We start from the raw sequence: 109,500 nt of genomic DNA on the forward strand, positions 1-109,500 counted from the left end.
TAGGTCATCGTCAAGATTAAATTCCAGAACCCCTGATTGCTAACGCAGTCAGGGGTTTTGTTTTGGGCGGTCGGAAAGTGCGCTGAGTGTGGCCTCCAGCGCTAAAGTCCAGCCTTTCTATGCAATGACCCTGCGCATGGCTATCATGCGTGCCTCATTGTAAGGCGATGCTTGCATGCTGACGTTGTTGAAACTTCTGAAAGATGGCCGATTCCATTCCGGAGAAGCACTGGGTGCCGCCCTCGGCGTCAGTCGCAGTGCTGTATGGAAGCAGCTGCAGCACCTGGAGGCAGAGTTGAATCTGCCAATTCATAAGGTGCGAGGCAAGGGGTATCAGCTGGCATCCCCATTGGTGTTCTTGAGTGCTGAAGAGATTTCGCGGAGTGCGCCATCGCTGAGATGGCCCGTTCATATCTCCGACTCCATTGACTCCACTAATGCTGAAGCTTTGCGGCTGGTAGACGCTGGATGCGCGGCGCCGTTCCTGGTGCTCGCGGAGCAGCAAACTGCGGGAAGAGGTAGGAGAGGGCGAAAGTGGGTCAGTCCGTTCGCGCAAAACGTTTATTACAGCCTCGTATTGCGTATTGAGGCGGGTCTGCGCCAACTGGAGGGACTAAGCCTGGTTGTGGGTTTGGCGGTCGTGCAGGCCTTGCGCGAGTCTGGTGTTCAGGGCCTGGCCTTGAAGTGGCCGAACGATGTTTTGGTAGGGCAGAAGAAAATTGCTGGAATTTTGCTGGAATTGGTAGGTGATCCCGCGGATATCTGCCACGTGGTCCTGGGAATAGGTATCAACGTGAATATGCAGAGGGCTGACGAGGTCGATCAACAATGGACCTCGGTGCAGCTTGAGACGGGGGTTCAGGTGGATCGCAACCTTCTGGTGTCGCAACTGGGGCGGCAGCTGCAAGGCTACCTTGAGCGGCATCGGGAAGGCGGTTTTGTCGCGCTTCAGGGAGAGTGGGAGCAAAATCACGCTTGGCAGGGCCGGCCGGTCTCCCTTATCGCGGGTGTCCACCAGGTCGATGGGGTTGTGCTGGGTGTAGATCGCCAAGGGGCATTGCGCTTGAGTGTTGATGGCGTTGAGAAAGTATACAGTGGTGGTGAGTTAAGCCTGAGGTTGCGTGATGATTCTTGAGCTCGACTGTGGGAATAGCTTTATCAAATGGCGTGTACTTGCTGATAGCCCCAGTGCCTCGTCGGAGGGGGTGGTTGGTTCGGACCTGGCTTTGATTGAAAGCCTGTTGGCCCTTCCTGGATTGTTGCTGACGCGCTGTCGCTTGGTGAGCGTTCGTGCGCTGGAAGAAACAAGCAAGTTGGTCGCGGCTCTGCATGAGGCGTTCGGTATTACTGTTTCGTGCGCTGCTCCCGCGCGTGAAATGGGCGGAGTGCGCAACGGTTACGAAGATTTCGAGCGTCTCGGCCTTGACCGCTGGTTGGCGATGCTAGGTGGATTCAAGCTCGCGCGAGGCGCTTGCCTGGTGCTTGATTTTGGTACGGCAGCCACAGCGGATTTCATTGCGGCCGATGGCGAGCACTTGGGCGGTTTCATTTGCCCGGGTATGCCTCTCATGCGCAACCAACTGCGCACTCACACGCGTAAAATACGCTACGACGACGCAGCTGCTGAAAGGGCGCTTGAGCGCCTCTCCCCTGGCCGTACGACCGTCGAGGCAGTGGAGCGCGGCTGCACACTGATGCTGAGAGGGTTTGTACTCACTCAGTTAGAGTTGGCGCGAAGCTACTGGGGTGATGACTTCATCGTGTTCCTGACTGGGGGGGACGCTGATTTAGTGGCTGATGCAGTGCCGCAGGCGCGGCTCGTGCCCGATCTGGTGTTTGTCGGTTTGGCGATGGCTTGTCCTTTGTCCTGAGGTGGTTATGCGTTGGTTGTTTTTGCTTTTACTTGTCCTCAACGCCTTCTATTACATTTGGCATCAGCAAGAAGCGCCGCTGCGCGCCAAGGATGTCACGCCTCTAAGCCTGTACAGGGGAGCGCAGCAGGATATTCGGCTTCTCAGCGAATCTTCTGATGCCGTGGTGCGCAGAGACCGCGTAAAAGCATCTGAAGCGCAAAATACTTGCTTGTACATCGGTGGTTTTGCGGATCAGCGTCAAGCACAGTCTGTTGAGCAGCGGCTCACAAGTCTGGATATAAAGGTCAAGCTTCTATTGCTCAATACTACAGACGCCTCCGGCTATTGGCTTCGAGTAGCCCCTGAAAGCCGACGCCTGGCTGACGATCTGCCCTTTGAAAACCTTGCTAAGGATTTCAATGAGTTAAAACATAAAATAATGTTGTGCGAAGGCGTTGCAACTCTCGAATAGTTTGCATAGAATGGCGCCCGCTTCGCAGTGAAGACCTTCTAGGCCTACAGTGTGAAGCGAAGGTCAATGCAGCTAACCTCATATTTTTAAATGAGAAAATGCTTGACAGAAGGTCGGCGTAATGTAAAATGCCGGCTCGCTTAGGAGGGGTTCCCGAGCGGCCAAAGGGATCAGACTGTAAATCTGACGTCTACGACTTCGAAGGTTCGAATCCTTCCCCCTCCACCATTTTTAGCGTGAGCTGCAAGCTCCGCGGGTATAGTTTAGTGGTAGAACCTCAGCCTTCCAAGCTGATGATGCGGGTTCGATTCCCGCTACCCGCTCCAAGTTTGCAGGTTGTGCAGGTGTTTTGCTCTTGTAGCTCAGTTGGTAGAGCACACCCTTGGTAAGGGTGAGGTCAGCGGTTCAAATCCGCTCAAGAGCTCCATATAACAAGGCAGATATGAAAATATCTGCCTTTGTTTTAACAGCTGCCTCGGCTTGAAGGTGTTGAGTCTGGCGTTATTGCCAGGTGATTTCAGGTCTAGTGGGGTTGGTTGTTGTAAAGTCTTTTTCGGGCCTGCATAATGGTCGGCCTGATTTTGTTTTAGGTCAGTAGCTCAATTGGCAGAGCGACGGTCTCCAAAACCGTAGGTTGGGGGTTCGATTCCCTCCTGACCTGCCAGATTCACGTGGTGTGTCTGGCTTTCTTTTCACAGGATCTTCATAGATGACTCCTAAGGCTGAAGCTCAAAGCTCTCGTTTCGATCTGGTCAAGTGGCTCGCTGTAGTCGCCTTGGTGGTCGTAGGCGTTGTTGGCAATCAGTACTACTCTGCTTCGCCGATCCTGTACCGCGTGCTCGCATTGCTTGCCCTAGCTGCTGTGGCTGCCTTTGTGGGCCTACAGACCGCCAAAGGCAAATCTTTCGCGATCCTGGTAAAGGAAGCTCGCACCGAAATTCGTAAAGTCGTTTGGCCGACTCGCCAAGAAACCACGCAGACCACGTTGATCGTTGTGGCTGTTGTTCTGGTTATGGCGTTGCTGTTGTGGGGTCTTGATTCCCTGCTCGGCTGGCTTGTTTCCTTGATTGTTGGCTAAGGGTGTCCCGTGGCTAAGCGTTGGTACGTTGTTCATGCTTACTCGGGTTACGAGAAGCATGTTATGCGCTCTTTGCTGGAGCGCGTAAAGCTGGCAGGCATGGAAGATGGCTTCGGCGAAATTCTGGTTCCCACTGAAGAAGTGGTTGAAATGCGGAATGGTCAGAAGCGCAAAAGCGAACGCAAGTTCTTCCCTGGCTATGTGCTGGTTCAGATGGACATGAATGAAGGTACTTGGCACTTGGTCAAGGACACTCCTCGTGTCATGGGTTTCATTGGCGGTACCGCTGATAAGCCTGCTCCTATCACCGACAAAGAGGCAGAAGCGATTCTGCGCCGCGTTGCTGATGGTAGCGACAAGCCTAAGCCGAAGACGCTTTTCGAGCCGGGTGAGGTTGTTCGTGTCACAGATGGTCCGTTTGCTGATTTCAACGGTACTGTCGAAGAAGTTAACTACGAAAAGAGCCGGATCCAAGTGGCAGTGCTCATTTTCGGTCGCTCTACTCCGGTAGAGCTGGAGTTCAGCCAGGTCGAGAAGGTCTAGCTGAGCAAGCATCCCAACCCCGCAGCCTTAGGCTGTGGGGTTTTGTCGTCACTGGGATAAACGCGCAAGTAACCGGGGAGCCTTTCGAGGCGTTTGAACCCGTAATTGGAGTGCCTCATGGCCAAGAAGATTACCGCTTACATCAAGCTGCAAGTGAAGGCCGCTCAGGCCAACCCTAGCCCACCCGTCGGTCCAGCTCTGGGTCAGCACGGCGTGAACATCATGGAATTCTGCAAGGCCTTCAACGCCCGTACTCAGGGTCTTGAGCCAGGTCTGCCGACTCCAGTGATCATCACTGTATACAGCGACCGTAGCTTCACTTTCGAAACCAAGTCGACTCCGGCTTCGGTTCTGTTGAAGAAAGCTGCTGGTCTGACTAGCGGTTCCGCTCGTCCTAACACCGTTAAGGTTGGCACCGTAACTCGTGCTCAGCTGGAAGAAATCGCGAAAACCAAAAACGCGGATCTGACTGCAGCTGATATGGATGCAGCCGTGCGTACCATCGCCGGTTCTGCTCGTAGCATGGGCCTTAACGTGGAGGGTGTGTAATGGCTAAGCTGACCAAGCGCCAAAAGGCTATCGCCGGCAAAATCGAAGCAGGCAAGGCCTACAATTTTGTAGACGCCGCTGCCCTGCTGACCGAGCTGTCGACTGTCAAGTTCAGCGAGTCTGTTGACGTTGCTGTAAACCTGGGTGTTGACCCACGTAAATCCGACCAGGTCGTTCGTAGCGCTACTGTGCTGCCACACGGTACTGGCAAGACTGTACGTGTAGCTGTCTTCACCCAAGGCCCAGCAGCTGAAGCTGCTCTGGCCGCTGGCGCTGACCGCGTTGGCATGGACGACCTGGCTGCCGAAATGAAAGGCGGCGACCTGAACTACGACGTAGTTATTGCATCCCCGGATGCAATGCGCGTTGTAGGTCAGTTGGGTCAGATCCTGGGTCCACGTGGTCTGATGCCTAACCCGAAAGTCGGTACCGTAACGCCAGACGTAGCCACCGCGGTTAAAAACGCCAAGGCTGGTCAGGTTCGTTATCGCACCGACAAAAACGGCATCATTCACACCTCCGTTGGCAAAGTCGGCTTCGATGCCGTCAAGCTGAAGGAAAACGTTGAAGCCCTGATCGCTGATCTGAAGCGTATCAAGCCAGCTTCTTCGAAAGGTATCTACGTCAAGCGCGTTACCCTGAGCACTACTATGGGCCCAGGTCTGGTCATCGACCAAGGCTCACTGGACGTATAAGACACAGATTGGTGCGAGCGATCGCGCCAATTGAAAAAAATTGGGGTCCCTGCCTGGCGGGGGCTATCCAAGACCGTAGGCGACGCAAGTCTTAAACCACAAGCCTACGCAGATGGTGCTCCCGGTTCCTTACCGAATCAGACACCAAAACGACATCCGGCTCCGGCCAGATGAAACGGTAACAAGCAGGAGTTAAACCCGTGGCAATTAATCTCGAAGACAAGAAGGCCATCGTCGCTGAAGTCAACGAGGCTGCCAAAGCTGCTCTGTCCGCTGTCGTGGCTGATGCCCGTGGTGTGACAGTAGGCGCTATGACCGGACTCCGTAAAGAGGCTCGTGAAGCTGGCGTATACGTACGTGTTGTACGTAACACCCTGCTCAAGCGCGCTGTTGCTGACACTGAATACAGTGTCCTCAACGACGTGTTCACCGGCCCGACTCTGATCGCGTTCTCCAAGGAACATCCAGGCGCTGCTGCCCGTTTGTTCAAGGAATTCGCCAAGAGTCAGGATAAGTTCGAGATCAAGGCAGCTGCGTTCGAGGGCAAGTTCCTCGCAGCTAACCAAATCGACGTACTGGCAACACTGCCGACCCGCGACGAAGCCATTTCGCAGCTGATGAGCGTGATTCAAGGCGCTACCAGCAAGCTGGCTCGTACTCTGGCCGCAGTTCGCGAGCAAAAAGAAGCTGCCGCAGCCTAAGGCTGAGCGACTTCTCTCGCGTATTTTTGTTTATTTCGATGGCCGAGTAGGCCGTCCCCCAATTCAGGAAATACAGCAATGTCTATCTCCCAAGACGATATCCTCAACGCCGTAGCTGAAATGTCGGTTCTGCAGGTTGTTGAGCTGATCAAAGCTTTCGAAGAAAAATTCGGCGTTTCCGCTGCCGCTGCTTCCGCTGGCCCAGCTGTTGCTGCTGTTGCTGCTGAAGAGCAAACCGAATTCAACGTCATGCTGGTAGAAGCTGGCGAGAAGAAAGTAAACGTGATCAAGGCAGTACGTGAACTGACCGGTCTGGGCCTGAAAGAAGCCAAGGCTGTAGTTGACGGCGCTCCTGCCCAGGTTCTGGAAGCAGTGTCGAAAGACGCCGCTGACAAAGCTAAAGCAGTGCTGGAAGAAGCAGGCGCTAAAGTCGAGCTGAAGTAAGCATCGACCTTGCGTCTCCAGCCCAAGCGTTAAGCTGAAGGCTGATGGCTGGTGGCTCTTGCCACCGGCCTTTTTCCGTTCTTGGCTGTCGACTCGGTCGCCGCCACTAACGCGCTGTAACCACCCGATGCGGTGGTGCAAACCATGGGGTTTGCAAGATTTTCTGGCTGCTCCCGTCGGAGGGGCCAAACAAGCAGGTGACCAAGCTGGGGAACGCTGATGGCTTACTCATATACTGAGAAAAAACGTATCCGCAAGGACTTTAGCAAGTTGCCGGACGTCATGGATGTCCCGTACCTTCTGGCTATCCAGCTGGATTCGTATCGTGAATTCTTGCAGGCGGGAGCGACCAAAGATCAGTTCCGCGACGTGGGCCTGCATGCGGCCTTCAAATCCGTTTTCCCGATCATCAGCTACTCCGGCAATGCTGCGCTGGAGTACGTCGGTTATCGCCTGGGCGAACCGGCATTTGATGTCAAAGAATGCGTGTTGCGCGGTGTTACGTACGCCGTACCTTTGCGGGTAAAAGTCCGTCTGATCATTTTCGACAAAGAATCGTCGAACAAAGCGATCAAGGACATCAAAGAGCAAGAAGTCTACATGGGCGAAATCCCATTGATGACCGAGAACGGTACCTTCGTTATCAATGGTACCGAGCGTGTGATCGTTTCCCAGCTGCACCGTTCCCCGGGCGTGTTCTTCGACCACGACCGCGGCAAGACGCACAGCTCCGGCAAGCTCCTGTACTCCGCGCGGATCATTCCGTACCGTGGTTCGTGGTTGGACTTCGAGTTCGACCCGAAAGACTGCGTGTTCGTGCGTATCGACCGTCGTCGCAAGCTGCCGGCCTCGGTACTGCTGCGCGCGCTCGGCTACACCACTGAGCAAGTGCTGGACGCTTTCTATACCACCAACGTGTTCAGCCTGAAGGATGAAACCCTCAAGCTGGAGCTGATCGCTTCGCGTCTGCGTGGTGAAATTGCCGTCCTGGACATCCAGGATGAAAAAGGCAAGGTCATTGTTGAAGCTGGCCGCCGTATCACTGCGCGCCACATCAACCAGATCGAAAAAGCCGGTATCAAAGAGCTGGAAGTGCCTCTGGACTACGTCCTGGGTCGTACTACCGCCAAGGTCATCGTTCACCCGGCTACAGGCGAAATCCTGGCTGAGTGCAACACCGAGCTGAACACCGAGATCCTGGCCAAAATCGCCAAGGCTCAGGTAGTTCGCATCGAGACCCTGTACACCAACGACATCGACTGCGGTCCGTTCATCTCCGACACGCTGAAGATCGACTCCACCAGCAACCAATTGGAAGCGCTGGTCGAGATCTATCGCATGATGCGTCCGGGCGAGCCACCAACCAAAGACGCTGCCGAGACCCTGTTCAACAACCTGTTCTTCAGCCCTGAGCGCTATGACCTGTCTGCGGTCGGCCGGATGAAGTTCAACCGTCGTATCGGTCGTACCGAGATCGAAGGTTCGGGCGTGCTGTGCAAGGAAGACATCGTCGCGGTACTGAAGACCCTGGTCGACATCCGTAACGGCAAAGGCATCGTCGATGACATCGACCACCTGGGTAACCGTCGTGTTCGCTGTGTAGGCGAAATGGCCGAGAACCAGTTCCGCGTTGGCCTGGTACGTGTTGAACGTGCGGTCAAAGAGCGTCTGTCGATGGCTGAAAGCGAAGGCCTGATGCCGCAAGACCTGATCAACGCCAAGCCAGTAGCTGCGGCGGTGAAAGAGTTCTTCGGTTCCAGCCAGCTGTCCCAGTTCATGGACCAGAACAACCCGCTCTCCGAGATCACCCACAAGCGCCGTGTCTCCGCACTGGGCCCGGGCGGTCTGACCCGTGAGCGTGCCGGCTTTGAAGTGCGTGACGTACACCCGACGCACTACGGCCGTGTTTGCCCGATCGAAACGCCGGAAGGTCCGAACATCGGTCTGATCAACTCCCTGGCCGCTTATGCGCGCACCAACCAATACGGCTTCCTCGAGAGCCCGTACCGTGTGGTGAAAGACGCTTTGGTCACCGACGAGATCGTTTTCCTGTCCGCCATCGAAGAAGCTGATCACGTGATCGCCCAGGCTTCGGCCACGATGAATGACAAGAAAGTCCTGGTCGACGAGCTGGTAGCTGTTCGTCACTTGAACGAGTTCACCGTCAAGGCGCCGGAAGACGTCACCTTGATGGACGTTTCGCCGAAGCAGGTAGTTTCGGTAGCAGCGTCGCTGATCCCGTTCCTGGAGCACGATGACGCCAACCGTGCGTTGATGGGTTCCAACATGCAGCGTCAAGCTGTACCGACCCTGCGCGCTGACAAGCCGCTGGTAGGTACCGGCATGGAGCGTAACGTAGCCCGTGACTCCGGCGTTTGCGTCGTGGCTCGCCGTGGCGGCGTAATCGACTCCGTTGATGCCAGCCGTATCGTGGTTCGTGTTGCCGATGACGAAGTTGAAACTGGCGAAGCCGGTGTCGACATCTACAACCTGACCAAATACACCCGCTCGAACCAGAACACCTGCATCAACCAGCGTCCGCTGGTGAGCAAGGGTGATCGCGTTCAGCGTAGCGACATCATGGCCGACGGCCCGTCCACCGACATGGGTGAACTGGCGCTTGGTCAGAACATGCGCATCGCGTTCATGGCATGGAACGGCTTCAACTTCGAAGACTCCATCTGCTTGTCCGAGCGTGTTGTTCAAGAAGACCGTTTCACCACGATCCACATTCAGGAACTGACCTGTGTTGCCCGTGACACCAAGCTTGGCCCAGAGGAAATCACTGCAGACATCCCGAACGTGGGTGAAGCTGCACTGAACAAGCTGGACGAAGCCGGTATCGTCTACGTAGGTGCTGAAGTAGGCGCAGGTGACATCCTGGTCGGTAAGGTCACTCCGAAAGGCGAGACCCAGCTGACTCCGGAAGAGAAGCTGCTGCGTGCCATCTTCGGTGAAAAAGCCAGCGACGTTAAAGACACCTCCCTGCGCGTACCTACCGGTACCAAAGGTACTGTCATCGACGTACAGGTCTTCACCCGTGACGGCGTCGAGCGTGATGCTCGTGCACTGTCCATCGAGAAGACCCAGCTCGACGAGATCCGCAAGGATCTGAACGAAGAGTTCCGTATCGTTGAAGGCGCGACTTTCGAACGTCTGCGTTCCGCCCTGGTAGGCCATAAGGCTGAAGGCGGCGCAGGTCTGAAGAAGGGTCAGGACATCACCGACGAAATCCTCGACGGTCTTGAGCACGGCCAGTGGTTCAAACTGCGTATGGCTGAAGATGCTCTGAACGAGCAGCTCGAGAAGGCCCAGGCCTACATCGTTGATCGCCGCCGTCTGCTGGACGACAAGTTCGAAGACAAGAAGCGCAAACTGCAGCAGGGCGATGACCTGGCTCCTGGCGTGCTGAAGATCGTCAAGGTTTACCTGGCAATCCGTCGCCGCATCCAGCCGGGCGACAAGATGGCCGGTCGTCACGGTAACAAAGGTGTGGTCTCCGTGATCATGCCGGTTGAAGACATGCCGCACGATGCCAATGGCACCCCGGTCGACGTCGTCCTCAACCCGTTGGGCGTACCTTCGCGTATGAACGTTGGTCAGATCCTTGAAACCCACCTGGGCCTCGCGGCCAAAGGGCTGGGCGAGAAGATCAACCGTATGATCGAGGAGCAGCGCAAGGTCGCTGACCTGCGTAAGTTCCTGCACGAGATCTACAACGAGATCGGCGGTCGCAACGAAGAGCTGGACACCTTCTCTGACCAGGAAATCCTGGATCTGGCGAAGAACCTGCGCGGCGGTGTTCCAATGGCTACCCCGGTGTTCGACGGTGCCAAGGAAAGCGAAATCAAGGCCATGCTCAAACTGGCGGATCTGCCAGAAAGCGGCCAGATGCAGCTGTTCGACGGCCGTACCGGCAACAAGTTCGAGCGTCCGGTTACTGTTGGCTACATGTACATGCTGAAGCTGAACCACTTGGTAGACGACAAGATGCACGCTCGTTCTACCGGTTCGTACAGCCTGGTTACCCAGCAGCCGCTGGGTGGTAAGGCTCAGTTCGGTGGTCAGCGTTTCGGGGAGATGGAGGTCTGGGCACTGGAAGCATACGGTGCTGCTTACACTCTGCAAGAAATGCTCACAGTGAAGTCGGACGATGTGAACGGTCGGACCAAGATGTACAAAAACATCGTGGACGGCGATCACCGTATGGAGCCGGGCATGCCCGAGTCCTTCAACGTGTTGATCAAAGAAATTCGTTCCCTCGGCATCGATATCGATCTGGAAACCGAATAACACGTGACGCGAATCGAGAGCGGGGCAGTGATGCCCGCTCTCTGCTCCGCCAGGAGGAAAGGCCTTGAAAGACCTACTGAATTTGCTGAAAAACCAGGGTCAAGTCGAAGAGTTCGACGCCATCCGTATTGGGTTGGCATCGCCTGAGATGATCCGTTCGTGGTCGTTCGGTGAAGTTAAAAAGCCGGAAACCATCAACTACCGTACGTTCAAACCTGAGCGTGACGGCCTGTTCTGCGCCAAGATCTTTGGCCCGGTAAAGGATTACGAGTGCCTGTGCGGTAAGTACAAGCGCTTGAAGCACCGTGGTGTGATCTGCGAGAAGTGCGGCGTTGAAGTTGCACTGGCCAAGGTTCGTCGTGAGCGCATGGCGCACATCGAACTGGCTTCGCCGGTTGCCCACATCTGGTTCCTGAAATCGCTGCCGTCCCGTATCGGCTTGCTGATGGACATGACCCTGCGTGATATCGAGCGCGTTCTCTACTTCGAGAGCTATGTCGTTATCGATCCAGGCATGACCACCCTTGAAAAAGGTCAGCTGCTGAACGACGAGCAGTACTTCGAAGCGCTGGAAGAATTCGGTGACGATTTCGATGCTCGCATGGGTGCCGAAGCTGTCCGCGAACTGCTGCACGCTATCGACCTGGAGCACGAGATTGGCCGTCTGCGTGAAGAAATTCCGCAAACCAACTCCGAAACCAAGATCAAGAAGCTGTCCAAGCGTCTGAAGTTGATGGAAGCCTTTCAGGGTTCCGGCAACTTGCCAGAGTGGATGGTGCTGACCGTTCTGCCGGTTCTGCCGCCTGACCTGCGTCCACTGGTACCGTTGGATGGTGGTCGTTTCGCGACTTCCGACCTCAACGACCTGTACCGTCGCGTGATCAACCGTAACAACCGCTTGAAGCGCCTGCTTGATCTGTCCGCTCCGGACATCATCGTGCGCAACGAAAAGCGTATGTTGCAAGAAGCTGTCGATGCCTTGCTCGACAACGGTCGCCGTGGCCGCGCTATCACCGGTTCCAACAAGCGTCCTCTGAAATCCCTGGCTGACATGATCAAGGGTAAGCAAGGTCGTTTCCGTCAGAACCTGCTCGGTAAGCGTGTTGACTACTCTGGTCGTTCGGTAATTACCGTAGGCCCGACCCTGCGTCTGCACCAGTGCGGTCTGCCTAAGAAGATGGCACTTGAGCTGTTCAAGCCATTCATCTTCGGCAAGCTGGAAATGCGCGGTCTCGCGACCACCATCAAAGCGGCCAAGAAAATGGTCGAGCGCGAACTGCCAGAGGTTTGGGACGTTCTCGCTGAGGTGATCCGCGAACACCCGGTTCTCCTCAACCGTGCACCGACCCTTCACCGTCTGGGTATCCAGGCGTTTGAACCGGTACTGATCGAAGGTAAGGCTATCCAGCTGCACCCGTTGGTCTGTGCTGCGTACAACGCCGACTTCGACGGCGACCAAATGGCCGTGCACGTACCGCTGACACTGGAAGCCCAGTTGGAAGCGCGTGCATTGATGATGTCGACCAACAACATTCTGTCGCCAGCCAACGGTGAGCCAATCATCGTTCCGTCGCAGGACGTTGTATTGGGTCTGTACTACATGACGCGTGAAGCGATCAACGCCAAGGGCGAAGGTCGTGTGTTCGCTGACCTGCAAGAAGTTGACCGTGTGTTCCGTGCCGGCGAAGCCGCATTGCACGCCAAGGTCAAAGTGCGGATCAACGAAACCGTCAACGACCGTGACGGCGGCAGCGTGACCAACACTCGTATCGTCGACACCACTGTCGGCCGTGCGCTGTTGTATCAAGTTGTGCCAAAAGGTCTGTCGTACGACGTCGTCAACCTGCCGATGAAGAAAAAGGCGATCTCCAAGTTGATCAACCAGTGCTACCGCGTGGTTGGTTTGAAAGAGACCGTGATCTTCGCTGACCAGTTGATGTATACCGGTTTTGCTTACTCGACCATTTCCGGCGTTTCCATCGGCGTTAACGACTTTGTTATCCCGGATGAAAAAGCCCGCATCATCGGCGCTGCCACCGAAGAAGTGAAAGAAATCGAAAGCCAGTACGCCTCCGGCCTGGTAACCCAGGGTGAGAAGTACAACAAGGTAATCGACCTTTGGTCCAAGGCGAACGATGAAGTTTCCAAGGCGATGATGGCCAACCTCTCGAAAGAGAAAGTCATCGACCGTCATGGCGACGAAGTTGACCAAGAGTCCTTCAACTCGATGTACATGATGGCCGACTCGGGCGCACGGGGTTCTGCTGCGCAGATCCGTCAGCTCGCCGGTATGCGTGGCCTGATGGCCAAGCCGGACGGTTCCATCATCGAAACGCCGATTACTGCGAACTTCCGTGAAGGTTTGAGCGTACTTCAGTACTTCATCTCGACTCACGGTGCTCGTAAGGGTCTTGCGGATACCGCGTTGAAAACCGCTAACTCCGGTTACCTGACTCGCCGTCTGGTAGACGTTGCACAAGATCTGGTTGTAACCGAGATCGATTGTGGTACCGAGCACGGCCTGCTGATGACGCCGCACATTGAAGGCGGTGACGTTGTAGAGCCGTTGGGTGAGCGCGTATTGGGTCGTGTTATTGCCCGTGACGTGTTCAAGCCAGGCACCGAGGAAGTTATCGTTCCTGCCGGCACCCTGGTAGACGAGAAGTGGGTCGAGTTCATCGAACTCAACAGCATCGACGAAGTGATCGTTCGCTCGCCGATCAGCTGCGAAACCCGCTACGGCATCTGCGCCAAGTGCTACGGCCGTGACTTGGCTCGTGGTCACCAGGTGAACATCGGTGAAGCGGTCGGCGTTATCGCTGCCCAGTCCATCGGTGAGCCGGGTACCCAGCTGACGATGCGTACGTTCCACATCGGTGGTGCGGCAAGCCGGACCTCCGCAGCCGACAGCGTTCAGGTGAAGAATGGCGGTACTGTCCGCCTGCACAACCTGAAGCACGTAGAGCGAGTGGATGGCCACCTGGTTGCCGTGTCCCGTTCCGGTGAGCTGGCAATCGCTGATGACTACGGTCGTGAGCGTGAGCGTTACAAGCTGCCGTACGGTGCTGTGATTTCGGTTAAAGAAGGTGACAAGGTCGACGCTGGCGCAATCGTGGCCAAGTGGGACCCGCACACTCACCCAATCGTTACCGAAATGAAAGGTACCGTGACCTACGTGGGCATGGAAGAAGGCATCACGATCAAGCGTCAGACTGACGAATTGACCGGTATGACCAACATTGAAGTACTCGACGCGAAAGATCGTCCAGCTGCCGGTAAAGACATCCGTCCTGCCGTGAAGATGGTCGATGACAACGGCAAGGACTTGTTGCTGCCAGGCACTGACGTAATCGCTCAGTACTTCCTGCCAGCCAACGCCCTGGTCGGTGTAGCGGATGGTGCGAAGATCGCGATCGGTGATGTTATCGCGCGTATCCCGCAAGAAACTTCGAAAACCCGTGACATCACCGGTGGTCTGCCGCGTGTTGCCGACTTGTTCGAAGCTCGTCGTCCGAAAGAAGCGTCGATTCTGGCTGAAGTCAGCGGCACCATCGCGTTCGGTAAAGAGACCAAGGGCAAGCGCCGTCTGGTCATTACTCCGAACGACGGTAGTGATCCGTATGAAGAGCTGATTCCGAAGTGGCGTCACCTGAACGTGTTCGAAGGCGAACAGGTAAACCGCGGCGAAGTTATCTCCGACGGCCCGAGCGATCCACACGACATCCTGCGTCTGCTGGGTGTGAGTGCGCTGGCCAAGTACATCGTTAACGAGATCCAGGACGTTTACCGCCTGCAAGGCGTGAAGATCAACGATAAGCACATCGAGACCATCCTGCGTCAGATGCTGCGTAAAGTTGAAATCGCTGAATCCGGCGATTCCAGTTTCATCAAGGGCGACCAGATGGAACTGACTCACGTGCTGGTGGAAAACGAGCGCTTGGCGACCGAAGACAAATTCGTGTCCAAGTTCACTCGCGTGCTGCTGGGTATCACCAAGGCGTCGTTGTCGACTGAATCGTTCATCTCGGCGGCCTCCTTCCAGGAGACCACTCGCGTACTGACCGAAGCAGCGGTAACCGGCAAGCGCGATTACCTGCGCGGCCTGAAAGAAAACGTGGTTGTGGGTCGTCTGATCCCGGCCGGTACCGGTTTGGCTTACCACAGCGAGCGTAAACGCCGCCGTGATGCTGACAAGCCGTTGCGCGTAAGCGCCAGTGAAGTGGAAGCTGCACTGACCGAAGCGCTGAACTCCAGCGGTAACTGAGTTCTGCGATAAATAAGTCCGGGCCCTGGTAGCCCCCATTCGTCGGATCGAGGCAGTTTTGTCCCGGTTCGATGAGAGGGGATGTCGGGGCCTTGCCTTGACTGGGGGCAAGATCCTCTTTAGACTCTTGTACCCCTAAATTTGGCGGGAATTCGTTCCTGCCATTTTGCTTTTCTTGCAAGACAATAGCGTCGCAAGACAACAGTGGAGCTAGTAGATGGCAACTATCAACCAGCTGGTACGTCAGCCGCGTAAGCGTATCGTCGAGAAATCCGACGTGCCTGCGCTGCAGAACTGCCCGCAACGTCGTGGCGTATGCACTCGCGTGTATACCACTACGCCGAAAAAACCTAACTCGGCACTGCGTAAAGTATGCCGTGTGCGCCTGACCAACGGTTTCGAGGTTTCCTCGTACATCGGTGGTGAAGGTCACAACCTGCAAGAGCACAGCGTGGTACTGATCCGCGGCGGTCGTGTAAAAGACTTGCCAGGTGTTCGTTATCACACCGTTCGCGGCTCCTTGGATACTTCCGGCGTTAAAGGTCGTAACCAGGGTCGTTCGAAGTACGGTACCAAGAAGCCTAAGTAGTAGCGGCTTTTTGTAACACTGAATCATCTTATTTTCTGAGTCGATAAGAGTAAGGTCGGAGGCGTCCCGAAAGGGCACCGATTCCGAGCGAACCTGAAGACCGTTTGAGGGCTTATCCATGCCAAGAAGACGCGTAGCAGCCAAGCGCGAAGTGCTTGACGATCCAAAATACGGAAGCCAAATTCTGGCCAAGTTCATGAACCACGTGATGGAGAGCGGCAAGAAAGCCGTTGCCGAGCGTATCGTTTATGGCGCGCTGGAAAAGGTTAAAGAACGCAAGAACAGCGACCCCCTGGAAATCTTCGAGAAAGCTCTCGACGCCATCGCTCCGCTGGTCGAAGTGAAGTCGCGCCGTGTAGGCGGTGCTACTTACCAGGTTCCGGTTGAAGTTCGTCCGTCCCGTCGTAACGCTCTGGCAATGCGCTGGTTGGTAGACTTCGCCCGTAAGCGCGGCGAGAAGTCTATGGCTCTGCGTTTGGCCGGCGAGCTGTTGGACGCTGCTGAAGGTAAAGGTGCTGCTGTTAAGAAGCGTGAAGACGTGCACCGTATGGCTGAAGCTAACAAAGCTTTCTCGCACTACCGCTTCTAATCTTAGCTTCACTAATTTTGCGAGGGCTTTATGGCTCGTACTACTCCGATTAGCCGCTACCGTAACATCGGTATCGTTGCACACGTGGATGCTGGTAAAACCACCACCACCGAGCGCGTACTGTTTTACACCGGCAAAAGTCACAAAATGGGCGAGGTGCATGACGGCGCCGCGACCACAGACTGGATGGTTCAGGAGCAGGAGCGTGGTATTACCATTACTTCTGCTGCTATTACCGCCTTCTGGAAAGGTTCCGAGAAGCAGTACAAAGACGAGCATCGCTTCAACGTAATCGATACCCCAGGCCACGTAGACTTCACCATTGAAGTTGAGCGTTCCCTGCGTGTACTCGACGGTGCTGTCGTTGTGTTCTGCGGTACTTCGGGTGTTGAGCCTCAGTCGGAAACCGTATGGCGTCAAGCCAACAAATACGGCGTTCCACGTCTTGTTTACGTAAACAAGATGGACCGTGCTGGCGCCAACTTCCTTCGCGTGATCGGTCAGATCAAACAGCGTCTGGGTCACACCCCGGTGCCAATCCAGTTGGCTATCGGTTCCGAAGACAACTTCCAGGGTCAGATCGATCTGATCAATATGGAAGCGGTTTACTGGAATGACTCCGACAAAGGCATGGTGCCTGTTCGCAAGCCTATCCCTGCAGAACTGCAGGAGCTGGCTGACGAGTGGCGCAACAACATGGTTGAGGCTGCGGCCGAAGCCAGCGAAGAGCTGATGAACAAGTACCTCGAGGGTGAAGAGCTCACCAACGTGGAAATCAAGGCTGCTCTGCGTCAGCGTACTATCGCTGGTGAGATCGTCCTGGCTGTTTGTGGTTCTTCCTTCAAGAACAAGGGTGTTCCCCTGGTTCTCGACGCCGTTATCGACTACCTGCCGGCTCCAACCGACATTCCTGCTATCAAGGGTACTAACCCTGATAACGAGGAAGAAGAAATGGAGCGTCACGCCGATGACAGCGAGCCGTTCTCGGCTCTGGCGTTCAAGATCGCAACCGACCCATTCGTGGGTACTTTGACCTTCGTCCGCGTTTACTCGGGCGTGTTGGCCTCCGGCGACGGCGTGATCAACTCGGTTAAAGGCAAGAAAGAGCGCGTGGGTCGTATGGTGCAAATGCACGCAAACGCCCGTGAAGAGATCAAGGAAGTACGCGCTGGTGACATCGCGGCCCTGATCGGCATGAAGGACGTCACCACGGGCGAGACTTTGTGCGACGCTGCCAAGCCAATCATCCTGGTTCGCATGGACTTCCCGGAGCCGGTTATTTCGGTTGCCGTAGAGCCTAAGACCAAGGATGACCAGGAAAAAATGGGTATCGCTCTGGGCAAGCTTGCTCAGGAAGATCCATCTTTCCGCGTCAAGACTGATGAAGAGACTGGTCAAACGATCATCTCCGGCATGGGCGAGCTGCACCTGGACATCCTGGTTGACCGGATGCGCCGTGAGTTCAACGTCGAAGCCAACATCGGTAAGCCTCAGGTTTCCTATCGTGAGCGCATCACGAAGAACTGTGAAATCGAAGGCAAGTTCGTTCGTCAGTCCGGCGGTCGTGGTCAGTTCGGTCACTGCTGGATCCGTTTTGCTCCTGCTGACGAAGGTCAGGAAGGTCTGCAATTCGTGAACGAAGTGGTAGGTGGTGTGGTTCCTAAGGAATACATCCCTGCTATCCAGAAGGGTATCGAAGAGCAGATGAAGAACGGTGTTGTTGCCGGCTATCCGCTGATCGGCCTGAAAGCAACCGTTTTTGACGGTTCTTACCACGACGTCGACTCCAACGAGATGGCGTTTAAGGTGGCTGCTTCCATGGCAACCAAGCAACTGGCCCAGAAGGGCGGTGGTGAGTTGCTTGAGCCAATCATGGCGGTAGAAGTTGTTACACCTGAAGACTATATGGGTGATGTCATGGGCGACCTTAACCGTCGTCGCGGCATGATCTTGGGTATGGAAGACACGGTTTCCGGCAAAGTGATTCGCGCCGAGGTTCCGTTGGGTGAGATGTTCGGTTACGCGACCGACGTTCGCTCCATGTCCCAGGGTCGCGCAAGCTACTCTATGGAATTCAAAAAATACAACACAGCTCCGGCGCACATCGCTGAAACTGTATCCAAAAAACAAGGCTGATTCAGTCCTTTAGGCAAGGAGTTAATTGTCGTGGCTAAAGAAAAATTTGATCGTTCCCTACCGCACGTAAACGTTGGCACCATCGGCCACGTTGACCACGGTAAAACCACTCTGACCGCTGCTCTGACTCGCGTCTGCTCCGAAGTTTTCGGTTCGGCTCGTGTTGACTTCGACAAGATCGACAGCGCACCAGAAGAAAAAGCTCGTGGTATCACCATCAACACCGCTCACGTTGAGTACAACTCGACTATTCGTCACTACGCTCACGTTGACTGCCCAGGTCACGCTGACTACGTGAAGAACATGATCACTGGTGCTGCCCAGATGGACGGCGCGATCCTGGTTTGCTCGGCCGCTGATGGTCCGATGCCACAAACCCGTGAACACATCCTGCTGTCCCGTCAGGTAGGCGTTCCGTACATCGTGGTTTTCCTGAACAAGGCTGACCTGGTAGACGACGCTGAGCTGCTGGAACTGGTTGAGATGGAAGTGCGCGATCTGCTGAGCACTTACGACTTCCCAGGTGACGACACTCCGATCATCATCGGTTCTGCTCGTATGGCTCTGGAAGGCAAAGACGACAACGAAATGGGCACCACTGCCGTTCGTAAACTGGTTGAGACTCTGGACAGCTACATCCCAGAACCAGTTCGTCTGACCGACAAGCCGTTCCTGATGCCAATCGAAGACGTATTCTCGATCTCCGGTCGCGGTACTGTTGTGACTGGTCGTATCGAGCGCGGTATCGTTCGCGTTCAAGATCCACTGGAAATCGTTGGTCTGCGTGACACTACCGTCACCACCTGCACCGGTGTTGAAATGTTCCGTAAGCTGCTCGACGAAGGTCGTGCTGGCGAGAACTGCGGCGTTCTGCTGCGTGGTACCAAGCGTGACGACGTTGAGCGTGGCCAGGTTCTGGTTAAACCAGGTTCGGTTAAGCCTCACACCAAGTTCACCGCAGAAGTTTACGTTCTGAGCAAGGAAGAAGGCGGTCGTCACACTCCGTTCTTCAAAGGCTACCGTCCACAGTTCTACTTCCGTACTACTGACGTGACCGGTAACTGCGAACTGCCAGAAGGCGTTGAAATGGTAATGCCAGGCGATAACATTCAAATGACTGTTACCCTGATCAAAACCATCGCAATGGAAGACGGTCTGCGCTTCGCTATCCGTGAAGGCGGCCGTACCGTTGGTGCTGGCGTTGTAGCTAAAATCATCGAGTAATCATCTCTTCTGAGATAGCTCGGTTTTTTTGAGAAGGCCCCCGCTTAGCGGGGGCCTTTTTTATTGGGTTGACACCCATCGGGGGCGTCTATAGAATTGCGCCTCCTTTTAACGGGCGCATTGCGCCCGGTGGGAATAGCAGCCGGAGTCTGAAATCCAATGCAAAATCAGCAAATCCGTATCAGGTTGAAGGCTTTTGACCATCGCCTGATCGACCAATCCACCCAGGAAATCGTGGAAACCGCGAAACGTACTGGTGCTCAAGTGCGTGGTCCAATTCCACTGCCTACCCGTAAAGAGCGGTTCACCGTTCTGGTCTCCCCGCACGTCAACAAAGACGCGCGTGACCAGTACGAGATCCGTACTCATAAGCGCGTACTGGACATCGTCCAGCCAACGGATAAAACCGTTGATGCACTTATGAAGCTCGATCTGGCGGCCGGTGTGGAAGTACAGATCAGCCTCGGCTAAGACTCGGGTCTTAGTCGTGTAACGCTCTGAAATGGGCGGCCATAGCGGGTGAAAGCCCCGTACACTCATGAGGTTTACAACATGACTATTGGTGTAGTCGGTCGTAAATGCGGTATGACCCGTATTTTCACCGAAGAAGGTGTCTCCATTCCGGTCACGGTCATTGAGATCGAGCCGAATCGCGTCACCCAGTTCAAAACTGAAGAAACCGATGGCTATCGTGCAGTGCAAGTCACTGTCGGCGAGCGTCGTGCTTCGCGTGTGACTGCTGCTCAAGCAGGCCACTTCGCTAAAGCAAACGTTGCAGCTGGTCGCACCGTTATGGAGTTCCGTCTTGAAGACGGCGACTACCAGGCTGGCGATCTGATCAACGCTGAAATCTTCGCTGCTGGTCAACTGGTTGATGTAACCGGTCAGTCCAAAGGTAAAGGCTTCCAGGGTACGATCAAGCGTTGGAATTTCCGTGGACAAGACAACACTCACGGTAACTCCGTTTCCCACCGCGTCCCGGGCTCTATTGGCCAGTGCCAGACTCCTGGTCGTGTATTCAAGGGCAAAAAAATGTCCGGTCATATGGGCGCTGAGCGCGTGACCGTGCAGTCCCTCGAAGTAGTGCGCGTCGACGCTGAACGCAATCTGTTGTTGGTCAAGGGTGCTGTTCCTGGCGCTACTGGCGGCAACCTGGTTGTACGTCCAGCGGCCAAGGCTCGCGGTTAAGGGGAAGCTGACATGCAATTAAATGTAAATGACGCTCAAGCGATCGAAGTTTCCGAACTGACATTTGGCGGCGAATTCAACGAGACGCTGGTTCACCAAGCAGTCGTGGCCTACATGGCCGGCGGCCGTCAAGGTAGCAAGCAGCAAAAGACCCGTTCCGACGTACGTGGTGGCGGTAAGCGCCCTTGGCGTCAGAAAGGTACTGGCCGTGCTCGTGCCGGTACTATCCGTAGCCCAATCTGGCGTGGCGGCGGTACCACTTTCGCAGCTCGTCCGCAGGATCACTCGCAGAAGCTCAACAAGAAGATGTACCGCGCAGCTCTGCGCTCCATCCTTGCTGAACTCGTGCGTACTGACCGTCTGGTCGTGGTTCAGGACTTCGCTGTTGAAAGCCCGAAAACCAAAGATCTGCTGGGCAAACTGAACAACATGAGCCTGACCGACGTTTTGATCGTGTCGGAAGCTGTTGATCAGAACCTGTACCTGGCTGCTCGCAACCTGCCACACGTTGATGTACGTGACGTGCAAGGTTCCGATCCAGTTAGTCTGATCGCATACGACAAGGTGTTGATCACCGTGTCGGCCGTGAAGAAATTCGAGGAGCTGCTGGGATGAACCAGGAACGCGTATTTAAAGTTCTGCTTGGCCCGCACGTTTCCGAAAAGGCTACGGTTCTGGCAGACAAGAAAGGCCAGTTCGTTTTCAAGGTTGCAACTGACGCAACCAAGCTGGAAATCAAGAAGGCCGTCGAAAGCCTGTTCAGCGTGAAAGTAGAGCGTGTTACTACCCTGAATGTTCTGGGTAAGAGCAAGCGCACTGCTCGCGGTCTGGGCAAGCGTAATGACTGGAAGAAGGCAGTTATCTCCCTTCAGCCAGGCCAAGATCTCGATTTCAGCAGCAGTGCTGAGTAAGGAAGGGGTGCATCATGGCAATCGTTAAATGCAAACCGACTTCCCCTGGCCGCCGTTTTGTGGTCAAGGTGGTCAACCAGGAGCTGCATAAAGGCGCTCCTCACGCACCGCTGCTCGAGAAAAAATCGAAGTCTGGTGGTCGTAACAACAATGGTCGCATTACCACTCGTCACATCGGTGGTGGCCATAAGCAGCATTATCGTCTGGTCGACTTCCGTCGCAACGACAAAGATGGCATCGCTGCCACTGTCGAGCGCATCGAATACGATCCAAACCGTACTGCTCACATCGCTCTGCTGTTGTACGCAGATGGCGAGCGTCGCTACATCATCGCCCCTAAAGGCGTGAGCGCTGGCGACCAGCTGATCGCAGGTGCCCTGGCACCGATCAAGCCGGGCAACGCTCTGCAACTGCGCAACATTCCAGTTGGTAGCACCGTACACGGCATCGAATTGAAGCCAGGTAAAGGCGCGCAAATCGCTCGTTCCGCTGGTGCTTCGGCTCAGCTGATCGCTCGTGAAGGTGTCTACGTGACCCTGCGTCTGCGTTCTGGTGAGATGCGTAAAGTGCTGGCTGAATGCCGCGCGACCCTGGGCGAAGTCTCGAACTCCGAGCACAGCCTGCGTTCGCTGGGTAAAGCTGGTGCCAAACGCTGGCGTGGCGTTCGCCCAACCGTTCGTGGTGTTGCCATGAACCCGGTTGACCACCCACACGGTGGTGGTGAAGGTCGTACCTCTGGTGGTCGTCATCCGGTATCGCCATGGGGCTTCCCGACTAAGGGCGCGAAGACTCGTGGTAATAAGCGTACCGACAAAATGATCGTCCGTCGTCGCAAGTAAATAGAGGGATACGACAGTGCCACGTTCTCTGAAAAAAGGTCCTTTTATTGATCTTCACCTACTGAAGAAGATCGAAGTGGCGGCGGAAAAGAACGATCGCAAACCAGTTAAGACCTGGTCGCGTCGTTCGATGATCCTGCCACAAATGGTCGGTCTGACCATCGCTGTACACAACGGTCGCTTGCACGTCCCAGTTCTCGTGAACGAAGACATGGTCGGCCACAAACTAGGCGAGTTTGCCGGTACCCGCACTTATCGTGGGCACGTGGCAGACAAGAAAGCCAAGCGTTAAGGGGTAAGGAAATGGAAGTAGCCGCTAAGTTGTCGGGCGCTCGAATCTCCGCCCAGAAAGCCCGCTTGGTCGCCGACCAGATCCGCGGGAAGAAGGTGGGCGAAGCGCTCAACCTGTTGGCTTTCAGCAGTAAGAAAGCCGCCGAGATCATGAAGAAAGTGCTGGAGTCGGCCGTAGCCAACGCCGAGCATAACGAAGGCGCAGACGTTGATGACCTGAAGGTCAGCACCGTTTTCGTCAACGAAGGGCGTTCGCTGAAGCGCATCATGCCACGTGCCAAAGGCCGTGCTGATCGCATCGTCAAGCGGTCTTGCCATATCACTGTCAAGGTTGCTGACAAGTAACGGAGTCGAAGAGATGGGTCAGAAAGTACATCCCATTGGCATTCGCCTGGGAATCGTCAAGGAGCACACCTCCGTCTGGTACGCAGACGGTCGGACTTATGCGGACTACTTGTTCGCTGATCTGAAGGTGCGTGAGTATCTCCAAGACAAACTAAAAAGCGCGTCCGTAAGCCGTATCGATATCCATCGTCCGGCGCAAACTGCACGTATCACCATCCACACCGCTCGTCCAGGTATCGTTATCGGGAAGAAAGGTGAAGATGTTGAGAAACTGCGTCAGGACCTGACCAAGCAAATGGGTGTGCCTGTGCACATCAATATCGAAGAGATCCGCAAGCCGGAGCTCGACGGTATGCTGGTTGCGCAGAGCGTAGCTCAGCAGCTGGAGCGTCGCGTAATGTTCCGTCGCGCTATGAAGCGCGCTGTACAGAACGCCATGCGCATTGGTGCCAAAGGCATCAAAATCCAAGTGAGCGGTCGTCTCGGCGGTGCTGAAATCGCACGTACTGAATGGTATCGCGAAGGTCGTGTGCCACTGCACACCCTGCGTGCCGACATCGACTATGCCAACTACGAAGCTCACACCACTTACGGTGTGATCGGTGTAAAGGTTTGGATCTTCAAAGGCGAAGTAATTGGTGGTCGCCAAGAAGAACTGAAACCACAAGCACCAGCGCCTCGTAAAAAAGCTGCTAAGTAAGGGGTACGCCAAATGTTGCAACCTAAGCGTACGAAGTTCCGCAAGCAGATGACAGGCCACAACCGTGGTCTGGCTCAGCGCGGTAGCAAAGTCAGCTTCGGCGAGTTCGCGCTGAAGTCTGTAGCTCGTGGTCGTCTCACCGCTCGTCAGATCGAGTCAGCGCGTCGTGCTCTGACCCGTCACGTAAAACGTGGCGGCAAGATCTGGATCCGTGTATTCCCGGACAAGCCGATCTCCAAAAAACCTCTCGAGGTTCGGATGGGTAAAGGTAAGGGTAACGTGGAGTACTGGGTAGCCCAGATTCAGCCAGGCAAAGTCCTGTATGAAATCGAGGGTGTTTCTGAAGAGCTGGCGCGTGAGGCTTTCGCCCTGGCTGCTGCAAAGCTGCCGCTCGCCACCTCCTTTGTTAAACGGACGGTGATGTGATGAAAGCGAATGAACTTCGTGAAAAATCCGCACAGCAGCTGAACGAGCAACTGCTCGGCCTGCTGCGCGACCAGTTCAATCTGCGTATGCAGAAAGCAACTGGCCAGTTGGGGCAGTCTCATCTGCTCTCGCAAGTTAAGCGTGACATCGCTCGCGTGAAGACTGTGCTCAACCAGCAGGCAGGTAAGTGATCATGGCTGAAGCCGAAAAGACTGTCCGTACGCTGACTGGCCGTGTTGTCAGCGACAAGATGGACAAAACCATCACCGTTCTGATCGAGCGTCGCGTTAAGCACCCGATCTACGGTAAATATGTTAAGCGTTCGACTAAGCTGCACGCGCACGACGAAACCAATCAGTGCCACATCGGCGACAAAGTCACTATTCGTGAAACTCGTCCGCTGGCCAAGACCAAGTCTTGGGCACTGGTTGATGTTCTCGAACGCGCTGTGGAAGTCTAAGGACTAGGGGTCGGAGAAATTATATGATTCAGACTCAATCCATGCTCGATGTGGCCGATAACAGCGGCGCTCGCCGTGTTATGTGCATCAAGGTGCTGGGTGGCTCCCATCGTCGTTACGCTGGTATCGGTGACATCATCAAAGTTACCGTGAAGGAAGCAATTCCTCGCGGTAAGGTGAAAAAAGGCCAAGTGATGACTGCTGTTGTAGTCCGCACTCGTCACGGCGTACGTCGTGCTGATGGCTCCATTATCCGCTTTGATGGCAACGCTGCTGTTCTTCTGAACAACAAGCAAGAGCCGATCGGCACCCGTATCTTTGGGCCAGTGACCCGTGAGCTTCGTACTGAGAAGTTCATGAAGATCGTCTCGCTCGCCCCAGAAGTGCTGTAAGGAGATCCGACATGCAAAAGATTCGTCGTGACGACGAGATCATCGTGATCGCCGGCAAAGACAAAGGTAAGCGCGGTAAGGTGCTTAAGGTTCTCGCTAATAACCGTCTGGTTATCGGTGGTCTGAACCTGGTCAAGCGTCATACCAAGCCTAACCCGATGTCGGGCGTGCAGGGCGGTATCGTCGAGAAAGAAGCTCCGCTGGACGCTTCTAACGTCGCCATCTTCAACGGCGAAACCAACAAGGCTGACCGCGTTGGTTTCAAAGTAGAAGACGGTAAGAAAATTCGTGTCTTCAAGTCGACCCAAAAAGCGGTTGATGCTTGAACACTGCTAGGTAGATTAGACCATGGCACGACTACAAGAGATTTACCGGAAGGAAATCGCCCCTAAGCTTAAGGAAGAACTTAAGCTTGGGAACGTGATGGAAGTTCCGCGCGTTACCAAAATCACCCTGAACATGGGTTTGGGCGAAGCGATCGGTGACAAAAAAGTCATCGAGCACGCTGTTGCTGACCTGGAAAAGATCACCGGCCAGAAAGTCGTTGTGACTTACGCTCGGAAATCCATCGCTGGCTTTAAAGTCCGTGAAGGTTGGCCGATCGGCGTCAAAGTGACCCTGCGCCGTGAGCGTATGTACGAATTCCTGGATCGTCTGCTGTCGATCTCCCTGCCTCGGGTTCGCGACTTCCGCGGCCTGAATGCCAAGTCCTTCGATGGTCGTGGTAACTACAGCATGGGCGTGAAAGAGCAGATCATCTTCCCGGAAATCGACTACGACAAGATCGATGCTCTCCGCGGTCTGGACATCACCCTGACCACCACTGCCAAGAACGATGATGAAGGTCGCGCCCTGTTGCGTGCTTTCAAATTCCCGTTCCGCAACTGATTGGAGTAGGACCATGGCCAAGATGAGCATGAAAAACCGCGAGCTGAAACGTCAGCTCACGGTTGCCAAGTACGCCAAGAAGCGTGCAGCACTGAAAGCAATCATCGTTGATCTGAACGCAAGTCCAGAAGCGCGTTGGGAAGCTACAGTTGCTCTGCAGAAGCAGCCACGTGATGCAAGCGCTTCGCGCATGCGTAACCGCTGCCGCCTGACTGGTCGTCCACACGGCGTTTACCGCAAGTTCGGCCTCGGCCGTAACAAACTGCGTGAAGCGGCAATGCGTGGTGACGTACCTGGTCTGGTTAAAGCCAGCTGGTAAGTACTTTCAACGTCCAGGTGGTCGATGTCGCAAGATACTGACCGCCGGTGACCTTGAATCTGGAACAAGCCCCTTTTGGGGCTTGTTTCATTTCTGGAGTGTGTCTAAAATACGCGGCTCGCCTGAGCCCGTGTGTTTTACCCGGAGATTCTCGGCGACATATGTAGCCGCAAGGCTAATTTTTTTGTATTAGGAGCGTCTAGCCCATGAGTATGCAGGACCCGTTAGCGGACATGCTAACTCGTATCCGTAATGCCCAGATGGCTGAAAAGTCCGTCGTAAGCATGCCATCTTCCAAGTTGAAGGTTGCTGTTGCCAAAGTCCTGAAAGACGAAGGCTACATTGCGGGTTATCAGATCAGCAGCGATGTAAAAGCACTGCTGTCCATCGAGCTGAAGTACTTCGAAGGCCGTTCGGTCATCGAGGAAGTGAAGCGCGTTAGCCGTCCAGGCCTGCGTCAGTACAAGTCCGCTGAAGATCTGCCGAAAGTTCGTGGCGGTCTGGGCGTGTCTATCGTCTCCACCAACAAAGGTGTGATGACGGATCGTGCTGCGCGCGCTGCCGGTGTCGGCGGCGAAGTTCTTTGCACTGTGTTCTAAGGGGGGATAAGCATGTCTCGCGTCGCTAAGAACCCCGTTAAGCTGCCAGCCGGTGTCGAAGTCAAATTCGCAGGCCAACAGCTTTCGGTGAAGGGTGCCAAGGGTACTCTTGAACTGAACATCCATTCGTCCGTTGAGATCGTTGAAGAAGCGGGTGAGCTGCGTTTTGCTGCTCGCAATGGCGATCAACAAACTCGCGCAATGGCCGGTACCACGCGTGCGTTGGTAAACAACATGGTCCAAGGCGTAAGCCAAGGCTTCGAGCGTAAGCTCCAGCTGGTCGGTGTTGGTTACAAAGCGCAAGCAAAAGGCACGGTTTTGAACCTGGCCCTTGGCTTCTCGCACCCTGTGGATTACGAACTGCCAGCGGGCATCACTGCTGAGACCCCTAGCCAGACCGATATCCTGATCAAGGGCATCGACAAGCAGCTGGTAGGTCAAGTGGCCGCTGAGATCCGCGACTTCCGTCCACCAGAGCCGTACAAAGGCAAAGGTGTGCGCTACGCGGACGAAGTCGTCCGTCGTAAAGAAGCCAAGAAGAAGTAGGGCATAGCAAATGACCGACAAAAAAGTTACTCGACTGCGTCGCGCTCGCAAAGCACGCCTGAAAATGCACGAACTCGAAGTCGTGCGTCTCTGCGTGTTCCGCTCGTCGCAGCACATCTACGCCCAGGTCATCTCGGCCGACGGCAACAAAGTCCTGGCAAGCGCCTCGACTTTGGATAAAGAACTGCGTGATGGTGCCACCGGCAACATCGACGCGGCCACAAAGGTTGGCCAGCTGGTCGCTACGCGTGCTAAGGCCGCTGGCGTCTCGCAAGTGGCTTTCGACCGCTCTGGCTTCAAGTACCACGGTCGCGTGAAAGCGCTGGCTGATGCTGCTCGTGAAGCTGGGCTGGAGTTCTAAGTTATGTCAAATAACGACCAAAAGCGCGACGAAGGCTACATTGAGAAGCTGGTTCAAGTTAACCGCGTAGCCAAAACCGTTAAAGGCGGCCGTATCTTCACTTTCACCGCGTTGACCGTGGTAGGTGATGGTAAAGGGCGTGTTGGCTTCGGCCGTGGCAAGTCACGTGAAGTGCCTGCTGCAATCCAGAAAGCAATGGAAGCTGCTCGTCGCAACATGATCCAAGTTGATCTGAACGGCACCACGCTGCAGTACGCAATGAAGTCCGCCCATGGCGCTTCGAAGGTGTACATGCAGCCTGCTTCTGAAGGTACCGGTATCATCGCTGGCGGCGCTATGCGTGCTGTCCTCGAAGTTGCTGGCGTTCAGAACGTTCTGGCCAAGTGCTACGGCTCGACTAACCCGGTAAACGTGGTTCACGCCACTTTCAAAGGTTTGAAAGCTATGCAATCTCCTGAGTCCATCGCTGCCAAGCGTGGTCTGACTGTCAAGGAGATCTTCTGATCATGGCTACCGTTAAAGTAACGCTGATCAAAAGCATGACCGGCCGTATCCCTAACCACAAACTGTGCGTTAAAGGTCTGGGTCTGCGTCGCATCGGTCACACTGTAGAAGTCCAGGATACTCCCGAGAATCGCGGGATGATCAACAAGGCTTACTACATGCTGCGTGTAGAGGGTTAATCGATGAAACTCAATGATCTGAGTCCAGCGCCGGGTTCCCGTCGCGAAAAGCATCGTCCGGGCCGTGGTATCGGTAGCGGTTTGGGTAAGACTGGTGGCCGTGGCCACAAAGGTCAAACCTCCCGCTCCGGTGGCACCATCGCTCCAGGCTTTGAAGGCGGTCAACAGCCGCTGCATCGTCGCCTGCCTAAGTTCGGTTTCGTATCCCTGAAAGCCATGGATCGCGCAGAAGTGCGTCTGTCCGAGCTGGCTAAAGTGGAAGGCGACATCGTTACTGTGCAGACCCTGAAAGATGCCAACGTGATCAACGTCAACGTACAGCGTGTGAAAATCATGCTGTCCGGTGAAGTGACTCGCGCTGTCACTATCGGCAAGGGAATCGGCGCCACCAAAGGTGCGCGTTCGGCTATCGAAGCAGCTGGCGGCAAGTTCGAGGAATAAATGGCTAAGCAAGGTGCTCTCTCAGCGCTCGGCAAAGGCGGTATGTCTGAACTTTGGGCTCGTCTGCGTTTTCTGTTCCTGGCGATTATCGTCTACCGAATAGGCGCACACATCCCGGTTCCAGGTATCAACCCGGACCGACTCGCAGACCTGTTTCGACAGAATGAGGGGACCATTCTTAGCTTGTTCAACATGTTTTCCGGCGGTGCGCTGGAGCGGATGAGCATCTTTGCACTGGGGATCATGCCGTACATCTCGGCATCGATCATCATGCAGCTGATGACCGCCGTCAGTCCGCAGCTGGAGCAGTTGAAGAAGGAAGGTGAAGCTGGCCGTCGCAAGATTAGCCAGTACACCCGCTACGGCACTGTCATCCTCGCCCTGGTTCAAGCTATCGGCATGTCCGTTGGCCTGGCCGGGCAGGGTGTTGCGTTCACTGGTGACTTTGGCTTCCATTTCGTCGCGGTATCCACGTTTGTGGCTGGTGCGATGTTCATGATGTGGCTGGGTGAGCAGATTACTGAGCGTGGTGTTGGCAACGGTATCTCGATGTTGATTTTCGCAGGTATCGTCGCCGGTCTTCCGAGAGCGATTGGGCAGTCTTTCGAGTCTGCACGTCAGGGTGATATCAATATCTTTGCCTTGGTTGCCATCGGTTTGCTGGCAGTAGCGATTATCGGTTTTGTGGTGTTCATTGAGCGTGGTCAGCGTCGTATTGCTGTTCACTATGCCAAGCGTCAGCAGGGCCGTAAGGTTTTTGCTGCGCAGACCAGCCACTTGCCGCTGAAAGTGAATATGGCCGGCGTTATTCCGGCAATTTTCGCGAGCAGCATTTTGCTGTTTCCGGCTTCGTTGGGTACCTGGTTTGGTCAGTCTGAAAATATGGGCTGGCTGCAGGACCTCTCTCAGTCGATCGCTCCTGGTCAGCCGTTGAATATTCTGCTGTTTAGTGCAGGGATTATTTTCTTCTGCTTCTTCTATACGGCGTTGATGTTCAATCCGAAAGACGTAGCGGAAAACCTGAAGAAGTCCGGTGCCTTTATTCCGGGCATCCGTCCAGGTGAGCAGTCTGCGCGCTACATTGATGGCGTTCTGACTCGTTTGACCCTGTTCGGTGCTCTATATATGACGGCCGTGTGCTTGTTGCCCCAGTTCCTGGTGGTTGCAGCAAACGTTCCGTTCTACCTTGGCGGGACCTCGTTGCTGATCGTGGTCGTGGTTGTGATGGACTTCATGTCCCAAGTACAATCGCACCTCGTTTCGCACCAGTACGAATCCCTGATGAAGAAAGCCAACCTGAAGGGCTACGGCAGCGGCATGTTGCGCTGAGTACCCCATAAGGTTCGAGGAGTTGGTGATGAAAGTTCGTGCATCGGTGAAAAAGCTGTGCCGTAACTGCAAGATTATTCGCCGCGAAGGTGTTGTTCGAGTAATTTGCAGCGCGGAACCGCGTCACAAACAGCGCCAAGGCTGAGTGTGATCCGCTTGAAGCCCGGCAGCTAGTGCGCTGCCGGGTTGATTATTTGTTATTACAGCGATATTATCTCGCGCCCTATTTCTTGGCTTCCGGGGCGTAGGTAGCTGTCAATTGGAGTCCCACTGAATGGCCCGTATTGCAGGCGTTAACATTCCAGATAACAAGCACACTGTTATCTCGCTGACCTACATCTATGGTGTTGGTCGCACTACTGCGCAGAAAATTTGCGCAGTCGCTGGTGTAAATCCAGCCGCTAAGATCAAGGATCTGAGCGACGAGCAGATTGAACAGCTGCGTGGCGAAGTGGCGAAGTTCACCACTGAAGGTGACCTGCGTCGCGAAATCAACATGAAAATCAAGCGTTTGATGGACCTCGGTTGCTATCGCGGTCTGCGTCATCGTCGTGGTCTTCCAGTACGCGGTCAGCGTACCAAGACTAACGCGCGTACCCGTAAAGGTCCGCGTAAGCCGATCCGCAAGTAATCGCCCCAGCGAATCGACAGGAAAATTATCATGGCAAAACCTGCTGCTCGTCCTCGTAAAAAAGTTAAAAAGACAGTGGTTGATGGCATCGCCCACATCCATGCTTCTTTTAACAACACCATCGTGACCATCACCGACCGTCAAGGTAACGCGCTTTCTTGGGCTACCTCCGGTGGTTCGGGTTTCCGCGGTTCCCGCAAGTCCACCCCGTTTGCTGCTCAAGTAGCTGCTGAACGTGCTGGTCAAGCTGCGCTGGAATACGGCCTGAAAAACCTCGACGTTAACGTCAAAGGTCCAGGTCCAGGTCGTGAGTCTGCTGTCCGTGCTTTGAACGGCTGTGGCTATAAGATCGCCAGCATCACCGACGTGACGCCAATCCCGCACAACGGGTGCCGTCCGCCGAAGAAGCGCCGCGTGTAATCCAGGAGATTGTAAAGAATGGCTCGTTACATTGGTCCAAAATGCAAACTCGCTCGTCGCGAAGGCACCGATCTCTTCCTGAAGAGCGGCGTGCGCGCGATCGAATCGAAGTGCAACATTGAAGCAGCACCTGGTATCCACGGCCAACGCCGCGGTCGCCAGTCCGACTACGGCACCCAACTGCGTGAAAAGCAGAAGGTCCGTCGTATCTACGGCGTTCTCGAGCGTCAGTTCAGCGGCTACTACAAAGAAGCTGCTGGCAAGAAAGGTGCAACCGGTGAAAACCTGCTGCAACTGCTCGAATGCCGTCTGGACAACGTTGTATACCGTATGGGCTTTGGTTCGACTCGTGCCGAATCCCGTCAGCTGGTATCGCACAAGTCGATCAGCGTTAACGGTCAGACCGTAAACGTTCCGTCCTACCAGGTTCGTGCTGGTGACGTGGTCGCAGTTCGCGAGAAAGCAAAAAACCAACTTCGCATTGTCCAAGCTCTCGATCTGTGTGCCCAACGTGGCCGCGTAGAATGGGTAGAAGTAGACACTGAGAAGAAGTCGGGCGTTTTCAAGAACGTTCCTGCTCGCAGTGATCTGTCCGCCGACATCAACGAAAGCCTGATTGTCGAGCTCTACTCCAAGTAAGGGCTAGAAAATAGGTGCATCCATGCAGATTTCGGTAAATGAGTTCCTGACACCCCGCCACATTGATGTGCAGGTTGTCAGTCCAACCCGCGCTAAGATCACTCTCGAGCCTCTCGAGCGTGGTTTTGGCCACACCCTGGGCAACGCGCTGCGCCGCATCCTGTTGTCCTCAATGCCCGGCTGTGCAGTAGTCGAGGCCGAGATTGACGGTGTGCTCCACGAGTACAGCGCCATCGAAGGTGTACAGGAAGACGTAATTGAAATCCTGTTGAACCTTAAAGGTCTGGCTATCAAGCTGCACGGCCGTGACGAAGTTACGCTGACCTTGTCGAAGAAGGGTTCGGGGGTGGTTACCGCTGCCGATATTCAGCTGGATCATGATGTCGAGATCGTTAACCCCGATCACGTAATCGCTAACCTGGCGTCTAACGGCGCTCTGAACATGAAGCTCACCGTAGCTCGTGGTCGTGGTTATGAACCGGCCGACTCGCGTCAGAGCGATGAAGACGAAAGCCGCAGCATTGGTCGCTTGCAGCTTGACTCTTCGTTCAGCCCGGTTCGCCGCATCGCATACGTGGTGGAAAACGCCCGTGTCGAGCAGCGTACTAACCTGGACAAGCTGGTTATTGATCTGGAAACCAACGGTACTCTGGATCCTGAAGAGGCTATCCGCCGCGCTGCAACCATCCTGCAACAGCAGTTGGCTGCGTTCGTCGACCTCAAGGGTGACAGCGAACCAGTGGTAATCGAGCAGGAAGACGAGATCGATCCGATCCTGCTTCGCCCGGTTGACGATCTGGAACTGACTGTACGTTCGGCTAACTGCCTTAAGGCGGAAAACATTTACTACATCGGCGACCTGATTCAGCGTACCGAAGTAGAACTGTTGAAGACTCCGAACCTGGGCAAGAAATCCTTGACTGAAATCAAGGACGTTCTGGCCTCCCGCGGTCTGTCCCTCGGCATGCGCCTCGACAACTGGCCGCCTGCAAGTCTTAAGAAGGACGACAAGGCGACTGCCTGATCGTCGTAATCACCGAACGTGAGTTTGGTAAGGAATGAACCATGCGTCATCGTAAAAGTGGTCGTCACCTGAGCCGTACCAGCTCGCACCGCAAGGCCATGTTCCAAAACATGGCGGTGTCGCTGTTCGAGCACGAGCTGATCAAAACTACACTGCCGAAAGCTAAAGAACTGCGTCGCGTTGCTGAGCCGCTGATTACTTTGGCCAAGACGGACAGCCTGGCTAACCGCCGTCTGGCTTTCGACCGTACTCGTTCGAAAGCTATCGTTGGTAAGCTCTTCAACGACCTGGGCAAGCGTTACGCTACCCGTGAGGGTGGCTACCTGCGCATCCTCAAGTGCGGTTTCCGCGCTGGCGACAACGCGCCTATGGCGTACGTCGAGTTGGTTGATCGTGCTACTGCTGGCGAAGCTGTAAGCGCCGAGTAAGACGACAAGCTGTAACGAAGAACCGGGCCTAGTGCCCGGTTTTTTGTGCGAGTAAGAAAAGCGCGATTTGTACAAGCTTCCGTCGATTGTGCTTGGCACTATGGCACGAGGGGAGTTTGGTAGTTATTTTCTATCGAAGCCTACAATTTAATGAATTTGTAGGCGTCATGTTGATGATCAATACTCCCTGCAAGCCGATTAGCCGGCAGTTCCAAGTCCGACCTGAGGGAAATTGAGCATGAGCCAGAATAAAATCCTTACGACCGCCAGCGGTGCTCCCGTTGCGGACAACCAGAATTCCCGTTCCGCAGGCCCGCGCGGCCCGTTGCTCCTCGACGATTTTCACCTGATTGAGAAGCTCGCTCACTTCAACCGTGAAAACATCCCTGAGCGCCGTGTACACGCCAAAGGCTCGGGTGCCTATGGCACTTTCACAGTCACCAAAGACATTACCCAATACACCAGTGCTAAGTTGTTCGAGTCCGTCGGCAAGCAGACGCCGACCTTCCTGCGCTTTTCTACGGTAGGTGGTGAGCGCGGTTCGGCTGATACCGAGCGCGACCCACGCGGCTTCGCCCTTAAGTTCTACACCGAAGAAGGCAACTGGGACATCGTGGGTAACAACACCCCTGTGTTCTTCATTCGCGATCCATTGAAGTTTCCTGACTTCATCCATACCCAGAAGCGCTTGCCGCAAAGCAACCTGAAAAGCGCGCAAATGATGTGGGACTTCTGGTCTCACTCCCCTGAGGCGTTGCACCAGGTCACCATTCTGTTTTCCGACCGTGGCATTCCCGATGGCTACCGCCATATGCACGGTTTTGGCAGCCACACCTATAGCCTGATCAACGCCAAGGGCGAGCGTCACTGGGTCAAGTGGCACTACAAAACCAAACAGGGCATCAAGAACCTGGCACCGGCCGAAGCTGCGCGTTTGGCCGGTACTGACCCTGATTACGCCCAGCGCGATCTCTTTGATGCGATCGAGCGCGGTGACTTCCCGAAATGGCGCGTGTGCATCCAGATCATGACCGAGGCCCAGGCCAACGCTCATTACGAGAATCCTTTCGATGTGACCAAAACCTGGTCGCAGAAGGAATTCCCTTTGATCGAAGTCGGCGAACTGGAGTTGAACCGCAACCCGCAGAACTACTTTGCTGAAGTGGAGCAAGCCGCATTCGGTCCGAGCAATATGGTTCCAGGCGTAGGCCTGTCGCCAGACCGCATGCTGCAAGGTCGTGTATTCGCTTACGCAGATGCCCACCGCTACCGCGTTGGTACCAATCACCAGCAACTGCCGGTGAACGCCCCACGTAGCCCAGTAAACAGCTACCAGCGTGATGGCTCGATGGCATTCGGCAGTAACGGTGGTGCGGCGCCTAATTACGAGCCGAACAGCTACGCCGATGCACCGAAGCAAGCGCCACAGTATGCAGAGCCTGCACTGGCACTTAACGGCGCGGCTGACCGCTACGATCACAGAGAGGACACTGATTACTACAGTCACGCAGGTGCGCTGTTCCGCCTGATGAGCGATGAGCAGAAAGCGTTGCTCACCAACAACATTGCCGGCGCAATGGGTGGCGTTTCCAGCGACGTGGTTCAGCGCCAGCTGCAACACTTCTACAAGGCTGATCCTGCTTATGGAGAAGCAATCGCAAAGGCGTTGGGTGTATCGCTTAGCTGACTCTAAACGATAAGCAGAACCGCCCTCATTTGGGCGGTTTTTGCGTTAAATCCGCTACTTTTCTCGGAAAATCTTCACTTTTCTGCCGTTGGTCCCGTGACCTTCGAGTCATCATGGTTCAAACTACAGACTTTCAAGCAGGGAGATGTAGGGCGATGCAAGGTCACCCCGACGTAATCGATTACCTCAACACGTTGCTGACGGGCGAACTGGCGGCTCGTGACCAATATTTCATCCATTCGCGCATGTACGAAGACTGGGGCTTTACCGAGCTCTACGAGCGTATCAACCACGAAATGGAAGAAGAGGCACAGCACGCCGACGCACTGATGCGCCGTATCCTCATGCTCGAAGGCACGCCGCGCATGCGTCCGGATGACCTGGATGTGGGCACCACGGTCCCTGACATGCTCGCCGCCGACCTGCGCCTCGAGTACAAGGTCCGTGCCGCGCTTTGCAAAGGCATCGAGCTCTGTGAACAGCACAGCGACTTTGTCACTCGGGAAATCCTGCGGGTGCAGTTGAATGATACCGAAGAAGATCACACCTACTGGCTGGAAAAGCAGTTGGGCCTGATCAAGTTGATTGGCCTGGAGAATTACCTGCAATCGCAGTTCTGATTCCCGGCAGCAAAAAGCCCCTGTCACTGCAAAGTGACAGGGGCTTTTCATTGGGCCCGAAAAAGTCAGGCCCGGTCGCGTTCCAACAGTGGTTTCAAGTAGTAACCGGTGTGTGACTGCGGCATTTCGGAAACCTGCTCCGGCGTACCTACGGCGATAATCTGACCGCCCTTGGAACCACCTTCCGGCCCCAGGTCTACCAGCCAGTCGGCCGTCTTGATCACATCAAGGTTGTGCTCGATCACCACCACGGTATTGCCGTGGTCGCGAAGGCGGTGCAGCACGTCCAACAGTTGCTGGATATCCGCGAAGTGCAGGCCGGTGGTCGGCTCATCGAGGATATACAGGGTCTTGCCGGTGTCGCGCTTGGACAGCTCACGAGACAACTTCACCCGTTGTGCTTCACCACCAGACAGCGTCGTAGCTGACTGCCCCAGCTTGATATATGAAAGGCCTACATCCATCAGGGTCTGTAGCTTGCGCGCCAGCGCCGGAACCGCGTCAAAGAACTCACGCGCTTCCTCGATGGTCATCTCGAGGGTTTCATGGATGCTCTTGCCTTTGTATTTGATTTCCAGCGTCTCGCGGTTATAGCGCTTGCTCTTGCACACATCGCACGGTACGTAGATGTCCGGCAGGAAGTGCATCTCCACCTTGATCAAGCCATCGCCCTGGCACGCTTCACAGCGGCCGCCCTTGACGTTGAACGAGAACCGGCCCGGTCCGTAGCCCCTTGAGCGTGATTCCGGAACGCCCGCAAACAGCTCACGAATCGGTGTGAACAGTCCGGTGTAGGTCGCCGGGTTGGAGCGCGGTGTACGGCCAATCGGGCTTTGGTCGATATCGACCACCTTATCCAGGTGTTCCAGGCCCTTGATGCTGTCATGGGCCGCCGCTTCCAGGGTGGTCGCGCCATTCAGGGCGGTGGCACTCAACGGGAACAGCGTGTTGTTGATCAGCGTCGACTTGCCCGAGCCGGAAACACCGGTCACGCAGGTCAGCAGGCCCAGTGGAATTTCCAGGTCGACATTGCGCAGGTTGTTGCCACGCGCGCCCTTGAGGTGCAGCGCCAGCTTTTTGTTGCGTGGCGTACGTTTGGCGGGTACTTCGATCTTCACGCGGCCGGACAGGTACTTGCCGGTCAGCGAGTCCGGGTGCGCCATGACTTCGGCAGGCGTGCCCTCTGCGACAATGTGCCCACCATGCACACCCGCGCCCGGGCCGATGTCGACCACGTAATCCGCCAGGCGAATCGCGTCTTCATCGTGTTCGACCACGATCACCGTGTTACCGATATCCCGCAGGTGTTTCAACGTACCCAGCAGGCGATCGTTGTCACGTTGGTGCAAACCAATCGACGGCTCATCAAGGATGTACAGCACACCCACGAGGCCGGCACCAATCTGGCTGGCCAGGCGAATCCGTTGGGCTTCGCCGCCGGACAAGGTATCGGCGCTGCGATCCAGCGACAGGTAATCCAGGCCTACGTTGACCAGGAACTGCAGCCGCTCGCGAATCTCCTTGAGGATCTTGTCGGCGATCTCCCCACGGCGACCGGTCAGTTTGAGCACGCCAAAGTATTCGCAGGCATCACCGATCGGCAGGCTGGTCACCGCCGGCAAGGTCTTTTCGCCCACCCATACATGCCGCGCCTCACGACGCAGGCGCGTGCCGCGGCAATCCGGGCAAGGCTGGGTGCTGAGGAATTTCGCCAGCTCTTCGCGCACGCTGGCCGATTCAGTCTCGCGGTAGCGACGCTCAAGGTTCGGCACAATGCCTTCGAATGGGTGGGAGCGCTTGACGATATCGCCACGGTCGTTCAGGTACTTGAAGTCGACGTTCTGCGAGCCGCTACCATGCAGGATGACCTTCTGCTGGTCCGCCGGCAGTTGGTTGAAAGGCACTTCCAGGCTGAATTTATAGTGCGACGCCAACGACCCCAGCATCTGGAAGTAATAGACGTTGCGCCTATCCCAGCCGCGAATGGCCCCCTCCGCCAGCGTCAGGTCACCGTTGACCAGGCGCTTGATGTCGAAGAACTGCTTCACGCCCAGGCCATCACAAGTCGGGCAGGCGCCGGCCGGGTTGTTGAAGGAAAACAGCTTGGGTTCCAGCTCGCTGATGGCGTGGCCGCAGATCGGGCAGGCAAACCGGGCGGAGAAGATGATCTCTTCGCCTGGCTCGTCGTCCATCGGCGCCACCAGTGCAATACCGTCGGCCAGTTTCAATGCGGTTTCGAAGGATTCCGCCAGGCGCTGCTGCAGGTCGGCGCGCACCTTGAAGCGGTCGACCACGACATCGATCGAATGCTTCTTCTGCTTGTCGAGCTTCGGCGCTTCGTCCAGCTCATACAGCTTGCCGTTGATCCGCGCACGCACAAAACCTTGCGCACGCAGCTCTTCGAAAACGGAAAGATGTTCGCCCTTGCGCTCACGGATCACCGGTGCCAGCAGCATCAGCTTGGCACCTTCCGGCTGGGCCAGCACCAGGTCGACCATCTGGCTGACGGTCTGGGCTTCCAGGGGAATGTCGTGGTCCGGGCAACGCGGAATACCCACGCGTGCATACAGCAGGCGCAGGTAATCGTAGATTTCGGTAATGGTGCCCACGGTGGAACGCGGGTTATGGGAGGTCGACTTCTGCTCGATGGAAATGGCCGGCGACAGGCCTTCAATAGTGTCGACGTCGGGCTTTTCCATCATCGACAGGAACTGCCGGGCATAGGCCGACAGGGATTCCACATAGCGGCGCTGGCCTTCGGCATACAGCGTGTCGAACGCCAGCGACGATTTGCCGGACCCGGACAAGCCGGTGATGACGATCAGTTTGTCCCGGGGCAGGGTCAGGTCGATGTTCTTCAGGTTGTGGGTTCTAGCCCCACGAATCAGGATCTTGTCCAAGATGGCCTCGCACGGCGGGCGTAAATAATGCCGGAGTATACGGCTAAAGACTGGATGAATATACACTGTCAAAAGGCCGCTTGCAGCCTTAGATGAAAGCTGCGCGGCAAAGCGCCGCATATACCCTCTCAATCGATGGGACTGGTAGAATCGCCGCCGGTTCACACGAGGTTTTTCCATGCACGATCCCCACAGCGAACGCATGAGTAGCGGCGAGACCCGAGCGGCAAGCGGTCTGGCCCTGGTGTTCGCCTTCCGTATGCTGGGCATGTTTATGGTGTTGCCGGTGCTGGCGACCTATGGAATGGATCTCGCAGGCGCAACCCCCGCGTTGATCGGCCTGGCGATTGGCGCCTATGGCCTGACCCAGGCGATTTTCCAGATCCCGTTCGGGATCATTTCCGACCGTATCGGTCGCCGCCCGGTGATCTACCTGGGGCTGATCGTGTTCGCCCTCGGCAGCGTGCTCGCGGCTCAATCCGATTCCATCTGGGGCGTGATCGCCGGGCGCATCCTGCAAGGCGCGGGCGCGATTTCCGCTGCGGTCATGGCGTTGCTGTCCGACCTGACCCGCGAACAACATCGCACCAAGGCCATGGCCATGATCGGCATGACCATCGGCCTGTCGTTTGCCGTGGCCATGGTGGTGGGGCCCTTGCTGACTCGCGCGTTTGGTTTGCACGGGCTGTTCCTGGCCACAGGCGGTATGGCACTGTTCGGCATCGTGATCGTGGCCTTCATGGTGCCGCGCTCCACTGGCACGTTGCAGCACCGTGAGTCAGGCGTCGCGCGCAAGGCCCTGTTGCCGACGCTCAAGCACCCGGACCTGCTGCGCCTGGATTTAGGTATCTTCGTATTACACGCCATGCTGATGTGCAGCTTTGTCGCCTTGCCTCTGGCCTTGGTAGAAAAAGCCGGCCTGCCCAAGGAGCAGCACTGGTGGGTCTACCTTACTGCGCTGCTGATTTCGTTCTTCGCCATGATCCCCTTCATCATCTACGGCGAAAAGAAACGCAAAATGAAACGAGTTTTGCTCGGCGCCGTCGCGACGCTGATGCTCACTGAGCTATTCTTCTGGCAGTTCGGCGACAGCCTGCGGGCGCTGGTAATCGGCACGGTGGTGTTCTTCACCGCGTTCAACCTGCTGGAGGCGTCGCTGCCTTCGCTGATCAGTAAAGTTTCACCGGCCGGCGGCAAAGGGACGGCGATGGGGGTGTATTCCACCAGCCAGTTCCTGGGTTCCGCACTGGGCGGCATCATGGGTGGCTGGATGTTCCAGCATGGCGGTTTGTCGGTTGTGTTCCTTGGATGCGCAGGTCTGGCTGCCCTCTGGCTGGCCTTTGCTGTTACCATGCGCGAACCTCCCTATGTGACGAGTCTGCGCTTGCCGTTATCGCCCGAAGCGATCCGCGAAGCCGGTCTGGTCGAGCGCCTTAAGGCCGTTACTGGGGTTACCGATGCCGTGGTTGTTGCTGAAGAAGCCGCCATCTACATCAAATTGGACACCGAATTATTGGATCGCGCGACGCTCGAGCAACTGGTCGACCCAGTGCCGACAGCGCGCCCAGCCTAGGAGAACGTTATGGCCCGTGGGGTTAACAAAGTCATATTGGTCGGTACGTGCGGCCAGGATCCCGAAGTTCGCTACTTGCCTAACGGTAACGCCGTGACCAACCTGAGTCTGGCGACCAGCGAACAGTGGACCGACAAGCAGACCGGCCAGAAGGTCGAGAAAACCGAATGGCACCGTGTGTCGATGTTCGGCAAGGTCGCAGAGATCGCCGGCGAGTACCTGCGCAAAGGTTCGCAGGTCTACATCGAAGGCAAGCTGCAGACCCGCGAGTGGGAAAAAGACGGCATCAAGCGTTACACCACTGAAATCGTGGTCGACATGCAAGGCACCATGCAACTGCTGGGCGGCCGTCCACAGGGCGACCAACAGGGCCAGGGCGGCATGTCCAACTCGGCTCCGCGTCCACAGCAGTCGCGCCCGCAGCCAAGCCAGCAGCCACAGCGTGAGTCGCGTCCAGCGCCACAACAGGCCGCGCCGCAACCGGCTCCGGATTTCGACAGCTTTGATGACGATATCCCGTTCTGAGGTTTAACACCCGGAACACACAGAACCCCCGCTGGCTCAGGCCTCGGGGGTTTTTTATCACCCGTGATCAGCTTCAGTCGAGGCGGCGGTGACAACCATCTCCTTGAACCGCTGCAGCATCGCCGAACCGTCATCGATCCGCGTCGCCAAATGCAACGGCGCCACCAGGCTGCGGCACTCCGTCAATTCCCGATAAACGATGCCATCCCCGCGCAAGCGCTGCATCGACGCCGGCACGATGGATACCCCAAGTCCAGCAGCCACCAGGCTTAGGGTCGCGGTCATGCGCGGAGCTTCCTGCACCACCTGCGGGCTAAACCCTGCTTCACGGCAGGCCACCAGAATTGCGTCGTACAAACCCAGCCCCACACGCCGGCGGTAGAGCACGAAGGACTCGGTCGCCAATGCCGACAAGGGCAGGGGAGATCCCGGATCGATTGCCAGAGGATGATCCGTGGGCAACGCCAGCAACATGGGCTCCACCAGGATCGGTTCGTCTTGCAGCGACTGGGTTGCGCTGAGGGGCGAGCGGATAAATGCTGCATCGAGCTTCTCATGGATCAACGCGTCCAGCAGTTCGCCGGTCCCGGCTTCCTCCAGCACCACCGTAACGCCGACAAAGGTTTCGCGAAACCGCCGTAATACACTCGGCACAAAGGGATGCAGCGCCGCCGAGCTGGTAAACCCGATCGCCAGGCGCCCACGCTCGCCCCGTGCGGCGCGGCGCACCACCTCTGCAATCCCATCTGCCTGGGCGAGAATCTCACGTGCTTCGTCCAGCAATGCGAGCCCGGCCGTCGTGGGCCGCACGCCACGGGGCAAGCGCTCCATCAAGACCACACCCAGTTCGGCCTCGAGGCTTTGCAGCATCCGCGTCAACGGCGGTTGCTGCATGCCCAGGCGTTCGGCGGCGCGGGTGATATAGCCTTCTTCGGCGATGGCCACAAAGGCCTTGAGTTGGCGAAGTTCCAGCATAGGGATACTTTTCAGGTATGGGAGTGCATCAATCCTGGCATTTGTTCTCATGGCTCACAAGATTTAGGCTGTGGACATCCTCAAGAAGAAGGAAAGCCGTGATGAACTGGTCAGCCAAGCAGTACACGATGTTCGAACAGCAGCGCACCCGCCCTGTCCGTGACCTGGTCGCGGCCATTCCTATCGTTGAAGTGCACAATGCCGTCGATTTGGGCTGCGGTCCCGGTAACTCGACTGAGGTGCTCGCCGAGCGCTTCCCGCAAGCGCACATCACCGGTATGGACAGTTCCGATGACATGCTGGTCGACGCCCGCAAACGGCTACCGACATTGAACTTCGAACTCGCGGATATCGGTGCCTGGAACCCTGCGCGCGCCTTCGATGTGATCCTGGCCAATGCGTCCCTGCAATGGCTGCCGGACCACGCCACGCTGTACCCGCATCTCGTCCGCCAACTGACGCCCGGCGGTACGCTGGCGGTGCAAACCCCGGACAACCTCGACGAACCCGCCCACCAGCTCGCCCGCGAAGTCGCGGCAGAGGGGCCATGGTCGGCAAAGATCGGTGCGGTCAAACACAACGAGCGCCACACGGCGAGCTACTACTACGAACTGCTGAGCAAACATTGCAGTACGGTCGATGTGTGGCGCACCACCTACCAGCATCCGTTGGCGAGCCACGCGGCAGTAGTGGAGTGGTTCAAGGCATCGGCGCTGAGGCCCTTCCTCGCGCCTTTGGCCGACAGCGAAAAAACCGCTTTCCTGCAGGAATACCAGGCGCGAATGACCCGTGCCTATCCGGCCCTGGCTGACGGCACTGTACTACTACCGTTTCCGCGCCTGTTCATCATCGCGACCCGCTGACGTCCAAAGGACAAGTGGCGGTCATGCCGCCGCTTGCGCCTTCAAATACTCATCCGCCGACACCACGCTCGCATACCCAAACGCCAGCGACGCCATGTAAGCCCCATGCACCTGCGCCGCCGGAATCACCTGCCCATTGAACTCCAGGTCCCGCGTGGCGCACGCGTCATGAATCACCGTGACCGTGTAGCCCAGGTCCGCCGCCGCCCGCACCACCGCGTCGATGCACATGTGGCTCATGCTGCCGACCACTACCAGGTCCGTGATGCTGCGCTGTTCCAACAGGGCTCGCAGGTTGGTCTCGCGGAACGCATTCACGAAATGCTTGAGCACCACCGGCTCGTTGCCCTCGTTCAACACTTTGCCATGCAGGTGCGCACCCTCGGAGCCGGGCGTGAAGAACAGTGCGTCATCGGAGGTGAACTCATGGCGCACATGAATCACCGCATCGCCCGCCTGGCGAAATGCTTGCAGCACCTGCGCGGCTTTGTCCGCTGCGGCGTCCACGCCGTCAAGTGGCCACTTGCCCTGGGGGAAGTAGTCGTTCTGGATATCGATTAGGATGAGCGCTTGCTTGGCCATGTGTGTTGCCTCGTGATGGGTTGATGGGGCCAGTATCTTAGCTGGCGCCCACACCTGGGATTGGCTGCACCTACAATAACAGGGGGAAAACTGACAATGGTCGTGGTTGAGCTGGGCGTGTTGATCTACCAGGGTGCGCAACTGGCCGCCGTGCACGGTTTGACTGACCTGTTTGGCGTGGCCAATCGCATCGCCGCCGAGCATCAATCCGCGCAGTTGCCATTGCTGCGGGTCAGCCATTGGCAGGTGGATAGCGCCGGCACACCGGTGCGTGTTTTCAGCAGCTATCCCGGTCCCGAGCAGCCGATGATGGCGGTGCTGGTGCCGCCGTCGATCGGCGAGTTTACAGAAGACCAGGCACCCCCGGCGCTGCTGGAATGGATTCGCCAGCAACATGCGGCAGGCACGGTACTGGGCGGTGTGTGCATTGGCTCGATCATGTTGGCGCGCAGCGGGTTGCTCGACGGGCGCAGCGCCACCACCCATTGGTCCTCCGCCAAATCCTTCGCCAGCCGCTACCCGGCGGTGCGCCTGGAGGCCGACAAGCCGATCGTCGATGATGGCGACCTGATCACCAGCGCCGGCTTGATGGCCTGGTCCGAACTCGGCCTGCGCCTGGTCGACCGCCTGATGGGCCCAAGCATCGCGGCCGATACCGCGCGTTTCCTGGTGATCGAGCACAGTGACAGCGCCAGCCAGTGCGGCAGCAACTTCGCGCCGATTCTTGGCCACGGTGACACAGCTATCCTCAAGGTTCAGCACTGGTTGCAGGCCAGCGGTGCGGTGGATGTTTCCCTGGCGGCAATGGCCCGGGAAGCCGGTTTGGAGGAGCGGACTTTCCTGCGGCGTTTTCGCAGCGCCACCGGTTTGAAACCCACCGAATACTGCCAGCACCTGCGTGTGGGCAAGGCGCGGCAGATGCTGGAATTCACCAACGGCACCATCGACCATATCGCGTGGACCGTGGGCTACCAGGACCCCAGCGCCTTTCGCGCCACCTTCAAGAAAATCACCGGCCTTGCGCCCAGCGATTACCGCAGCCGTTTTGGCGTGTGAATCGTGCAGAACGCCGCTGCGTTAACGCGGCGTCGTGCAGAATAAAACAGGCTAACTGCCATCGGTTTTTCCGTAACGGCTTGATTTGAAAAGCATCCTCCATGGAAGAGCCTTGGCCTGATCCCTGCAACCTTCTGCGTACACACATGGCGGGATGGCCAAGGGGGACGCATGACCCCGATTCAACGCAAGAAGCTGGTAGTTGCTCACTCCACGCGTGAGGGCGCGCCGCTGCATGAGGTCGAAACCAATCGTGCCTTGGCACGCTGGCTGGCGCAGATCCTCGGGCTCAAGTTCGGTGGAAGCTATGACGCTGATCTACACGCGGGGCGGGCGTTATACCTGCTGCCCACACAAACTCTGGTCGGTCCCGGCCAGGCGCGGGCACTGAATATCCAAGGTCCGGAGGATTTGTGGGGCGGTTATGTCGACCACGACTTCATCTGCACCAAGGCCATCAGTCATGGCTTGCTCAGCCCTGAAGCCAAAGCGCCCGAAGGGTGGTCGGGGTTGTTTGGCGAACGTGTGCGAAAAGTCGTGCTGGAGGGCTTGAGTGTCTTTGCGCTGGAGGACGCGCGGCCTGCCGCTGCACGCTTGCTGTCCAGCGGCCCCATCCGCTTGAAACCCGTGCACGCCTGCGCGGGCAGAGGCCAGGAAGTTATCCACAGCCTGGATGAACTCGAAGCGGTGCTGGCGCGACCGGATGCCGCACAACTCTTCAGCCAAGGCGTGGTGCTGGAGCAAGACCTGCACAACGTGGTCACCCACAGTGTCGGCCAGAGTTTTATCGGCGATCACGTGTTCAGCTACTGCGGCGAGCAATACCTGACGAAAGATGGACAGGGCGAAGAGGTCTACGGCGGCTCCAACCTGTTGGTGGTGCCCGGTTACTACGCAGACCTGCTGCAACTCGAATTACCCGACGACGTTCGCGAGGCCATCGAGCAAGCCCAAGTCTTCGACGCGGCCGCCGATGAAGCCTATCCCGGCTTCTACGCATCACGGCGCAATTACGACATCGCCCAGGGCCTCGACAATAACGGCCAGCGTCGCAGCGGCGTGCTCGAACAATCCTGGCGCATGGGCGGGGCCAGCAGTGCCGAAGTCGCGGCCCTGCAAAGCTTTATCAACAATCCCGGCCTGCGTGCGATCCATGTGTCCTCCGTGGAAACCTACGTGGACCAGCCCTTGCCGGCTGATGCCATCGAGGTGTATCGCGGCCCGGCGGAAAACAGCGAGTTCCTTCTCAAGTACGTGACGGTTGAATCTTATGACGGCTAGAAGCGAAAGCATTGCGATCGATATCGACGACGAACAGATGAGCGGCACCTTCCTGAGCCCCAAATCCAAAGTACCTGGCGTGTTGTTTGTGCATGGTTGGGGCGGCAGCCAGGAACGAGACCTTGAGCGCGCCAAAGGCATCGCCGGCTTGGGATGTGTATGCCTGACCTTCGACCTGCGCGGGCACGCTGGCACGGGTATTCCTTTGTCCCGCGTCACCCGCGAAGACAATCTGCGCGACCTGCTGGCGGCCTATGACCGACTGCTGGCTCACCCGGCCATCGACACCTCGGCGGTGGCGGTAGTGGGCACCAGTTACGGCGGCTACCTCGCGGCGATCCTCACCTCGCTGCGCCCGGTACGCTGGCTGGCGCTGCGCGTGCCAGCGCTGTACCGCGACCAGGAATGGCTCAAGCCCAAGCGTGACCTGGATAAGGCCGACCTGATGGATTACCGCAGCACCTTGGTCCATGCCGAAACCAATCGCGCCTTGCATGCGTGTTCGGCATTTACCGGGGATGTATTGATCGTCGAATCGGAAACCGATGACCACGTGCCCCACGCGACCATCATGAGCTACCGCGCGGCGTGCCAGCAGACCCATTCCCTGACCCATCGCATCATCGATGGTGCCGACCATTCCCTCAGCGATCCGGTGTCCCAACAGGCGTACACCTCAATCCTGGTGGATTGGATCACCGAAATGGTGGTGGGCGAACGGTTGAGCATCATCCAGTCCCAGTAAGGGTTCAGGCGGGTGTTTTCTTCACCCGCAACGCCTTGGCCTTGGCCTCCACACCGAGGTACATCACCAGCGCGATCAGCAGCGGCAAGATGAAGTAAATCGCCCGATACGCGATCAATCCGGCGAGCAGACTGCCCCGCGACGCCTCATGCTGCAGCAGTGCAATAAACACCGCCTCCAGCACGCCCAGCCCGGCGGGAATATGGGTGAGCACCCCGGCAATCGCGCTGATCAGCAACACGCCCAACACCAGTGGATAGTCCAGCTTGGCCGGCAGCAGGGTGAAAATCACCGCCGCCATCAGCGACCAGTTCAACGCGCCGAGCAGCAACTGCAGGCACGCCATGCGCACTGACGGCAGGTTGATTTCCATGCCGCGAATCGTCCACGCGCGCTTCTTCGAAAACTGGCAGGCCACCAGATAGCCGAGGCTGGCCAGTACCAACAACGCGCCAATGCCCTGCAATGCCGTGGTGCTGACCTTCCACCCCGGCGGCATGGTCACCAGGCCGCTGCTGAACACCACCCCGGCAATCGCCATGTAGCCAAACCAATTGGTGGCCAGGCTCAGGCCGAGAATCTTGGCGATATTGCCGGTGCTCACCCCCAGGCGCGAATACAGGCGATAACGCATGGCGATGCCGCCCACCCACGCGCTCAAGTTGAGGTTGAAGGCGTAGCTGATGATGCCCACCGGCAGGATCTGCTTCCACACCAGGTTCTGGCGGATGTAGGTGCGGCCGATCAAGTCGAAGCTGGCGTACACCAGAAAGCTGCACAACGTCAGTGCCCCCGCGATCACCAGAGTGCGCACCTTGAAATCACCCAGGGTCTGCAGCACTTCGCTCCAGTCGATACGCCGCGCCAGCAGAGTGAACAGCGCGATCAGCACCAGGAAAAAGGCGATAGTCAGCGGTTTCTTCCAGCGTTTGAACCGGGATTCAGCGGTCATTGGCCTGGCTCTCGATGGGTTTCAATCGTGGCTTGTGCGCCGGCAGCCATCCCGTCAACGCTGGGAAGTGGCGCATCACATGAAATACCAGAAAGCCCACGGTCAATCGCCACAGCCACAAGCGCGGTTTGCGGTTTTCCGGCATGGTCTGGCAATGATTGTTGGCGAGTGTTTCCAGGCGTTCGTACAAGTGCTGGTTGAAGGCTCGGTCGCGTATCAACACGTTGGCTTCCAGGTTCAGCGACAGGCTCAACGGGTCCAGGTTGCTCGACCCAACGGTGCTCCATTCTTCATCCACCAACGCGACTTTGCCGTGCAGGGGGCGCTGGCAATATTCGTGGATCACCACCCCGTCCTTGAGCAGATAGTCGTAGAGCATCCGCGCCGCCAACTTGGCCAGCAGCACATCGGGCTGGCCCTGCATGATCAATTGCACCCTCACGCCACGGCGCGCGGCGTTGCGGATTTCCCGCAGCAAGCGGTAGCCGGGGAAGAAATAGGCGTTGGCAATCACCGCACGTTTTTGCGCCTTGCTCAGTGCGTGGATGTACGCCTCTTCAATATCATCGCGATGTTGCACGTTGTCGCGGTAAATCAGCCGCACCAGGCCATCGCCCTGGTCGGTGGACCACAACGAAGGCCGCTGCTGGCGCCGCCGCCAGCCACGTCGCGCGCGGACTTGGCGACCACTTTGCGCCAGGGCAAAATGATGCAGGTCCGCCACCGCCGGGCCCACCACCCGCACTGCATAATCCTGCTTGGCTTCTGGACCGAAATCTCCTAAATGATCGGCGGAGAAATTGATCCCGCCAATAAACGCCACCTGCGCATCCACCACCACAATCTTGCGGTGCAGGCGACGAAACCAGTTGGTGCGAAAGCCCAGTGTCTTGGACGCCGGGTCAAACATCTGCACCGTCACCCCGGCGTCCGCCAGTTCACCGAGAAACGAGGGCGTCAGCTCGCCGCAACCAAAACCGTCCAGGCTTGCCACCACTTTCACTCCACGCTGCGCGGCCTCGATCAGGATGCCGTGCAGTTCATGACCCACCTTGTCTTCGAAGAGAATGAAGGTCTCCAGCAGAATCTCACGCTGCGCCGCGCGCAGGGCTTCGAACACCTTGGGAAAATACGCCTCGCCATTTTCCAGCAACTCGATCTGGTTGCCACTCTGCCAGCCATAATCCAGGTCGCGGGCCTTGGCTTCGTCCGGCGGCTGGTCGGTGGAGATATGTTCCACGGCCACGTTCATAGCTCGATCTCCACCGATAGCGGCACATGGTCGGAGAGGTGGGACCATGGCCGCGTCGTCAGCACCCTGGGGTTATGCACCTTCAGGTTGCGTACATAAATCCGGTCCAGCGGCAGCAATGGCAACCGCGCCGGGAAGGTGCGCGCGGGTTTGCCCATGGACTCGATAAACACTTCCTTCAAACCCGCCTTGCTCAGGTCGGCCTTCTGGCGCCAATCGTTGAAATCACCGGCCACCACTAACGGTGCATCGGCCGGGATTTCGCTGATGCGCTGCTCGATCAAGCGTAATTGCTGCTGGCGGTGCACTTCACGCAAACCCAGGTGGATGCAGATCGCATGGATCTCCTGGCCGGTGCCCGGCAAGCGCAGCACGCAATGCAGCAGGCCCCTGTTTTCATGGCCGCTTTGGGAGATATCGAGATTGTCGTAACGCACGATCTGGAACTTCGACAGCAACGCATTACCGTGGTCGCCATGGGGATAGACCGCGTTGCGCCCGTAGGCGAATTGCGGCCAGATACTGTCGGCGAGGAACTCGTACTGCGGCATGTTCGGCCAGTCACTGAAGCGCTGGGGGTGGCGCTCGTGGGTGCCGTGGATTTCCTGCAGGAACACCATGTCGGCGCCCACGCTGCGCACGGCTTCACGCAATTCGGGCAGGATGAAGCGTCGATTCAGTGCGGTGAAGCCCTTGTGGATATTGACCGTCAACACCGTGAAGCGAGTGATGGCGACGCTGGGGGTGATGGGCACCCAGTCGGGAATCGCAGCCATAGTTGCTCCTGTGAAAAAGTGGTGGGGCCTGGCCCTCGTTTATGGCTGACTGTGATTTTTGACGGAAAGTTTCCAGCGTCCTACAGACGGCATAAAGATGCCGCTGAAGGGGAACGATCAACGCGCAAACCCGTCAGTTCCTTACAGACTCTTCTGAAGGAGCTCGGTGTTTTGCTGAATCTCAAGACTGCATTACTGCTCGGCGCGCTGCTGTTTTGCGGCAGCGGTGCGCTGCAAGCGGCGGCCACCGCGCCGGAAACTGAAGCGCCGGCCAAGCCAGAGTTGCTGGTGGAAGGCGGCCTTCTCGGTGCGATCAGTTCCAGCATTGATGATGTGCAGCAAAAGCTGGACCTCAACCAGAACTTCATTGACGAATGGCGCCTGCGGGCCGACCGGGCTGCCAACGAAGTCGGTCGCCTGGTCAACCAGACCGCTGAGCGTTCCCCGTGGAGCGTGGCCGGGGACTTCCTGTTGCTGTCCGGTGTGTGGATCGGCGCCTTTACGCTGCTGACGTTACTGGGGCGCGTGATAGTGAGACGACTGGGGCAACGCACGTTTTTCGAACGGCGCAAACGCCTCCTAGCGGTGCTGGGCTATGTGGTGCCTTACACGATCCCGGCGCTGATATGCCTGCCCCTGACCTTGTATGTCAGCCATTTTCTGCCCACCTCCGTGGGGCGGGCGCTGGCGCTGTGTTTTGCCTATGCCACCAGCAGTGGCATCTTCTCCACGTCAATGCTGCTGTGTGTGATCGTCATGTTCAATGTCGGCCACAAGCGCCCGGCGGTGCAGATCATTCGCGGCTACTGCCCCAAGCCGCTGTTCCTCATCGGCTTTCTCGCCGCCCTCAGCGACGCCTTGACCAGTCCGCAGATCGCACGCCAACTGGGCGGCAATATCACCAGCAGCATTGCGGTATTCACCGGCCTGCTTGCGACAGTAATCTTTGGCGTATTAGTGGTTCGCCTGCGCCGTCCGGTCGCCCACCTGATCCGCAACCGGCCGTTGGCGCAGCGCATGAAACATCCGGCGCTCCAGCAATCTCTGCGGGTGTTTTCCGGGTTGTGGTACTGGCCGATCCTGTTGATGGTACTGGTCTCGGCAATCAACTTGATCGGTGCCGGCGACGATAATCAGAAGGCCCTGCGTTGCGCGTTGTTCACCACGATCCTGCTGATCGGCACGGTATTCCTCAGCACCGTGTTGCAACACCTGTTCAAATCCCGCAGCCAGGTGGCGATCCAGCGCAGCAGCGCCTACAAGGAACGTTTTCTCAGCCTGTTGCACGCGATCCTGCGCATCGCCATGGCCATTGCTTTTATTGAAATCCTCGGGCGGATCTGGGGCGTGTCCCTGTTCGAGTTCGCCCAGCGCAACTCGGTGGGCCGCGCTATCAGCGATTCGCTGAGCAGCATCGGCCTGATCCTGCTGATGACCTGGCTGTTCTGGGTGGTACTCGACACGGCGATCCAGGAAGCCTTGAAACCACCGGTCAACAAGCGCTCCAGTCGCCAACCGAGCACGCGGGTGAAAACCATCCTGCCGCTGCTGCGTAATGCGGTGAAGATCGTTCTGGTAGTGATCTGCGCGATCACCACCATGGCCAACCTCGGGATCAACGTCGCGCCGCTGCTGGCCGGTGCCGGGGTGGTCGGCCTGGCCATTGGTTTTGGTTCGCAACAACTGGTGCAGGATGTGATCACCGGCCTGTTCATCATTATCGAAGACACGCTATCTATCGGCGACTGGGTGGTACTCGACTCCGGTCACGCCGGCACTGTCGAAGGCCTGACCATTCGTACCCTGCGCCTGCGCGACGGCAAGGGCTTTGTGCATTCGGTGCCGTTCGGGCAGATCAAGGCGGTCACCAACCAGTCGCGGCAATTTGCCTATGCGTTCTTTTCGGTACAGTTCACCTACGACACGGATGTGGACAAGGCGGTGGAACTGATCCGCGAGGCGGGCCAGTCGATCCGCGATGACGTGTTCCTCAAGTACAACCTGCAAGGCCCGCTGGAGGTGTTTGGCGTGGACAAGATGGACCTCAACGGCGTGGTACTCACGGCACAGTTCCGCACGGTGTCGGGTGGGCAATATGCGGTGAGCCGCGCGTTCAACCAGCGCCTGAAAAAGCTTGTGGATAACTGTGATCAGGTGCACTTCGCGCAGACTTATCCACAGCAGGTGTTGCTGCCCAAGCGTACGCCGCAGGTGGATGAGCCGGATGAAGACGTGCCCGCTTCGGTGGTGCTGACCGAGCAACCGCGAACGCAGTGACCCATATGGTAAGCAGGCTTGGCCAACGCGGGACAAGCCTGCTCACCACAACAGGTTCATCGTTTGATCAGTTTTTCTTGCAGCAGCGTGGTCTCGGGTAAACTCAGTTCCAGCAACATTTGTTGCGTGCCGCCGACCATTACCGCCGCCGGCAATCCATCCCGGTACACAATCCGATTACCGCTCACTGCCGGCACCTTGTTGCCGGGCAACAGTGTACCGACCAGGTTCAGCGGATCGGCCCCACACACTGCGATCAAACTCCCGTCATGGGGCCGCCGCCGTACTTCACGCAGCAACGGGATCGCCTCCGGCAGCGCAAACTGCTCACCTGCCAAACCACTGACAAACCGCCCGCCGCGAATTTCCCCGCGTGCTTCCAGCCGGTGAAACGTGCGCAGCAGCTCGCGCCAACTCGGCAGCCAATCTGCCTCACGCTCCAGCAAGCGCCAGAACACCACGCCATAGCGGCGCAGCAAGGTCATGGCGACATGCTCAAGTGCCTCGGCTGAATAGGGCCCGGCAGCCGTTGATGAACGTCGCACCAAGGCCCAGCGCCCGGCATCGTCCATGCCACCGACAAACGCGCCGCGCCCGCGTCGGCTGCTGCGCGCCTGGCGTTTGCTGGCGGGGGTGGTCAGGGCGCGCAGGCCGGCGAAGCTGTCGGCGTTCACCAGCCCTGCGCCGACCAACTCCTGCAACGTGGTTTCCAGCTCGCTGCGCAACAGATGGGCTTCGTGGGACAGCTCATCAAAAAACAGCGCGCCGTGATCACACAGGGCCTGATGCACTTTCTGCGCCTTGGGCGACAGGGTGGTGACATCGGTAACTTCGGTCAATCCGCTCCATAAGCCGACTTGGCTACGGGGCAGCAACACCACCGGCGTGCTGCGCAAGGCCATGGCGCTGGCCTTGTTGCTCAAGCGCAGCCACACCAGTTTGCCGCTGCGGCAGAGTTCGTCGAGCCATGTGGATGAATAATCCTTGAGGCGTGCGCTGAGCAGGTCGTTGTCCCAGGCGGACGTGGCGGCGGCATAGCCTTCAAACTGCCCGACGATTTGCGGCAGCATCGCGCTGCCCTGGCCACGGGTGCCGCCGGACAGGTGCTGCCAGTCGAACAGAAAACGCATGAAATCCTGTAATGCCACCGGTTCGATTTCCCGGCGCAGGCGCTTGACCGTGTAGCGATGAATGCGCGCCAGCAGGTGGCGTTCGCACCACTGCTCTTGTGTGGCCTCGGGGCTGAAATAGCCGCGTAACACATAGCCTTCCTGTTCCAGGCGGGCCAGTGCTTGAGTGACCTGCGTGACCGACAACGCCAGGGGCGCGGCGATCTCGATCAGGCTCACCGGGCCGAACCCACCGAGGCGCGCGCGCAACACTTCCGTCACGGCATCCTCGTAGGTCCACGACTCATCGAAGCCGGGCAGCAACGGCAAGTTGCTCGGATAGATCGCCTGCAGGCAACCCAGGCGCTCAACGGCGACCCACAGGTTGGTGTGTAAGTGAGTGTGCAACTGATAGGCGCGGCCAGCCTTGGCCAGGGCATGCAGCCATTGCGCCCATTGCGGCGTGACTTCGTTGGTGGCGATAAACGCCAGGCTCATCAGCGCCTCATGCATTTCATCCGGCCCGTTGGGCGCCGGCCAGGCTTCTTCGCGCACGGCGACGATGGCATCGGCGTCCAGCGCACCGAGGTCGTCGGTGCTTTGCGGGTCGCTCCAGCGTCGGGTGAGCACGGCCTGGGTGCGGCGTTCCTCCAGCGGCGCATCGTCGAGAAAAGTGTACGGACGGGCGCTGAGAATCTCCGCCGCCATGGGCGAGGGTGCCGGCAGGTCGCGGCTGACCAGGCGCACGTCGCCGCGCTCCATGCGCCGCAGCAGGGCCAGCCAGGCGTCGCAGTCCATGGCTTCATGCAGGCAGTCGTCGAGGGTTTGTTCCACTAACGGGTGCTCGGGCACGTCGCGCTCACCGGCGAGGTTTTCCAGGCAGGCAATCTGGTCCGGGAACACGCTGGCGATCAGGTCTTCGCTTTTCATGCGCTGGATCTGCGGCGCGACCTTGCGCCCACCGGTATACCGCGGCAACGCCAAGGCCACACCGGCATTCCAGCGCCAGCGCACGCCGAACAGCGGCGCATCCAGCACGGCCTGGATCAGGATATGTTCGGCGCTTTGGCTGTTGAGGTAGCGCCACACCTCATCCAGCTCGAAGCTGTGGCTGGTGGACAGCGACAGCACGATCGCATTTTCGCTGGCCGCCGCCTGCAACTCGAAGTTGAACGTGCGGCAAAACCGCTTGCGCAGGGCCAGGCCCCAGGCACGGTTGACGCGGCTGCCGAACGGCGTGTGGATGATCAATTGGGTGCCGCCGGACGCGTCGAAAAATCGCTCCATGATCAGCGTGTCCTGGGACGGCAATGCACTCAGGGCCTGGCGTGCGCGGGCGAGGTAGTCGAGGATCTGTTCGGCGCTGGCGCGGTTCAGGCCGAGTTCGCCGGTCAGCCAGGCCTGTGCGGCTTGCAGGTCGCCGGGTGTGGCGCCGAGCAGCGTGTCCAGTTGACCTTGCAAACGCGCCACCGCCGCCGACAGCTCGTGACTGCGCCCAGGCGCTTCGCCTAGCCAGAAGGGGATGGTCGGCGGTTGGCCATGGGCGTCCTCGACCCGCACTTTGCCGGCTTCGACCCGCAAGATCCGATAGGAGGAATTGCCAAGCTGGAAGATATCCCCGGCGATGCTTTCCACCGCGAAGTCTTCGTTGACGCTGCCGATGTTCAGGCTCTGGGGTTCGAGCAACACGCTGTAGTCGGCGTTGTCGGGGATGGTGCCGCCGCTGGTCACGGCGGTCAGCTTGGCGCCGCGCCGACCACGCAAGGTGCGGGTCAGGGCGTCGCGGTGCAGGTAGGCGCTGCGCATGCCCTGGCGACCGTTGTAGCCGTCGCAGAGCATCTGCAACAGTGCCTGGTAATGACGTTCGTCGAGTTCGGCGTAGGGCGCGGCGCGATGGATCATCTCCAGCAAGCCTTGCTCCGACCATTCACGGGCGCTGACTTCGGCGATGATTTGTTGGGCCAGCACGTCCAGTGGCGCCACCGGTATGTGCAGGGTGTCCAGTTCGCCTCGACGCACGCAGTCGAGCAGGGCGGCGCATTCGATCAGATCGTCGCGGGTGGTAGCGAACAGGCGCCCTTTGGGTGTGCCGCCAACCTGGTGACCGGAGCGGCCGACCCGTTGCAGAAAACCGTTGATGGAACCCGGCGAACCGATCTGGCACACCAGGTCCACATCGCCGATATCAATCCCCAGCTCCAGGGATGCCGTGGCGATCAGCACTTGCAGCTCGCCGCCCTTGAGGCGCTGCTCGGCATCCAGGCGCATCTCCTTGGCCAGGCTGCCGTGGTGGGCAGCCACCGCAGTTTTGCCCAGGCGCTCGCTCAAGTGCCGGGCCAGGCGTTCGGCCAGGCGTCGGGTGTTGACGAACACCAGAGTGGTGCGGTGCTCGCGCGCCAGTTCGGCGAGGCGGTCGTAGACCAACTCCCACACGTCATTGGCCATCACCGCCGAGAGCGGCACGGGCGGCACCTCGATATCCAGATCGCGCGGGCGGGCGTGGCCGATATCCACAATCGCGCAGTCCCGGCCAGTGCCCACCAGGAACCGCGACACCGCGTCGATGGGCTTTTGCGTGGCCGACAAGCCAATGCGCATCAGCGGCTCGGCGCACAAGCCTTGCAGGCGCTCCAGGCTCAGGGCGAGATGGCTGCCACGTTTGCCGGCGGCGATGGCGTGGATTTCATCGACGATCACCGTGCGTGTGCTGGCGAGCATCTGGCGACCGGAGTCCGAGCCCAGCAGCACGTAGAGCGATTCCGGGGTGGTCACCAGGATATGCGGCGGGCGCTTGCGCATCTGGGCGCGGTCTTTTTGTGGGGTGTCGCCCGTGCGCACGGCGGTGCGGATGATCAGCGGCGGCAGATCCAGGCGCTGCAAATGCTCGGTGATCCCGGCCAGCGGGTTTTGCAGGTTGATCTGTATATCATTGGACAGCGCCTTGAGCGGCGACACGTAGACCACCAGCGTCTCATCCGGCAGATCACCGCCGTTGGCCAGGCCTTGGTGGACCAGGTCGTCCAGCACCGCCAGGAACGCGGTGAGGGTCTTGCCGGAGCCGGTGGGCGCGGCGATCAGGGTCGATTGGCGCTGGCGGATCAGCGGCCAGGCCTGGGCCTGGGCGCCGGTCACCGAGGGGAACGTGCTGCGCAACCAGGCGCTGACGGCGGGGTGGAAGCCGGTCAATGCGGTATCAGTGGATTCAGGAAGGCTCATGCAATGATTGATAGCCCCAGTTCCAACAAGTTGCAATGGCACAGTTAATCCGTGACGGTTGCGCGATGAACCCGCAAAATGCAACGATTCTGACCAATACCTGAATAACCTTCGTTCCAACAGACCGGGCCTGCTCAATCTATGCGAATGCGCCTTATGTTACTGGGCGGCGGGAATGCCCTCGGGCAGGCGCTGATTCGCCTCGGTGCAGAGGAAGACATCGGTTTCCTCGCACCCAAACCGCCCCAAGACGGCTGGGATGCCGCAAGCCTCACCCAATTGCTCGACGACACCCGTCCCGACGCGTTGATCAACCTCGCCTACTACTTCGACTGGTTCCAGGCCGAAGCGGTCAGCGAGCCCCGTCTGGCTGCCCAGGAGTTCGCCATCGAGCGCCTGGCCGAGCTGTGCCAGCACCACAGCATCACCCTGTTGCAGCCATCCAGCTACCGCGTGTTCGATGGCTCCCGCGCCACCGCCTACAGCGAAAAAGACGAGCCGGTGCCCCTGGGCCTGCGCGGCCAGGCGCTGTGGCGTATTGAACAGAGCGTGCGCGCCACCTGCCCGCAACATGTGTTATTGCGCTTTGGCTGGCTGCTGGATGACAGCGTCGACGGCACCCTCGGGCGCTTCCTGGCCCGGGCCGAGAAGCCGGATGAGTTGCTGATGGCGGACGACCGTCGCGGCAACCCGACACCGGTGGATGACGCGGCGCGGGTGATCATTTCGGTGCTCAAGCAACTCGATTGCGCGGCGCCGCTGTGGGGCACTTACCACTACGCCGGCCATGAGGCGACCACGCCGTTGGCGCTGGGCCAGGCGATCCTCACTGAAGCGCGCAACTACCACCCGCTGGCAATCGAATCCCCCACCGCCCAGGCCCACGCGGCCCGACCGGATGCGAGCGAAGAACCGCAACACGCGGTGCTCGCCTGCAAGAAAATCCTCCACACCTTCGGCATCAAGCCTCGGGCGTGGCGAGCGGGGTTACCGGCGTTGCTGGACCGGTTCTACCGCCATGGCTGACCCAATACAAAACCCAATGTGGGCATGAGCTAAATGTGGGAGGGGGCTTGCCCCCTCCCACATTGGTTTTTGTGTTGTTGGTCAGGTCGGTGTCAGAACTTGTAGCCGATACCCACCATGTAAACCATCGGGTCCACGTCCACATTGACCTTGGCGCGAGTGCCAGGGGCGACCGCGTTGTTTTCCACGGTGGCCTTGGTGCTGATGTCGATGTAGCGCGCCTGGGCGTTGATCATCCACTTGTCGTTGATCATGTAGTCGGCGCCGATCTGCGCGGCCCAGCCCCAGGAGTTCTCAGCCTTGAAGTTGCTGAAGCCTGCGCCTTGGGCACGGCTGCCGACGTGCTCGTCGTAGATCCAGGTGTAGTTGATACCGGCGCCCACGTACGGTTGGAAGGCCGACTTGTTGTCCAGCGGGTAGTACACGACGCTCAGGGTCGGCGGCAGGTGTTTCAGGGTGCCGAGCTTGCCGTTGGCGGCGCCGAGGGCGGTGCCCTTGATCTTCACGTCATGCTCGAACGGCGTGGCGGCCAGCAGTTCGATACCCACGTGATTGGTCAGCATGTAGGCGAAGTTCAGGCCCAACTGAGTGTCGCTGCTCATGGTCGCCTTGCCGCCCAGGTTGGCGCCGGCCAATGGGCCTTGGTCAACCTTGACGTGGCCGCTGTCGGCCTTCGGGTTCACGGTGATTGCACCAGCGCGAACCAGAATGTCGCCCGCTTCGTGAGCGTGTGCGACGGGGGCAACGAGGGCGAGCGCGAAGAGGGACGCGCCGAGCAGAGACTTGTTCATGGGAGCTCCAAAGGACGTTTAAAAGTTGTACGTCCAATGGTAAAGATCGTTCCGTTCGGTCTTTTGACTCAGCTCAATGAAAGGGCGATAAGCGTTATTCGGGCAATTCGTACATGTAAATCTTCTCGGCCTCCATCTGGTAACCGGCATCGGCCAGTTCGCTGGTGGACGGTTTGACCTGCATCGCGCCCTCGATCCAGTACGGCTGATACAGCTCATCGAGCTTCACGCCGATTTCGCTTTTGACATGCACGATCTGGTTCGACGGCGGCGGTGGCACATGGATGCACGCGCCGAAATACGGCACCAGCAAGAACTCGGTGGTGCGGCCGTTTTCGCTGACCTCCAGTGGCACGATGTAGCCGGGCAAGCGAATGTGCTGGCCATCAAGCGCTGGCACCACCGGTGCGTTGGGCAGGTCCTGCTTGGCTGCGGGTGCCGATTCCAGTGCATCCGCCATGCTGGAGAGATTGTGCAGTGGTTGCATGTTCGGCACTTCTGGCGGGGCATCCGGCGGTATCAGTTCCGACCACGTCAGTTCTTTGGGCTCGGCTGCCCAGGCGGGCAGGGCAAGCAGCAGCAACAGTGCGAACAGGACGCGACGCATCAAAGCCTTCCTCATAAACGTATGGACAGGCCATCGGCCAGGGATTGCCGATAGGCGCGCCACGCGGGCACGCTGCCCATCAACAGCGCGGCGCCCAGGATACCGGCGAGCAGCGTCCATTCATATTCGCTCGGCCACGACATCGGCAGGTCCAGGCCGTAGTTGGCCTGCAGATACCCGCGCGACGCGGCGATGCACACGTAGAGCAAACCAACGCCCGCCACCACGCCGGACAGCGCCAGGGCGAAGGCTTCGAAGATCAGCAGCGTCGCGATATGCCAGGGCCGTGCGCCCACCGAACGCAAGATCGCCATTTCGCGGCGGCGCTCGTTGAGACTGGTGAGGATCGCCGTGAGCATGCCGATCAGGCCGGTAAGCACCACGAACAGCGAGATCACGAACAGCGCTTTTTCGGCGGTGCCCATCATGCTCCACAACTCTTGCAGCGCCACGCCAGGCAGGATCGCCAGCATCGGCTCGCCACGGAATTCGTTGATCTCCCGTTGCAGGGCGAAGGTGGAAATCTTGTTGTTCAGGCCGAGCATGAACGCGGTGATGGCTTGGGGCGTGAGGTCCATATTGCGCGCCTGGTCGGCGCTGATGCGGCCTTTGCCCTGGGCCGGTACGCCGTTGTGCCAGTCGATATGGATCGCTTCCATGCCGCCGAGGCTGATGTGCAAGGTGCGGTCCACCGGGGTGCCGGTGCGCTTGAGAATGCCGACCACGGTGAAGGGCTTGTCGTCGTGCTTGACCAGGCTGACCACTGCCACGCCATGGGCCAGCACCAGTTTGTCGCCAAGTTTGTAGTGCAACGCGTCGGCGACTTCGGCGCCCAGCACCACTTCGAATGGGTCGGTGGCGAAGGCACGACCGCTGGCCAGTTCGAGGTTCTGCTTGCGCCCGTACTGGTAGTGCTCGAAGTAGGACTCGTTGGTGCCCATCACGCGGTAGCCGCGATGGGAGTCGCCGAGGGAAATCGGAATCGCCCATTTCACCTGTGGGCTGGCGGCGAAGTGTTCGAAGCTGTCCCAGCGGATGTTGTTGGTGGCGTTGCCGATGCGGAATACCGAGTACAGCAACAGGTTCACCGAACCGGAACGGGCGCCGACGATCAGGTCGGTGCCGCTGATGGTACTGGCGAAACTGTTGCGCGCTTCAACGCGTACGCGCTCCACCGCGAGCAGCAAGCAGACTGAAAGCGCGATGGCGAACGCGGTGAGGATCGCGGTAAAGCGGCGGTTAGCCAGGCTGGCCATGGCTAGACGGAACAGATACATCTCAAACCTCTGCGAGCGTGGCGGCGCGATTGAGTTCGGCCAGCGACAGGTTGCGGTCGAACAGCGGAGCCAGGCTCTGGTCATGGCTGACAAACAACAAGCTGGCCCCGGCCTCGCGGCATTCGGCGAACAACAACTGAATGAACGCTTCACGGGCGTCGTAATCCAGGGCCGAGGTGGGTTCGTCGGCGATCACCAGTTCCGGTTGGCCGATCAGTGCGCGGGCTGCGGCCACCCGTTGTTGTTGGCCGATGGACAGTGAATCGGCGCGACGTTCCAACAAGCCAGGATCTTTCAAGCCCAAGTGCGCCAGCAAGGTGGCGGCGGCCTGGTCGACACTGCCGTGACGCTGCTTCGCCCGTTGTGCACGCAGCTTGGAAAAGTGACAAGGCAACTCGACGTTCTCGCGCACCGACAGAAACGGCAGCAGGTTGAACTGCTGGAAGATGTAGCCCGTGTGGTCGACGCGGAAACGATCGCGGGCGCCCGCCGACAGTTCGGTCAGCTCCTGGCCGAGCAGGCGAATGCTGCCCCGGCTGGGTTTCTGCACACCGCCCAGCAACCCGAGCAGAGTGGTTTTACCGCTGCCGCTCGGGCCTTTGAGAAACAGGGTTTCCCCTGCTTCCAGGCGGAAGGCGGGGATGTCCAGCAACTGTGGGTGACCGGGCCAGTTGAAGCCCAGGTCGGACAGTTCTATTAACGCTTGGGTCATAGGAAATCAGTGGTCTGGTGTGATTTTGATGATGACGCCGATCAAGTGTGGGAGCTGGCTTGCCTGCGATGCAAACGACTCGGTCCATCAGTAACACCGTGTTGATGCTTTCGCAGGCAAGTCAGCTCCCACAGTGATTGGGTTTTCAAATCAGAATTTGAGGGTGGCTGCCTGGTTCGTCGCTTCAACACCTTGCTGGCCGCTCGGGCCGATCAGTTGTACCTGAATTTTCTGGGTGGCGGGGAAGGTCTTGAACACCTGGGCCAGGTCCAGATTGCTCAGCGCCGTCGGTGTGGCGCAGGTGAACTGATAGTGGGCGTGGATTTCGCTGTGGTCGTGATGATGCTCGTGGGCGCCGTCTTTGGCGTCATCATCGTCGTCGTCATGGTCGGCTTCGGGCTTGTCGCCAAACAGCGGGCTGTTGAGTTCCTGGCTGCTGACCACACAACCGGCGGCCTTGGGCAGGCTGAACAGGGCCTGTGGGTTCTCCAGCTGTTTGCGTGCGGCAGCGACCTTGGCTTTGTCGGCTGGGGTAGTGGCCTGGTGTTCGAAGCCCACGAGGTTCATGGCCGGGCTGTCAAATTCCAACTCCAGTGCCTGCCCGTCGAGTACGGCGTTAAGGCGGCCAACGCCATGTTCATGGGCGCCGAGGCTGCCGTGTTCATGCTCGTGATCGTCGTGAGCGTGGGCGACAGCCAGTGGCAGCAGGGCAAACGGCAAAGCGAGCAGCAGACGACGCATGAGAGGGCTCCAGAACATGAAAGTTTTGTTATGTGATCTTATAACAATAATGCCGGGAGTTTGAACGCCCGCTTGGCGTTGCGCAAGTCGCGTGGGAGCATGCCTGTCAGAAAAATGCAGGAGTAAGGACGATGTTGCGAATTCGTGGAACGGTCGGCGATCTGCCGGTGGATTTGACCTTGGAACTCGACGAGGGCGACTGGGCTCGGTTGGGCGCACAGTTGCAGGCTGCCCCCGCGCCAACGGCGACACCCGTTGCGCCAGTCAAACAGACCGATGATCTGTGGCAGAGCGCCCAGGAACTATTGCGCAAAGCCGGGCAGCTCAGCGGGTTGGAGTTGTTGGATCAACTGGAAGGGTTGGCCGGCGATGCTGCGTCCGGCAAGCGCTTGCTGGTGCGCTTGCGGCACAGTGCCAATGTGAAAGTGGCCAGCGGCGCCGATACGCCGCTGTACAGCTGGGTCGGCGCCTAGTACAGCGCGGCGAACAATTTGCGGCGATACACGGTGACCAGTGGATGGTCATTGCCCAGCAGTTCGAACACCTGCAGCAACGTCTTGTGCGGCAAACCTTCGCTGTAGCTGCGATTGCGGATAAACAGCTTCAGCAAACCTTCCAACGCCGCGTCGTATTGCTGGCGTGCCAGTTGTTGAATCGCCAGTTGATAGGCCGCTTCATCGTCTTGCGGGTTTTGCGCCAGGCGGCTTTTCAGCTCGGCGGCGTCGGGCAGGTCGGCAGCCTGACGCAGGAAAGTGATCTGTGCCTTGGCCCCGGCGAGCGCGGCTTTGTGATCGTCGCTTTTCACGGCATCCAGCACGGTCTGAGCTTCACCCAATTCACCGCGTTCAGCCAGGCAGCGCGCGTAGAGGATCAGCGCGGCAGCGTTGGTGTTGTCCTCGCCCAACAGCGCGACCAGCAGCGCTTCGGCATCGCTGATACGCCCATCGGCAAACAGCGCTTGAGCCTGTTCCAGTGGGTCGGCCGCAGCCGGCGGTGGCATCTGCACATGCGGCTCCAGCATCGCCCGCACCGCCGATTCCGGCTGCGCCCCGGCAAACCCGTCCACCGGCTGGCCATCCTTGAACAACACCACGGTCGGCAGGCTGCGAATACCAAAGCGCGCAACGATATCCTGCTCGGCCTCGCAATCGACCTTGGCCAGCAGCAGTTCGCCCTGATAACTCTCGGCGATCTGTGCCAGCAACGGCATCAGCGCCTTGCACGGCGCACACCACTCGGCCCAGAAATCCACCAGTACGGGCTTGTGGAACGAATTCTCGATCACCGCCTGGTCGAAGGTGGCAGTGGTGACATCGAAGATATACGGCGTGGGCTCACTCATGGGTCGTCTCGAATAAAGCGGGAATGGGGGCAACTATAAGGGCTGGCGCGGTTGGCTGAAAGCGCAAGAATCTACAGTGGGCTGATTTGTCTGGGGGGCGCCGATACCCTTTGTTGTTTTGACATGGAGTCGGGCCCTCAGGATAACTGTCTGTGTTATGAAATTACGTAAAAATTTCACAATGTAGACATAGGATTTAGGTGCGTAAAAAAATTAACTATTTACCACGATGCTCGGGAATGTTTGCGGTTCTATAAGGCTTCGTCGGTTAATGAGTTAGTGTTTATGTTTACTAAATTATCTGCATTTGTTTTTGTGGGGCTCAGTTATATATCGCAGCCTGTCAACGCTGAAATTGATATTGGCAGAGGAGTCGAGAATTTTGCGCCCGGCAGAGTACTGAATAATCAAGATGGGCTCTATGACTATTGGAGCGGTGTTGGGCGAATTCAAAGTCCCACCCGATGTGTTGGGACGTTGCTGGATACTAGAGTTGATGGAGTCGCCAAAGGTCCTGCTTATGTTTTGACGAATGGGCACTGCGTCAGTTGGGACGGGGGCGAGATTCTAAGAAATACCGACTTTGAGGGGACCATACAGTTCAAATTTTTTACAGGTCAAGAAAGTACCGCGAAAGCCTACCCGTTCAAGAAAGTCAATTGGAGCAGCATGCGCGGTGTGGATCTGGCCATTCTGGAGTTGCAGGCAAGCCTTGCCTCGGTGATTGAAGACGGTGTTCAACCTCTTTTATTTGGGCAGCGTCCTGATGAAGGCACGGATATTCTGGTGGTTGGCAGTAAAGGCATTGACCCCCTGCAGGTGGCCGCTTGCCAGTTGGAAAGCTCACCAGAAGTGGTTGAGGGTGTTTGGGTATGGCGCCATACCATGAAAAATAAGTGTAAAGGTATCGGGCCTGGCAGTTCTGGCAGCCCGATTATTGAGCGCTCTACCAATAAAATAGTAGGGCTGTTAAACACGGAGTATGATTACGGGGCGTATCAGTGTGGTATACACATGCCCTGCCAGATCAAGGATGGAAAATTTTACACGGAGATAACCAATTACGGGATTTCGACGGACAGGATCGACCGTTGCTTTGTTGACGGTGTATTTTCCGAAGACCCGGCGCGATGTGTATTGTTTCCCGCTTATTCGATTGTTGGCGATGTAGCGCGCCAACAGCAATATTATCTTCCTGAAGATTTAACTACGGGCTCGCCTGCCGTCTATCCAAAATGGAATATGCGATTCACCCTTGATAAACCGTTTTATCGCTACAAGGTGACCAGGCGGCCGAGGACGTGTGAGGTGGTGCATGGTTATAGCGACATAATAGACAGTGCTAACGCTTATATTAATGATGAGATTGGGCCGCAGGTGGGCATCCATACACTGTGTGTTATTGGTGTGGATAGTCGAGAAAGCTTGCCTTTTCCCGGGGTGATGAGAAATGCGCTGAATGCAGTGGTTGAGTTGAAGGCTGCTGATAAGAACGTTGAACCTTTGGTGCGATTTCGGAGCAATTGGTTTGGTAGATATGCTGAGTTTCGTCGTGCCCCGCCTTCGCGTAATCAATTCTTTATGAAGTACGGTCAGCCCGCGCAAGTGGATTGCACGACTCAGGATGGCTATACAGAGGTGGAATTTAAAGAGGGGCAAGGCACTTCTGTCGTTAAACTTGAGCCCCGGCCTGGCCTTGTGTGTGTCTATAGCAAAGACATCCGAGGCACTTCTTCACCAGTTGAGACTTATCCTTAGGTCCCACGTGCAAAGGCACACCGGCCTACCGTGTTAACGCCGTGAATGGTACAGGCTCACCTTGCGAAACTCCCAAGGCTCGGCCAGGTCCGGCAGGGTCAGGGCATCGAGGATGCCCAGGCGCTGATAATCCGGGTGCTGGAAGTCGCGCACCCGCGAATCCGCCACCAGCGCTTCGCGGCCACGGGTCAGGAACTGATCCAGCAGCGGCAGGTTCGCGCGGTCGTAGAGCACGTCGGCCACCAGGATCAGGTCGAAGCGATCGGCTTCGGCGAAGAAATCCGCCGAATAACCCAGCTCTACGCCATTGAGTTCGGCATTCGCCCGGCAGGACGCCAGCGCCAGTGGGTCCAGGTCGCAGGCCACCACTTCCAGGGCGCCCGCCTTGACGGCGGCAATCCCTGCGACACCGGAGCCGGCGCCAAAGTCCAGCACACGTTTACCGGCGACCCATTCAGGGTTCGCCGCCAGATAGCGCGCCAAGGCCAAGCCACTGGCCCAGCAAAAACTCCAGTAGGGCGGTTCATGCAGGATGCGCCGGGTTTCTTCGGGGCTGAAGGCGCGGTCCATGTTGTCCGCATCCAGCAGCCACAACGACAACCCAGTGCCCGGCAGCGGGCAGGGCGCCAATTGCGCGTCGCCGATCAGTTCGCTGAGGGCGGCTTGCAGGCCCAGCGGTGGCGTCATGGTGCCTTGACGAGCTGCAGGGGGCCGGTGGTCTGGGTGATCGCCTGGGTGATACGCACGGCGGGCAGGTGCAGGATCAACTGGCCGGACTGGCTGGCGCGGCCACGCAATTCAACCCGTGCACCGGCCGGGAAGGCCTCGGGGTTGAAGCGCAGGCGGAAGGCCAGGGGCTTGCCGTTGCCGGTCAGCACGCTGCTGGCCAGCAATTGTTGCGGGCGCGAGCGGTCGTCGATCACCAACAGCGCCATCTCCACTTCGGCACCGGCCGGAATGTTGGTCAGGCTGCCGCTGATTTCACGCTGATAGGCGGGCAGGGGGCCGAGGTCTTCAATGCCCGGGACTTTTTTCTCTTGCGCGGGCGTCGGTTGAGGCGTGGTCGGTTTGGGGGCTTCGCTGCTGCAGGCGACCAGGAAACTGAACAGGGTGAGCAAAACAAGTGGTCGTAACTGCATGTACGGCTCCAGAAAGGACAAAATCCGTGGCTTAAAAAATATGAAACATAATAGTCAGCCTATATACCGTAAAGGCTATGGCTTGTCTTGCCACGGGGATGCGCTACCATGGCCCTCCCTTTATTTGTTGCCTGCCTACCATGCACTGTCCCTTCTGCGGTGCCAACGACACCAAGGTCATTGACTCGCGTCTGGTCGCCGAGGGCGATCAAGTGCGTCGCCGGCGCGAATGCCTGGCCTGCGGTGAACGTTTCACCACCTTCGAAACCGCCGAACTGGTATTGCCGCGCCTGATCAAATCCGACGGCAGCCGCCAGCCTTTCGACGAAGAAAAACTGCGCGCCGGTATGCAGCGTGCCCTGGAAAAACGCCCGGTGAGTGTCGAGCGGCTGGAGGCGGCGCTGGTGCATATCAAGCACAAGCTGCGTGCGACCGGCGAGCGCGAGGTCAAGAGCCTGGTGGTAGGAGAGTTGGTGATGGGCGAGCTGCAAAAGCTCGACGAAGTCGCCTACATCCGTTTCGCCTCGGTGTATCGACGCTTCCAGGACCTCAATGAGTTCCGCGAAGAGATCGACCGCCTGGCCCGGGAGCCTGCCAAAGAATGAACCCACCGTCTGCCGAACAAGCGGTGCTCGACGCCCATTACATGGCCCGCGCCTTGGAACTCGCGCGCAAAGGCTTGTACACCACCCATCCCAACCCGCGTGTAGGTTGTGTGATCGTGCGCGATGGGCAGGTTGTCGGCGAAGGCTGGCATGAGCGCACCGGCGAGCCCCATGCCGAACCCAACGCCCTGCGTGCCGCTGGTGACAAGGCCCGTGGCGCCACGGTGTACGTAACCCTCGAGCCGTGCAGCCACCATGGGCGCACACCGCCCTGCGCCGATGCCCTGGTCACGGCCGGTGTCGCCCGTGTCGTGGCCGGCATGCAGGACCCTAACCCCGAAGTGGCCGGGCGCGGCATGCAGCGTCTGGCGCAAGCCGGGATCGAGGTCTTGAGTGGCGTGCTGGAAGCCCAGGTCCGCGCGTTGAATCCGGGATTCCTCAAGCGCATGGAGCACGGCCTGCCCTTCGTGCGGGTCAAGCTGGCGATGAGCCTGGACGGCCGCACTGCCATGGCCAGCGGCGAAAGCCAATGGATCACCGGCCCTGCGGCCCGCGCTGCCGTGCAGCGCCTGCGTGCCGAGGCCAGTGTGGTGCTGACCGGCGCCGACACGGTGTTGGCCGACGGCGCCCGCCTGACCGTGCGCGCCGCCGAACTCGGCCTGGACGAAGCCACCACTGCGCTGGCCATGTCGCGCCCGCCGTTGCGCGTGCTGATCGATGGCCGTTTGCGCGTGCCGCTCAACGCACCGTTCTTCAAGGCCGGGCCGGCGCTGGTCATCACCTGCGTGACACCGGAAAACCAGTTTCCCCGTGGCCCCGAGTGCCTGGTGGTGCCCGGCGTTGACGGCCAGGTCGACCTGCGTTCGGCGCTGGTCGCCTTGGCCGCCCGTGGCGTCAACGAAGTGTTGGTGGAGGCAGGCCCAAGCCTGGCGGGCGCCTTTGCCCAGCAAGGCCTGGTGGATGAGTACGTGATATTCGTCGCCGGCAAGTTCCTGGGCTCCGCTGCCCGGCCTTTGCTGGACTGGCCGCTTGAGAAACTGGCCGATGCCCCCCAACTCAAGATCACTGAAATGCGCGCTGTAGGCGACGACTGGCGAGTCACTGCCATCCCGCTTCCACCCGCGAGCGTATAATTCTGACCGGGCGCTCAAGTGCCCGTCCCGTTTTCCAGGAGAAGGCCATGTTCACCGGCATTATCGAATCCATCGGCAGCATCCGCGCCATGACCCCCAAAGGCGGCGACGTGCGCCTGCTGGTTGAAACCGGCAAGCTGGACCTGGGCGACGTCAAGCTGGGCGACAGCATCGCCGTCAGCGGCGTGTGCCTCACCGTCATCGACCTGCCGGGCAACGGCTTTGCCGCCGATGTCAGCCGGGAAACCCTGGACTGCACCGCGATGAACGACCTCAAGGCCGGCAGCCCGGTGAACCTGGAAAAAGCCCTGACCCCGACCACCCGCCTCGGCGGTCACCTGGTCAGCGGCCACGTCGACGGCGTCGGCGAAGTGGTAGCGCGCAGCGAAAACGCGCGTGCCGTGGAATTCCGCATCCGCGCGCCCAAAGAGCTGGCCAAGTACATCGCCCACAAAGGCTCGATCACCGTCGATGGCACCAGCCTCACCGTGAACGCCGTGAACGGCGCCGAATTTGAACTGACCATCATTCCCCACACCCTCAGCGAAACCATCATGGCGTCTTACCAGCCAGGTCGCCGGGTGAACCTGGAAGTGGACTTGCTTGCCCGTTACCTGGAGCGCCTGTTGTTGGGCGAAAAGGCCGCAGAGCCTGCAACCGGGAACATCACCGAAAGTTTTCTGGCCGCTAACGGCTACCTGAAATCCTGACCAAGGGGGTGCCGCGTGGCGCTCAATAGCATCGAAGAACTGGTTGAAGACATCCGCCAAGGCAAGATGGTCATCCTGATGGATGACGAAGACCGCGAGAACGAAGGCGACATCATCATGGCCGCCGAGGCCTGCAAGCCTGAGCACATCAACTTCATGGCCAAGTACGCCCGCGGGCTGATCTGCATGCCCATGAGCCGCGAGCGCTGCGAGTTGCTCAAGTTGCCGCTGATGGCGCCGCGCAATGGCTCGGGTTTTGGCACCAAGTTCACTGTATCGATCGAGGCCACTACCGGCGTCACCACCGGCATTTCCGCCGCCGACCGCGCCCGCACCGTGCAAGCCGCTGCTGCCAAGGACGCCAAGGCCGAAGACATCGTCAGCCCCGGCCACATCTTCCCGCTGATGGCCCAGCCGGGTGGCACCCTGGCCCGTGCCGGCCACACCGAAGCCGCCTGCGACCTGGCGCGCATGGCCGGTTTCGAGCCCTGCGGCGTGATCTGCGAAGTGATGAACGACGACGGCACCATGGCCCGTCGTGCTGAACTCGAAGCCTTTGCCGCCGAACACAACATCAAGGTGGGCACCATTGCCGACCTGATTCACTACCGCATGATCCACGAACGTACCGTTCAGCGGATTGCCGAGCAGCCACTGGACAGCGAACTGGGCCAATTCAATTTGGTGACCTACCGTGATTCCGTGGAAGGCGACGTGCACATGGCGTTGACCCTGGGCACCATTTGCGCCGAAGAGCCGACCCTGGTGCGTGTGCACAACATGGACCCATTGCGCGACCTGCTGATGGTCAAGCAACCGGGTCGCTGGAGCCTGCGCGCTGCCATGGCTGCGGTCTCCGAGGCCGGCAGCGGTGTGGTGCTGCTGCTCGGTCACCCGCTGGATGGCGATGTGCTGCTGGCGCATATCCGCGAAACGGCGGACCACACGCCGGTGAAAAAACCGACCACCTACAGCATCGTCGGGGCCGGTTCGCAGATCCTGCGTGACCTGGGCGTGCGCAAAATGCGCCTGATGAGCGCACCGATGAAATTTAATGCGATATCCGGTTTCGACCTGGAAGTAGTAGAATACGTGCCCTCCGAATAAAGGCCGGCGATTTTCGCCCCTTGTTCGCGGTTCAAATATCACTAAGGGACGCGTCATACACGCGTCCCGGCTCTTTAAGAGATTTGTCGAATGACCCTGAAGACCATCGAAGGTACCTTCATCGCCCCCAAAGGCCGCTATGCCCTGGTGGTTGGCCGCTTCAACAGCTTCGTGGTTGAAAGCCTGGTAAGCGGTGCCGTTGACGCCCTGGTTCGCCACGGTGTGAGCGAAAGCGACATCACCATCATCCGTGCCCCTGGCGCCTTCGAAATTCCACTGGTTGCGCAGAAAGTTGCTCAACAGGGTGAATACGCGGCGATCATCGCCTTGGGCGCGGTCATTCGTGGCGGCACGCCGCACTTCGAATACGTGGCTGGCGAATGCACCAAGGGCCTGGCCCAGGTGTCCATGGAGTTCGGCGTACCGGTTGCGTTCGGCGTGCTGACCGTGGATTCCATCGAGCAAGCCATCGAGCGTTCCGGCACCAAGGCCGGCAACAAAGGCGCTGAAGCTGCCCTGTCCGCCCTGGAAATGGTCAGCCTGCTGTCGCAGTTGGAGGCCAAGTGATTTCCGACGAGAGCGACAACTTCAACCCGCGCGAGCCACGTCCAGCCGATGCTGGCAAGCCTTCGAAGAACGAGAAGCGTCGCGCTGCTCGTCAGTTGGCGACCCAGGCGCTGTATCAGCGTCACCTGGCGGGCGCGTCGTTGAACGAGATCGAAGCACAGTTTCGCGTCGACAACGATTTCACCTTTGCCGACCTGCCGTATTTCCACGACATCCTGCACGGTGTGCACGCGCACCTGACCGAGATCGACACAGCCCTGGCGCCTTGCCTGGATCTGACCATCGAAGAGCTGGACCCGGTTGAGCTGTGCGTGATGCGCCTGTCGGCCTGGGAGCTGCTGTATCGCGTCGACGTGCCGTACCGCGTGGTGATCAACGAAGGTATCGAACTGGCGAAAGTCTACGGTTCGACCGACGGTCACAAGTTCGTCAACGGCGTGCTCGACAAGCTGGCCCCGCGCCTGCGTGAAGCCGAAGTGAAGGCGTACAAGCGCTGAATCGCGCTTGAAACCTGAATGGGCGAGTTTGAGTTGATCCGCAACTACTTCGCCGCCGCGCCTTGTGCGCAGGGCGGCGAAGGCATTGCCCTGGGTATCGGCGATGACTGCGCCTTGCTGGCACTTCCCGCTGGGGAGCAGTTGGCAATCTCCACCGATACCTTGGTCGCCGGGGTGCATTTTGCCGACCCCTGTGACCCGTTCCTGCTGGGCCAGCGCTCGTTGGCCGTGGCGGTGAGCGATCTGGCGGCGATGGGCGCCACCCCCCTCGCATTTACCCTTGCCCTGACCACACCAACCGTCGATGCCGATTGGCTGCAACGCTATGCCCAGGGGTTGAACCTCATGGCGCAAAACTGTGGCGTGGGTCTGGTGGGCGGCGATACCACCCGTGGCCCCCTGAGTTTGACGCTGACCGTGTTCGGTCGCGTGCCGGCCGGGCAAGCCTTGACCCGCAGCGGTGCGCAGCCGGGTGACCTGCTGTGTGTCGGCGGCGAGCTGGGCAATGCCGCCGGCGCCTTGCCGTTGGTATTGGGCCAGCGCAGCGCCGACGCAGCCATCGCCGAGCCCTTGCTCGCTCATTACTGGTCGCCGCAACCGCAGTTGGCCCTGGGTCTGGCGCTGCGTGGCAAGGCTACGTCTGCGATGGATATTTCCGACGGGCTCCTGGCCGATTGCGGGCATATCGCGATGGCGTCAAAGGTCAGCCTGTTGATCGAACGCGAGCGGTTGCCAATGTCCCAGGCACTGTTGGCGTTTGTCGGCGATGATGACGCGCGCGTGGCAGCCCTGAGTGGGGGCGACGACTATGTGCTGGCGTTCACCCTGCCACCTGTCGAACTGGCACCGTTGCTGGCCGATGGCTGGCCGATCCATGTGATCGGCCGGGTCGAAGCGGGGCAGGGCGTCACGTTGCTCGATGGCAGCGGGCAGGACATCACCCCGGCCATCCGTGGTTATCAGCATTTTCGCGAGACACCCTGAATCGGCAAGCTGCGCTACCCTGTGTAGCGTTATCACGCATGCAAGGCCCTGTAGGAGGTCGTCACCATGGATGTGCGCCGTTGGCTGCTGATCGTACTGTGTGTCTTCACAGCGGTGGTCCAGGCGCAGGAGGTGCCCGGCAAGGTCATGCTGGCGAGTGAGGAATGGAGCGACTACACCAACAAAGACGGCACGGGCCTGGCCTGGGACGTACTGCGTCAGGTCTTCGAGCCGGCCGGCATCAACTTGCAGACCCGTTCCGTGCCCTACACGCGCTCGGTCGGCCTGGCCCAGCGCGGCGAGGTGGATGGTTGGGTCGGTTCCTACCGCGATGAAGCCGAAGGTGTGTTGTACCCCCACTGGAACTTCGATTCCGACCACATCTACGCCCTGGGGCTGGCCAGCACACCGACGCCCACCATCGCCACGCTGGGTAACTACCGCCTGGCCTGGGTGCGCGGCTACAAGTACGAGGAGTACTTGCCCAATGTGCGCCGTTTCAACCAGGTCGAGCGTCGCGATGGCATTTTGGCAATGCTGCTACACGGCCGTGCGGACTTCTACATTGATGCGTTGGCCGAGGCCAAGTACGTGCTCAGTCAGGCGGATGATCCCTCGAAGTTCACGCTGACGCCGATTGCCGAACTGCCGTTGTACATCGGGTTTGCCGATAACGAGCAGGGCCGGGGCTTGATGGCTGTCTTTGACCAGCGCATGGCGGCCCTGGTGAAAAGCGGTGAGTTAAAGCCGATATTCGAGCGCTGGAAACAACCCTATCCGTTCTGACGTGCATAGAACCAGGTCGAAGGCCAATCGAACCTATTGATCTTTATCAGCGATAATTCAGCTTAAGCGTCTGTAGGAACCTGCTGTTACAATGGCCGCCTCTGTAAAAACTGAAATCAGGAGCACACGGTGCCCGTCGTTTTCGTCGCCGCTTCCAAGCTGCCTACCCCTTTTGCCACGTTCACCATGAACGGCTTTCTCGAAGAAGCCACCGGGCGCGAGCACGTCGTGCTCAGCCTGGGCGATATCGCCGATGGCGCACCGGTGCTTGGCCGGGTGCACTCCGAATGCCTGACCGGTGATGCGTTGTTCAGCCAGCGTTGCGACTGTGGTTCGCAACTGGAGGCCGCCATGCGCGCGATCGCCCGTGAAGGCCGTGGTGTGCTGTTGTACCTGCGCCAGGAAGGCCGTGGCATTGGCCTGATGAACAAGATCCGCGCCTACGAGCTGCAAGATGGCGGCGCCGATACCGTCGAGGCCAACGAGCGCCTGGGCTTTGCCGCCGATCAGCGTGACTACGCGATCTGCCTGCCGATGCTCGAGCACCTGGGCGTCAAATCCCTGCGCCTGATGACCAATAACCCGCGCAAGGTCAAAGCCTTGACCGAGATGGGCATCACTGTGGCCGAGCGTGTGCCGCTGCACACCGGGCACAACCCGCACAACAAACTCTACCTGGCCACCAAGGCCAGCAAGCTCGACCATATGATGGGCAACGAGCACCAGGGCGAGGTCGACCGCGCGTGACCCGAGGCCAGGTGAAACGGCGACTGTCCTTCAATTGGTGGCAGTACCTGGCCCTGGCGCTGCTCCCCCTGTTTGTGCTCAACCTGGTGTTCGGCCAGGCCGAATCCCTGCTGCCGGTGCTGGCCATGCCGTTCTTCATTGCCGGCGTGGCCTCGATGTTCCTCAGCCTGCGCTACTTCAACGGCTATAAACACGCCTTGATTGCCACCTCCAAAGCCCTCGATACCCCCGAAGAACCGGCTGCCTGGATCACCCTGGCGGCGCGTCGGCGCACGGCGTTGCTGGTTGCCGCCGTACCGGCCTGGGTCGGTGCGTTGTCGGTCTTCGTCGGGTTGGAAGCGGTGCCACTGTTTCTGTTGGCGCTGTCGACCGTGGTGCTGTTCTACCTCTACCGCATTCCCCGTCAACTGGGATGATTCGCCACTGGCTGGCCGTGTTGCTGGTATTCAGTGCCCAGGCGCTGGCGGCCGAGCGAGTGGTGAGCCTGGCGCCGTCCCTGTCTGAAATCGTGGTCGAACTGGGCGCAGCCGATGTGCTGGTGGGCGTGCTCGACGGCGGCGAACGCCCGGCGGCCTTGGCGCAGGTGCCGTCAGTGGGGCATTACGGTCAGTTGGACATGGAGCGCCTGCTCAGCCTCAAGCCCGACCTGATCCTGCTCTGGCCCGGCAGCGTCGGCCCGGCCCAGCGTGAGCAATTGCAGCGCCTGAATATCCCGGTGTACGTCGCCGAACCCCATAGCCTTGAACAGCTCACCACCCAGGTCCAGGCCATTGCCGAGCAATTGGGTCGCGCTGACGCGGGTCGACAGTTGGCCGCGCAGTTGCGCCAACGCCTGGCCGAGCTGCGACAGCGCTATCAGCGCGCCGAGCCATTGCGCGTGTTTTACCAGGTATGGAATAAGCCGCTGTACACCGTGGGTGGCGGGCAGATCATCAGCGATGCGTTAAAGGTATGCGGCGCGCGCAATGTGTTTGATGACCTCAAGCTGCCGGCCCCGCAGGTGAGCATTGAATCGGTGTTGCAGCGTGATCCCGAGATGATTCTGGTGGGCGACCAGGCGCAGAAGGAGGCCTGGAAGGTCTGGCCGACGATGGCTGAGCGGGTGCGACGGGTGCCGGATAAAGGCCTGGAGCGGCCCAGCGGGCAGATGCTGGAAGCCGTAGCCCGATTGTGTGAGGTAATCGCGCCCCGCTAGAGGTCCGGCGTCCAGGTCACGCCAACCATCAGCGCCCGGCCTTCTTCCCGGTAGCCATATTGCTGGCCTTGGTACTGATACAGCGCCCGGCTGTAGGCCTTGTCCAGCAAGTTATCGAGCTTCATGCTCAGCGTGACTTCACGGTTCAGCGTCCAACTGGCGCGCAGCCCGAGCAATCCATAGCCAGCCAACGGTTGCTGGTTCTTCGCGTCGTCGTAGCTGCTGCTGACCGCTTGCCAGCTGGCGCCGACGCCGAATTGGTCGAATTGGCGATCCAGGTCCAGGCTCACGGTGCGCCTGGCGCGACGCGCCAGCGTATGTCCGGAATCGCGGTCTCGTGGATCAATCAGTGCCAGTCCCAGGCTGCCTTGCCAGCCGAACAGCTCTTGCTTGAGCGCGGCTTCGAAGCCGTTGATGCGCGCCGAACTGACGTTTTGCGGGCCGTCGCTGCCGAACACGATCGCATCCTGGATATCGGTGCGGTACAGCGAAGCTTCCAGGCGGCTGGTGTCGCTGAGTTGGCTACGCCATTGCACTTCGTAGCTTTTCGAGGTTTCGGGCTTCAGGTTTGGGTTGCTGTTCTTGAAGCCGGGGTAATACAGGTCATTGAACGTCGGGGCGCGGAAGCCCTCGCTGTAGCTCAGCAGCAGGTCGTTGTCCGGGTTGACTGGCAACGTGAGCGTGCCGCTCCAGCTGTTCTGCCCGCCAAACTGCTGGTTCTGGTCACGCCGCAGCCCCAGCTCGGTGGAAAACCATTCGCCATGGAAGCGATGCTGCACAAAGGCTGCGCGGTTCCAGCGACTGTTTTCGGTGAGGGTGGTGGAGCCGTGGAAGCGGTCCTCGTACCAGTCGCCGCCGAGAATCAGGCTGTTCTGCTCATTCAGCGTCAGGTCGTTTTGCCAGTTGACCGAGTCGCGGTAAGTGTTGAACACACTGAAGTCATCACTGAGGGTGTCGCGCTTGGTGTCGCGGTTCTCGCTATGGCCCAGTTCCAGGCGCGATTGCCAGCGCGCGTTGAGCGTGGCGTCGACATAGCCGCTGGCGCTGCTCACGGTGTAGTCGGTGTAGGGCTTTTGCCCCACCGTTTGCCCGGTGGCGACGTCGTAGCGGCCAAAGCTGTTGTCGTACTCCGACTTGCCGCGGTTATCCAACAGGTTGAACCCCGCCTCCAGCGCATCGCTGAAGGAATGGCTGAGGTTCAGGCTGAGGGACTGGTTGCGGTAGGCGTCATGATCGCCATCGCTGGGGAATGAGGTGTGCGTCGAGTTGATGCCGGCGGTCTCATCCAGGCTCGCACCTAGGTTGAAGCGCGTGTATTCATCGCCACCGGACAGGCCGAGGCTGCGCTCCCAGGTCTTGTTGCTGCCAAACCCGAGCTTCAGACGCGGTTGCAGGCCTTGCCCGGCATTGCGCCGGGTAAACACCTGGATCACCCCGCCAATCGCATCGCTGCCGTAGATTACCGAACGTGAACCGCGCAGCACTTCCACCCGTTCGATCTGGTCGACGTTCAGGTATTGCAAGCCGCTGTCGCCGGAGGTGCTATTGGCAATGCGCTGGCCGTCCACCAACACCAGGCTTTGTGCGGATTTGGTGCCACGGATATAAATTCCCGGCAGGCTGCCGCGACCACTGGTAGGCGCTACCTGCACGCCGGGTACGCGGCTGATCAGGTCAGTGAGGCTGTTGGGTTGCAGGCGGTCGATGTCGTCGCGGGTGAACACGGTGTTGGCGGCGCTGCTGTCGTTGCGCGCCTGGACCTGGCGGTTGGCGCTGATGACCACGTTGGGAAGTTTCAGTGCGTCGTCGCGGGTGTCGGCTAGCAATTCCGAAGAGGGCAGGAGCAGCAGGGGCAGGGCGAGGCGAAGGCGATTCATGGGCTGTCCATAGCATTTGAAGGTGATGCAAATCAAATGTGGGAGGGGGCTTGCCCCCGATAGCGTCGTGTCAGTCAGCAAAATTTTGGCTGATCCACCGCTATCGGGGGCAAGCCCCCTCCCACCTTTTGATCCGGTTTCTACCGGCCGATCAACGCCATGCGCTCACGCACCGACGCCTCGATACCGGCCTCGTCCAACCCACACTCGGCCAGCATCTGCGCCGGCTTGGCGTGTTCGACATACACATCCGGCAAGCCCAGGTGCAGCACCGACTTGAGGATATTCTCCCGCGCCAGGAACTCGCTGACCGCCGCACCGGCGCCACCCATTATTGCGTTTTCTTCGACGGTCACCAGCAGCTCATGGTTGCCGGCAATCTCGTGTACCAAGGCTTCGTCCAATGGTTTGACGAAACGCATGTCGACCACGGTGGCGTCGATCTTCTCGGCGACTTTCAGCGCTTCGGCCAATTGCACGCCGAACACCAGGAAAGCGGTCTTGCTGCCTTGGCGACGCACGATGCCCTTGCCGATCTCGATAGGCTCCAGGTCCTTTTCGATCACCGCATTCGGGCCATTGCCGCGCGGGTAACGTACGGCGGCCGGGCCGTTATACAGGTGGCCGGTGCTGAGCATCTTGCGCAGTTCGTTTTCATCACTTGGCGTCATCACCAGCATGCCGGGGATGCAACGCAGGTAGGACAGGTCGAAGCTGCCGGCGTGGGTCGGGCCGTCTTCGCCCACCAGGCCGGCGCGGTCGATGGCGAACAGTACGTCGAGGTTCTGCACTGCCACGTCATGCACCAACTGGTCGTAGCCACGCTGCAGGAACGTGGAGTAGATCGCCACTACTGGCTTGGCGCCTTCGCAGGCCATGCCGGCGGCAAACGTGACCGCGTGCTGCTCGGCAATTGCCACGTCGAAGTAGCGCAGCGGGAAACGCTCGCTGAACGCCACCAGGTCGGAGCCTTCCTTCATCGCCGGGGTAATGCCCACCAGGCGCGGGTCGGCGGCGGCCATGTCGCACAGCCATTCGCCGAACACACCGGAGTACTTCGGCCCGCTGGCCTTTTTCGGCGCGGCGGCAGGAGCGTCCAGGGGTTCCAGCTTGGTGATGGCGTGATAGCCAATCGGGTCGACTTCCGCCGGGGCGAAGCCTTTGCCTTTCTTGGTGACGATATGCAGGAACTGCGGGCCCTTGAGGTCACGCATGTTGCGCAGCGTGGCGATCAGGGTCGGCAGGTCGTGGCCATCGATGGGGCCGATGTAATTCCAGCCCAACTCTTCGAACAGCGTGCCGGGCACCAGCATGCCTTTGGCATACTCTTCGGTGCGCCGGGCAATTTCCCACGCGCCGGGCAGGCGCGAGAGCACCTTCTTGCTGCCTTCGCGCATGCTCGCGTACGTGCGGCTGGAAAGGATCTTGGCCAGGTAATTGGACAGGCCACCGACGTTGCGCGAGATCGACATATCGTTGTCGTTGAGGATCACCAGCATATTGGCGTCCACTTCCGGTGCATGGTTGAGCGCTTCGAACGCCATGCCAGCGGTCAGCGCGCCATCACCGATCACCGCGATCGCCTTGCGGTCGCTGCCTTGCAGGCGGGCGGCAATCGCCATGCCCAGCGCGGCACTGATGGAGGTGCTGGAGTGGCCGACGCCAAAGGTGTCGTACTCGCTCTCGGCGCGGCGCGGGAAGGCGGCAATGCCGTCCTTCTGGCGCAGGGTGCCCATTTGCTCGCGGCGGCCCGTGAGGATTTTATGCGGGTACGCCTGATGGCCCACGTCCCACACCAGCCGGTCGTCCGGGGTGTCGAACACGTAATGCAGGGCGATGGTCAGCTCGATGACGCCCAGGCCGGCACCAAAATGCCCACCGGTCTGGCCGACCGTGTAGAGCAATTCCAGGCGCAACTCATCGGCCAGGGTTTCCAGCTCGGCTTCACCGAGTCGACGCAGGCCGGCCGGCGTGACAGCACGGTCGAGCAGGGGCGTGGACGGGCGCTTGCGGGGAATCTCTTGAAACGTCGTGGGCATCAGGCGAATCGTTATAGGTATAGAAGAGGCGGCAGTTTACCTCAAGCATCGCAAACTGCCCACGCGGAGCGCCGAACTTGGCCGATATGCGGCCGCAAAGGCCGCCGTTATCAGTGCCGACGTTCGACGATATACCGCGCCAGGTCACGCAGTGGCTCGGCCGCCGCGTCGAAAGGTCGCAGGGCATCCAGGGCCTGGTCGCGCAGTTCCAGGGCATAGGCCTTGGCGGCTTGCAGCCCGAGCAGCGCAGGATAAGTCGGTTTGTCCCGAGCGATATCGGCGCCCTGGCGTTTGCCCAGGGTGGCGGTGTCACTTTCTACGTCGAGAATGTCGTCCTGCACCTGGAATGCCAGGCCAATGGCCCGCGCGTAGGTCTTCAGCGCGGCCAACTGAGCGGCTTCGGCCCGCCCACTGGCAAGTGCTCCCAGGTGTACGGCAGCTTCGATCAGGGCACCGGTCTTGTGGCGGTGCATGTATTCCAGCGCCTGTTGATCAAGCTTCCGGCCGACCGAGCCGAGGTCGATGGCCTGGCCGCCGACCATGCCGGCCGGGCCTGCCGCCATCGCCAGGGCGGTGACCATGCGCAAGCGGATCTCGGCATTCACGCTGCTCAATGCCGGGTCCAGCAGTGCGCTGAACGCCAGGCTTTGCAGGCCATCACCGGCGAGGATCGCGCAGGCTTCATCGAAGGCTTTGTGGGTGGTGGGCTGGCCGCGACGCAAATCGTCGTCGTCCATCGCCGGCAAATCGTCATGCACCAGGGAGTAGGCGTGGATCAACTCCACCGCACAGGCCGCGCCGTTGGCCTGTTCGGCGTCTGCGCCCAAGGCTTCGCACGCTGCATAGGCCAGCAACGGACGCACGCGCTTGCCGCCATTCATCACGCTGTAGCGCATGGCTTCATAAAGACGCTTGAGTTCGGGGCTTGGCGCAACAAACAAGGGTTCCAACGCCGTATTGACCCGGGCTTGGCTACTGGCCTGATACGCGTCGATCATTCGGGCTGTTCCGCATCGAAAGGTTCTTCGGCCAACTCCCCGTCACGTTCCAGCAACACCTGCACCTTCTGCTCCGCCTGCGCCAGCGCGCTCTGGCAGTCACGGGTCAGGCCGATGCCTTGCTCAAACGCCGTCAGCGAGTCTTCCAGCGACAACTCGCCGTTCTCCAGCCGCTCGACCAGGGTTTGCAGGTCGGCGAGGGATTGTTCGAAATCGAGTGCAACTTTTTTGCGGGCCATGGCGGCTATTCCGGTAGACGGTAAACCGGCGGGACACTAGCAGACATGGGGATTCTGGGCAAATGAGCGGGGGAGGGTGTTCAGGCGGTGAGCCGAATAAGCGCCCTATTCGGCTCATCAAATGAGCCGTATACCCATTTTATTCGGCTCACCGCCGGTCAGGATCTTTGCGCCATTGACGAGCATTGTTCTTGTGATGTTTTCAACTGTGCTTCAAATGTCTGCAATCCCACGTGCATTTCCTGTAGCGCGGCAATTTTCAGGGCTAGTTCCTGCTTCTTGTCTGCGATTGCCTGGTCCGCCCGCTCCCAGGGCAATACATCGCCTACGTGACCTGCAAGAATCTCCTGCAACTCCTTGAGTTTGAACCCCAATTGCTGCGCGCACTTGATAAACATCAACAGCTCAATGTTCTGCGCCGAATAGACCCGGTATTGGCCCTGACGCCGCGGTTCTGGCAGCAGTCCGATCGCCTCATAGTGACGAATCGCCTTGATGGTCGTGCCCGACAACTGCGCGGCTTTGCCGATGTACATGAAAACTCCTTTTTTCCGTTAAAGCGCCGGCCTGTTTCAGCCATGTATCCCGCTGCGCCGCAGTGGAGCCCAGCACCGGCCCGAACAGCAGTGTCTTTGCAGTCTTGACACCACAAAGCCCCAGCGTGGTCTTGCGCATCTGGTGAATGCCCGGCATGCGATAGAACCAACGGTAATACCATGGCGGCGTGTCCAGGGTCACCAGTAGATGTGCCGTTCGGCCGTGGAGCAGTTTGTCAGGAAAAGCCTTGCCCGCTCGGTATTTAAAGGCAAAACCGGGTAGGAAGATTCGGTCGATAAAGCCCTTCATCAACGCCGGGATGCCACCCCACCAGATCGGGAAAACAAATGTCAGGTGAGTGGCCCAGAGGATGTCGGATTGCGCGCTGAGCAGGTCGGGCTCCAGCGGCTGAATCTGGGTGTAACCGTGATGAAGGACGGGGTCGAAAGCCAGGTCGCCCAAGCGTACGACACGTACTTCATGGCCGGCGGTTTTTGCCGCCTGGATGTAGGTATCGGCCAGGGCTGAACAAAAGCTGGAGGCGGAAGGATGGCCGAGGATCACCAGGGTACGCGGGGTCATAGGGAGGTCCTGAACAGGGTGTTCCAGGGTAAAGGCTGCTGTATAGGGGAGAGTCAAGTCAGTAGTCCGCAATGGCCAGCAGGACGTTTCTGTGGTTATTGAAGGGGCCTTCCTGGAACGACCTTCGCCCCTTGTGACCGTCAATGCGCCTGACTAGCCTGCCTCAAAACTCCAGAGTGACATGGCATGAGCGAACCCTGTATCGGCTTGACCGCACCACCAGCGGGCTACAGTGACTGGCTGACCGACCTGAAAGGCCGTATTCATGCGGCGCAACAGCGCGCAACACTGGCGGTGAATCGGGAATTGGTGTTGCTCTATTGGCAGATTGGCCACGACATTTTGACCCGCCAGGCGGAGCAGGGTTGGGGCAGCAAAGTCATTGATCGACTTGCCCAGGATCTGCGTGCAGCCTTTCCCCGAATGAAGGGTTTTTCGCCGCGTAATCTCAAGTACATGCGTGCTTTTGCCGAGGCGTGGTCAGATGCTGAATTTGTGCAAGAGGTGCTTGCACAATTGCCCTGGTATCACCATTTGGCATTACTGGACAAACTCCCCGGCCCCGAAACCCGCCGCTGGTACATAGCCCAGGCGATAGAGAACAACTGGTCGCGTAACTCGCTGGTGATGCACATCGAAAACCGCTTGTTGGAGCGCAGTGGCAAGGCGGTCAGCAACTTCGAGACCCACCTGCCCAAACCGCAATCCGACCTGGCGCGTGAGTCGCTGAAAGACCCTTACCGATTTGACTTCCTCAGCTTGGCCCTGGACGCGCAGGAGCGCGACATAGAAAACGCCTTGATCAAGCACGTCACCGACTTTTTGTTGGAGCTGGGCGCCGGTTTCGCCTTTGTCGGCCAGCAAGTACTGTTGGATGTCGGAGGCGATGAGTTCTTTGTCGACCTGCTGTTCTATCACGTGAAGCTACGCTGCTACGTGGTCATCGAACTGAAAGCCGGCAAGTTCAAACCCGAGCATCTGGGGAAACTGAGCTTTTATCTGGCTGCCGTCGATGCCCAGCTTAAACATCCACAAGACGGGCCCACCATCGGCCTGCTGTTGTGCAAGAGCAAGAACGAAGTCGTCGCCGAATATGCGTTGCGCGATAACAATCGACCGATTGGTGTAGCGGAATATCAACTGGTTGAGTCGTTGCCCGCAGAGCTGCGAACCAGCCTGCCAAGCATCGAGCAGATCGAGCGGGAGCTGGCGGGTTAAAACCGACTGATAGCCTCAAAACCCCGGCGGAATATACCCCGGTACAAATGGCACATTCAGGCACTTGCCATGCAGGATCCGGCCATCCTCAATCCTGAACAGCACGATCTTCTTCGTCTTATCCACCGTGGCTTCCAGCTTGCAATCCGAACTGTGCCCGACCTGCTGGTAATACTCGGTGTACACCATCCCGTTCCCGGTGTGATTCATTGAAGTCCCGGCGGCTTCAGTGGTCGTCCATGAGGAGGATTTGTGCCAGGTCATCACCACCTGTGTGTCGCCATTGGGCGCATTCTGCTTCTTCATCGAGTCGGGCTTGCCGAACAAATCCAACGCCTCTTGCACGTCCCGGCCTTCCCAGCGCGATTGTGCAATAAGGTGGCACCCGTTGATAAACAGCACGGCGGGCAACCAAAGCCCAGCCAGCAACAGCCTTGTCCATTTAGGCATGGTGAATCCTTCTTGTAGGTGAGTGTTGCTCAGCGCTTGTTGCCCAGCATGTCGTCAAGGTCATCGATCATCTGGCTCTTCTCCTGAGTCGGCCCCAATTGCTGGAACATGGCCTTGGTGGTCTGGATCATCTGCAGGTGGGTCATCTTGCCCATGGCGATGGTGTCCTTGCTCTTGCCCGGTTCGCAGACATACGCGAGCGTGCGGTCGAGCCAGAACTCCTTCGGCGTCTGCCACGTGTTGGAGACCTTCAAGTGCGTAAGGGTGTAGGAAAATGGCGCAACCGACTGCCCGTTAAGAAAGCGCAGCTTGCGCGTGGAGCACTGCACTTCGATGTTGTACACATCGATCATGGGCTTGCCCGGTTCTTCATACACCACCGTGACGGCCACCAGTTTTGCGCCCTTGTTGTGGTTCGACGGCACCACCGAAGTGCGATCGGCCACATACATCACGTTTTTATGGGCCCGACCGCTGCCGTAGATGATCGACCAGTCGCCGATCGGTGTTTCTTCATCGGCCAATACCGGCGGTGTGCTGGTCAGCAAAATGGGCAACAGTGCCAGGTAGCGCCCGATTTTGGTTAAGGTATTCAATAGCGTCCTTCCTTGAGACTCGAAATAAGCGAAGGACTTTAGTGGTGAGGCGGTGCCGTCTCAATTAGGGCGAGTGTGCTAATGGCGCATTGCTAGTTAACCAAAAAAGCCTGCGTTTCAAGGCAGGCTTAGTGTGTGCAGCGGTTGAATTAGTCCTTACGCGCCGTCAACGCCGCATACCCATTCATCAAGTTGCGATAGTTAGGGATGCGCTGGGACAACAGGTTCCCCAGGCCTTCGATATCGTTGCGCCAGTCGCGGTGCAGCTCACACGCCACCGAGAACCAGTTCATCAACTGCGCACCTGCTTGCGTCATCCGGCTCCACGCCGCCTGCTGCACCGTGGTATTGAACGTGCCCGACGCATCGGTCACCACAAACACCTCAAACCCTTCCGCCAGCGCCGACAGGGTCGGGAACGCTACGCACACATCGGTGACCACGCCGGCAATGATGATCTGCTTGCGACCGGTGGCCTTGATTGCCTTGACGAAGTCTTCGTTATCCCACGCATTGATCTGACCAGGGCGGGCGATGTAGGGCGCGTCCGGGAACATCTCTTTCAGTTCCGGCACCAGCGGGCCATTGGGGCCTTGCTCGAAGCTGGTGGTGAGGATGGTCGGCAGGTTGAAGAACTTGGCCAGGTCAGCCAGGGCGAGCACGTTGTTCTTGAACTCGTTGGGCGAGAAGTCCTGTACCAGAGAAATCAGGCCGGTCTGGTGGTCGACCAGCAGGACGACGGCGTCGTCTTTGTTCAAGCGGTTGTAGGTTGCAGTGCTCATGGTTGAATCCTTTTTTGTTCAGGTTGGTTGGGCGTTGCGTTCAACATGGGCACAGATTAATGGGTGGGCAGTAGGGGATAAATCGGGTGAAACCGGTAATACCGTCAACTCACAGGGGACAATGGTGGCTGCGTCGAAGGTGCTTGGGGAGCCGCTGGGTGCGCCGCAGAGGGCGGTGATGTATTTGATGGAGATGGCGAACAGGATGGCGAATCGGACTGTAAGCCGCCCGCTTTTGGTCATTCAATTGTCCAGCAGCTTGTTGGACAATTGAATTGGGATTTTCACGGGCATTAAAAAGCCGGCTTGTGGCCGGTTTATATATTCTCCATAGAGCTCCAGTGTACTTATAAGAGGTGCTCTTAAATCCTAGGATTTTCTGGGGTTTGCGTGTATTTTCGTCCGCTAAAATCCAGACTCCTCCAACAAAAGCCAGCTTCTAAAGTATGGGCTGGAGTGTGGGCTGGAAGGATAGCCTATACGGAGATATGCATGAGCAAGCTGACCGTCAAAGCCATCGAGAAACTCATTAGAGCAGGCTCCAAGAGCTTGACCTCGGATGGCAACGGCTTGTACTTCAAGGTTGGGGTAACGGGCGGCACCAGTTGGATTTTCCGCTACAAATTCAACAAGTCCTCCACCGACATGGGATTAGGCGGATACCCTTCGGTTTCGTTGCCTGATGCGCGCGGTAAAGCTTCGGACGCACGAAAGCTACTTGCCAATGGCATCAATCCAAAAGCAGCACGCGATTCTGAGCGTGAGCGCCTGAGCAGTGAACGTCGTGCCGAGGATGCCAAGCGGGTTTTTTTCGAGCAGATGGCCAATGAGTATGCAGAGGCTCACGGTCCTGGCTGGTCTGATAAGTGGCGAAGGGGCTGGCTACGCAAGTTGGAGCTGTATGCCTTCGACATACTCGGAAAACTGCCAGTAGGCGAGATTGAGACCGACCATGTAGTGAGAGTGCTGCAACCGATTTGGCTCACCAAGACCCGGACTGCTGATGAGGTTCGAGGACAAATCGAGCTGGTCTTGGATGCAGCTAAAGCACGCAGCCTCCGGCAAGGTGAAAACCCAGCCCGCTGGCGCGGACACTTGGACAAGCTGTTAAGCCGAGTTGAAAAGAAAAAGGCTCGGATACGAGAGCATTTCCCTGCCATGAGTTGGCAAGAGGTGCCTACTCTTATGGCCAGACTTGCCGAAATCGAATTCCGCGCCGCAGTGGCGACTCGTTTGCTGATCTTGACGGCATCTCGTGCTCATATGGTGCAGGCTGCCAGATGGTCGGAGTTCAACCTGCAAACCGGTATTTGGACCTTGCCTGCCGAGCGCATGAAAATGAGAAAAGCGTTCAGCATTCCACTGGCACCAGAGGTCGTGACTATGCTGGAGGCTCTGCCGCGTATCGAGGAAAGTAACTTTCTTTTCCCCGGTCGTGGAGCAAGTGGAGTCATGCACGCTAACGCCATTCGTAATTTATTACATGACATGGGACATGCAGACATTACCCGTCACGGCTTTCGCAGTTCGTTCCGTGATTGGGCTGGGGAATGCACTCACCATCCGCGCGAGGTCTGTGAATTAGCTCTCGCTCATGATGAGCGAGACCAGACCGAAGGCGCCTACTCGCGCTCAGACCTATTCAACAAGCGTCGGTTACTGATGGAGGCTTGGGCGACGTTTGCTACCACTCCGGCCCTCGGCAACGTTATTCACCTTGAGCTAAAGCAGGCTCAGCAAGGAGCAGGCTGAATGGATAGCGAGGCGGTTGTCGGGCTGCTTTTAACGTTTGCGCCAGCACATGTCTTGGACGCGCTTGAACTCTCCAGTGATAACGCTGTGGATTGGGTGAGCGACTTGGATCGGTGGGGCGAATTTCATCGTATTGAGACTGCTGCGTTGGCTCTCTATTACAGTGCGATTAAAGGTTCTCACCGAGCCAAATACGAAGGTACGGTGCAAGTGAGCTTGAATCTTATCCACTGCTTGGTGCAGTTGACGAGAGCAGAAGAGTTCGGTTCGGCTGAGGATTTGCTCAGTGAATTGGCCGAGGAACGGAAGGCCATCGCCTTGGATAAGAAACGCGCCACGGTTGCGAAGAATAGATCGAGAAAATCAGTGCCCACATGGCATGAGGAGGCGCTTGAGCTGGCTGCGAAAAAGCTCCCCGCTTCGGTAATTGCTACGCGTCTTGAAAAGTCTGCGTCTCAGGTAAGAAAGGTTCTGAACAAAGCCAAAAAATAAATACGCGCATTATCTTAACGTGCGCGTTTGCATGCGTAGCTTTCACCGCCATGACGTCCATTGACCGCCAGTAAGGCGTAAGGGTTTAGCAGTGAAACAGATCGAACGAGACCTCCTGGCTGTGTCCATGTCGCGCAGCGCCCGCCGTATCATGCGTCTTGCCGAAACTGAGCAGATGAGCGGTTTTCGACGCAGTCACATCTATGCACTAATGAAGGAAGGGATGTTTCCCCAGGCCAAGCGCATCGGAAGGCGGGCGGTGGGTTGGGATTCTCTCGAAGTGGAGCAATGGATTGCTGAAAGGCTTGATGTCGAAATGCGTTGAAGCATGGTAATAAAGCCTAATGTTTCCATCCGAATCTCGTCAGCATGTGGCACCGTGATGCTTTCGGCCAGCAGCAGCCGGTGGCGTACGACAGAAAACGCCCAAGTCGTCATCTGCGAACGGTTGATCCGTTAATCGTGTTTATTGCGCCGTTCGCCAGGCGGCGCAATCAGATGATTGTTCTGCGTGGTTTCTGAATTTAAGCTGCCTTTTTCCTTCGGTCTTCCAAGTCATCTCGCCACTGCTTGAGCGATTCAATGTCGGCTTTCAGTTCGGGCTCTTCTGGAGCTTGTACCGGCATCTCATCAGACTGGCTGTGCTCATAGCAGCTGTATTTGGTCATCAGCTCGTCAATTTTTTGAAGATCCTCACGGGTGATCCCGAGAAGGGCAGGCAGACGACCATCTGTGGAAATGCCGCGCCGATGGCGTACGACGATTTTAAACAGAAGGTCATCTTCAACCGACCTTTCGATTAATTTTCTGAAATCGCTACAGATACCTTGAGCTAACGCATGGTAAGCAGCTGCACCTGAATCTTCGCCCGCTTTCTTGGCGTCCCTGACGCGAGTCAGCAGGATGTTATTTGCGGTCTTCGTCGAGCTATTCCACACTGCTTGATCAGCAGGGTGTCCTGATGCTCCACCAAAGGACTCGATGCACATTTGCTGGAAGTTATCCTTCTTCCAAGAATCACCAACTTTCTTGGCAACGTCATCCATCGCTCCGTAAAGCGAAAGCCTGTGCGTAAAAATAAGGACCTGCCTTTGTTTAGCCAATTCAGCTAAGCGGCATGCGACTTTCCATTCGAAATCATGATCTAACGACGAGATTGGGTCATCGAAAATGAAAGGGGCGACACCTGGTTTATCGGTAACGTCCGCCAGGAAAGCTGCAAGGGATATGATCCTACGCTCACCTTCGCTCAACACTTTGTCAGGCGAGTGATCACCATTTTTGAGAGCTTTTAGTTTGAGCTGATGAAGCACTCTACCCCGAGTGGTTCTGGTCTTTATCAACTCAACCTGAATTCGGGTGGCACCTAGGGCGCGCAGCTCATCATTGAAGCGCTTGACGTACAACTCGGTAACCACGCTTTCGGAGATTTCGGTTGCCTTGTTAGAGATACGACGAGAACTTGCACTAGTCTTCAGCTTGTCGAGCAGCTTGTAGTCCTTGAGCCTCTGTTGTTCCTTCCTGACTGCTTCACTTTGCTGTGAAACCCATTGGCTAGCTTCCAATGCCGTTTTATCAGCGACAGCTTTCGGCCTGTCGAACTGAAGCGCATCTTGATCGAATTGGTCTGCTTCCAAAGTCAGCTGCTGCGCGAATTGTTCAAGTACAAGGAGATTCGCGGCTACATCGGGGACGTTACCCGCCAAGCATGACTGCTCGTGATCCAGTAGGGCTTTCCTCGATTCTCCGATACTTCTCCAAAAGCCCCACACTGCTGCCATCCACTCAGGCGTGGTCAAAGCTGCCGCAGTGCACTGAGTCTGTACTTCGGCCTCCGTCGGGCTGTTAGGAAGCGTACGGAGAGTTTCGCTGTACGTTTGCTCAGCAGACTTTGCATCTGTTTCCAGGCGGCTTTGTACAAACAGCTCGAAATCGTTGAGTCGATCTTGGGCTTCAGCCGATAGTTCTTGATGGCAGAGCACGCAGCGCCCGTCCACGGTCACTGGATAATGCTGGTCTGGATACGGCGTTTGGGAATATGCGCGAGCCGCCTCCCACATTGCTTTCCATGTCGGCGTACCGACGCCTTCTAGAATCGCTGATTTGGCCTGCGCGCCTTCAATCGCAATACGTCGTTTGTCACGGGCGTTTGATCGTTGAGTGCGGACAGTTTGGATCTGCTCAGCGCCGAACGCCGCCACGGCTATCTTGATGCTTTTGACGATATTGGTTACTTGGACGCAGGTGTCGCGCTTCTGTTTCGCAAGCGATGAGGGATCACTGGTCTTCAGTCGTTCATTGAGCGCTTCTAAGCTACCTGCGTTCTCTGGAGTCCAGCGTAAAAGATTATCGACAGCTGATGGTGCCAGCGTGCTAAGGCCTTGATAGCTCCTGCCGACGCTCGTGTCTTTGAGAGTAGCGGGGATAGCCGGGAGCTGGCTCACAAGCTGATCTTGCTCAGCCTGCAAGGTGTCCCTAACCGAATCAGTCGCATTGGCCAGCTTCTCAAACAAACCCATGATGGGCGGGCTGTACGTGGCTGCGCTTTCGCTTTTTAGGTAATGGAGCGCCTCTTCACTATCGAAGATGTCTATCTCCCGCAACTGTTCAATCGCGGGGTGGGTGATATGCCATTCAACGCTTTCCGATGACTGATCCAGTTCAAAGCTGAGGGTGCATTTGCTGGAAGCTGGAGCCGCTTGGAAAACGTTTGGTTTGAGATCACTGGCGCGAGCTTTACCTGTCGCTTTTTTCAGAATCCTCGTGTAACAGGACTTGCCAGAGCCATTATGCCCGTAGATAACCGTTAAATTGCCGGTGCCGAAGTCTAAAGGCGCCCTGGGACCAAGGCTCTCAATTCCTGTGACGTCTGCAATGCTTCGCAATCGGAGCACAGAGCCAGCTGGAGCGTGCGTTAGCTCATCGAATGTTCGATGTTTCGAGACCGCCTGCCCTGACGGCGTTTTTAACAGTGCGGCAATCTGGGAAATGTCATCCTGGGTGAGATCACCATTTTTAAGCAGCCGATCAGCAGCCTCCTGAAGCCAGTCCGGCTGCTCAAGTAGCCAGATGCGTACCTGTCCCTGCGCGTCCATACGATTCCCTTCTGATTATAAGCAAGGAGACGCTAGCAGAGTGCCATTAGCTAAGCAATTTAGCGCGCGCTTTTAAAATTGCAGTCTTCGCGCTGCGCCCATGATGTGCGTCTGGCTTACGCAGTTGCTGCCGCACAGGTGGGCGTTCGTTTAACTACGCAAGGCGTGTTCGCCGGACGCTTACAGAAAACGGCCATACGCGGTCGTTCAACCTCGAGTTGCTAGCGGCTGGACAGTACACTTCCGATGTTAACGACTACACACCTGAGCCGATCTTTTTTCAGCAACACCATTGCCCTTTCAACTGAATTTTCCGTGACCTTTTTAGCTTGCAATGCAGTTGCTGGTCGGCAGTGCCCTGAACGCGTAAGCTGGGTCGAAGCAGCGAGGCAGTCCGCCTTGCTCACAGCAGGGGATTCTCTATGCAAGACTCATGGTGTTCACCTATTTGGGATGGCACTCAATGGCTATCCGGTGCCGCTGCCCGTGAATATCGCCTCCGCCTGGCAGGTGGTGTCGAAACAGTCATCCGCAATGCCTCTACCAATGCTGCCGAAATCGCTACACGGGAAGCTTTGGAGACGATTAACGGCGTCAGCGCTGCCGTAACTAATCCGAAATCCAATGTGGTGCCGGTGACTAGGCCCGCTGCTCGTCGCAGGACGCGTAAAAGCAGCACTGACAAGGCACGGGAGAAACAGTAATTTGAGCTTGCTAAACAAAGCCCGCCCGGTTTCCCAGGCGGGCTTTTTTATGTCTGTGCCGTTTTCCGTGAACACCATGTACATCGAGCAGGCGGCGCTGTCCCAGGCATTGTTGATAACGTACTGTGTCAGGATTGATGGTAAAACAGCATTTAGAGTGAAGTGTGCCTAAGGCGATTGTTATTGAAGATGAGCAGCTTGAACACGCTGTGAGAGTCGCCAAAGTGAGCAGCCAAGAGAACGGCTATCGTGATACGGCGCTGCTGCTTACATGCTTTGGCACCGGCATGACGGTGACGGAGATTTGCCGTGTTCACGTGAGCGACTACCTCACCGAATCCGGCGCTGTGCTGATCGACTCTCAGGTGCGGGCCGAAATCGCCTACAGCCATCGTTTTAGGCCGTTGTGCTGGACCAGCAAGAAATTGACCAATGCCATAGACGCGCACCTTGCAGAACGCGTCGCACGCGGTCACGGCGTTTCGACAAGGGTGATGGCTTTCCGTGGCCTTGATCCTGAGTCGCCATTATTCGTGTCCGGTCGCACGGGCGAAGGTTTGAAAATCAGCGCGCAGCGCCGAGACGGCAAGACCTACTACAGCGCTAACCAGCTCAGCCGGCTGTATACGCGCCTGTTCGGCCTTGCTGGGATCGAGGGGGCAAGTGCGCAGTCAGGGCGACGGACGCTTGCGGTCAAGCTCAAACGCCGCGGCATCGATCTGAGGCACATCAGCGAGATACTGGGCATAGAAAGTTTGGAAGCGGTCAAAAAGCTCTGTGCCGGAGATCCTGCGCGCTTGGGCGACATTGTACGGAGAATAATTTAATGACGCTTACACGGGCATCAAAAGTATGTTGATTTCAATTGAACTGAAAAACTTCAAGAGCTACGAGAGGGCTAGCCTGCCGTTGTCGGCTATGACCTTTTTGATCGGCGCCAATGCCTCCGGCAAGAGCAATGTGCTTGAGGCTATCCGACTTCTTAACTGGCTGGCCAAAGGGAGTCGTCTTGATGACATCACACGATCTATTCAAAGTGGGGATGCGGTGGTCCGAGGGCAAGCAAACGACCTGCTACGCGACCCTCTTGCAAGCTTCAGTCTTGGAGGTCGATTCGAGGGCATGCCGCAAAGCTGGGACCATTTTGAAATCTCGATTGGTCTTGTAGCCGATCAACTGGTCGTTACGGCAGAAAGCGTTGTGAAGCAGGGTGAAGCAGTACCTCTATATCAAATAGACGGTCTGCCTAACTCCCATACTGACGAGATCAGAGTTGCATACAATAATTTCAAGCGTGGGAAGAATAAGCCCCATATCCCTTGTTCAAACCGGCAAGCCATTTTTTATCAACTTGAAACGCCTGGTCGATTCGAGTCGGGCCATCAGGAATCACAGCGAGTAATTCCCGCTGTGACAAAAGCTATACGCGAAACCTTGCGTAATGTGGTGTTTCTTGATCCGCGCCCTGCGCTGATGCGTGACTATGCATATGTGAAAGACGACCTTATTAAAGAGGACGGCAGCAATCTTTCAGCCGTGCTATATCAGATTTCCCAAACCTCGGAACACAAGGCAAAGCTGCTTGCGTTCATCAAGTCTTTGCCCGAACAAGACATCACTGATATCGAGTTCATCAAGACTGATCGCAACGATGTAATGGTTCGACTGGTGGAGTCCTTCGGTCAGAAAAGCAGGAAAGTAGATGCCCCTTTGCTCTCCGACGGAACGCTTCGCGTACTGGCTATTGGTGCAGCTCTATTGACTGCTCCTGCGGGAGCGCTGGTGGTAATCGAAGAAATAGACAATGGCGTTCACCCTAGCAGGGCGGAAACCCTAGTAAAGCAACTCCAAGCCATCGCTGCAGAGAGGGAGCTGCGGGTTTTACTTACATCACACAACCCGGCGCTCATGGACGCATTGCCTGATGGTGCGTTGGCTGATGTGGTTGCGTGTTATCGCGACCCGGAAGAGGGCGATAGCCGTTTGATACGTCTAGGTGACTTAGACCGATACCCTGAATTGGTGGCACAAGGTCCGCTAGGGCAACTCATGACGCGGCGGGTTCTTGATCGATTTTTAAAAGACAGTACCACCGAGGAGGAGCGTAAGGCTCAGGCACTGGACTGGTTGGCGGGGCTTCGCCAAAGCACACAAGGAGGAAAGGAATGACGGCTGTTTGTTTGATCGACACCTCCATTTTCGTAGAAATCCTTAATGTGCCTATGAAGGCCCAACGACACCTTGAGACGCTCCAGCAGTTAGAGCAGCGCATACACGGAAGGGAGTCGCTGTTTTTGCCGATGGCCACAATACTTGAAACTGGTAATCACATCGGGCAAAACGGTGACGGTGTCATGCGACGTAGCTGTGCAGAAAATTTTGTTCAGCAGGTTAAGGCCGCATTAGCGGGACGTTCCCCATTCAAGGCCATCAGCTTCTTGCAGGAGGATGAGATGCACGCTTGGTTATTAGAATTTCCGGAACACGCAATGCGTGGCAGTGGGCTCGGTGACCTATCCATTATTCATGACTGGCAGCGTCTTTGCTCACTGAATCCGGCAAGACGAGTTTATATCTGGTCTGCTGATAATCATCTTAATGCATTCGACCAAGCCCCTCGACTGTAATGTCCATGAATAATTGCTGTACCGCCCGGGCCCAGGACATGCTGGGCAGCAGTAAAGGCAGGCAATTCCACGCCCAAGATCGATCAGGGGAAACTCCGTCAAAAGAGTCTCTATAAGGGGTAAAATGGCGTCTAATAAGAACCAGCATTATGTACCAAGATGTTATTTTCGGCCGTTCACCCTCGGGGGGCAGAACGCGTCAATCAGTATCTACAATATCGACAGACATAAATTTATTAAGGCGGCACCAGTTAAAAATCAATGCTCAGGTGACTATTTCTATGGGAAGGATGAGCAACTCGAAGCTGCGATTCAATCTGTTGAACAAGCATATGGTCAAGTATTGCAAAGAGTTTTAACCTCTAATGCGAAGGTCTCAAGTGAATATCTTGATGTGCTGAAGATATTCTGGGTTTTCCAATATGTGCGTACGGAGGGGGCAAGTAGAAGATCTGCACAGATGTTTGATGAAACCTTCAGTGCTATTCATGAAGATATTAATTTTTCGTTGGAGATAAAAGAGGCGGTCCAGGCGGCTATGCGGACGTTTGCGGAGTCCATGCATCTTGTTTCAGATTTGAAGGTTTGTCTCATTAGGAACGCTACGAAGGTACCGTTTGTGACGTCCGATGATCCTGCAATATTAACTAACAGATGGCAACTGGAGGATAAACGTACGAGAGCAGGTCCACTTGGGCTCAAGCAGGCAGGTGCTATTCTTCTACTTCCATTGTCACCAAAAATTATGTGCATAGCATATGACACCAGTGTGTACACTGTCGCAAATACTGAGGGTTGGCTGACCGTTAGGAAATCAGGTGATATTGAAATACTGAACCAATTTCAGCTTCTCAACTGCCGCGCTAATATTTTTTTAGGTGACGAGGCTTATGCACCTGAGTTGGGTAACTTCGTAACGAGATTTGAACATCGTCGCCTTGCCACAAGACACCGTGTTACTTACGCAGTTTTTGATGGTGAACAGGTCGGAAATCATAAGCGATACCGAGTGGTCCCACCCTCAGAGTTTCCGCTATACGATGACGGAATCATGCATGCTGAGACAGTTTCGCCCATTCCATCAGCTTGGCCAAGCTTCCTTCAAAAGCGACATAAAGGTTACGCATTTTATAACGGCACGGGCGCCGGATATGTTCGTTCTGTACACGCTGTTCCTGTTAGCGATGATCGTCCTTTCATAAAAATTTCCGTGTATGGGTGATTCGCCGCAGACTGTACGAAATAGACCCAAAAGTGCACGAGGTATTAATTGCTGGCTGTTACCTACCAGGGCGACAAGTCAACCCTTCCACCATTAGCTCCACCAACAACGGAAACGGAGAGAAAAATATGTCACTTATGATAGACGCTGAACCGCTATTGGAACTGCTAGCTGTCGTAGATTCCGCCAATCAGCCTCGCTATGCCTTGGTCAAGGCTTATCGCGAACTACCTACGCCGGTAACTCCCGCACAAACAGAGCAGTTTCACACCGAGTACCAGAAGGCTAGCACCGAGTGGGCAAATGCCTGCGGCGCCCTCACTTTCGCTTTCGGTGCGGAGGTTTCGAAAGCTAAAGCAAAAAATCAGTAATTGACAGGGTATAAGTCCCAAGTGCGAGCCTAGGCATTAGAAGGATGCGATTTTTTAGTCCGATCAGCGGGAGGGAATTTAATGCGTAGAGATATGGATCTAATCCGAGCCATCGTTCTAAAGCTGGAAGCATGGGACAAAACGCCTAGCGCCATCTTTATAGTGACAGACCTCGAAAATGACTTTCCTATCGATGGTTATACGTCTGATGAAATTTTGTACCACTATCAGTTGATCGCTGAAAAAGGTTGGGTAGACACCGCCGGAGGAAGCAAAAGTTATCGAAGTTTTACCTTCCGAAGTCTCACGTCGGATGGGCACGATTTCGCGGATTCTGTTCGTGACGACAAAGTTTGGTCCATGACTCGGGACGGTGCACTCAAGGCTGGAGCTTTCTCTATGGATTTGTTGGGCCAGCTCGCCAAAGGTTTGAAAAAAAACAGCTCGAAAACTACACGGGCATTTCGCTTGGATAGGAGTTTCGCGATGAGTGCAGACAAGCCAGATTCAGCAAAGGTTAATGGCGAAGTCATCGACTTGTGGGTTCGCAGAGCCGGATCCTCGTTTCAGGTTCGAGATACGTTTCGGAATCGCTCATTCACTGGTAAAGGCGGCTCGACATCAGCGGCAAAGGCCGATTGGATCAATCAAGCCGTGTACGAAGCCAATAGGTAGGAAAAATCGCCCAGGTACGCACCAAGCCCAGCCCTAAAAAGCTGGGCCGAGGCAGTAGAGGGCACCGCATCGGCGTCCACCTAATCGAAGGAATGATGATCATGATCGAACCGTGGGAAAAAAGCCGGACCCCAAAACTGAAGAACCTCCTGAAGCAGCTCGCAGATCACACCCCCTCTAATCCGGATGACGACCCTAATCTGACAGGGGAAGAATTCCTATCTGCAACAGATGATAAAACCCGTGAGCTTGTCGGACAAATCGTCGATCACAGCCAAGTAGCCCTTTTCGACAATGCTGGGCGAAAGCAGGGACAGTCCTGTGCAGCAATCACTCGCGCAGGGAATCGCGTGTCAGTGGTCGGTGACCCTAATGACGAAGACGATAGAAACAAGACCACCCTTCAAATAGAAACGGAGCATGGCGTACTGACCCTTGATTCGCCGTTGGTTGGGCGTTGAGCGTCCACGAACAACGGAAAAAATCATGAGCAGTGACAAAAACGAGCACAAAATCACTTTGCCCCCCGGCTCTCGATTTCGCCGACAGGCTGGTCCGTATGACTTAGATACCGGCCGTCCGCGTTACGCCGTTCAGGTAATCGCGCCGGATGAGCAGTCGAGACGCGAGGTCGAGGACAACTCACAGTTCATGGGCACTCCTGGCAAGCACTTTTATGTGTGGGATATCAAGAACGGTTCGACTTGGCCTGTTTTCCTGACCCTGACAGTGGATGGAGTGGCGGTAGGCAAGGACAACGACTGACGAACTGTTCGAGGAAACTGCTCAGCTGCACCCCAAGCCCCGGCCTAAAAAATCGGGGCCGAGGACGTAGCAGAGTCCTTTCCCCATAGGCAGGCGTTTCAAGATGCAGCACGTAGGCGATTTAATTGTTACCGAGACCCAAGAGACTTCTGGTCAAGTTACTGGCACCACTTACGTGCGTGCTGGAGGGGTTCTGATTGCGCGTGGACAGCTATCAGGCGGGTTAATTATCGAAGCCGGCGGCCACGCCATCGTCTACGGCCAGGTGTCTCGCAACGTGTTGAATCATGGGGTGCTTGAACTGCTAGGCCAGGTTTCAGGCAAGGTTATTGGGAATCAGCCTATCAACCCAGTAAAGCCGGTCCAAATCGTCGGTAGTGATCTTGAGGTTCCGTTTCGTGGCAAGGCCACCTCATGGACGTATACCGGCTAGTTCGAGGAAAAAGATTCCATGCTCCTTGTATACCTGATAACTACAGCTTGCTATAGCGGTTGTCGTGAGGCGGATTTTGGAGATGCACAGCATCCGTTTCGGTCAATGGAAGATTGTGTAGCTGAGATGACTCAACGGCGGCAGGCTAAACCCCCTCTTGGTAGTCGAAACCGGCCAGTTTATCTCTATGAATGCAGGTCCAACGACGGGCAATATGTAAAGCTTCCCAAGCGTTAGGAAAGAGCGATGAAGAAGCTGTTGAAAGCTGACAATGCCCCCTCGTGCATTGACATCGATTTGAGCACGTTGAAATGGCGAAAAAACTTGCCAGAGATTGACCTTGGGCTAGCAGATTACCCACCCCTCTTAAGACATATTCTCAATGGCAATGAATACGGGCCACTCATGAACGGGCCCGATGTCGCTAGACATAGAAATGAGTGGCGTACTTTTATCAGTGATCTGGCCGCTTATGTGCCTACAAACTCAGTGCTTCTAGATCGGTTTCATACCCAATGGCATGTCGGACACCACCACATCCGAGCGCTTGTTGATGACGATGACCTGTTAATGGACATGCTCTGGAAGTGGTTACCTCGATACAACGGACCTGAGCTACTCCTCTATCGTGGAGAAAATTTAGATAGATTCGAACTCGGAAGAATTGGTACCGCTTGGAGTGATAAAGAGAGTGTAGCCAAGATGTTTGCCAGTGGGTTGAACGCTGAAGGACGAGGCGGTGTGATCTTGGAAACTATTGGAACTGCGAAATCAATAATCGCCGGCCCATCAGCTCACAGCATCTATTTGCAAGAGTATGAGTACACCCTCGACAGGCGCAGATTGAGCACCGTCAGTGTCAAATGCCATTTTGCCCCACGACGAGGTTAGCTAGTGAGCATCACCCACCTCAAAGCAATCAACACACTGTGCTACGTGCGGACAGGACGATAAGAAAAATCCGCTCATAACGCTTTGCACAATCAAAAACGAATGAGGCTCTATGAATAGCATTGATCTTGAAGCACTTAAGTGCATCCACAAGCACCGCCAGTCGGGGCTAAGCCAGTGAAAGGACGCCTATCTCGCGTCCACTAAATCGAAGGAATGATCACCATGGCAAAGAAAGTTACTGTGAAAAGCGGTACGGTTTATACCACCCTCGGTGCTGCTCAAGCTTACTTCGACGCCTTACGGGAGGGGACGGCTATTGAGGGCAAACTCTCAGATCCTGATCGGTCTGATGTGCTCGACATATACCATCGGTATTGCCAACTCGATAGCTGGGCTGGAGAGGTAAAAGATACAGTAGATGTGGTTGCTGTCTGGGACAACAGACAACGTGGACGAGGTCAATACGCCCAAACGAAAACCTTCGCAGTTGTTTCCGAGTCTGGCGAACGATCCATTTTTAGCATTGGTAAAGCGTTGGCCAAAATAGCGGTCTGATCAGTAAACCCAGTAATCACGGAAACCGCACCAGGTACACCCAGGTCCCGGCCTAAAAACCGGGGCGGAGGACATAGAAGAAGTCCGATTTCAAACAAACCAATCGAAGGATCAGCATGATGGAAAATCTGAATTCACCAGAGCATGTTCAGTATTTGGTAGACGGGACAGTCGTAGAGATCGGAGAGGCCAAAACTGAGATGGATGCTGAAAAGGCGGCTTCGCATATGAAGGGTTATATCTCAGCACTGCGTTACAGCAATGTGATTGATCATGCGCTGTTCAAGCCATCGGATGATAAGTTGGACAGAGCACTTGTTGACTGGCATCGAAAAAACGACGCTCTGCCTTCCGAGCGGGAGGATACCGACGTTTAAGGCGAGGAATAATCACGGAAAACGCTCAGTTGTTTGCGTTTATTCAACTCCTACTCAGACGGGGTTGGATCAACGGCATCGAACGATAGGAAGTACGAGAACAACCGGCTGTAAAGTACAGCCGGATGAGCAAGTTCATCAGATTTTCAACGATTCGTGGAGAATGATAATGCTTTGGAAAAAACTCCGACCTCATGCTAATCACTATCACTATGTTGCAGTTCTAGAGGCAGAGGAAGTAGACAATGGGAATATGCTTTACGGCCAAAGAGAGTTTCGTCTAAAGCTGGCCGATGGTACGACCGTTAAGCACACCTTTGAGGTAGAAGAATATCAGCAATGGTGGTCCTCCTTTTTGAAAGGCGGCCAAGTTGTTAACCCGTAGGAAAATTCCGCTGCACACCACGGCCCTTGACCGGGCCTTCGGCTGTACCAGGGCGCGTTTCATACTGCCCAGAAAACCACTGACAAGGAGTAGAACCATGACTGAACTCAAGACCCCAGACTTCCAGGGTATTGAAAAACTGACGGAGGCTAATTCCACCGTGCGCGCCAATGAGCTGCTGGCCGAGGGTTGGGTACTGCTGGGGATGTACGACCGCCGTGACGGTAACGACGAATATGTTTTGTACGTGCTTGGTTTCCCGGGCGAGCCAGCCGCAGGCTTTTTCGGCTGACTGTCAGCGCCCGACCGGGGAAGCGGTTGGGCGCCAGTACGATGCGTAAAGCCTAGCGCCTTGCCGGCGAAATTCTCGCCAGGCCCTGAATTCGAGGAAAACGTTCATCTGCACCCCAAGTCCTGGCCCTCAAAAGCCGGGACCGAGGACATAGGAGGGGCGCGGTTTTCGCGTCTGCAACAGGGAGAACCATGTGAAGCGTCTGCCGGAAGGAGTGCGCAGGATTTGCGCAGTAGTTGGCGTGCTGTTTGTTATTTGGTGGATCGCCGCAATAGGCTTTCTTTCTGACGGATTCATTCAAGTCCAGCCGATCGGCTGGGTTGTGTTGGGGCTGGGTGCCATCCTGGCGTACGTTATTCCAGCATTGCTCTACCGGATCTACAGATGGATCAGAGATGGATTCGCTATAGATGCGCAACGCTAAAGGAAGGGTGAAAACCAATGCGCTACCTCACACTGCTACCTGCATTACTTTTAGTTGGATTTACTGCGATGGAATGTGCTGCGTCCTCTGCATACCCCAAGCAGCCGATGAACATCAGTCAAATGGTGATCAATGAGATTTCTGAAAAACTGACGGGGACAATTCGTAAGGATTTCCAGGTATTGGCTCTGTTGGCGTTTAGTAACCCCGCCTCGAACACCTCACGAGCAGCGCCCATTTATCGCGTTGCTTATAGGCCAGGAAGGGCGATCTACGTTTCGGCCATAAAGTCGTTTACGCAGAAAAAAGAGACTAATGTTCTTTACTGGGAAACATCTGTCACGAAGCTTTTGGAAAAAGAAACAGCGGTAAAATATAGGATTACTTTGTCTTTGGCTAAGTGCAAAGAAAAGTCATCAGTGCCTCTATACGACGTTAGTTTTGCTCATGATGGAAGTATTTTAAGTACCTACATATTTTCTGAGGTCGAGGCGGTCCCCATCACAGAAGGAGCCATTGACGAAGATATGCTCGCTGTTGTCTGCGGTAGTACGAATGAGGCGGATGCTGTGAACGACCCTCTAATGGACGCTGCCGGTCTCTTTGGAGAGTATCGAAGCGGCAGTTAGCATCGTCCCTTGACCCGTCAATGGTGAAATTGCATCAGGTACACCCAAGCCCCGCCGTCAACCCATGGGTCCTGGTGCGCAGAGTGATACTACTTTTGGCGTCCACCACATCGAAAGAGATGTCTAAGAAATTTGGGTCGATTTACGGCATTGAACCATAGGAAAAAACAAAGATGTTTAGTACTTACGCTGTGTACTTCGTTTTGGCCTGTTTTGCGGCTTTCCTCGCTTACGAGGCGGGGCAATCGCGTGGCTCAAAGATGGTGAAAAATAGAATCCTGAAAGCATTGGAGCAACATGAGGTTGATGTGTCTCATGGATATACCGAGGGCTACTCGGGCCTTGGTCTTGCACGGATCATCAGGAACATCATCAGCTAGGAGATGCGTGGTTTTAGCGCCAAAGTTCTGCCCATTCGGTCCGGTTCGCCGGTCCATCAGAGAAACTCCCCGTCTCCAGGACAACGCAGAGGAACCCACATGAGCGATAGCCCAGATTTGATCATAACTGCCGACAATCCACGAACTGGGGAGACGGTGTATACCGAATTTCAGCGAGCCGAAGCCTACGCTTTGGCCCGATTGTTCAAGAGTACGAGCCTGGAAGATTGTCGTTCCAAAGCCGTGAGCGACGATGATGCACAGCTGATGACGGAAGGGCTGGCAAAGCTGCAGAGCTTCTTCGCTGCTGCTGGTGTAGCGCCGTGGTGAATCATCCACTGAGCGGTGTTGGATCAACGGCGTCCGACCATAGGAAAAGATCGCTACACCACTGGTCCTTGATTGGGCCTTTGGCAATACCAGGGCACGGTTCTCGTGCGCCACAAGGAGTATTTATGAACAAATTCCAGACCTTCGTGGTTGAGTTTCCCGACAGCATCGAGCAGCGCAAGGCCATTTTTGAAACCATCAGTGCGGTTGTACAGGAGAACGACGGGAAGGTCGTTGGCCAGTCGCAGGATGATGATGATGATTAGTAACCGATCCATCACCCACACATTCAAAGCCGCCCATTGAAGCCCGATGCTGCGCTCCCGATCTCTTTCTGGAGCCAGCACCTCATGATGCGTCCCGACGCCAAAGTCGAAAAAGTTTACCTTTACCCCAAGTCCGTGGACTTCCGAAAATCCATCGACGGCCTGGCCGCCCTGGTCGAGCTGGATATCAAGGTGGCCGTCTTCGACCCGGTACTTTTCGTTTTTCTGAATCGCTCCCGCAACCGGGTGAAAATCCTCTATTGGGAGCGCAACGGCTTCTGTCTTTGGCTCAAGCGCCTGGAATCCGAGCGTTTCAAAACCTCGCCCGACGTCACCGACGAAGCCATCGTATTGAGCGTCCAGGAACTGAACTGGTTGCTCGACGGTTTTGACCTTTGGCGCAACCGCCCTCATCAGGTTTTGACCCCACGCTACGTAGCCTGACCCGGTATAATCCGGGCCATGATTTCCCTGCCCGACGACCTTCCTGATGATCCTGTTTTGCTCAAGCAACTGCTGCTTGAGGCACTCAGTCGCCAGGAAGAAGTGGCCCAGGCTTATCAAACCCACATCGTCGACCTGAAAGAGCAGATCAAGTTGCTGCGCGACCGCTTGTTCGGGCGCAAGTCCGAACAGACTGTCGAGCCCAACACGCCGCAACTGGCGCTGTTCAACGAGCCCGAAAGCGAGCCGATGCCGCTCGTTGATGACCCTGACGAAGAAGCCGTTGCGCCGACGCCGCGCCGTGGCAAGCGCAAGCCGTTGTCGGCCGATCTGCCGCGTATCGAAATCATCCACGAACTGCCTGAACACGAACTGACCTGTGCCTGCGGTTGCCGCAAACACGCCATCGGCGAAGAAACCAGCGAACAACTGGACATCGTGCCGATGCAGATCCGTGTCATCAGGCACATCCGCAAGGTCTACGGTTGCCGGGGGTGTGAAACTGCACCGGTCACGGCTGACAAGCCTGCTCAGTTGATCGAAAAGAGTATGGCCAGTCCCAGCGTGCTGGCGATGCTGCTGACTACCAAGTACGTCGATGGCTTGCCGTTGCACCGGTTTGAAACCGTGCTCAGCCGACATGGCGTCGAGATTGCGCGCCAGACGCTGGCGCGCTGGGTGATCCAGTGCAGCGAACACTTCCAGCCACTGCTGAATTTGATGCGCGACCGCTTGCTGGAAAGCCCGGTGATCCACTGCGATGAAACCCGCGTCCAGGTGTTGAAGGAGCCGGATCGTGACCCGACCAGTCAATCTTGGATGTGGGTGCAGGCCAGTGGCCCACCGGACAGGAAAGTCATGCTGTTCGACTACACCTCCAGCCGAGCGCAGGATGTACCGTTGCGTTTGCTGGACAGCTATCGCGGCTATGTGATGACCGATGATTACGCCGGCTATAACGCCTTGGCGTTGCAGCCGGGCGTGGAGCGACTGGCATGCATGGCGCATGCACGCCGCAAGTTCGTGGATGCGCAAAAAGTGCAGCCTAAGGGTAAAACCGGGAGGGCTGATATCGCGCTGACGATGATCAACAAACTGTACAGCATCGAACGCGAATCCAAAGACGCCAGCGATGAGCAACGGTTTATCGCTCGTCAGGAAAGAAGCTCGCCGATCCTGGCCCAACTGAAAAGCTGGCTGGCTAAGACCCAATCCCAAGTGACGCCGCAAAGCGCATTAGGCAAGGCTGTGCACTATCTGGCGAATAACTGGAACCGACTGGAGCGCTATGTCGACGCGGGTTATTTACCCATCGACAACAACGCCGCTGAAAGAGCGATCAAGCCGTTTGTGATCGGACGCAAAGCTTGGTTGTTCAGTGATACCGTCAACGGCGCCGCCGCCAGCGCAAAGATTTACAGCTTGGTCGAGACCGCCAAGGTCAACGGCCAGGAGCCCTATACGTGGCTGCGCCACGTACTGGAGCGGTTGCCATATGCCTCGACGGTCGAAGACTACGAAGCCTTGCTGCCGTGGAACTGCTCACCGGAGATGCCACGGTAAACCGTTGACTCACCTTGGGATAGGTGGGGTTTATGGATCGCTTACGATGATTATGATGGCCAGCTCCTTTATCAGCCCAGTGCAAGCCAGTAGCGTCTACGGTACCTATCTCTGCGACGATAAGCGCTGCTGCACTTGCCGCATGCCTTCGAAGGTAATTAATTGCTTTAAGCATCACGCCTACAGCGCAGCGCTAAAGCCTCGGAATACCTGTCATGCACTCATTGAGTATATGTATTTGTGAACCGGCCAAGAGGCCAAAATAGTTTGCTTGAATCCCGCCGATGATTACGAGCAAAGGAACTCGATGTATTTTCGAAAGTCTTTTCCAATCACGTGTGTCGATGGTTGATGGAGTTGGATGATTTTCAGGGTGAGTGTGCCACTCGCCGATATAGTTCTCTTCTCCATTTGTTACTCTAAATCTTTCCTCAGCAATCTCCTGATGGCCGCCGGGGTGCCGCGTAAATCGGCAGCGACTTCGGCTATCTTTTGGTTGAGGAGCGGTCGCGAAGGTGATCTCAAAATGCTCCCCCCTGCGTTTCCCCATGAGGATGCCTCCCGCCTCACAACCATCGGGAGTAGACTGCCGATAACTTGATATCAGAGCCAAGACTTCTTCGTTCACTAATACTAGGCGCTTAGAGTATGGTTCGATTAGTGATTTATGGCGCATGCGGGGCACTTGAGGTTAGGTGTAGGTGATATGGGCTTGACAGTTTTTCCACCTTCGTAATCCAGCGTGATGCTTCTAAAGCGAGGGTTTGGCTTTCCCTTGGCCCATCCAACCGCTAAATCAGTAGCTAACGCTGCAGCGTGCATAGCAGCTGTTGCCGAAAACGGTACAAGCCAGTCTCCACAGCTTCCGGCAGAGTTCTTCAGCGTCATTTCGTAGCCCTTCCTCATCACAGAAGACGAGCCGCCTGGAACGCTATAGTCCAAGCAGTTCAGGCATGCATCCTTGCCGTTTGAAAAAAGGTAGGCTTGAGCCCCGCAGCCTGCTCCGGCCACCCAAGCGAAGACGATAGGTGCGTCGAATTTTTCTTTCAGCTTAAGTTCGTTCAAATAGAGCGAAAGCGCTTGATTTCCCGTGGCGTCAACCACCAGATCTATACCCGCCATCCCTGTTCGAATCACTTCCTGATCCGTTACTTCTGTTACTTCTATTCTTGGATAGCGGTCAAATAGCTGCTGTCTGATGGAACTGGTTTTCTTGTGTTGTAGATCGCCAAAGCCTAAAACGTGACGGCCGATGTTCCCCACTGACAATGTATCCGGATCAGATAGCATCAGTTTTCCGCCTACAAATCCAGCACCGCTCTTTGCGAGGAGATCGGCCAAGTGACCACCGATCGCACCACATCCGACCAAGAGAACATTCTTGCCCGCAAGCCCGGCTTTTGAGTCAGGCATGTTGCGTGTAAGCCAGGATCCTGGATCGGCAGGTATTGGTTCAAGTCTCGTGATTGTGGCTCTGTCGGCCCGAGACTTGAATACTTTCACTCCAGACTGATCAAACTTCTCTGAGGATCTAAAAACCGAACGCATGAAGTCAGCTGCATTTCGGCACGGCAGCATCTTTCTGACATATTCAATGTCGATTAGAACGCAACAGCTCGTGTTTGGAGCTCGAATTAGAAGAAGCAGCTTGTCTAATTTGTGCTCGAAGGCGTCTTTGACGGAATCATAAAGTCCTTTGACTGCGGAGTTTCTGTCGCTGAGCAGCCATGTCTTGAGATCGGTAAGTGTCTTAGGAGGCCACGTGGAGGCCATGGCGCCGAGAAGTTTGTCAGAGTCCACCACCCTCATCTTCAAAGACGGCCTTAGAACCTCGAATCCCCAACGAGAATACAAGTCCAGAAGTTCGGAAGCGTCTCGACCTAGTAAGAACAGGCATTCGCTTTCAGGGCTTTTGGGGCGCTCCAACAGAGCGACGTCCGTGAGGAGGCCAGGCTTTGTTTCCTCCGGAATATCGATTAGGAGCGGTAGTCCGCCCCAGTAAACCGAAAACTCGTCCTGAAAATCTGTTAGGGCGCCACCATTGGCGAGCCTTTCCAAAAGCTGCTCGGCAACTTCCAGGCAACCTAAAACGGCTCCCCCGAGGTTGTGTCGAGGGAGGTGAGCCTGGTCGTCGCGCAGATAGCACAGATAGCCATTGTGATTTATATGAGCGCAAACCAAGGGTATTTCTGTAGGGCGTTCAAGCAGTTGGATAGCAGGCAGTCGCTTGAAGCTCTTGTCGAAGATATCTAGGTTAATTGGTATCTGCCGTCCTTTAAAGGAGATGGTCCCAGCATACCGAAGGCCTAGGGGGCCTCTAACTTGCTTGAAGCCCGTTTCCGTCAGAGCCTTGTGAACAGAGCTTAAATCTGTCATTTAGCCCGCCGTCGCTTTTCCAAGCGGGGGAACCGCAGCGGTTTTCTGGGCAGGCTGGCTCTGAACTGTCGATTGAGTCACTCGATCGGGATCATTCGGAACGCGCTTACCCAAAAGCTCGATCAGAATCTCGCAAGCTTCGGATGGGACTCCACAGGTATCGATCGCATATTCAAGCTGGTCGGAAAAATGTTCGATTCTGGCGATGACGTCTTCTCGAATGCCCTTGTTGTCTAGTCGTTTCGCCAAATCTTCCTGCTCGTCCAGAGGTTTATCTCTGGTGGCTGGGTTGATGACTTTTCCTCGAAGGATGTCCGGCAACCTCTGGAGAACCTTCAGCAGTGCAAGGTCATCGCGCTTTTCGATTGCCATATCGAAAGCAGCGTCTGCGGCAACCATCAGCAGGATCGACTTCGGATCATCCTTTTCCCATTTCTGGAAGTCTCGCCAAGCCTTCAGATAGCGCATGACTCGGCGAAGCTGTTCGCCCTTTAGCTCAACCTGCTCAATCACCCAGTCGCGTACCGGACGAGGGTCTGAGTCTCGCCAACCGCGATTTTTGGTGGCCATCAGTACACCTTCAGTCGGCATTAAGTGCCACTCTTGCTCGTCAATACGCTCTAGAGATTCAGCGCTATCGAAGGCCAAGTTCTCCAGCCCAAAGCGATACATTTCCATACTCGCTTTTACAAGCGTTGCGAACTCGATATCGGAAATGCTGTAGACGGGTACATCGATATGCTTGTCGCTGTCGATGATCAGTCGGGTGCAATTGTCATTGCTCGTGTCAATTGTCCACCCTTTATCATCCGCAAGCTCCGAGAGAACTTCCTCGACTGATTCGAAGAGTAGCGCGCTCATCTGTGCCGGTGGCTGGCTTTCGATGTAGCTAAACGGCAGGTAGGTGCCGTCATCTAGGTCAGCCTGTTGAGGAGAGCGACAGGGGGCATTGAGCGTCTTGTAAGCCCACGACCCTTGGGTGAAGAACCTTGGGTCAGGCACTTCAATATGACCTTGACCAGCGTCTTCGGCCTTCTTCTGGATCCGTTTTGGTAGGCGAGCTTTTAGGCGCTGACGGATGTCAGTACGTGCACTGAGCATCAGCTTACGTTCTTCAGGGGCAAGAGTCAGGTTATCGAGGAAGGCCACCCGGCCTTCGACCCGCGTATCAAGCAGGCTATGCAGATTGAGGCTCGGCATTAGTGGCGCTCTCCTTAGAAAGGGTGCAATGTGCCATTATGATATAGGTACGAAATTAAAGGGTTCAATGGCTCGCGAGGAATAAAATGTACGCTGTCTTCGGGCTGAGAAAGGTTCTCACCTTTATTACCGGATTGGTTGTTTTGGTGATCATCGGGTTGTTATTCAAAGAATCCCCTACCGATCTTCTAGAGTTTGGCAAGACGGCCTGGAAGGTCGCCTCGGGCGTTGTAACGGCCCTTCTCCTTATAGGAAGCGTACCGTTCTGCTATCGGTGGGCTTGGAAATGCTATGAGTTTTTCTTCAGCGGTGCATATCCAGACCTGTCTGGCGTATGGAAAGGCACTGTTGAGTCTAATTACTCAGTTCATCGGGCTATTCAATCAGCAGCATCCTCTTCAACTGAGACACTGAGTCCGTTTGATCCGAAACAGATAGATGCGATACCACTTGAAGCTTTCGAAGCAAAGCTGACTATTAAAGCCAGCCTACTAAAAATCAACATCCTCATGGAAGTACAAGGACTGACCGATAAGTCCGACTCATACAGTATTTCTGCTGCGCCAGTCGTTGCACAAAATGACGAGCCGCATCGGCTTGTATACATATATAAGTCAAAGCACTTTAAGAAAGCTGCCGATGACGAGTCGAATCATACCGGCGCCGCGGACGTCCAGGTGAGACGCAATGCAGATGGAAAACTCGAGATGACTGGCTATTATTGGACTGCGCGAAATTGGCGACGTGCAGGAAACACTGCTGGAATTTTGAGTTTCGTTAAAGAAGACTAATTTTCGGAGCAGATGGGTAACTTCTCGCTATACGCAGGGTTGAATCCTTATTCTCCGAATATTTGGTCATCCGAGGGAGGAACTATGCTGCGCGCTCAGGCTCAGTTGGCCTAGTATCAGCAAAAAGATGAGCTTAAGTACAGGCCAACAAGTCGAAACGGATCATGATAATCATCGCTTTCCATCGTTTGATGAAAGCGCTAACGACCTATAAACCGGTCTTTAATAGCATTTCCAGATGAATCTGGCAGAGGCGGTGGAGCGAGTTCATCAGGCACTGAGCAAAGGGCCTTGATCAGGCTATTAAGCGGACAGCCCTCAGCCTTGAGGATCGCAATCGGACCTAGCGTTACGCAGTCTGGGTTGAGAACCGCCCCGCTAGCATTTGAGATACATGGCCTCCTAGCTTTACCTTAACCTCCTCGGGGTAGCATCATGGCGTCATCTGCCTCACCAAATGCAGGCTCAGCTAGCGGAATATTACACAGTGGAAACCAGCGCGGCACCGCAAGATCGAGACTTTCCAGTAATTTTGTTGGAGAAGATCAAACGGCTGAGATCAGAAGCGTTCTCTGGAGTCGGACTTGTCTTCTATTACGACCTTGAGGAGTTGCCGAGCGTGCCTCTGGGACATCGGAACGCGATGAAACCAGATCTACCGATCTTCGGAGCCGAGGCGATTTCCCGCATATTAGCCAAGGTTTCAGACCAAGCTTCACCTTGGCACGACGGATTCCATATGATCGACATGCGGTCGCAATCACTCACACATATATCCCAGTTTCTGGCGCCTCCGTTGAAGTGTTTGGCGCAACCTCCAGAGGATCTACCCAGCGGTGCAAGGCAGATGACAGCGCTATTAACGTCCCTCATTCCGGGCATTACGTATGTAGGTGTACTCGGTATGGGTGATGAAATTGTTGTGTACAAAAATGGAAGAGTCTTAGCGCGAGCAACTGAGAAAAATGAATAATTTAAGTCTCACCGAAACCGAGCTGCAGCGACTATTGAAGGTATACGTCAGCCTAGTTTTAGCTGTCGCGATCTTTCTCTACCTCGTCCACATGCTGTTAGGATACGAAACGCTTACAGCGGGGTGGCGAGCCATTTCATACGGATTAACTTGCGTTACGTTTCTATTCGGTGTTTTTTTCAAACTGGCGTGGAGATCCCCTCGGATTGCGCGATGGATGCGAAGACCAATGGTGCACGGGGTATGGCGCGGCACACTTAGCTCAGACTTTCATCAGGCGGATAAATCGCCGTTACAGATACCTATAATTTTTGTAATACGACAAACATACTTGACTATCTCGATAGAGTCATTCACAAAGTCCCAAGAAGGTGAGTCAAAACTCGAAGCGTTGATTCAAAACGGTAGAACCGAGGCTACCCGACTTTGCTATGTTTTCGAACTTAAGAGGTTATACCAAGGCGAAAACAAGCTTACTACTGGGGCCGGTGACCTCCGCCTGATCAATGATTCCAAGCAACTCAGAGGTCATTACTGGACCAACTCACCGACTTTTGGCGAACTGCAGTTGGAGCTGATTTCCCGTGAATGCGACGGGGTGGATTGTTACGAGGTAGCTGAACGGAAATGGCCCTCTACTATCACCCAAAGCAGCTAAGTGTATAAAATAGCGTTGCTAGCTGGGCGACTTCCTTGAACCGCCTTCGACTCCATGAGCACATCGAGTGATTACTCTTGGCCGGTAGCGTTCACTCGCGAAAGGTAGCCAAAGCGCATTGATTGAGCCCGTTGCTGCGCTGATGGCAGCCCCTGCCTATGGGGGGATGGCCTGAAGGATCAAGTTGAGCAGCAGATCATCGTCATAGGACCTAATCGCAAGAACAGAAAGTTCTTCTTAAAAAAAGAGCAGAAACCTGCCTAGCTCTTCCCCTACATAAGTGTTTGGATCGCTTGTCTTTGGCGTTCGGTGATCTGCACATTGCTTTGGTCGATACGTCGAAGCCACTCCGCCCCTGAGATTCTGTCCCCACGCTTAACCAAGCCCCCGTACCGGTCAACCATCTCTTTAAGCGACTCAACCATTTCAGGATAGGACGGACCACCGTCGAACCTAACGCTGAGCCAGCCCAGGCGCGAACGGCTGATCCCGAAATCGCGAGTGTCTCGCCGTCCAGATCCTGTTTTCTGACCATATCCATACTGAGCGCTCATTCGCTTTCCGTCCTTTGTGGCCATATCGGTTGACGAATTTGCTCCTGAAGAAATCCGTCGCTCATCAAATGTTCTCACAGAACAAATTTATATGCGAAAAATTTTCCTCTGTGACTTTGCTCTGCTGGAAAACCATCCACAAAATCGTCTGATGAATATCGGCGCAGCTATACGCAAGGTTCGACTGGAAAAGGGGCTCACTCTAGAGGCGGTTGCTCTGGAGGCGGGGACTTACGCGGGCAACCTGTCAAAGATCGAAAGATCGCAGCAGTTGCCGTCCCTGGACCTGCTGCACAAGCTCAGTCACGCACTGGGCACGAAAACGTCTGACCTGTATGCTGTCGCGGAATCCGAGTTGGAAGGTGGCGATGAGGCTGCATCTGATCAGAGCAACGAGGTAATCCTGGTGCGTCGGAACTTCCAGGCCCTCACTCCCAAAAATCGCAGGCTCGCCATCGAGTTCCTGAAGCTGCTGGGGCAGTCACAGGACGAAGCCTGACGAATCCTCGAGCACTCCCATTTATTCCACTCCACGCCCACAGAGCAGTTACAGAAAGCCTTGTGATGACGATCAAGCTCAACTGGTCGTTGCTGGTAGCAAAGGAATGAATATTTCCGCCAACGTATGGGCCAAAGTATGGGCTGGGGTTGGTGGTCAAGGAGGGAGCCTGGTAGATAAGGGGCTGTAGAAATTAAAAAGCCGGCTTGTGGCCGGCTTCTCGGGGACTGCCTCAGCTTGTTTTTGACAAACCTCACCAGCCTTCAAATCGCTCAGCCCACAACACGTCTGGCTGAATAGTAGGGGCATCCGCGGTAACTCCTCCGCTTCGCCAGGCAAGGTGGATAGCGTAAAGCCACCCCCTGCCAAATGTGCGGCGCATGATACCCATATTCACCTCAGTTGCCCACCTCCGGATCCGATTTAGAGCCTTCCCAGCCCAACAGATGCTCATCCAGTGGCACGGGCGGGCGGCGGTTATTCAGGGTGGACCACCAGAAAACCCACCCCACAATCTGGAAGTTCTGCTCAAAGCGTTGTTCGTAGGTGAGGTATTCGTCGGGATGCTCGCCGGCATTGTGACTGCGCATGCGCAAACCTCCGCCGGGCCTGTTGTAGAGGTATTTGATGCGCAGCATGCCGTCGTGTTCTACCGCGTAGATCTCGCCGTCGATGATTTGCGTGCGGCCTCGGTCGATGGCGAGCGTGGCGCCTTGTTGGATGATGTCGATCATGCTGTTGTCGACCATGTAGGCGCCCAAAGCGCGGTCGGGGTTTACGTTCAGGGCCTGAAGGGTGTGCTGCGAGAGGCGGATGCGCTCGTTGGAGGTGAATGAAGGGTGGAGATCGATCTCCACGTCGGTTTTTTCCGGGAGGCAGGCGGGGCCTGTGAGGTATTTGCCGCTGGCTTCGCGGGTGGTGGGCAGTCCTTTTCGTGAGCTCGGGCCATCCAGCAGGAAGTTGGCCGGTGGGTGTTTGGGGCCTTCGCCGGTGCGCAGCCAACGGCTGGAGATGCACAGCAATTCTGCGATCTCGTTGAGTCGGCCCATGGGT

General features: G+C 57.0%; 123 protein-coding genes and 4 tRNA genes (1 of these 127 only partly in view). 98 read left to right on the top strand and 29 right to left on the bottom strand.

Going from position 1 to position 109,500, the window contains the following annotated elements; genetic code table 11:
- Window positions 1-175 precede the first annotated feature (175 nt).
- From birA to bfr, 49 genes are all read left to right on the top strand, one after another.
- Complete coding sequence (birA, locus tag AC3WP7_RS18070) at window positions 176-1,135, top strand: bifunctional biotin--[acetyl-CoA-carboxylase] ligase/biotin operon repressor BirA (protein WP_093125520.1); 960 nt, start codon at window positions 176-178, stop codon at window positions 1,133-1,135.
- Window positions 1,125-1,871 carry a pantothenate kinase gene (locus AC3WP7_RS18075; RefSeq protein ID WP_092250506.1) on the top strand — a complete coding sequence of 249 codons (747 nt, stop codon included), beginning with the start codon at window positions 1,125-1,127 and terminating at the stop codon, window positions 1,869-1,871. Before birA ends, AC3WP7_RS18075 begins: the two co-directional genes overlap by 11 nt.
- 7 nt (window positions 1,872-1,878) lie before the next feature.
- Window positions 1,879-2,325, top strand: a complete 447-nt coding sequence (locus tag AC3WP7_RS18080) for a hypothetical protein (RefSeq protein WP_102592667.1) — start codon at window positions 1,879-1,881, stop codon at window positions 2,323-2,325.
- Window positions 2,326-2,468: 143 nt separating this feature from the next.
- A tRNA-Tyr gene (locus tag AC3WP7_RS18085) sits at window positions 2,469-2,553 on the top strand.
- A 24-nt stretch (window positions 2,554-2,577) separates the two neighbouring features.
- Window positions 2,578-2,651: transfer RNA gene (locus tag AC3WP7_RS18090), tRNA-Gly, on the top strand.
- A 25-nt stretch (window positions 2,652-2,676) separates the two neighbouring features.
- Window positions 2,677-2,752: transfer RNA gene (locus AC3WP7_RS18095), tRNA-Thr, on the top strand.
- Window positions 2,753-2,913: 161 nt separating this feature from the next.
- Window positions 2,914-2,989 (top strand) — tRNA-Trp (locus tag AC3WP7_RS18100).
- Between the two features lie 45 nt (window positions 2,990-3,034).
- Window positions 3,035-3,403 carry a preprotein translocase subunit SecE gene (gene secE / locus AC3WP7_RS18105; protein ID WP_071489830.1) on the top strand — a complete coding sequence of 123 codons (369 nt, stop codon included), beginning with the start codon at window positions 3,035-3,037 and terminating at the stop codon, window positions 3,401-3,403.
- Window positions 3,404-3,412: 9 nt separating this feature from the next.
- Entirely contained in the window at window positions 3,413-3,946 is a 534-nt protein-coding gene (gene nusG, locus AC3WP7_RS18110) for a transcription termination/antitermination protein NusG (protein WP_003176436.1), read from the top strand.
- Between the two features lie 117 nt (window positions 3,947-4,063).
- Window positions 4,064-4,495, top strand: coding sequence for a 50S ribosomal protein L11 (gene rplK, locus AC3WP7_RS18115; RefSeq protein ID WP_003176435.1), 432 nt, complete (start codon window positions 4,064-4,066; stop codon window positions 4,493-4,495).
- Window positions 4,495-5,190, top strand: a complete 696-nt coding sequence (gene rplA, locus AC3WP7_RS18120; protein WP_003232403.1) for a 50S ribosomal protein L1 — start codon at window positions 4,495-4,497, stop codon at window positions 5,188-5,190. Before rplK ends, rplA begins: the two co-directional genes overlap by 1 nt.
- A 200-nt stretch (window positions 5,191-5,390) precedes the next feature.
- Window positions 5,391-5,891, top strand: coding sequence for a 50S ribosomal protein L10 (gene rplJ, locus AC3WP7_RS18125; protein WP_016969477.1), 501 nt, complete (start codon window positions 5,391-5,393; stop codon window positions 5,889-5,891).
- 78 nt (window positions 5,892-5,969) lie between these two features.
- Window positions 5,970-6,335, top strand: a complete 366-nt coding sequence (gene rplL, locus AC3WP7_RS18130) for a 50S ribosomal protein L7/L12 (protein ID WP_071489831.1) — start codon at window positions 5,970-5,972, stop codon at window positions 6,333-6,335.
- A 219-nt stretch (window positions 6,336-6,554) separates the two neighbouring features.
- Window positions 6,555-10,628 (top strand): DNA-directed RNA polymerase subunit beta, encoded by a 4,074-nt coding sequence (rpoB, locus tag AC3WP7_RS18135; RefSeq protein ID WP_010206926.1) that lies wholly within the window; start codon window positions 6,555-6,557, stop codon window positions 10,626-10,628.
- A gap of 64 nt (window positions 10,629-10,692) precedes the next feature.
- Window positions 10,693-14,892 carry a DNA-directed RNA polymerase subunit beta' gene (gene rpoC, locus AC3WP7_RS18140; RefSeq protein ID WP_071489832.1) on the top strand — a complete coding sequence of 1,400 codons (4,200 nt, stop codon included), beginning with the start codon at window positions 10,693-10,695 and terminating at the stop codon, window positions 14,890-14,892.
- 217 nt (window positions 14,893-15,109) lie between these two features.
- Complete coding sequence (rpsL, locus tag AC3WP7_RS18145; protein ID WP_002555494.1) at window positions 15,110-15,481, top strand: 30S ribosomal protein S12; 372 nt, start codon at window positions 15,110-15,112, stop codon at window positions 15,479-15,481.
- Between the two features lie 118 nt (window positions 15,482-15,599).
- A complete protein-coding gene (gene rpsG / locus AC3WP7_RS18150) occupies window positions 15,600-16,070 on the top strand; it encodes a 30S ribosomal protein S7 (RefSeq protein ID WP_002555493.1) in 471 nt (156 codons plus the stop codon).
- A gap of 30 nt (window positions 16,071-16,100) precedes the next feature.
- Window positions 16,101-18,206, top strand: coding sequence for an elongation factor G (fusA, locus tag AC3WP7_RS18155; protein WP_010206921.1), 2,106 nt, complete (start codon window positions 16,101-16,103; stop codon window positions 18,204-18,206).
- A 30-nt stretch (window positions 18,207-18,236) separates the two neighbouring features.
- Window positions 18,237-19,430: an elongation factor Tu gene (gene tuf, locus AC3WP7_RS18160; RefSeq protein ID WP_010206920.1), complete on the top strand. Its 1,194-nt coding sequence runs from the start codon at window positions 18,237-18,239 to the stop codon at window positions 19,428-19,430.
- A gap of 159 nt (window positions 19,431-19,589) precedes the next feature.
- On the top strand, window positions 19,590-19,901 hold the full coding sequence (gene rpsJ / locus AC3WP7_RS18165; protein WP_003186070.1) for a 30S ribosomal protein S10: 312 nt from the start codon (window positions 19,590-19,592) through the stop codon (window positions 19,899-19,901).
- A gap of 81 nt (window positions 19,902-19,982) precedes the next feature.
- Window positions 19,983-20,618, top strand: a complete 636-nt coding sequence (gene rplC / locus AC3WP7_RS18170; RefSeq protein WP_003194649.1) for a 50S ribosomal protein L3 — start codon at window positions 19,983-19,985, stop codon at window positions 20,616-20,618.
- Between the two features lie 12 nt (window positions 20,619-20,630).
- Window positions 20,631-21,233 (top strand): 50S ribosomal protein L4, encoded by a 603-nt coding sequence (rplD, locus tag AC3WP7_RS18175; protein ID WP_003176424.1) that lies wholly within the window; start codon window positions 20,631-20,633, stop codon window positions 21,231-21,233.
- The gene (rplW, locus tag AC3WP7_RS18180; protein WP_002555488.1) at window positions 21,230-21,529 is read left to right on the top strand and encodes a 50S ribosomal protein L23; all 300 of its coding nucleotides are present in this window, start codon (window positions 21,230-21,232) and stop codon (window positions 21,527-21,529) included. The genes rplD and rplW overlap by 4 nt, the downstream gene beginning before the upstream one ends.
- A gap of 14 nt (window positions 21,530-21,543) precedes the next feature.
- Window positions 21,544-22,368 carry a 50S ribosomal protein L2 gene (rplB, locus tag AC3WP7_RS18185; RefSeq protein WP_003186055.1) on the top strand — a complete coding sequence of 275 codons (825 nt, stop codon included), beginning with the start codon at window positions 21,544-21,546 and terminating at the stop codon, window positions 22,366-22,368.
- A 16-nt stretch (window positions 22,369-22,384) separates the two neighbouring features.
- Window positions 22,385-22,660 carry a 30S ribosomal protein S19 gene (gene rpsS / locus AC3WP7_RS18190; RefSeq protein WP_003232420.1) on the top strand — a complete coding sequence of 92 codons (276 nt, stop codon included), beginning with the start codon at window positions 22,385-22,387 and terminating at the stop codon, window positions 22,658-22,660.
- An 11-nt stretch (window positions 22,661-22,671) separates the two neighbouring features.
- Entirely contained in the window at window positions 22,672-23,004 is a 333-nt protein-coding gene (rplV, locus tag AC3WP7_RS18195; protein WP_003103908.1) for a 50S ribosomal protein L22, read from the top strand.
- Window positions 23,005-23,017: 13 nt separating this feature from the next.
- On the top strand, window positions 23,018-23,704 hold the full coding sequence (rpsC, locus tag AC3WP7_RS18200; protein ID WP_003176422.1) for a 30S ribosomal protein S3: 687 nt from the start codon (window positions 23,018-23,020) through the stop codon (window positions 23,702-23,704).
- A gap of 12 nt (window positions 23,705-23,716) precedes the next feature.
- Window positions 23,717-24,130 carry a 50S ribosomal protein L16 gene (gene rplP / locus AC3WP7_RS18205; protein WP_003176421.1) on the top strand — a complete coding sequence of 138 codons (414 nt, stop codon included), beginning with the start codon at window positions 23,717-23,719 and terminating at the stop codon, window positions 24,128-24,130.
- Complete coding sequence (gene rpmC, locus AC3WP7_RS18210; protein WP_002555481.1) at window positions 24,130-24,321, top strand: 50S ribosomal protein L29; 192 nt, start codon at window positions 24,130-24,132, stop codon at window positions 24,319-24,321. Before rplP ends, rpmC begins: the two co-directional genes overlap by 1 nt.
- A 2-nt stretch (window positions 24,322-24,323) precedes the next feature.
- Window positions 24,324-24,590, top strand: coding sequence for a 30S ribosomal protein S17 (gene rpsQ / locus AC3WP7_RS18215; RefSeq protein WP_003176419.1), 267 nt, complete (start codon window positions 24,324-24,326; stop codon window positions 24,588-24,590).
- A 23-nt stretch (window positions 24,591-24,613) separates the two neighbouring features.
- A complete protein-coding gene (gene rplN / locus AC3WP7_RS18220; protein WP_002555479.1) occupies window positions 24,614-24,982 on the top strand; it encodes a 50S ribosomal protein L14 in 369 nt (122 codons plus the stop codon).
- 11 nt (window positions 24,983-24,993) lie between these two features.
- A complete protein-coding gene (gene rplX / locus AC3WP7_RS18225; RefSeq protein ID WP_003176416.1) occupies window positions 24,994-25,308 on the top strand; it encodes a 50S ribosomal protein L24 in 315 nt (104 codons plus the stop codon).
- Window positions 25,309-25,330: 22 nt separating this feature from the next.
- Window positions 25,331-25,870 carry a 50S ribosomal protein L5 gene (rplE, locus tag AC3WP7_RS18230; RefSeq protein ID WP_003194642.1) on the top strand — a complete coding sequence of 180 codons (540 nt, stop codon included), beginning with the start codon at window positions 25,331-25,333 and terminating at the stop codon, window positions 25,868-25,870.
- A gap of 13 nt (window positions 25,871-25,883) precedes the next feature.
- A complete protein-coding gene (gene rpsN / locus AC3WP7_RS18235; RefSeq protein ID WP_003176414.1) occupies window positions 25,884-26,189 on the top strand; it encodes a 30S ribosomal protein S14 in 306 nt (101 codons plus the stop codon).
- Window positions 26,190-26,395: 206 nt separating this feature from the next.
- Window positions 26,396-26,788: a 30S ribosomal protein S8 gene (gene rpsH / locus AC3WP7_RS18240; RefSeq protein WP_010206883.1), complete on the top strand. Its 393-nt coding sequence runs from the start codon at window positions 26,396-26,398 to the stop codon at window positions 26,786-26,788.
- A gap of 12 nt (window positions 26,789-26,800) precedes the next feature.
- On the top strand, window positions 26,801-27,334 hold the full coding sequence (gene rplF, locus AC3WP7_RS18245) for a 50S ribosomal protein L6 (protein ID WP_003194640.1): 534 nt from the start codon (window positions 26,801-26,803) through the stop codon (window positions 27,332-27,334).
- Between the two features lie 10 nt (window positions 27,335-27,344).
- Window positions 27,345-27,695 carry a 50S ribosomal protein L18 gene (rplR, locus tag AC3WP7_RS18250; protein ID WP_003186037.1) on the top strand — a complete coding sequence of 117 codons (351 nt, stop codon included), beginning with the start codon at window positions 27,345-27,347 and terminating at the stop codon, window positions 27,693-27,695.
- 3 nt (window positions 27,696-27,698) lie between these two features.
- Window positions 27,699-28,199, top strand: a complete 501-nt coding sequence (gene rpsE, locus AC3WP7_RS18255) for a 30S ribosomal protein S5 (protein ID WP_003176409.1) — start codon at window positions 27,699-27,701, stop codon at window positions 28,197-28,199.
- 2 nt (window positions 28,200-28,201) lie between these two features.
- Window positions 28,202-28,378, top strand: coding sequence for a 50S ribosomal protein L30 (gene rpmD, locus AC3WP7_RS18260; RefSeq protein WP_003176408.1), 177 nt, complete (start codon window positions 28,202-28,204; stop codon window positions 28,376-28,378).
- A 3-nt stretch (window positions 28,379-28,381) separates the two neighbouring features.
- Entirely contained in the window at window positions 28,382-28,819 is a 438-nt protein-coding gene (rplO, locus tag AC3WP7_RS18265; protein WP_003176407.1) for a 50S ribosomal protein L15, read from the top strand.
- Entirely contained in the window at window positions 28,820-30,148 is a 1,329-nt protein-coding gene (secY, locus tag AC3WP7_RS18270) for a preprotein translocase subunit SecY (protein WP_003176406.1), read from the top strand.
- Between the two features lie 28 nt (window positions 30,149-30,176).
- Window positions 30,177-30,293, top strand: coding sequence for a 50S ribosomal protein L36 (rpmJ, locus tag AC3WP7_RS18275; RefSeq protein WP_002555468.1), 117 nt, complete (start codon window positions 30,177-30,179; stop codon window positions 30,291-30,293).
- Window positions 30,294-30,422: 129 nt separating this feature from the next.
- The gene (gene rpsM / locus AC3WP7_RS18280; protein ID WP_003194635.1) at window positions 30,423-30,779 is read left to right on the top strand and encodes a 30S ribosomal protein S13; all 357 of its coding nucleotides are present in this window, start codon (window positions 30,423-30,425) and stop codon (window positions 30,777-30,779) included.
- Window positions 30,780-30,809: 30 nt separating this feature from the next.
- Window positions 30,810-31,199: a 30S ribosomal protein S11 gene (gene rpsK, locus AC3WP7_RS18285; protein ID WP_002555466.1), complete on the top strand. Its 390-nt coding sequence runs from the start codon at window positions 30,810-30,812 to the stop codon at window positions 31,197-31,199.
- A gap of 18 nt (window positions 31,200-31,217) precedes the next feature.
- Window positions 31,218-31,838 carry a 30S ribosomal protein S4 gene (gene rpsD / locus AC3WP7_RS18290; RefSeq protein WP_003176404.1) on the top strand — a complete coding sequence of 207 codons (621 nt, stop codon included), beginning with the start codon at window positions 31,218-31,220 and terminating at the stop codon, window positions 31,836-31,838.
- 22 nt (window positions 31,839-31,860) lie between these two features.
- Window positions 31,861-32,862 carry a DNA-directed RNA polymerase subunit alpha gene (locus tag AC3WP7_RS18295; RefSeq protein WP_003176403.1) on the top strand — a complete coding sequence of 334 codons (1,002 nt, stop codon included), beginning with the start codon at window positions 31,861-31,863 and terminating at the stop codon, window positions 32,860-32,862.
- A 41-nt stretch (window positions 32,863-32,903) separates the two neighbouring features.
- Window positions 32,904-33,290, top strand: coding sequence for a 50S ribosomal protein L17 (rplQ, locus tag AC3WP7_RS18300; protein WP_003176402.1), 387 nt, complete (start codon window positions 32,904-32,906; stop codon window positions 33,288-33,290).
- A 238-nt stretch (window positions 33,291-33,528) separates the two neighbouring features.
- A complete protein-coding gene (locus tag AC3WP7_RS18305) occupies window positions 33,529-34,977 on the top strand; it encodes a catalase (RefSeq protein ID WP_092250512.1) in 1,449 nt (482 codons plus the stop codon).
- 155 nt (window positions 34,978-35,132) lie between these two features.
- The gene (gene bfr / locus AC3WP7_RS18310) at window positions 35,133-35,597 is read left to right on the top strand and encodes a bacterioferritin (RefSeq protein WP_033900044.1); all 465 of its coding nucleotides are present in this window, start codon (window positions 35,133-35,135) and stop codon (window positions 35,595-35,597) included.
- Window positions 35,598-35,662: 65 nt separating this feature from the next.
- Here the strand turns inward: bfr and uvrA are convergent, their stop codons facing one another.
- Complete coding sequence (gene uvrA / locus AC3WP7_RS18315) at window positions 35,663-38,497, bottom strand: excinuclease ABC subunit UvrA (RefSeq protein WP_071489834.1); 2,835 nt, start codon at window positions 38,495-38,497, stop codon at window positions 35,663-35,665.
- Window positions 38,498-38,675: 178 nt separating this feature from the next.
- On the opposite strand from uvrA, the gene AC3WP7_RS18320 reads away from it, so the two are divergent.
- Together AC3WP7_RS18320 and AC3WP7_RS18325 are read left to right on the top strand one after the other, a co-directional pair.
- On the top strand, window positions 38,676-40,070 hold the full coding sequence (locus AC3WP7_RS18320; RefSeq protein WP_102592668.1) for an MFS transporter: 1,395 nt from the start codon (window positions 38,676-38,678) through the stop codon (window positions 40,068-40,070).
- A 9-nt stretch (window positions 40,071-40,079) separates the two neighbouring features.
- Complete coding sequence (locus tag AC3WP7_RS18325) at window positions 40,080-40,595, top strand: single-stranded DNA-binding protein (protein ID WP_003232445.1); 516 nt, start codon at window positions 40,080-40,082, stop codon at window positions 40,593-40,595.
- 57 nt (window positions 40,596-40,652) lie between these two features.
- Here the strand turns inward: AC3WP7_RS18325 and AC3WP7_RS18330 are convergent, their stop codons facing one another.
- Window positions 40,653-41,570: a LysR family transcriptional regulator gene (locus tag AC3WP7_RS18330; RefSeq protein ID WP_172963347.1), complete on the bottom strand. Its 918-nt coding sequence runs from the start codon at window positions 41,568-41,570 to the stop codon at window positions 40,653-40,655.
- A gap of 101 nt (window positions 41,571-41,671) precedes the next feature.
- Between AC3WP7_RS18330 and tam the strand changes: the two genes are divergently transcribed.
- Window positions 41,672-42,433: a trans-aconitate 2-methyltransferase gene (tam, locus tag AC3WP7_RS18335; RefSeq protein ID WP_102592670.1), complete on the top strand. Its 762-nt coding sequence runs from the start codon at window positions 41,672-41,674 to the stop codon at window positions 42,431-42,433.
- Window positions 42,434-42,454: 21 nt separating this feature from the next.
- Here tam and AC3WP7_RS18340 read toward each other — a convergent pair whose 3' ends face one another.
- On the bottom strand, window positions 42,455-43,015 hold the full coding sequence (locus AC3WP7_RS18340; RefSeq protein WP_093529616.1) for a cysteine hydrolase family protein: 561 nt from the start codon (window positions 43,013-43,015) through the stop codon (window positions 42,455-42,457).
- 96 nt (window positions 43,016-43,111) lie between these two features.
- On the opposite strand from AC3WP7_RS18340, the gene AC3WP7_RS18345 reads away from it, so the two are divergent.
- The 3 genes from AC3WP7_RS18345 (at window position 43,112) to AC3WP7_RS18355 (ending at window position 46,097) form a co-directional block, all read left to right on the top strand.
- Window positions 43,112-44,071 (top strand): GlxA family transcriptional regulator, encoded by a 960-nt coding sequence (locus tag AC3WP7_RS18345; protein ID WP_102592671.1) that lies wholly within the window; start codon window positions 43,112-43,114, stop codon window positions 44,069-44,071.
- A gap of 171 nt (window positions 44,072-44,242) precedes the next feature.
- The gene (locus AC3WP7_RS18350) at window positions 44,243-45,352 is read left to right on the top strand and encodes a DUF3182 family protein (protein WP_102592672.1); all 1,110 of its coding nucleotides are present in this window, start codon (window positions 44,243-44,245) and stop codon (window positions 45,350-45,352) included.
- The gene (locus tag AC3WP7_RS18355) at window positions 45,342-46,097 is read left to right on the top strand and encodes an alpha/beta hydrolase family protein (RefSeq protein ID WP_092250535.1); all 756 of its coding nucleotides are present in this window, start codon (window positions 45,342-45,344) and stop codon (window positions 46,095-46,097) included. Before AC3WP7_RS18350 ends, AC3WP7_RS18355 begins: the two co-directional genes overlap by 11 nt.
- A 4-nt stretch (window positions 46,098-46,101) precedes the next feature.
- On the opposite strand, the gene AC3WP7_RS18360 is transcribed toward AC3WP7_RS18355, so the two are convergent.
- The 3 genes from AC3WP7_RS18360 to AC3WP7_RS18370 are packed head-to-tail and all read right to left on the bottom strand — an operon-like array spanning window position 46,102 to window position 49,077.
- Complete coding sequence (locus tag AC3WP7_RS18360; protein ID WP_102592673.1) at window positions 46,102-47,049, bottom strand: lysylphosphatidylglycerol synthase domain-containing protein; 948 nt, start codon at window positions 47,047-47,049, stop codon at window positions 46,102-46,104.
- Complete coding sequence (gene clsB / locus AC3WP7_RS18365) at window positions 47,039-48,301, bottom strand: cardiolipin synthase ClsB (RefSeq protein WP_102592674.1); 1,263 nt, start codon at window positions 48,299-48,301, stop codon at window positions 47,039-47,041. The genes AC3WP7_RS18360 and clsB overlap by 11 nt, the downstream gene beginning before the upstream one ends.
- Window positions 48,298-49,077, bottom strand: coding sequence for an endonuclease/exonuclease/phosphatase family protein (locus AC3WP7_RS18370; RefSeq protein ID WP_071489845.1), 780 nt, complete (start codon window positions 49,075-49,077; stop codon window positions 48,298-48,300). The genes clsB and AC3WP7_RS18370 overlap by 4 nt, the downstream gene beginning before the upstream one ends.
- A gap of 171 nt (window positions 49,078-49,248) precedes the next feature.
- Here AC3WP7_RS18370 and AC3WP7_RS18375 point away from each other — a divergent pair, with 171 nt between their 5' ends.
- The gene (locus AC3WP7_RS18375) at window positions 49,249-51,354 is read left to right on the top strand and encodes a mechanosensitive ion channel family protein (protein WP_102592675.1); all 2,106 of its coding nucleotides are present in this window, start codon (window positions 49,249-49,251) and stop codon (window positions 51,352-51,354) included.
- A 56-nt stretch (window positions 51,355-51,410) separates the two neighbouring features.
- On the opposite strand, the gene AC3WP7_RS18380 is transcribed toward AC3WP7_RS18375, so the two are convergent.
- On the bottom strand, window positions 51,411-55,679 hold the full coding sequence (locus AC3WP7_RS18380; protein ID WP_102592676.1) for a DEAD/DEAH box helicase: 4,269 nt from the start codon (window positions 55,677-55,679) through the stop codon (window positions 51,411-51,413).
- 141 nt (window positions 55,680-55,820) lie between these two features.
- Between AC3WP7_RS18380 and AC3WP7_RS18385 the strand changes: the two genes are divergently transcribed.
- The gene (locus AC3WP7_RS18385) at window positions 55,821-56,705 is read left to right on the top strand and encodes a sugar nucleotide-binding protein (protein WP_083351508.1); all 885 of its coding nucleotides are present in this window, start codon (window positions 55,821-55,823) and stop codon (window positions 56,703-56,705) included.
- A gap of 92 nt (window positions 56,706-56,797) precedes the next feature.
- Here the strand turns inward: AC3WP7_RS18385 and AC3WP7_RS18390 are convergent, their stop codons facing one another.
- From AC3WP7_RS18390 to AC3WP7_RS18410, 5 genes are all read right to left on the bottom strand, one after another.
- On the bottom strand, window positions 56,798-57,496 hold the full coding sequence (locus tag AC3WP7_RS18390; protein ID WP_071489849.1) for an OmpW/AlkL family protein: 699 nt from the start codon (window positions 57,494-57,496) through the stop codon (window positions 56,798-56,800).
- A gap of 94 nt (window positions 57,497-57,590) precedes the next feature.
- Window positions 57,591-58,103, bottom strand: coding sequence for a DUF3299 domain-containing protein (locus AC3WP7_RS18395; RefSeq protein WP_071493720.1), 513 nt, complete (start codon window positions 58,101-58,103; stop codon window positions 57,591-57,593).
- A gap of 11 nt (window positions 58,104-58,114) precedes the next feature.
- Window positions 58,115-59,380 (bottom strand): ABC transporter permease, encoded by a 1,266-nt coding sequence (locus tag AC3WP7_RS18400; RefSeq protein ID WP_016978529.1) that lies wholly within the window; start codon window positions 59,378-59,380, stop codon window positions 58,115-58,117.
- 1 nt (window position 59,381) lies between these two features.
- Entirely contained in the window at window positions 59,382-60,092 is a 711-nt protein-coding gene (locus tag AC3WP7_RS18405; RefSeq protein ID WP_092250550.1) for an ABC transporter ATP-binding protein, read from the bottom strand.
- 150 nt (window positions 60,093-60,242) lie between these two features.
- A complete protein-coding gene (locus AC3WP7_RS18410; protein ID WP_102592677.1) occupies window positions 60,243-60,833 on the bottom strand; it encodes a DUF2796 domain-containing protein in 591 nt (196 codons plus the stop codon).
- Between the two features lie 131 nt (window positions 60,834-60,964).
- Between AC3WP7_RS18410 and AC3WP7_RS18415 the strand changes: the two genes are divergently transcribed.
- On the top strand, window positions 60,965-61,306 hold the full coding sequence (locus AC3WP7_RS18415; protein WP_092250554.1) for a hypothetical protein: 342 nt from the start codon (window positions 60,965-60,967) through the stop codon (window positions 61,304-61,306).
- Here the strand turns inward: AC3WP7_RS18415 and trxA are convergent.
- Complete coding sequence (gene trxA / locus AC3WP7_RS18420) at window positions 61,303-62,175, bottom strand: thioredoxin (RefSeq protein ID WP_092250557.1); 873 nt, start codon at window positions 62,173-62,175, stop codon at window positions 61,303-61,305. The two genes, AC3WP7_RS18415 and trxA, sit on opposite strands and share 4 nt — an antisense overlap.
- A 285-nt stretch (window positions 62,176-62,460) precedes the next feature.
- On the opposite strand from trxA, the gene AC3WP7_RS18425 reads away from it, so the two are divergent.
- Complete coding sequence (locus AC3WP7_RS18425) at window positions 62,461-63,933, top strand: trypsin-like serine peptidase (RefSeq protein ID WP_092250560.1); 1,473 nt, start codon at window positions 62,461-62,463, stop codon at window positions 63,931-63,933.
- A gap of 33 nt (window positions 63,934-63,966) precedes the next feature.
- Here the strand turns inward: AC3WP7_RS18425 and AC3WP7_RS18430 are convergent, their stop codons facing one another.
- Together AC3WP7_RS18430 and AC3WP7_RS18435 are read right to left on the bottom strand one after the other, a co-directional pair.
- Window positions 63,967-64,620, bottom strand: coding sequence for a class I SAM-dependent methyltransferase (locus tag AC3WP7_RS18430; protein ID WP_092250563.1), 654 nt, complete (start codon window positions 64,618-64,620; stop codon window positions 63,967-63,969).
- Window positions 64,617-65,072, bottom strand: a complete 456-nt coding sequence (locus AC3WP7_RS18435) for a YbaY family lipoprotein (RefSeq protein WP_058424585.1) — start codon at window positions 65,070-65,072, stop codon at window positions 64,617-64,619. Before AC3WP7_RS18435 ends, AC3WP7_RS18430 begins: the two co-directional genes overlap by 4 nt.
- 140 nt (window positions 65,073-65,212) lie before the next feature.
- On the opposite strand from AC3WP7_RS18435, the gene nrdR reads away from it, so the two are divergent.
- From nrdR to AC3WP7_RS18490, 11 genes are all read left to right on the top strand, one after another.
- Window positions 65,213-65,677, top strand: a complete 465-nt coding sequence (gene nrdR, locus AC3WP7_RS18440; protein WP_010206843.1) for a transcriptional regulator NrdR — start codon at window positions 65,213-65,215, stop codon at window positions 65,675-65,677.
- Window positions 65,674-66,810, top strand: coding sequence for a bifunctional diaminohydroxyphosphoribosylaminopyrimidine deaminase/5-amino-6-(5-phosphoribosylamino)uracil reductase RibD (ribD, locus tag AC3WP7_RS18445; RefSeq protein WP_102592678.1), 1,137 nt, complete (start codon window positions 65,674-65,676; stop codon window positions 66,808-66,810). Before nrdR ends, ribD begins: the two co-directional genes overlap by 4 nt.
- A gap of 47 nt (window positions 66,811-66,857) precedes the next feature.
- Window positions 66,858-67,520 (top strand): riboflavin synthase, encoded by a 663-nt coding sequence (locus AC3WP7_RS18450; RefSeq protein ID WP_071489859.1) that lies wholly within the window; start codon window positions 66,858-66,860, stop codon window positions 67,518-67,520.
- A 15-nt stretch (window positions 67,521-67,535) separates the two neighbouring features.
- The gene (gene ribBA, locus AC3WP7_RS18455; RefSeq protein ID WP_092250569.1) at window positions 67,536-68,627 is read left to right on the top strand and encodes a bifunctional 3,4-dihydroxy-2-butanone-4-phosphate synthase/GTP cyclohydrolase II; all 1,092 of its coding nucleotides are present in this window, start codon (window positions 67,536-67,538) and stop codon (window positions 68,625-68,627) included.
- Window positions 68,628-68,717: 90 nt separating this feature from the next.
- Entirely contained in the window at window positions 68,718-69,194 is a 477-nt protein-coding gene (ribH, locus tag AC3WP7_RS18460; protein ID WP_003176356.1) for a 6,7-dimethyl-8-ribityllumazine synthase, read from the top strand.
- Window positions 69,191-69,691, top strand: a complete 501-nt coding sequence (gene nusB / locus AC3WP7_RS18465; protein ID WP_010206836.1) for a transcription antitermination factor NusB — start codon at window positions 69,191-69,193, stop codon at window positions 69,689-69,691. The genes ribH and nusB overlap by 4 nt, the downstream gene beginning before the upstream one ends.
- Before the next feature lie 18 nt (window positions 69,692-69,709).
- A complete protein-coding gene (gene thiL / locus AC3WP7_RS18470) occupies window positions 69,710-70,675 on the top strand; it encodes a thiamine-phosphate kinase (RefSeq protein ID WP_093125603.1) in 966 nt (321 codons plus the stop codon).
- A gap of 66 nt (window positions 70,676-70,741) precedes the next feature.
- Window positions 70,742-71,461 carry a substrate-binding periplasmic protein gene (locus AC3WP7_RS18475; protein ID WP_092250575.1) on the top strand — a complete coding sequence of 240 codons (720 nt, stop codon included), beginning with the start codon at window positions 70,742-70,744 and terminating at the stop codon, window positions 71,459-71,461.
- Between the two features lie 129 nt (window positions 71,462-71,590).
- Window positions 71,591-72,208, top strand: a complete 618-nt coding sequence (gene ribA, locus AC3WP7_RS18480; protein ID WP_016978544.1) for a GTP cyclohydrolase II — start codon at window positions 71,591-71,593, stop codon at window positions 72,206-72,208.
- Window positions 72,205-72,624 carry a nuclear FMR1 interacting 1 family protein gene (locus tag AC3WP7_RS18485; protein WP_092250578.1) on the top strand — a complete coding sequence of 140 codons (420 nt, stop codon included), beginning with the start codon at window positions 72,205-72,207 and terminating at the stop codon, window positions 72,622-72,624. The genes ribA and AC3WP7_RS18485 overlap by 4 nt, the downstream gene beginning before the upstream one ends.
- Window positions 72,621-73,403, top strand: a complete 783-nt coding sequence (locus AC3WP7_RS18490; protein ID WP_102592679.1) for a cobalamin-binding protein — start codon at window positions 72,621-72,623, stop codon at window positions 73,401-73,403. Before AC3WP7_RS18485 ends, AC3WP7_RS18490 begins: the two co-directional genes overlap by 4 nt.
- Here AC3WP7_RS18490 and AC3WP7_RS18495 read toward each other — a convergent pair.
- The 6 genes from AC3WP7_RS18495 to AC3WP7_RS18520 all read right to left on the bottom strand — a co-directional run bounded on the left by AC3WP7_RS18495 (window position 73,400) and on the right by AC3WP7_RS18520 (window position 79,675).
- Window positions 73,400-75,280, bottom strand: a complete 1,881-nt coding sequence (locus tag AC3WP7_RS18495; protein WP_102592680.1) for a TonB-dependent receptor domain-containing protein — start codon at window positions 75,278-75,280, stop codon at window positions 73,400-73,402. The genes AC3WP7_RS18490 and AC3WP7_RS18495 overlap by 4 nt on opposite strands.
- A 140-nt stretch (window positions 75,281-75,420) precedes the next feature.
- Complete coding sequence (gene dxs / locus AC3WP7_RS18500) at window positions 75,421-77,319, bottom strand: 1-deoxy-D-xylulose-5-phosphate synthase (protein ID WP_092250587.1); 1,899 nt, start codon at window positions 77,317-77,319, stop codon at window positions 75,421-75,423.
- 110 nt (window positions 77,320-77,429) lie between these two features.
- Window positions 77,430-78,317 (bottom strand): (2E,6E)-farnesyl diphosphate synthase, encoded by an 888-nt coding sequence (gene ispA / locus AC3WP7_RS18505; protein ID WP_093514299.1) that lies wholly within the window; start codon window positions 78,315-78,317, stop codon window positions 77,430-77,432.
- Window positions 78,314-78,556, bottom strand: a complete 243-nt coding sequence (locus AC3WP7_RS18510; protein WP_003176346.1) for an exodeoxyribonuclease VII small subunit — start codon at window positions 78,554-78,556, stop codon at window positions 78,314-78,316. The genes ispA and AC3WP7_RS18510 overlap by 4 nt, the downstream gene beginning before the upstream one ends.
- Window positions 78,557-78,714: 158 nt before the next feature.
- The gene (locus tag AC3WP7_RS18515; RefSeq protein ID WP_093514300.1) at window positions 78,715-79,092 is read right to left on the bottom strand and encodes a MerR family transcriptional regulator; all 378 of its coding nucleotides are present in this window, start codon (window positions 79,090-79,092) and stop codon (window positions 78,715-78,717) included.
- On the bottom strand, window positions 79,031-79,675 hold the full coding sequence (locus tag AC3WP7_RS18520; RefSeq protein WP_093514301.1) for an NAD(P)H-dependent oxidoreductase: 645 nt from the start codon (window positions 79,673-79,675) through the stop codon (window positions 79,031-79,033). The genes AC3WP7_RS18515 and AC3WP7_RS18520 overlap by 62 nt, the downstream gene beginning before the upstream one ends.
- A gap of 186 nt (window positions 79,676-79,861) precedes the next feature.
- Here AC3WP7_RS18520 and AC3WP7_RS18525 point away from each other — a divergent pair, with 186 nt between their 5' ends.
- Window positions 79,862-80,893, top strand: coding sequence for a PDDEXK nuclease domain-containing protein (locus AC3WP7_RS18525; protein ID WP_102592681.1), 1,032 nt, complete (start codon window positions 79,862-79,864; stop codon window positions 80,891-80,893).
- 15 nt (window positions 80,894-80,908) lie between these two features.
- Here AC3WP7_RS18525 and AC3WP7_RS18530 read toward each other — a convergent pair whose 3' ends face one another.
- The 3 genes from AC3WP7_RS18530 to ycaC form a co-directional block, all read right to left on the bottom strand.
- Complete coding sequence (locus AC3WP7_RS18530; protein WP_071489871.1) at window positions 80,909-81,343, bottom strand: hypothetical protein; 435 nt, start codon at window positions 81,341-81,343, stop codon at window positions 80,909-80,911.
- Window positions 81,344-81,372: 29 nt separating this feature from the next.
- Window positions 81,373-81,939, bottom strand: a complete 567-nt coding sequence (locus tag AC3WP7_RS18535) for a hypothetical protein (protein ID WP_092250596.1) — start codon at window positions 81,937-81,939, stop codon at window positions 81,373-81,375.
- Window positions 81,940-82,088: 149 nt separating this feature from the next.
- Window positions 82,089-82,721 (bottom strand): isochorismate family cysteine hydrolase YcaC, encoded by a 633-nt coding sequence (gene ycaC / locus AC3WP7_RS18540; protein WP_071489873.1) that lies wholly within the window; start codon window positions 82,719-82,721, stop codon window positions 82,089-82,091.
- Here ycaC and AC3WP7_RS18545 point away from each other — a divergent pair.
- The 4 genes from AC3WP7_RS18545 to AC3WP7_RS18560 all read left to right on the top strand — a co-directional run bounded on the left by AC3WP7_RS18545 (window position 82,720) and on the right by AC3WP7_RS18560 (window position 85,290).
- Window positions 82,720-82,995, top strand: coding sequence for a hypothetical protein (locus AC3WP7_RS18545; protein ID WP_102592682.1), 276 nt, complete (start codon window positions 82,720-82,722; stop codon window positions 82,993-82,995). The genes ycaC and AC3WP7_RS18545 overlap by 2 nt on opposite strands.
- Window positions 82,996-83,213: 218 nt before the next feature.
- Window positions 83,214-84,473 carry a tyrosine-type recombinase/integrase gene (locus AC3WP7_RS18550; protein ID WP_102592683.1) on the top strand — a complete coding sequence of 420 codons (1,260 nt, stop codon included), beginning with the start codon at window positions 83,214-83,216 and terminating at the stop codon, window positions 84,471-84,473.
- The gene (locus AC3WP7_RS18555; protein WP_102592684.1) at window positions 84,474-84,965 is read left to right on the top strand and encodes a hypothetical protein; all 492 of its coding nucleotides are present in this window, start codon (window positions 84,474-84,476) and stop codon (window positions 84,963-84,965) included. It begins immediately after the preceding gene.
- 127 nt (window positions 84,966-85,092) lie between these two features.
- Entirely contained in the window at window positions 85,093-85,290 is a 198-nt protein-coding gene (locus tag AC3WP7_RS18560) for an AlpA family phage regulatory protein (RefSeq protein WP_102592703.1), read from the top strand.
- Between the two features lie 199 nt (window positions 85,291-85,489).
- On the opposite strand, the gene AC3WP7_RS18565 is transcribed toward AC3WP7_RS18560, so the two are convergent.
- Window positions 85,490-88,060, bottom strand: coding sequence for an AAA family ATPase (locus AC3WP7_RS18565; RefSeq protein WP_102592685.1), 2,571 nt, complete (start codon window positions 88,058-88,060; stop codon window positions 85,490-85,492).
- 868 nt (window positions 88,061-88,928) lie between these two features.
- On the opposite strand from AC3WP7_RS18565, the gene AC3WP7_RS18570 reads away from it, so the two are divergent.
- The 19 genes from AC3WP7_RS18570 (at window position 88,929) to tnpC (ending at window position 101,396) form a co-directional block, all read left to right on the top strand.
- Window positions 88,929-89,591 carry a tyrosine-type recombinase/integrase gene (locus tag AC3WP7_RS18570; protein ID WP_102592686.1) on the top strand — a complete coding sequence of 221 codons (663 nt, stop codon included), beginning with the start codon at window positions 88,929-88,931 and terminating at the stop codon, window positions 89,589-89,591.
- A 25-nt stretch (window positions 89,592-89,616) separates the two neighbouring features.
- Window positions 89,617-90,933 carry an AAA family ATPase gene (locus AC3WP7_RS18575; protein WP_102592687.1) on the top strand — a complete coding sequence of 439 codons (1,317 nt, stop codon included), beginning with the start codon at window positions 89,617-89,619 and terminating at the stop codon, window positions 90,931-90,933.
- Window positions 90,930-91,391, top strand: a complete 462-nt coding sequence (locus tag AC3WP7_RS18580) for a hypothetical protein (protein ID WP_102592688.1) — start codon at window positions 90,930-90,932, stop codon at window positions 91,389-91,391. The genes AC3WP7_RS18575 and AC3WP7_RS18580 overlap by 4 nt, the downstream gene beginning before the upstream one ends.
- Window positions 91,392-91,515: 124 nt before the next feature.
- Entirely contained in the window at window positions 91,516-92,613 is a 1,098-nt protein-coding gene (locus tag AC3WP7_RS18585) for a DUF4238 domain-containing protein (RefSeq protein ID WP_102592689.1), read from the top strand.
- Window positions 92,614-93,065: 452 nt separating this feature from the next.
- On the top strand, window positions 93,066-93,659 hold the full coding sequence (locus AC3WP7_RS18590) for a DUF2513 domain-containing protein (protein ID WP_102592691.1): 594 nt from the start codon (window positions 93,066-93,068) through the stop codon (window positions 93,657-93,659).
- A gap of 101 nt (window positions 93,660-93,760) precedes the next feature.
- Window positions 93,761-94,120: a hypothetical protein gene (locus AC3WP7_RS18595; protein WP_102592692.1), complete on the top strand. Its 360-nt coding sequence runs from the start codon at window positions 93,761-93,763 to the stop codon at window positions 94,118-94,120.
- A 25-nt stretch (window positions 94,121-94,145) separates the two neighbouring features.
- Entirely contained in the window at window positions 94,146-94,424 is a 279-nt protein-coding gene (locus tag AC3WP7_RS18600; RefSeq protein WP_102592693.1) for a hypothetical protein, read from the top strand.
- Window positions 94,425-94,527: 103 nt separating this feature from the next.
- Window positions 94,528-94,857, top strand: coding sequence for a hypothetical protein (locus tag AC3WP7_RS18605; RefSeq protein ID WP_102592694.1), 330 nt, complete (start codon window positions 94,528-94,530; stop codon window positions 94,855-94,857).
- 246 nt (window positions 94,858-95,103) lie between these two features.
- Window positions 95,104-95,748 (top strand): hypothetical protein, encoded by a 645-nt coding sequence (locus AC3WP7_RS18610; protein ID WP_256579968.1) that lies wholly within the window; start codon window positions 95,104-95,106, stop codon window positions 95,746-95,748.
- Between the two features lie 225 nt (window positions 95,749-95,973).
- Window positions 95,974-96,306 carry a hypothetical protein gene (locus tag AC3WP7_RS18615; protein ID WP_102592695.1) on the top strand — a complete coding sequence of 111 codons (333 nt, stop codon included), beginning with the start codon at window positions 95,974-95,976 and terminating at the stop codon, window positions 96,304-96,306.
- Between the two features lie 119 nt (window positions 96,307-96,425).
- Window positions 96,426-96,683, top strand: a complete 258-nt coding sequence (locus AC3WP7_RS18620; protein WP_102592696.1) for a hypothetical protein — start codon at window positions 96,426-96,428, stop codon at window positions 96,681-96,683.
- Between the two features lie 169 nt (window positions 96,684-96,852).
- Window positions 96,853-97,068 carry a hypothetical protein gene (locus AC3WP7_RS18625; protein ID WP_146012704.1) on the top strand — a complete coding sequence of 72 codons (216 nt, stop codon included), beginning with the start codon at window positions 96,853-96,855 and terminating at the stop codon, window positions 97,066-97,068.
- Between the two features lie 97 nt (window positions 97,069-97,165).
- On the top strand, window positions 97,166-97,360 hold the full coding sequence (locus tag AC3WP7_RS18630; protein WP_102592698.1) for a hypothetical protein: 195 nt from the start codon (window positions 97,166-97,168) through the stop codon (window positions 97,358-97,360).
- Between the two features lie 193 nt (window positions 97,361-97,553).
- The gene (locus AC3WP7_RS18635; RefSeq protein ID WP_146012705.1) at window positions 97,554-97,784 is read left to right on the top strand and encodes a hypothetical protein; all 231 of its coding nucleotides are present in this window, start codon (window positions 97,554-97,556) and stop codon (window positions 97,782-97,784) included.
- Window positions 97,785-97,801: 17 nt separating this feature from the next.
- Entirely contained in the window at window positions 97,802-98,413 is a 612-nt protein-coding gene (locus AC3WP7_RS18640; protein ID WP_102642513.1) for a hypothetical protein, read from the top strand.
- A gap of 479 nt (window positions 98,414-98,892) precedes the next feature.
- On the top strand, window positions 98,893-99,123 hold the full coding sequence (locus AC3WP7_RS18645) for a DUF7706 family protein (protein ID WP_102592702.1): 231 nt from the start codon (window positions 98,893-98,895) through the stop codon (window positions 99,121-99,123).
- Window positions 99,124-99,248: 125 nt separating this feature from the next.
- Window positions 99,249-99,389 (top strand): hypothetical protein, encoded by a 141-nt coding sequence (locus AC3WP7_RS18650; RefSeq protein WP_156682181.1) that lies wholly within the window; start codon window positions 99,249-99,251, stop codon window positions 99,387-99,389.
- Window positions 99,390-99,473: 84 nt separating this feature from the next.
- Window positions 99,474-99,833, top strand: coding sequence for an IS66 family insertion sequence element accessory protein TnpB (gene tnpB, locus AC3WP7_RS18655; protein ID WP_256575477.1), 360 nt, complete (start codon window positions 99,474-99,476; stop codon window positions 99,831-99,833).
- 18 nt (window positions 99,834-99,851) lie between these two features.
- The gene (gene tnpC / locus AC3WP7_RS18660; RefSeq protein WP_102642534.1) at window positions 99,852-101,396 is read left to right on the top strand and encodes an IS66 family transposase; all 1,545 of its coding nucleotides are present in this window, start codon (window positions 99,852-99,854) and stop codon (window positions 101,394-101,396) included.
- A 193-nt stretch (window positions 101,397-101,589) separates the two neighbouring features.
- Here the strand turns inward: tnpC and AC3WP7_RS18665 are convergent, their stop codons facing one another.
- From AC3WP7_RS18665 to AC3WP7_RS18675, 3 genes are read right to left on the bottom strand one after another with little or no spacing between them, the layout of a single operon-like run.
- Window positions 101,590-102,072, bottom strand: a complete 483-nt coding sequence (locus AC3WP7_RS18665) for a Mov34/MPN/PAD-1 family protein (protein WP_102592455.1) — start codon at window positions 102,070-102,072, stop codon at window positions 101,590-101,592.
- Entirely contained in the window at window positions 102,054-103,772 is a 1,719-nt protein-coding gene (locus AC3WP7_RS18670) for a ThiF family adenylyltransferase (RefSeq protein ID WP_102592453.1), read from the bottom strand. The genes AC3WP7_RS18665 and AC3WP7_RS18670 overlap by 19 nt, the downstream gene beginning before the upstream one ends.
- Window positions 103,773-104,972 (bottom strand): CBASS cGAMP synthase, encoded by a 1,200-nt coding sequence (locus tag AC3WP7_RS18675; protein ID WP_102592452.1) that lies wholly within the window; start codon window positions 104,970-104,972, stop codon window positions 103,773-103,775.
- An 86-nt stretch (window positions 104,973-105,058) separates the two neighbouring features.
- On the opposite strand from AC3WP7_RS18675, the gene AC3WP7_RS18680 reads away from it, so the two are divergent.
- The 4 genes from AC3WP7_RS18680 to AC3WP7_RS18695 all read left to right on the top strand — a co-directional run bounded on the left by AC3WP7_RS18680 (window position 105,059) and on the right by AC3WP7_RS18695 (window position 108,447).
- Window positions 105,059-105,763 (top strand): Cap15 family cyclic dinucleotide receptor domain-containing protein, encoded by a 705-nt coding sequence (locus tag AC3WP7_RS18680; RefSeq protein WP_102592451.1) that lies wholly within the window; start codon window positions 105,059-105,061, stop codon window positions 105,761-105,763.
- 487 nt (window positions 105,764-106,250) lie between these two features.
- Window positions 106,251-106,736, top strand: coding sequence for a hypothetical protein (locus AC3WP7_RS18685; protein WP_146012700.1), 486 nt, complete (start codon window positions 106,251-106,253; stop codon window positions 106,734-106,736).
- Window positions 106,737-106,965: 229 nt separating this feature from the next.
- Window positions 106,966-107,394: a Cap15 family cyclic dinucleotide receptor domain-containing protein gene (locus AC3WP7_RS18690; protein ID WP_442963907.1), complete on the top strand. Its 429-nt coding sequence runs from the start codon at window positions 106,966-106,968 to the stop codon at window positions 107,392-107,394.
- 645 nt (window positions 107,395-108,039) lie between these two features.
- Window positions 108,040-108,447, top strand: a complete 408-nt coding sequence (locus tag AC3WP7_RS18695) for a helix-turn-helix domain-containing protein (protein WP_256579950.1) — start codon at window positions 108,040-108,042, stop codon at window positions 108,445-108,447.
- 398 nt (window positions 108,448-108,845) lie between these two features.
- Here AC3WP7_RS18695 and AC3WP7_RS18700 read toward each other — a convergent pair whose 3' ends face one another.
- Window positions 108,846-109,500, bottom strand: partial view of a LexA family transcriptional regulator gene (locus tag AC3WP7_RS18700; protein WP_092248102.1) — the 3' portion only. The gene runs 122 nt beyond the window's last position; 655 of the gene's 777 nt are visible here — the last part of the coding sequence; its start codon lies off the right edge, out of view — the gene reads right to left on this strand; the stop codon is at window positions 108,846-108,848.

Source organism: Pseudomonas sp. FW305-3-2-15-C-LB1, assembly GCF_058787615.1.

Bases quoted from the DNA above. Each gene is read 5' to 3' on its own strand.
- birA (WP_093125520.1), top strand. From the start codon at position 176: ATGCTGACGTTGTTGAAACTTCTGAAAGATGGCCGATTCCATTCCGGA.
- AC3WP7_RS18075 (WP_092250506.1), top strand. From the start codon at position 1,125: ATGATTCTTGAGCTCGACTGTGGGAATAGCTTTATCAAATGGCGTGTA.
- AC3WP7_RS18080 (WP_102592667.1), top strand. From the start codon at position 1,879: ATGCGTTGGTTGTTTTTGCTTTTACTTGTCCTCAACGCCTTCTATTAC.
- secE (WP_071489830.1), top strand. From the start codon at position 3,035: ATGACTCCTAAGGCTGAAGCTCAAAGCTCTCGTTTCGATCTGGTCAAG.
- rplK (WP_003176435.1), top strand. From the start codon at position 4,064: ATGGCCAAGAAGATTACCGCTTACATCAAGCTGCAAGTGAAGGCCGCT.
- rplA (WP_003232403.1), top strand. From the start codon at position 4,495: ATGGCTAAGCTGACCAAGCGCCAAAAGGCTATCGCCGGCAAAATCGAA.
- rplL (WP_071489831.1), top strand. From the start codon at position 5,970: ATGTCTATCTCCCAAGACGATATCCTCAACGCCGTAGCTGAAATGTCG.
- rpoB (WP_010206926.1), top strand. From the start codon at position 6,555: ATGGCTTACTCATATACTGAGAAAAAACGTATCCGCAAGGACTTTAGC.
- rpsL (WP_002555494.1), top strand. From the start codon at position 15,110: ATGGCAACTATCAACCAGCTGGTACGTCAGCCGCGTAAGCGTATCGTC.
- rpsG (WP_002555493.1), top strand. From the start codon at position 15,600: ATGCCAAGAAGACGCGTAGCAGCCAAGCGCGAAGTGCTTGACGATCCA.
- fusA (WP_010206921.1), top strand. From the start codon at position 16,101: ATGGCTCGTACTACTCCGATTAGCCGCTACCGTAACATCGGTATCGTT.
- rpsJ (WP_003186070.1), top strand. From the start codon at position 19,590: ATGCAAAATCAGCAAATCCGTATCAGGTTGAAGGCTTTTGACCATCGC.
- rplC (WP_003194649.1), top strand. From the start codon at position 19,983: ATGACTATTGGTGTAGTCGGTCGTAAATGCGGTATGACCCGTATTTTC.
- rplD (WP_003176424.1), top strand. From the start codon at position 20,631: ATGCAATTAAATGTAAATGACGCTCAAGCGATCGAAGTTTCCGAACTG.
- rplW (WP_002555488.1), top strand. From the start codon at position 21,230: ATGAACCAGGAACGCGTATTTAAAGTTCTGCTTGGCCCGCACGTTTCC.
- rplB (WP_003186055.1), top strand. From the start codon at position 21,544: ATGGCAATCGTTAAATGCAAACCGACTTCCCCTGGCCGCCGTTTTGTG.
- rplV (WP_003103908.1), top strand. From the start codon at position 22,672: ATGGAAGTAGCCGCTAAGTTGTCGGGCGCTCGAATCTCCGCCCAGAAA.
- rpsC (WP_003176422.1), top strand. From the start codon at position 23,018: ATGGGTCAGAAAGTACATCCCATTGGCATTCGCCTGGGAATCGTCAAG.
- rplP (WP_003176421.1), top strand. From the start codon at position 23,717: ATGTTGCAACCTAAGCGTACGAAGTTCCGCAAGCAGATGACAGGCCAC.
- rpmC (WP_002555481.1), top strand. From the start codon at position 24,130: ATGAAAGCGAATGAACTTCGTGAAAAATCCGCACAGCAGCTGAACGAG.
- rpsQ (WP_003176419.1), top strand. From the start codon at position 24,324: ATGGCTGAAGCCGAAAAGACTGTCCGTACGCTGACTGGCCGTGTTGTC.
- rplN (WP_002555479.1), top strand. From the start codon at position 24,614: ATGATTCAGACTCAATCCATGCTCGATGTGGCCGATAACAGCGGCGCT.
- rplX (WP_003176416.1), top strand. From the start codon at position 24,994: ATGCAAAAGATTCGTCGTGACGACGAGATCATCGTGATCGCCGGCAAA.
- rplE (WP_003194642.1), top strand. From the start codon at position 25,331: ATGGCACGACTACAAGAGATTTACCGGAAGGAAATCGCCCCTAAGCTT.
- rpsN (WP_003176414.1), top strand. From the start codon at position 25,884: ATGGCCAAGATGAGCATGAAAAACCGCGAGCTGAAACGTCAGCTCACG.
- rpsH (WP_010206883.1), top strand. From the start codon at position 26,396: ATGAGTATGCAGGACCCGTTAGCGGACATGCTAACTCGTATCCGTAAT.
- rplF (WP_003194640.1), top strand. From the start codon at position 26,801: ATGTCTCGCGTCGCTAAGAACCCCGTTAAGCTGCCAGCCGGTGTCGAA.
- rplR (WP_003186037.1), top strand. From the start codon at position 27,345: ATGACCGACAAAAAAGTTACTCGACTGCGTCGCGCTCGCAAAGCACGC.
- rpsE (WP_003176409.1), top strand. From the start codon at position 27,699: ATGTCAAATAACGACCAAAAGCGCGACGAAGGCTACATTGAGAAGCTG.
- rpmD (WP_003176408.1), top strand. From the start codon at position 28,202: ATGGCTACCGTTAAAGTAACGCTGATCAAAAGCATGACCGGCCGTATC.
- rplO (WP_003176407.1), top strand. From the start codon at position 28,382: ATGAAACTCAATGATCTGAGTCCAGCGCCGGGTTCCCGTCGCGAAAAG.
- secY (WP_003176406.1), top strand. From the start codon at position 28,820: ATGGCTAAGCAAGGTGCTCTCTCAGCGCTCGGCAAAGGCGGTATGTCT.
- rpmJ (WP_002555468.1), top strand. From the start codon at position 30,177: ATGAAAGTTCGTGCATCGGTGAAAAAGCTGTGCCGTAACTGCAAGATT.
- rpsM (WP_003194635.1), top strand. From the start codon at position 30,423: ATGGCCCGTATTGCAGGCGTTAACATTCCAGATAACAAGCACACTGTT.
- rpsK (WP_002555466.1), top strand. From the start codon at position 30,810: ATGGCAAAACCTGCTGCTCGTCCTCGTAAAAAAGTTAAAAAGACAGTG.
- rpsD (WP_003176404.1), top strand. From the start codon at position 31,218: ATGGCTCGTTACATTGGTCCAAAATGCAAACTCGCTCGTCGCGAAGGC.
- AC3WP7_RS18295 (WP_003176403.1), top strand. From the start codon at position 31,861: ATGCAGATTTCGGTAAATGAGTTCCTGACACCCCGCCACATTGATGTG.
- rplQ (WP_003176402.1), top strand. From the start codon at position 32,904: ATGCGTCATCGTAAAAGTGGTCGTCACCTGAGCCGTACCAGCTCGCAC.
- AC3WP7_RS18305 (WP_092250512.1), top strand. From the start codon at position 33,529: ATGAGCCAGAATAAAATCCTTACGACCGCCAGCGGTGCTCCCGTTGCG.
- bfr (WP_033900044.1), top strand. From the start codon at position 35,133: ATGCAAGGTCACCCCGACGTAATCGATTACCTCAACACGTTGCTGACG.
- AC3WP7_RS18320 (WP_102592668.1), top strand. From the start codon at position 38,676: ATGCACGATCCCCACAGCGAACGCATGAGTAGCGGCGAGACCCGAGCG.
- AC3WP7_RS18325 (WP_003232445.1), top strand. From the start codon at position 40,080: ATGGCCCGTGGGGTTAACAAAGTCATATTGGTCGGTACGTGCGGCCAG.
- AC3WP7_RS18330 (WP_172963347.1), bottom strand. From the start codon at position 41,570: ATGCTGGAACTTCGCCAACTCAAGGCCTTTGTGGCCATCGCCGAAGAA.
- tam (WP_102592670.1), top strand. From the start codon at position 41,672: ATGAACTGGTCAGCCAAGCAGTACACGATGTTCGAACAGCAGCGCACC.
- AC3WP7_RS18340 (WP_093529616.1), bottom strand. From the start codon at position 43,015: ATGGCCAAGCAAGCGCTCATCCTAATCGATATCCAGAACGACTACTTC.
- AC3WP7_RS18345 (WP_102592671.1), top strand. From the start codon at position 43,112: ATGGTCGTGGTTGAGCTGGGCGTGTTGATCTACCAGGGTGCGCAACTG.
- AC3WP7_RS18350 (WP_102592672.1), top strand. From the start codon at position 44,243: ATGACCCCGATTCAACGCAAGAAGCTGGTAGTTGCTCACTCCACGCGT.
- AC3WP7_RS18355 (WP_092250535.1), top strand. From the start codon at position 45,342: ATGACGGCTAGAAGCGAAAGCATTGCGATCGATATCGACGACGAACAG.
- AC3WP7_RS18360 (WP_102592673.1), bottom strand. From the start codon at position 47,049: ATGACCGCTGAATCCCGGTTCAAACGCTGGAAGAAACCGCTGACTATC.
- clsB (WP_102592674.1), bottom strand. From the start codon at position 48,301: ATGAACGTGGCCGTGGAACATATCTCCACCGACCAGCCGCCGGACGAA.
- AC3WP7_RS18370 (WP_071489845.1), bottom strand. From the start codon at position 49,077: ATGGCTGCGATTCCCGACTGGGTGCCCATCACCCCCAGCGTCGCCATC.
- AC3WP7_RS18380 (WP_102592676.1), bottom strand. From the start codon at position 55,679: ATGAGCCTTCCTGAATCCACTGATACCGCATTGACCGGCTTCCACCCC.
- AC3WP7_RS18385 (WP_083351508.1), top strand. From the start codon at position 55,821: ATGCGAATGCGCCTTATGTTACTGGGCGGCGGGAATGCCCTCGGGCAG.
- AC3WP7_RS18390 (WP_071489849.1), bottom strand. From the start codon at position 57,496: ATGAACAAGTCTCTGCTCGGCGCGTCCCTCTTCGCGCTCGCCCTCGTT.
- AC3WP7_RS18395 (WP_071493720.1), bottom strand. From the start codon at position 58,103: ATGCGTCGCGTCCTGTTCGCACTGTTGCTGCTGCTTGCCCTGCCCGCC.
- AC3WP7_RS18400 (WP_016978529.1), bottom strand. From the start codon at position 59,380: ATGTATCTGTTCCGTCTAGCCATGGCCAGCCTGGCTAACCGCCGCTTT.
- AC3WP7_RS18405 (WP_092250550.1), bottom strand. From the start codon at position 60,092: ATGACCCAAGCGTTAATAGAACTGTCCGACCTGGGCTTCAACTGGCCC.
- AC3WP7_RS18410 (WP_102592677.1), bottom strand. From the start codon at position 60,833: ATGCGTCGTCTGCTGCTCGCTTTGCCGTTTGCCCTGCTGCCACTGGCT.
- AC3WP7_RS18415 (WP_092250554.1), top strand. From the start codon at position 60,965: ATGTTGCGAATTCGTGGAACGGTCGGCGATCTGCCGGTGGATTTGACC.
- trxA (WP_092250557.1), bottom strand. From the start codon at position 62,175: ATGAGTGAGCCCACGCCGTATATCTTCGATGTCACCACTGCCACCTTC.
- AC3WP7_RS18425 (WP_092250560.1), top strand. From the start codon at position 62,461: ATGTTTACTAAATTATCTGCATTTGTTTTTGTGGGGCTCAGTTATATA.
- AC3WP7_RS18430 (WP_092250563.1), bottom strand. From the start codon at position 64,620: ATGACGCCACCGCTGGGCCTGCAAGCCGCCCTCAGCGAACTGATCGGC.
- AC3WP7_RS18435 (WP_058424585.1), bottom strand. From the start codon at position 65,072: ATGCAGTTACGACCACTTGTTTTGCTCACCCTGTTCAGTTTCCTGGTC.
- nrdR (WP_010206843.1), top strand. From the start codon at position 65,213: ATGCACTGTCCCTTCTGCGGTGCCAACGACACCAAGGTCATTGACTCG.
- ribD (WP_102592678.1), top strand. From the start codon at position 65,674: ATGAACCCACCGTCTGCCGAACAAGCGGTGCTCGACGCCCATTACATG.
- AC3WP7_RS18450 (WP_071489859.1), top strand. From the start codon at position 66,858: ATGTTCACCGGCATTATCGAATCCATCGGCAGCATCCGCGCCATGACC.
- ribH (WP_003176356.1), top strand. From the start codon at position 68,718: ATGACCCTGAAGACCATCGAAGGTACCTTCATCGCCCCCAAAGGCCGC.
- thiL (WP_093125603.1), top strand. From the start codon at position 69,710: ATGGGCGAGTTTGAGTTGATCCGCAACTACTTCGCCGCCGCGCCTTGT.
- AC3WP7_RS18475 (WP_092250575.1), top strand. From the start codon at position 70,742: ATGGATGTGCGCCGTTGGCTGCTGATCGTACTGTGTGTCTTCACAGCG.
- AC3WP7_RS18490 (WP_102592679.1), top strand. From the start codon at position 72,621: ATGATTCGCCACTGGCTGGCCGTGTTGCTGGTATTCAGTGCCCAGGCG.
- AC3WP7_RS18495 (WP_102592680.1), bottom strand. From the start codon at position 75,280: ATGAATCGCCTTCGCCTCGCCCTGCCCCTGCTGCTCCTGCCCTCTTCG.
- dxs (WP_092250587.1), bottom strand. From the start codon at position 77,319: ATGCCCACGACGTTTCAAGAGATTCCCCGCAAGCGCCCGTCCACGCCC.
- ispA (WP_093514299.1), bottom strand. From the start codon at position 78,317: ATGATCGACGCGTATCAGGCCAGTAGCCAAGCCCGGGTCAATACGGCG.
- AC3WP7_RS18510 (WP_003176346.1), bottom strand. From the start codon at position 78,556: ATGGCCCGCAAAAAAGTTGCACTCGATTTCGAACAATCCCTCGCCGAC.
- AC3WP7_RS18515 (WP_093514300.1), bottom strand. From the start codon at position 79,092: ATGTACATCGGCAAAGCCGCGCAGTTGTCGGGCACGACCATCAAGGCG.
- AC3WP7_RS18520 (WP_093514301.1), bottom strand. From the start codon at position 79,675: ATGACCCCGCGTACCCTGGTGATCCTCGGCCATCCTTCCGCCTCCAGC.
- AC3WP7_RS18525 (WP_102592681.1), top strand. From the start codon at position 79,862: ATGAGCGAACCCTGTATCGGCTTGACCGCACCACCAGCGGGCTACAGT.
- AC3WP7_RS18530 (WP_071489871.1), bottom strand. From the start codon at position 81,343: ATGCCTAAATGGACAAGGCTGTTGCTGGCTGGGCTTTGGTTGCCCGCC.
- AC3WP7_RS18545 (WP_102592682.1), top strand. From the start codon at position 82,720: ATGGTTGAATCCTTTTTTGTTCAGGTTGGTTGGGCGTTGCGTTCAACA.
- ycaC (WP_071489873.1), bottom strand. From the start codon at position 82,721: ATGAGCACTGCAACCTACAACCGCTTGAACAAAGACGACGCCGTCGTC.
- AC3WP7_RS18550 (WP_102592683.1), top strand. From the start codon at position 83,214: ATGAGCAAGCTGACCGTCAAAGCCATCGAGAAACTCATTAGAGCAGGC.
- AC3WP7_RS18555 (WP_102592684.1), top strand. From the start codon at position 84,474: ATGGATAGCGAGGCGGTTGTCGGGCTGCTTTTAACGTTTGCGCCAGCA.
- AC3WP7_RS18560 (WP_102592703.1), top strand. From the start codon at position 85,093: ATGTCGCGCAGCGCCCGCCGTATCATGCGTCTTGCCGAAACTGAGCAG.
- AC3WP7_RS18565 (WP_102592685.1), bottom strand. From the start codon at position 88,060: ATGGACGCGCAGGGACAGGTACGCATCTGGCTACTTGAGCAGCCGGAC.
- AC3WP7_RS18575 (WP_102592687.1), top strand. From the start codon at position 89,617: ATGTTGATTTCAATTGAACTGAAAAACTTCAAGAGCTACGAGAGGGCT.
- AC3WP7_RS18580 (WP_102592688.1), top strand. From the start codon at position 90,930: ATGACGGCTGTTTGTTTGATCGACACCTCCATTTTCGTAGAAATCCTT.
- AC3WP7_RS18585 (WP_102592689.1), top strand. From the start codon at position 91,516: ATGGCGTCTAATAAGAACCAGCATTATGTACCAAGATGTTATTTTCGG.
- AC3WP7_RS18590 (WP_102592691.1), top strand. From the start codon at position 93,066: ATGCGTAGAGATATGGATCTAATCCGAGCCATCGTTCTAAAGCTGGAA.
- AC3WP7_RS18595 (WP_102592692.1), top strand. From the start codon at position 93,761: ATGATCGAACCGTGGGAAAAAAGCCGGACCCCAAAACTGAAGAACCTC.
- AC3WP7_RS18600 (WP_102592693.1), top strand. From the start codon at position 94,146: ATGAGCAGTGACAAAAACGAGCACAAAATCACTTTGCCCCCCGGCTCT.
- AC3WP7_RS18605 (WP_102592694.1), top strand. From the start codon at position 94,528: ATGCAGCACGTAGGCGATTTAATTGTTACCGAGACCCAAGAGACTTCT.
- AC3WP7_RS18610 (WP_256579968.1), top strand. From the start codon at position 95,104: ATGAAGAAGCTGTTGAAAGCTGACAATGCCCCCTCGTGCATTGACATC.
- AC3WP7_RS18615 (WP_102592695.1), top strand. From the start codon at position 95,974: ATGGCAAAGAAAGTTACTGTGAAAAGCGGTACGGTTTATACCACCCTC.
- AC3WP7_RS18620 (WP_102592696.1), top strand. From the start codon at position 96,426: ATGGAAAATCTGAATTCACCAGAGCATGTTCAGTATTTGGTAGACGGG.
- AC3WP7_RS18625 (WP_146012704.1), top strand. From the start codon at position 96,853: ATGCTTTGGAAAAAACTCCGACCTCATGCTAATCACTATCACTATGTT.
- AC3WP7_RS18630 (WP_102592698.1), top strand. From the start codon at position 97,166: ATGACTGAACTCAAGACCCCAGACTTCCAGGGTATTGAAAAACTGACG.
- AC3WP7_RS18640 (WP_102642513.1), top strand. From the start codon at position 97,802: ATGCGCTACCTCACACTGCTACCTGCATTACTTTTAGTTGGATTTACT.
- AC3WP7_RS18645 (WP_102592702.1), top strand. From the start codon at position 98,893: ATGAGCGATAGCCCAGATTTGATCATAACTGCCGACAATCCACGAACT.
- AC3WP7_RS18650 (WP_156682181.1), top strand. From the start codon at position 99,249: ATGAACAAATTCCAGACCTTCGTGGTTGAGTTTCCCGACAGCATCGAG.
- tnpB (WP_256575477.1), top strand. From the start codon at position 99,474: ATGATGCGTCCCGACGCCAAAGTCGAAAAAGTTTACCTTTACCCCAAG.
- tnpC (WP_102642534.1), top strand. From the start codon at position 99,852: ATGATTTCCCTGCCCGACGACCTTCCTGATGATCCTGTTTTGCTCAAG.
- AC3WP7_RS18665 (WP_102592455.1), bottom strand. From the start codon at position 102,072: ATGCGCCATAAATCACTAATCGAACCATACTCTAAGCGCCTAGTATTA.
- AC3WP7_RS18670 (WP_102592453.1), bottom strand. From the start codon at position 103,772: ATGACAGATTTAAGCTCTGTTCACAAGGCTCTGACGGAAACGGGCTTC.
- AC3WP7_RS18675 (WP_102592452.1), bottom strand. From the start codon at position 104,972: ATGCCGAGCCTCAATCTGCATAGCCTGCTTGATACGCGGGTCGAAGGC.
- AC3WP7_RS18680 (WP_102592451.1), top strand. From the start codon at position 105,059: ATGTACGCTGTCTTCGGGCTGAGAAAGGTTCTCACCTTTATTACCGGA.
- AC3WP7_RS18690 (WP_442963907.1), top strand. From the start codon at position 106,966: ATGGTGCACGGGGTATGGCGCGGCACACTTAGCTCAGACTTTCATCAG.
- AC3WP7_RS18695 (WP_256579950.1), top strand. From the start codon at position 108,040: ATGCGAAAAATTTTCCTCTGTGACTTTGCTCTGCTGGAAAACCATCCA.